The following is a 115,343-nucleotide window of genomic DNA, read 5'->3' as shown; positions in this document are numbered from 1 at the left end:
AAAGGAAAACTCCGCGAAATAGATGCCGAGCTATCGCTTTTAAAATTGAAATTCGGCGAGAACGTCCTCGCCGAAACCAATGCCTACCAGCTGTTGGTAACAGACGAAAAAGATCTTGCCGGACTTCCAGAGGGTGCCATAGAAGCTGCACATGCTCTGGCTAAAGCCAACGAAAAAGAAGGCTGGCTTTTTACCCTGGATTTTCCAAGCTACCTTCCTTTTGTCACGTATGCCGACAATCGGGAACTTCGCAAAGAAATTACCCTCGCGGCAGGCCGCAAAGGATTTCAAGATAACGAGCACAACAACGTGGACAATGTCCTTAAAATTGTAAAACTTCGCTTCGAACGGGCCAAATTATTAGGCTACGCTACCCATGCCGACTTTGTCCTTGCCGAACGTATGGCACAAGACCCAGGCAAAGTCAAGGAATTTCTAAACGACCTACTGGGAAAAGCGAAACCAGCAGCAGTAAAAGAATTTGCAGAATTATCCCAATTTGCAAAAAACTTACATGGCATAGACCAACTGGAAAAATGGGATGGCGCCTATTATGCCGAAAAGCTGAAACAAGAACGCTTTAATCTGGAGGATGAAAAGCTCAAACCTTATTTCAAACTCGAAAATGTCTTACAAGGCGCTTTCGAAGTAGCGCATCGTTTGTTTGGCATCAACTTCAAAGAAGTCGATACAATAGATACCTACCACGAAGAAGTACAAACATTTGAAGTCAGTAAAGACAATGGTGAATTAGTGGCTATCTTCTATGCCGATTTCTTCCCGCGTAAGGGCAAGAGAAATGGGGCATGGATGACCTCTTTCAAACCACAGTACATTCAAGATGGTAAACAAGAACGTCCTCATGTCTCTATTGTCTGCAATTTTACGCGTCCTACAGCGTCAAAACCTTCGCTGTTGACCTTTCAGGAAGTGACAACATTATTTCACGAATTCGGACACGCCCTACATGGTATGCTCGCTGACAGCACTTATCCTACACTATCCGGAACATCTGTGTATTGGGATTTTGTCGAGTTACCGAGTCAGGTGATGGAAAACTGGTGCTATGAAAAAGAAGCCCTTGAGCTATTTGCCAAACACTATGAAACTGGCGAAGTGATCCCGATGGAACTTGTCGAAAAGATCCGCGAAAGCGCGTCCTTTCTTGAGGGGATGGCGACTATGCGCCAATTGAGCTTTGGGCTATTGGATATGGGCTGGCATGGACAGGATCCAACTTCGATCTCGGATCTGAAAGCATTCGAAGACGAACAGTTTGCCTCAACAAAACTCTATCCCGATGTCAAGGAAAATGCCATGAGTACCGCTTTCTCCCATATTTTCAATGGCGGTTATTCTTCAGGCTATTACAGCTATAAATGGGCCGAAGTCCTGGATGCCGATGCATTTGACTACTTTAAACAAAACGGTATTTTCAATAAGGAAATCGCGACTAAATTCAAGGATAATATTCTTTCAAAAGGTGGAACCGAACATCCAATGGTGCTATACAAACGCTTCCGCGGACAGGAACCTTCGGTAGAACCCCTATTGAAAAGAGCTGGATTGATCAAATAACTGGATTGATTAAATTATAAAAAAGCTGGATGTAAAATCCAGCTTTTTTATTGGAAACATAGGTATACCAAGAACTTCCTTGCCTATAAAAGTCCCTGTGAAAATACCGAGCATTCAGCCGATCAAATAACTTTTATTTCGCACTGTATAATTGCAAGCAACATTAATATTTCACGAATTCCATAGGTTTTATTCTGGCCATACCTGATCCTAAGTAATTTTATAAAGCGTCATTTGTTTTCCATTCAAAACCAGGGCATTAAACAAGAATCGCGTATATCTTGCCCATTTAGCAAAAAAATAGTACCTTTGTAGGACATAATTGGGGTTGACCGGAATTGACAGGATGGAGACGGTTATGTAAGCATGTAGTGCGTTGTTAGTAGAGCACTTTAATCTGAACTTTCAGAATTATAACTGGCGAAGAAAACTACGCCTTAGCTGCTTAAGTTAGACTTAACATAGCTATTTGTCCCGTTAGATCCTGTTCTTTGGTTTAACATTCGGGGCATCGAACAATAGAACTGGCAAGTGTGATGTTGCTAAGCACTTGTGAGAAACAGCAACTACGGCGTACGGTATAGGTAGGCGACTCACCTTCCCTCGCCCGACAATTAAAGAGAAGCTAAACATGTAGAAAGCGTATACAGTACCATGACTGGACGAGAGTTCGAATCTCTCCAGCTCCACAAACAACAAAGCCGAACTTTAAGTTCGGCTTTGTTGTTTATTGCAGAATACCTTTGTTGACCGCATCCCGTAAGACACCACCTGCTGTATCTCCCGCGTATTCCCAATACATCGCACCGAGCAGCCCCGTCCTATGTACGTAATCGCATTTAAATGCAATCGACTCTGGCGTTTCATAGGTCAACACAAACTCCCCTTTATCGTTGACAAGATAATGTGCTTTCGCTTCATCGTCCCATTTCTGTTCAAAGTCCTGCAACGCAAGCAGATCTTTATAATCGATAAAACCTTTGACATCAGTTTTATTGCCCCGGCCATAGAATGGAATTCCCAGCACCAATTTTTCTACAGGCATACCGCCTTCGACATGCGCCTTTACAGCCTCCACACAGGTTGTACCACCCGACATAGCGGAACGATGCAAACTCGCATGATGGTACGGCGGGTGTCCCGAATCATAAGTCATGATATTCACAAAATCCACATCCTTCTCAATCTTGTCAAAAGCAATATACTTACCGCTCGCCACAGAAGCTAAAGTCAACAGTCTCTTCTTACCGATAGCCTTGCGAATATCGTGCATGAGCAAGGTGAAATTTTCCGTATCGGCTAAAGAAGACGAAATCCCGGCAGAAGAATTCGTTGGATATTCCCAGTCGATGTCAATACCATCAAGATTAAACTCCCGCACCACACGCAAGCAGTCTTTGGCAAACTTCTGCCGATTCATTTCATCAGCGGCCATTTCGCTAAACCGGCCGCTTCCCCAGCCGCCAACGGACAACAATACCTTTAGATGTGGATGTGCTTTCTTAAGATCCGTAATAGCTTTCAATCTAGATTCATTATCTATACGCAGGCCATCAAAGCTATCGCTGACATGTGCAAAGGCATAATTGATATGCGTCAGATAGGTCGGATCAGGCATCACTTTAGACCAGGAGGTGACATAGGCGATAACAACTTTTTTGTTTTTTGCTCGTGCACGACTTACACTAGGGTACAATAATAAAGTCAATAACAGAACAGTGAAGGTCTGGCTAAGTATTGATTTCAATTTAGATTCCATAATAGCTTTTTATTTTGTTTCAAGATGATATTGATTGTCCTAAAATATGATCGTTAAAGTATGCGCATTCGATGCTTATGGGCGACCTACAGTTTCAGATAAATAGGTAGCTTCTTCAGCAAGATCGCATACCACAACATCGCAAAAGCCCAAAGCAATGAACCGGCAATAGCTAAGCCCATATACTCCGATTGTTTATAGAAGAACAGGGGAAGATGAAAACCCCAGCAGATAAAGTAGATTAGATCGGGAGCAAGATAGGTCGTTAATGAGTTCTTTCCAGCCTCCTCAAAAACCCGCATACCCCGCTGGTAGCCTTTCACGTCTATGAAATAATAAAGCGGTATCAAAAGCAATACGCTAATCCCGCAACAAACCAATGCCCAACTCGGCGTACCATGGATTTTGGATAAAATAAACCAAAAACGCAAAACAAAACCCATAGCCAGCCAGATCGTGGCAAGGAGAAACAAGATACGCAACAAGATGCGCGGCGTTGCCGCATATCGTTTCATAAGCATTCCCACAAGTGTTCCGGCTAACACAATACAGGGTATATTACCGGATAATAGGACATGCAGATACCGTCCAATGCCAGAAAGTTCAATTTTTAATTCGGTGTGAGCCAAAATATTGAGCAGAAAAAATATCAGCCAGCCACATACAACAACGATTATCCTACCCCGACTCAACAAGAAAATAGAAGCCGCGGCAAAATATCCCCATCCAATCAGCCCTAAAATCCCCCACCATCCTACTTCCAGCCCCTTTCCATCAGAGGCTTTAAACATGTATACGAGATAAATAATACCCACTACACCAACAAGACGCATCCCCTTAAAAAAGAGCGGATAGGTAGAATCTTTCGGATAATGATTCCAAATCAGAAAAACGAATACATACAGCAGTCCCAACCACAACAAATGCGACATTCCCGTCAGCTGTGGATCAACTCGCGAACCATTCAATATCAATACCCCAATAAGCAATAAACTTAATGTTCTGATCAGCATATGAACAAAAATAACCGTTGTCGACGATCCTAACTTTTCCCGGGCTGCCACAGCATAAGGAACAGCCACTCCAACCATAAAAAGAAATCCCGGGAAAACCCAGTCCGCCAACCCCATTCCGTCCTCATCTGCTTCTGTATGAACCAACCATTTAGGCACAGCTGGAATAAACAGGTCATTAACAAATAACATCAGGAATAGCGTAAGACCACGCATAACATCCATTGAACGGATTCGGATTGTAGGTACAGCTTGCAATTCGTTCATAATTGATTCGTTGTGTTCAAAAAGTAGCTATCAGCGTAGCTGCTTAGCCCATCTCTTTCCTGGATCCTTCTTTGATAATTTTTTAGTGATTTTATGGCGACCGGAACCTGGTGAAAAATTCCCGCATAGAAAAATTCCTGTATAACGAAACGAAAAGACAGGCTATTTCGCTAAGATTTATCATCAGTAACGCTAATGAGATATCTTTGAATAATCTAAGATGAGAAAAAAATAACACTATATAGTGAAATATTTGTTCAAATTAGTGTAAATTTTACTCATAAAACACAGAAATCGTGTGCTTTACTGCAGTGATCCTTATAAACGACAACTTACAAGCCAGTCAACGCACAAAAAGAAATGTCATACATGCTCGAATTGTTACTTTTATGATCTGTATTGTATTGCATATAAAAAGCAATTTATCTAAGTTTGACAAAAACAAATTTACGATACAGCCGATCTACATGAAATTAATTCTTTTTATCTGCTTGTTCTTCGCAACACAAGCTATCTTCGGACAGAATATCAGCGTCGTCCAAACAACAAATAAACAGTACAAACCATGAATCAATTAAAATTTCGTGACGCCACGCAACAAGATTTACCACGCATCGTAGAAATATACAATTCTACCATAGCCTCTCGCATGGTCACAGCAGACACTAGTCCCGTATCTGTCGCCAGTAGACAAAAATGGTTTGACGAACACAACGCTTCGAAAAGACCCCTGTGGATGATAGAAGATGTAAATAGCCAGGTACTTGGCTGGGTAAGTTTTCAATCTTTCTATGGTCGTCCAGCTTATGATGCAACAGTAGAAATTAGTATCTATTTGGACGAACAGCAACGCGGCCGGGGCCTGGGTAAACAGATTCTCCAGTACTGCATTGATAAAGCCCCAGGTTTAGGCGTACATACCTTATTGGGATTTATCTTTGCACACAACTTGCCTAGTATCGCATTATTTGAAAAGATGGGTTTCAAGGAATGGGCCAACTTACCCAATATAGCAACCTTGGATCAGGAAGAACGTAGTCTAAAAATATTAGGTATACGAATTAAATAACAGCGTGACAATCTAATTACCCGTCATCAAAAATAAAATTGTTAAATTACAGTATTCATTAGATAAGATCTTTAATTCGGCAATATGAAACATTTTATCCAATTCTCCTTGATGCTGATTGCTTATGTATTCTTCTTTTCCAGCCCCCTGTTGGCACAAAATCCAGAGCGCACCAAAACTATCCCGATCACAAGTGATTCAGCATACAGCAAGATAATTCAAGTGCTTCAGGATAGCGGTTATTTTATTGCACAGCTCGATCGGCCTTCGGGATTTATTCAAACTAGTACGTATCTCGAAAACAATAATCTCCTAAGCAATAAAGAAGGAGAAAAATTAATTTTCAACTTCCTGATCAGCCCTTTACAAGCTAAAAGAGCAAAAATAGTTTTAAATATATTTTCAATAGAGAGGCGTAAAGGCGGGAGCTTTGATGCACCTAATTATTATGATGAAGATAAGGGGATCGTCCGGGACAATAAAGCCTACCAGCAAATTTGGGATAGGATACTCCCCCTATTTCAATAAGTACAATCAAGATAAAGCCCAGCTGATCTCAGTTCACCTGGGCTTTTATAATAAAAAAAATTAGATCGAGATGGTCAGTAAAGGAACATCCAGACCCGATGCCATCATCCGTGTTTTACTCCGGTGGGTCAATGAGCTCCAAAAACCGTACTTATAGGGGATCATGACCAGCAGATCCGTACTGCTCTCTTTTACTTCGTCCCGGATCGCTTTTACAACCTCATTGGAGGTTACATTTTTGTAGTAATAACTTACGATTCCCATCACATCGTTGATGGTTTCACGTGTTTCTTTTCCTTTTTCCTCATTCAGCTGCTCAACAGTTTTTCGAATATTGAGAACCTCCAGTACCGCACCAAATTCAGCGGCAAAATCCTTGACTTTTTCAAGAATTTCCTTTTGTACACCACGAACAATATCACAGGCAAAAAGAATATGCTCCAGACCCGTAAATTTTGCGCCCAGCGGAACGGAAAGGATAGGTATTTTTAACTTACTGATTGCTGCCGTGGTGGTATTCCCCAGCATGTCCTGATCAAAGGAACGTTTGGCCATTCCCATCACCAACAAATCCGCATTCGTCTCCTGGATGCATTTTGTCATCTGGTCATAAAACAAACCTGCCGCAAGATAAGGAATAGTCAAAACACCACTTTCGGCCGTAATCGCCTCGGCTTTACGTCGTAAAACCTTACTTTGATGTTCAAAAATCTTGAACATAGAATCGGGAGAAAGTCGAGCGTTCATTGCATGAATGGAAGGATTTTGAAGAGAAAATAAAACGAGCTCGTATTCTTTTCCTGCAAAAACTTCCATAATAAACTTTAAGGCATGTTCGGCCTCTTCAGCATAGTCTGTGGCAACAATAATCCGTTTCATATGGTCTAATTTAATTCAATAAAAAATCCCTTTTTATTACATTCAAGTTAACGAAAAATAATAAATCTATCAAACGGAGAATTGTCTCAACTGGGTCAATTTTCTCCCTATTTTTGGCTATTTTAAGTAGCTAGCCTTTACAAAAGATGCTTTTTTCAGATAATCGATACTTTGTTGTAAACCGGTATAAATATCGTTACGTGTTTCTTCCAGCTCAACAAAAATATATTGCAGGCCAGCAACTTTTGAATTGTTAAAAATTGCATCGAAACCGACCATACCACTTTGGCCAATTTCGCGGTGGTCCTTAATGTGCAAAGCCTTGAATCTGCCCGCATATTTATTGAAGTAATCAACCGGACTAACTTGCCCCATGACCGCCCAATAGACGTCCATCTCGAAGAATACATGTTCAGGATTTGTATGCTCTAACATATAATCGTACATCACTTTATCTTCCACTTTTCTAAACTCATGCGAGTGGTTGTGGTATCCGTAAATGATTCCTTGCTGACGGCATTTCGCACCCACAGCATCCAGGTAGCGACATTGCGTTTCCAGATCCTTAAGTGTTTTAGGTACATCCATCCAAGGCGTGACGATGTATTTCATTCCCGCTGCTTTGTGCGTAGCAATACATTCGTCCCACCATTTTAGGGATTCTGTAAAATCTCCAGAGCTTAACTCTTTCTCTGATAGCGTTTTCGTTGCATGTGATGAAATCACCTTCATTCCAGCTTTTTCAACTTTTGCCTTAAACTCTTGTGGGCTCAAGTTATATAATTTACCATCTTTGTATCCAGCAGCTTCCACTCCTGTATAACCCAATGCTGAGATCTTTTGCAGAATCTGGTCGAAATTGGCGTTTTTACCGATTTCTTCACGTACAGAATATAACTGTAGACCAATTTCCTTTTTTGCAGCTTTCTGTTGTGCAAATGTTGGACTAACAGCCAACATCATACATCCAGCTACCAATGTTCCGATAAGAGTTCTTCTTTTCATTTAGTGCTCAATTATTTATTACAGACTTCGTTTAACGCAAAATTATTTGTAAACGCAGGTTTACAGGTTGTTTAGGTTTGTCGCGTTAATTATAGCCGCAATGTATGCAAATACTCGAAAAAACACAATGCTTTACCGTTTTATTTATTCACGTCGCGTGCTCAGCGCTCCATAACATGCTTTTTTATAGGAATAAAAATATACCCAACTCAACGATTTACAATTTGCAACTGTTCTATTTACAATAACAAACAAGTTGAGTGATGGAAAATAAATATGAAACCCCCGAACATAGCGATCAAAAACAGGAAGAGAAACTACCTGATGTTGCCGTTGAGGAAAAAGATGATGAACCTGCCGGTCGAAATCTCAAACGTACACTTATTATTGCAGTATGTGTGTTGATTGTGTTTTATCTGATTTATTATTTTATGAGTGGACAATAACAGGCGAATAGCCGCAACCATGCAACTCACCACAGCTCCGGCGGAACTTGACGGATTCTTGGAAACCGAAGCCGGGCAAGTCGACTTTTGTCGTCATACACAATCTGGTAGAATCTGACCAAAATTTCGGTCATTGTGCCGACGTACTCGACAATTTACCACGGCTCCGGTGGAACTTGACGGATTCTTGGAAACCGAAGCCAGGTAAATTGACAATATCTGCTTAAATAATTTCGTTTTTCATTCGCCTGTGTGCTACTAGATAATAACTTTTTATATTGGTTTACACAGGACGGTGACGTAGGGTCTATTTACTAAACAAATCTCAGTACCGATTAAATCATCTGTTATAACAAATATAAAAGAAAAAATAATAAATACAAATTTTTAAACAAAATAATGAACTATATTTTGCGCAAATTGTCATTCAATTCGTTGTATGACGGATGAAGACAAAGCATTACTGGAAACAATTGGTTTACGCTTTCGCGCGAAACGAAATGATCTTTATTATTCACTACGGGATCTATCCCATCTAACAGGCATTTCAACAGGAACACTCAATGGTATAGAAAAGGGAAAAGACTTAACGCTCACAAACTTTTTAACTTTATGCCGCAGCCTGGAAATCCAACCGACGGTATTTTTTCAGCATGATATTGTTTTTAATTCGCCCTATTCCCTACCTCCTGATGCGCAGGAAAGAATCACGCTAAGCAAAAAACTGGATGACCTCGTCTATCATTCGGATTTTTTCCACGCAGCACGACGTGTTTCGGAAGTGTTGGTCCAATTGGGTATTGACAAGAGCCAAAGCAACAAATTCTCTGTTTATCTAACCAACTATTGTGAAGAGGGAGCCCTCGTCTATCAGCAGCATGGTAACTATAAAACCTATCGTAAAAAAAAGGTAAATAAAAAGGACTAAACTTCTTTGTTGGAAAGTTCACGAAAACGGTTTGCCCTTCTAAACGTTCCCAAATCATTAAAACGAACCCCATACTTGCGCAAAATTTCTTGTGCCTTCTTGCGCCCAATATGACGTACGTAAAATGTCTCATTGACGACAAAATGATGGATGCTATGTGTCCAACCGAAAAAGAAACAAAACAATTGCATCGGAAAAGTCCACCAAACTGTCAATACTTGCGTCTGCTCAATAACATTTCCAGCTTCAACATCACCAAAATAATGCATGTTTGATGTAATAAAATGCAAACAAAACTGACGTAATAAGTTTGGCAATAGAATAACATAAATGATCCCATGCAGACTTATCAACATGTTATTAACATAGTGTGGAAAACTCAAATCTAACTCAAAAACCTCACTTAACCAACCAAATAACAGGTCTGCAAAAAAGAAATATAAAATCACATGTGCAAAAATCGTCACTGGAACAATGCTCAAAAACATAATCCGTTTTAGTTTTGAAGAAGTCTCCAACTTTAGATTTCCATTTTTCACCTCGCTGTCCATATCGTTAAACATGCGATGCAGTCGAAAGAGCCCACCCAACACAACATCGGGAGTTGTTAACAGACGTTTGATCGACCACTGCTCGCCATTCGTAACACTGCGTTCCTCAACATCATGTAATGTACCCGAAAACTTATGATGATGATGATGCAAGGTCCTGCGTATCCAAGGATTTACCGTCAATGGACGTAATATCCATACACTAAAAAGCATAAAATGATGAATTGCCTTTTGTCTTTTAAAATAAAGCCAATGAATCAGATCATGCTCTATTTCATGCAACACGCCCATAAAAAACGCATTACTGACAATCATAAGCCAAGTTGGAACAACAGCGCGAAACCAAGCTATCGATACAACGACAATTGCCAGGATCGCCAGTGCGAATAGAGCCATTCCGATACTGTTCTGACTTTTTAAGATGGGATACATTCCTTTAAGCTGCTGGTAGGAAAGATTTATTTCCCTCCTAATCTGGCTCGACTTTTCCTGATGTGTCAAATTCGATGTGATTTAATTGGTAAAAATAAGTTTTTTTTTCGCAAACACCAATTTACCAACACCTCATCAATAAGCGATTTCACCCAAAAAAAATAATGCACTTAAAGGGATTTGGTAGGGACTTTATAGGGACCTTATAGGGACCTCATTCGGATGAAGCCGTCTTAACTACCTATTAACTCCCTATTACGTAACACCTTATTTACAATTATTTAATAGATTAAACTAAACTTATCTATTCGTTGTGTGTTAGTACCCCTACACATTTAATTTAATACTATGGCAAATGTAACACAGGGTGTAAATGGTCCTCCCTCGGGCAAAGTGGGGGCAGTTGTTTTTTGTAAATGGAAAGAGATCAATTATGTCAGGTCTCTTCCGAGGGTGAATAAAAAAAGAGCACTTTCTGAAAAGGAAGTGAACAACCGAAACAAATTTGGACTTATGCAACAATTCTTAAGTCCTTACACGAGAGTCATACGGCTCGGTTTTTCCCTCTACGCCAAAAATATGACAGCATTTAATGCGGCGATGTCCTATAACCTTCACCATGTCATGCAACAAGACGATGAAGGTTTTCATATCGATTATGAAAAGATTGCCATAAGCCGAGGTTTGGACGAAGAGATTACAGGGGCAACATTTCAATTGTTGAACGAAACTATCCATATCACTTGGGAACTAAAAAACACCGAAAAACTCTTGTACGAGGATCTGACAGATTTCCGAACCTTGGTACTCCTCATTCCTGAAAATCCAATAAACGCTTCACAAGGTGTTTTACTTCAAAATTACATTATGGATTTGCGAGAATCTATTCAAATACCGAAACTAACCCAAAGTGATACATATCATCTATATCTAGGTTTTGTTGCAGCTGACGGAACTAATCGGAGCATGAATAGCAGCTATCTCGGAAATATAAACCTAGAAAGAGGATTAAGTTCCTTCCGGGAATTAAATTCATCAACAGGAGAAATAAAATAATTCAAAAACAAACACACAACACACTTAATCACAATAAGATAACAACATTTTAACACCGAATTCATGTTAATATGCTTACTTCGTATAAGCGATATGATTTACAATCGATGGTTTCAACAGCCACATCAATTTCGGCCATGAAGCCAATCGTCTTTATATCTAGTAGGCATTTGGTTACCCCCTCAGCAATCCTCAACACATATCCATGTGCAAGTCCTACTACTTTCTCTATTCAGTTCGGCAAGCTCATACCTTGCCGAACATTCTATTACCCAACGGATCCCCGATTACGATTTAACTTCCAAAAGGATCTGTCTTTTTTTCGGTCTTTACGATTTTAACCAAATGCTCCAATGCATTTTTCAGACGCTTAGCATCTTCTTCCGTTTGGATCGCCCATAAAATTTCATCCGTGCTTGGCGAAGACTTAAATCGAATTTGATAACCGGATTTTACTCTTGCAATGACAAGTACATCTGATTTGGCAATATCACTTCTAAAATGCTGGCCACTGGAAAGAAAGACTGTTAACACCTTCCCATCTACCGTTACCGTGTCAATTTTCGTATCCTTATAACGGTAAGCTACCTTATATAGCTTATTAATATAAGCCATGGTCTGTTGTTTATTCAAGCTCGCATTTTGGGCTACTGATGGCACTGTAATACCAATAGCCAAAAGAAAGCACAAGAAAAAATTCTTCATTTATCTAACATTTTTTATTTCCATATACTATAACAACACATCGCTCAGATTGCACTTACTCACCAAATATCACATAGCGCAAATCAGCAGAAGCAAAATACGTTCCTTTTATTGATGAACTAAAAATATAGATTTTATTTACTTTTTTACTTATTGCCCCACAAACTAAACTTATTTCCAGTAGCCGCATTTCGATTGCTGCTACTGAAAAATTCATCTTTAGCCATTTTTAGTTATTCTTTCGATCTCGATAAATCCCGTGCATTCTCTGCCATACGGATAAATTCAGCACGATAACCTTCCTCATCTTTGCCTTTGGAAGCTTTTGCGCGCGCGATGAGCTGATCAAAACTGGCCTTTTGCTTAAAATCAGAATCACGAAGTAATAGACCAAGTTCCGCTACCGCAGTGGCGAACTGTAAATCTTCACTCACGCGATTCAATTCCGTAACAGTAGTTCCTATCACCTTTTGTTGCAACTTGCTTTTCTCCCCTTCGGGCTCCTTATACCGAAATTTCACGGTTGCCAGTTCAGCATTTCTCCGCTCAGCTACCGGATCCGCTTGTTGTTGATATTTTAAGGGGTCTACCGTTCCGACCATCCCAGACTCCACACCGACCGGTACAATTTCATATAGGGCTGTCACCACATGACCTACCCCCATATCACCACCCATCTTTTGATCGTCATTGAAATCTTCAGCTTCCAACAAGCGGTTTTCGTACCCCACTAAACGGTATGCCTGCACATAACTGGGATTAAATTCGACCTGGATCTTGACATCTTTCGCAACGGTAAACAAGGTTCCCCCGAATTCGGTCACCATCGCTTTTCGTGCTTCAGAAATGTTGTCGATATACGCATAATTCCCATGCCCTTTGTCTGCAAGGATTTCCATCTTACTGTCCTTCAGATTCCCCATGCCATACCCCAATACTGTGAGGAAAACCCCCGATTTACTTTCTTTGGCAATCAGCTCTTCCATCGATTCGTCACTGCTTTCCCCAACATTGAAATCGCCGTCACTAGCCAAAATAATCCGGTTGTTTCCACCTTTGATAAATTGTTGCTTCGCAATTTCGTAAGCCTTCTTAATTCCTGCAGCTCCAGCCGTACTTCCACCGGCTTCCAGCTCCTCAATAGCCGATTTAATTTTCATCTTTTCATCACCGGGCGTACTCTCCAGTTTTACCCCTGCCGATCCAGCATAGGTCACAATGGCAACATGGTCTACAGCACGTAGTTGATCAACCAACATCTTCAGCGAAGCTTTCACCAAAGGCAGACGCCCCGGTCCCATCATTGATCCCGACACATCGATCAAAAACACCAGATTGGAAGCTTTAAGATTCGCCGTCGGTATATCTTTCGCCTTTAATGTTATGCGCATGAGCTGATGTGTAGTATTCCAGGGTGCCTTGGTCAATTCGGTGACGATATTTACAGGTTCGCCATTCTTAGGTCCGGCCACTTGATACTGAAAGTAATTGATCATCTCTTCAACCCGTACCGCATCTTTTTCAGGTAGTGTTCCTGAATTGATAAAACGACGTACGTTACTATAGGAAGCGGCATCAACATCGGCCGCCAACGTTGATAAAGGTTCTTTTCGTGAATTGATAAACTTGTTTTCCTTTATTTTTTTATAAGATTCTTGGTTCTGATTAGGCACATAACCCGTCCCTCGAATATACAGACCCGATACTTGCCCTGACAAAGCTGCATTAACATTCATCACCGACGCCGTCTGACGCTTCGCCCTGCGCTCAGATCCGGTCACCACAACTTCATCCAGTGTGGTGTTTTGTTGCGCCAAGGCCACATCAATCGTTGTCCGATGGTTGACCGCTATCCGTTGCTCAAGATATCCGATATAACTAAAAATCAAGGTATTTTTACCGTCAAGGACTTGAATACGATAGTTTCCCTTATCGTCGGTCCGCACCAGCGCTTTTGTAGCAACATTGCTCACCTGTACGCCCGCAAGGGCAGTCCCTGTATTCGCATCGACAACCTTACCGCTGACCTCATATCCCTGATTGGCATGTCCACCTAAGGATAGCAACAAGCCTATTACAAAAAGTATTGCTCTCATATCTTTACATTTTTGCCAAGGGATGCCACAAATATTAAATTTCCATAAACCAGAAAAAAAAAATATTTTTAGCCAATAAAATGTTCGCATTCAAGTCGTCAAAAATAGATACAGCACAAGACCACGAGCTCTTGCTGCACTACCAGGAATCCATGGAGCTCCAGGTATTGGGGGATCTATACCAGCGACATACCGAGATGGTATACTATGTTTGTTTACGGTATCTCCAAGATTCCGAATTGAGCAAAGATGCTGTCATGAATATCTTTGAAGAATTAATATATAAAGTCAACAAGCAAGAAATCAAGGACTTCCCAAGATGGCTTTATGTACTAAGCAAGAACCATTGTTTGATGTATTTAAGGTCTCAAAAGAACAAATCTCAAATTTCTTTGGATGAATTTGTGAAATTTCCAGGAGACGTGCATCAGTATGAACAATATGATGAAAAAGAAGAACAGCTAACAGCCATGGAAGGCTGTCTGGAAAAGTTGCCAGACAAACAGCAGCAGTCGGTCAGACTCTTCTTCTTAGAGGAAAAATGTTACAAAGAGATTAGCGAATCTACCGGTTATAGCTTGAACGAAGTAAAGAGCTATATACAGAATGGGAAACGGAATTTAAAAAATTGCATGGAGGCTTGGAATGAGCAACAGTAATTACGACATAGCATACTTAAAGAAATACGTCAACGGCGAATTATCTCCTACGGAGATGTACGCGCTTGAACGTGAGGCACAGCGTGACCCCATGCTGGCCGATATTCTTATGGGTATGGAAATGGATCAGAATAAAACCGTACTTACAACAATCAACAACCAAATTGCACAACGTGTTCAGAAAAATAATACCGCTAAAATAAAGGTCTTTGATTGGAAGAGACTTGCCATCGCCGCAGCGGCAGTGATCGTATTGGGGATTGGTCTCCTCCTTTACCGTCGACAGGACAAAAATTCATCCGAAGCGAGGCGTACCGCCGAAGTAAGTATTACGCAGGAAAAACCCAAAACAAAGGTTACAGCAGCAGATTCTATCATTCCTTCAGATGATATTGCATCAAAAATAGGATCTCAAGATCATTTGCCACAATTAGCCGATAATAACCGAACGCGGCTTCATGAACAGCATCCACTCGAAGAGGTGACCGTTTTATCCCGGGAACCATCCCTGCGTGTAAAATCATTGGAAGAAATGAAGGAAGGTCTCAATAATGATCGCCCTGTATTTGGATTAAGGCCTGCAGACAGTACAATTGTTATCGGTTATGCACCAATGGCAAAGAAAAAAGATGCTTCCCAAACCATTATGATTCGTGGAACATCAAGTTTAAACAATACCCTTGCAGGCAGGGCTCCGGGTATTGCGATGCCACAACAACAAGGTACCCCGCTACAACTTACAATTCGGGACAAAGAGACAGGCTTACCTATTTCGGGAGTGACAATCATTCAACCCAATAGCAAGTTTGCGACAAATACCGACGCACAGGGACAAGCGACCATCCAACCCAGCACAATGGATTCACTCGTCGACATCATGGCTCTGGGCTACAATTCTGTCGCATTGAATATGCGTCGCAGCAAAAATACGACGATCAAACTGCAACCTTCCGGCGCCTCACTTGATGAAGTCGTCGTCACAACGATGTCTTCACGCAAATCAAAAAGTGCCGAACCTATCTGGGGCTGGAGATCGTTCAACAATTATATCAAGAAAAAAACAGCTAAAAGCCGCTATGAGGGCACTGTCCGTTTAAGCTTCTATATCGATAAAGATGGACTCCCAACAAATATCAGCGTTCTCCAAAGTGCAAATGATTACCTCGATGCCAAAGCCAAAGAGATTCTACTTTCGGGACCAAAATGGAAAGGGGAAGACTACCGCTATGTCACGTTAAGCTTCGAATTCACCTTGTAAGGATGCGATCTGAGCACATCCTATCTAATTACAACACAAGTTTATCTCGCTATCGGGACAAATAAGCAATCGCAATTGATCGATCCATTTATCTTTTCAACCAATTTAATTTATAAGGGTTTGGATTTAAAATTATTTCATACTTTAGTGTTATAATTCTTAACCATACAGTCATTTTTTATGAAAAGTTTTTTCACTGGCCTCCTCCTGCTTAGTGGTGTATACCTACAAGCGCAAGATTTTTCGTTCGGTAAAATAAAAAAGGAAGATTTTGCCATTACTGTTGACAAAATAGATACAGCAGCAAATGCCTTTGTCTTACGCGAATATGGATCAGCCGAAGTAAGTTATGATAAAAACAAAGGTCCGGTTGTTCAATTTTTCAGACACGTCCGCATTAAAATATTAAATAAGGAAGCTTATAATTACGCTAATTTCAGTATCCCTTTATATAAAAGCGGCAACGACCGGGAAGTCCTTATGGACATCAAGGGAGCGTCCTATCACCTCGTCGGAGATAAGGTTGTAGAAACAGAGATGACGAAAGCGAATATTTTTAACGAAAACGCCTCAGAAAACTATGCGGTAACGAAAGCGGCCATTCCGCAGGTCCAAGAAGGTACAATTATTGAATACCGCTACCGCACAGAATCGCCATTTATTTTTAACTTAAATGCCTGGGAATTTCAGGAAGATCTCCCAAAAATTTATAGCCAATACGTCACGCGTATTCCCGAAGTTTTTCATTACAAAGCCAATTTAAAGGGGGGATTAGCCGTCAGTGACCGGAAGGTAGAAAATTACAACACAGGCCTGGATTCTCAAGTTGGAGAAGTCTTAGGCAATAAAACCACCTATACCATGGAAAATATTCCGGCTTTCCATACCGAAGATTACATGACCTCTTCCAAAAATTTTAGGTCAATCATTTTCTTTGAGCTTGGTCGGTATAGCATTCCAATGGGACCGACAAAAGACTTTTCGCTCACGTGGGAAAATGTCAGAGATAAACTCGTACAGGACGAAAGTTTTGGTGGACATGTAAAGCGAAAAACGGCATTGAAAGAGTTCATTGAACCGGTATTGCAGGATTCAAAAGATGACCTGGAGAAAGCGGTACGACTGTATACCTACTTCCAGAAACAAATAAAATGGAATAACCGCCATTCGATCTACGCAAAAAATATCAAAGAAGCCATCGAAAAAAGAACAGGCAATAGCGCCGATATTAACCTTGGACTGGTCAATGCCTTACGTTATGCGAAACTAGATGCCATCCCTGTTATTTTATCGACACGTGAGAATGGCTATGCAGGGCTCTATGCACCAGCGATATCAGAGTTCAACCATGTCATTGCCCAGGTAAAAATAGGTGAAAACTACTACCTGCTGGATGCGACCTCTCCCTATGAGATGTTTGGAAATATCCCAATGAAATGTGTCAACTTTCAGGGAAGATCAATTCCCCTGGAAGGCGAATCTGACTGGGTAAAGCTCGAGGCAAATCTTGCATCTACTTACAGTAACTTCTTCTACGGTGAACTGTCGGAAGATGGTGCATTAAAAGGAAAATGGATTACCTCACGTAACGGTTACGGTGCTTCCAAAATGCGTGAACGCCTTCAAGGAAGTAATTCTGAAGAAGAATTCTACGAAAAAATAGATGAAGAAAACAATCGCATCAAAATCAATAGTTTTAAAGTATCGAATCGGGAATCCCTTGATAAACCGCTAACGGAGGAGTTTGAAATTGAGATTAAGAATTTTGCAACCCTGCAAAATGAGCAACTTCTATTCAATCCTTATATTGACACAAAAATGTCCAAGAATCCCTTCAACCTTACGGAGCGGAATTATCCGATCGACTTTGGTTCTTTAGTCCAAGAAGAGTGCTACATTGAAATCAAACTGCCAAAAGGCTATGCATATCCAACGGAAGGAAAGTTAAAAAACATCAGTATGGCTCTTCCTGAACGTGCGGCCCGATATATTTTCAAAATCAATAATACAACACCGGATGTTCTGATCATCGAATCTGCAACACAATTAAACAAACCCTTGTTTATGCCGGAAGAGTATTTTGATTTAAAAGAGTTTTTCAGTCGGATCATCCAGGCAGAAAAATTAGATGTTGTACTCAAAAAAATATAACGATATCACTTAACACAAACTTCATTTTATATTGACGATTAGCTTAAATAAGGGTGATAACTTTGAATATCAAAAAATAGTAAAATGATTAAAGATTCAGATTTATTCGAACTAGAGAATACCTTCCTTGGTGAAGGTTTCGAATTAGATGGTGATGATATTATCACCGATGAAGACTAGGTCTTCACTTTTTTAGCAAGTATTATTCCCCTTATATAATCTCAAAGCCCAGACATTCTTTGCTGGGCTTTTTCTTTGCTCCGTTGTTCGGCAATTTGGCCAAACCTTATTATTTCTCTATCTTTATGTCATCCTGACAATCCGCCGTTGAGCTAACCCAGCTTCTATTATTACGGGAACGCAAGTAATAGGTTTAAAGCAAATAACACACATGAGAAAAATAATATTGGATCTGGCCATGACCTTAGATGGCTTTATTGAAGGCTCACAGGGAGAGGTTGACTGGTGCATTATGGATGATGACATGGATTTCGATGGCTTTTTGGCTTCGGTCGATACCATCTTTTATGGCCGGGTGAGCTATGATGCCTGGGGTAATTTCCAACCGGGTGCTACGGCCGATGAAACGGAAATAAATCTTTGGAAAAATGTCCATGCGAAGAAAAAATATGTTTTTTCCAGTCAAGCAAGACAAGATGAAAACGCTACTTTCATCCAAACTGATATCACTGAACATGTTCAGGAAATAAAAGCACAGCCCGGAAAAGATATTTGGCTATATGGGGGAGCACGTCTAATCACAACATTCATCCAAGCCAACCTTGTTGACGTCTATCGCATTTCCGTTCACCCCATTGCCCTGGGAAGTGGCAAGCCTTTATTTGAAAACTTACCTGAACGACTATCTCTAAAACTTGTTCAAAGCGTCACATTCAAATCGGGTGTTGTTCAGTTAATCTATATCCCTCAACATGAATCTTAACCGTCAGGCAGCCCCACAGATCGCTGACCAGATGATTAGGAAAGTGCTAGATCAACTCGAAAGTATATTTATGCCCCATTGCTCGCACCTATCGGAAGATCAACCAGGTAGAGCCTATTATGGTTTTAATTTTCAACTGGGCAACAAAAACTTCAAATTTAGGAAGGCTAAGATAACACCAAGAAAAGTGGGGTTATTCATTGCTCTTTGGAAACGTGACAGCGATGGTCGACCATCCCCTTTACTGCAGATGATCCTTTCGATTATTACCTTATTTTAGTTGGGCAAGACCAGCATTGCGGCTTATTTGTTTTTCCAAAACAGGCGCTCATTGAACATGAAATCCTCACAGCAGGTTGTCAAGTGGGTAAACGCGGATTCCGAATTTATCCAAATTGGAGTACCCCAACCAACAAACAGGCTAACAAAAGCAAACAATGGCAGCACACATACTTTGTGGATTGCTGTGGGTCCCCTCAGGAAGGTAATAACAAATTGGCCCATATACTGCAAAGCAACTAGTCGATATTTCCGACCAAATCGGCATAAGCAGCATGCAACAAAGAAATTGCCGTCACCATACTTTGTTCGTCAAGATGGGCAAACCCCAACCGCAATGCTGTAACGGTTTTATTTTGATAAAGGCAATTACTCGGCAACAAGAGTCCTAGCAACCGCACTTTTTCTTGCAAGGCTGTCAGCGAAACAACCCGATTAAACTGTATCCAAAAAGCCAGTCCCGAGGACGGGATTTCAAACCGGATCTGATCTTCAAAATGCCGTAACAGCAATTGGGCAAACAATTCTTTTCGCTCAGCAATTGTTTTCTGAAATTTACGCTGATACCGAAAGATATCACCCTGGTGGATAATCTCACCCAATGTCTTCTCGATCATAAAATTCGGCTTTCCGAAGATGTTCAAATACTTTTTTCCCTCTTCCAGCAGATCCTGAGGTGCGATCAAAAAATTCATTTGGAAACCAGGATCAAAGAAACTACCGAAAGCGCCTGTATAAATCACGCGGTTACCGCCATTTTTCCGGAAAAGTGATTCACCTTTCTCCTTAAAAAAGGAAGACTCAAAATCTACATCATCCTCAATAATAATAAAGTTATACTGCTCGGCCAACTGTAACAGTTGAATTTTCCTTCGCTCGGAAAGGTTAACCGTCGTTGGATACTGACACCTGGTATTGAGGTAAACACACCTGATTTCTCCCGGTCTAAATTGATCTCCGATCTTATCTACAATCATCCCCTCCGCATCTACGGGAATGGTTTTTAGCTTGGCCCCAGCTTGACTAAAGATCATGTTAGGTAAAAAATAACTTAAATTTTCTACCAATACAATATCGTCGGGTCGGATCAATAATCGGGATAAAATTGAAAAAATCTGTTCCCGGCTGGCAATCGGCAACAAGAAATTCCGGGAAAGATGAAATCCTCTTGTTAAATTCAGATAATAGCTTAACTGATCCCTAAAAAACAAATTCCCTTCTGTCGTCGTCGGAAAATCATCACTTTTCTTTTTCCGTTTCACCATGGATGCATAAAAACGCACCAGTTCCTCCGCTCCAATGACATTATAATCAGGTGTTCCGTCCGTAAAATAGTACCTTTCGGGAACCTCTGAAATAGGCATATCCAATATGAGTTCCTTTCTAAAAAAATAAGGCGCAAAATCAGGGGGCTGTCTAAAGGCTTCAATCGCCGACCCGGAAGTACCGATAAGCTCGGGATTTTTCACAAAAGTCCCGCGATTAGGCAAAATTTTTACCCAGCCCTGTTCCTGCAATTCCGCTAAAGCGGCTACAATAGTTTTTCGGTGCACGCTCAGCTCTTCAGCAATCTTCCGGCTTCCGGGCAACAAATCCCCTTCTTCCAATAGATTTCGCTTGACGGCATGGATAAATTGATATACAATCTGTAGATAGACGGCATCTTCCTTACGGCGATCTATCTTAATAATGGAATTAAAACCTATACTAACCGGACTACTCATTATGTTTATTTCGGACTACCAAAGTTATCATTTAAACTATAATCTTTGCAATCATCATGAAAAAATAATCGCATTGAATTGCTAAATCCGAATGGTCATTAGGTAAAATAGATTTGATTTTAGCATAAAAACTTAGCATTAATATGGAAACAAAACCAAAATGGACGCAGGAAGAAGTTGTCGCTTTATACAACAAACCAATAATGGATCTGCTTTATGAAGCGGCATCGATACATCGGAAATATCACGACCCCAACAAAGTACAAGTATCCACATTGATATCCATAAAAACAGGTGGGTGCCCCGAAGACTGCGCCTATTGTCCCCAGGCCGCACGTTACCATACGCATGTAAAATCGGAAGGCTTAATGAGTGTAGAGCAGGTAAAAGAGCAGGCACTGGCAGCCAAAGCTGGAGGTAGTTCAAGGATCTGTATGGGGGCCGCCTGGCGCAATGTTAAAGATGGCCCTGAGTTTGACCATGTACTTGATATGGTCCGAACACTGAATAGACTTGACATGGAAGTCTGCTGCACGCTAGGAATGCTGACCGAAAACCAAGCACAACGCCTTTCAGAAGCTGGACTATACGCCTACAACCACAACCTCGATTCCTCTGCCGATTACTATAAGGAAATTATCTCGACCAGAAGCTATGACGATCGCCTTCAAACGATCGAAAATGTCCGTAAAACAAACATAACGGTATGTAGTGGTGGTATTATTGGGATGGGAGAAAGTATAGACGACCGTGCCGCGATGTTGATCACACTTGCTTCACTCATTCCACAACCCGAATCGGTACCGATCAATGCGCTCGTTCCTGTAAGCGGTACTCCAATGGAAGTCATGGAAACAGTTTCGATATGGGAAATGGTACGCATGGTGGCTACAGCCCGAATTTTATTGCCCACCACACAAGTTCGCCTTTCTGCAGGACGTACCAACATGAGTACAGAGGGGCAAGCGTTATGTTTTTTCGCGGGAGCCAATTCAATTTTCTCAGGCGACAAACTCCTCACCACGCCCAATCCCGACGTCAACCAAGATATGGACATGTTTAAAACGTTAGGTTTAGTAGCACAACAGCCTTTCGAGAAAAGAAATCAACCCGAAACCATCGCAACTGAGATGGCACATTACCATGATCTTGGTGAACGGCCAAAATGGTCAAGACCCGAACATAAAATCCAGCGCAACATCGCTAAGCAGCAAGACAAATAACAGCAGCAAAACAAATAACAGAACTAATTCGGCAGACCATCATGGAAAGAGAAGAAATCAATCAACACGACCTTATCGATGATTTTGATAAAGAGCATCTTTGGCATCCGTATACCACCATGACAAATCCCTTACCGGCCTACAAGGTTAAACGGGCAGATGGTTGTATAATCGAGTTGGAAAATGGACAGCAGCTTATAGATGGTATGTCCTCCTGGTGGTGCGCCATCCATGGCTACAATCACCCCATCCTTAACGCTGCGGTCGCAGCACAGCTCAGTAGCATGTCACACATGATGTTTGGTGGACTTACGCACGAACCAGCAATTGCTCTCGGTAAAATACTGCTTGACATCACCCCTACTTCACTCAACAAAATATTTTATGCCGATTCGGGTTCTGTTGCTGTAGAAGTTGCGCTTAAAATGGCTATTCAATACTGGGTCTCACAAAAAAAGACCAACAAGACAAACTTTGTCACGATTCGTTCGGGGTACCATGGTGATACCTGGAACGCAATGTCGGTCTGTGATCCCATTACTGGAATGCACCGCATCTTTGACCATGCTTTACCCAAACGCTATTTTGCCCCTGCCCCAAAAATAGGGTTTGAGAAAGAATGGGATGCCAATGACATCCAACCCTTGGCAGACCTGATCTGCTCACACAAGGACGAATTGGCCGCACTCATCCTTGAACCTATCGTCCAGGGAGCCGGTGGCATGCGTTTTTACCATCCGGAGTACTTGCGTCAGGCAGCACAGCTCTGCAAAGAAAATCAACTTCTTTTAATCTTTGATGAGATTGCTACCGGATTTGGGCGCACGGGCAAGCTCTTTGCCTGGGAGCATGCCGGAATAGTGCCCGATATCATGTGTATCGGCAAAGCCTTGACCGGTGGCTATATGACGCTATCCGCCGTGATCACCTCAGATCATGTTGCGAATACAATCTCCAACGGTACACCAGGTACGTTTATGCACGGGCCAACTTTTATGGCAAACCCCTTGGCTTGCGCAGTAGCCCACGCTTCCATCAAACTACTATTGGCAACGGACTGGAAAGCGAAAGTAACGTTAATCGAAGAACAATTGAGAAGGGAACTTAGCGCTGCAACAGCGCTGCCCCAAGTCGAGGAGCTCAGAATTCTAGGTGCAATTGCAGTCATCGAGATGAAAAACTCCGTCGATCTCTCCAGCATACAACAGCGGTTTATCGAAGAGGGAATTTGGGTAAGGCCATTCGGAAAACTGATTTATATCATGCCCCCTTTTATCATAAATGAAGGTGAGCTTCACAAGTTAACACAGGCATTGCTAGCCGTAATCAGCACAGTCCAATGATTGAAAACAGTCTAATCCAGCGCATTGAAGATGAATTATTCGCCCTTGAAAAACAAGGGAATAAACGAAAACTTCCCCTTATCAAACAACAGGAAAACACAGCACAGGAGCATGTTAAAGAGCATTACAACCTCTCATCGAACGATTATCTTGGACTTGCGACAGATCAGATACTTCGTCAAGAATTCCTAAACTCGGTGACAAAGGATAATGCTGTATTCAGCGCTTCCTCTTCGCGTCTACTCACAGGAAACCATGCACGCTATACGCAATTGGAAACAAAGCTGTGCCAAATGTTCGGTACGGAAAGTGCATTGGTGTTTAACAGCGGCTACCACATGAATGTAGGCATACTTCCTGCAGTTTGTGATACGCAGACATTAATTCTCGCCGATAAGGGTGTCCACGCAAGCCTAATTGACGGCATCCGACTATCCAATGCGACCTGCTACAGGTACCGGCATTCCGATTATACGCACTTAACGCATTTATTGACAAAATATGCCCATCGCTTCACAAGCATCATCATCGTTACAGAAAGTATTTTTAGCATGGATGGTGATTGCACGGACCTCAACTATCTGGTCAGTCTAAAACAACGTTTCCCCAATACCTTACTTTATGTCGATGAAGCTCACGCCGTAGGGGTACGCGGAATACAGGGACTTGGCTGCGCAGAAGAACAGCAATGTATTGCCGATATTGATTTCCTGACAGGCACCTTCGGAAAAGCTTTGGCATCGGTCGGTGGCTACCTCCTATGCAGGGAACCCATCCGAAATTATTTGATCAATAAGGCACGTACTTTACTTTTTACAACCGCCTTACCACCGATCAATCTATTATGGAGTATATTTATTTTGGAACGCTTGAGTGAGTTTACAGATAGACGTCAAAATCTGCACAAAAATAGCCTATTGCTCAAACAGCACATAATTGCCAAAGGCTTTAATTGTCCCTCAGAGAGTCATATTTTACCGGTCATTATCGGTAATAACAAGGAAACGGTACTGAAAGCAGAAGACCTGCAGCAAAAGGGATTTTACGTGCTTCCCATACGCCCGCCCACAGTACCAGAAGGAACATCAAGAATCCGAATTTCACTGACAGCAACAATGACATCGTCCATGATCAAACAACTCGCAGCAAGCTTATGATACTTAAAAGAATCGCTCCTAAAAGAGTCACTCCGGTCGATAATTTGCCGGAGCAGCATCTTCAGGCAAAATCCAACGAAAAACTACTGTTATTCTTTGCAGGCTGGGGCATGGATGAACATCCTTTTTTGCACTATTCCCCAGTCGGCAAAGATCTTATTGTTGCCCATAGTTATACGGATTTACTGTTGGACAAAAGTCTACTGGCAGGCTACCAGGAAATTGAGGTTTTCGCCTGGTCTATGGGGGTATGGGCGGCATCAATGGTACTGCCCGAACTTCAAAACAACAATTACCCCATCAGCACATGCACTGCAATCAATGGAACACCATTTCCAATAGATGACGAAAAAGGAATTCCTAGCCAGTTGTTTAAAGGAACATTGGATACCCTGAGCAATAAAACGTTAGAAAAATTCAGATTACGCATGTGTGGTTCCAAGGCCCTTTTTAACTACTTTCTTGAAAGAGCCCCCCAACGCGACATCGAAGACCTCCGTTCAGAGCTCATCGCGATTGAAAAAACAGCTGGTGCAAAATCAGCAGCGGCATTCCAATGGCATCAGATATATATAGGCAAAGAAGATCGAATCTTCAACTTAGAGAATCAAAAACGTGCCTGGCCCGGTACTGCATATACGATAATCGATGCTACTCATTATCCCGAACAATTATTTAAGCACCTTTTAAGATGATCATCATGATGGACAAACAAAGGATTAGGTCCCGTTTCGCTAAAGCGGCATCTAACTATCAGTCGGCAGCGATCGCCCAATACGAAATAGCAAAAAAAATGATCAGGTTGATGCAGGAGAACATACAGCTAAGACCCCAAAAAGTATTGGAAATTGGCTGCGGAACAGGGCTTTTTTCGCGGTTAATCCTACAGCATATCAAACCTAAAAAAATGGTTTTAAATGATATCTGTCCAGCAATGATGCCCGAAGTAATGGATATTTTGACAGCATCGCACACGTTCATCTGTGCTGATGCAGAAACTTATGCTTTTCCCAAAGACATCAATCTAATCGCGTCCTGTTCTACGATTCAGTGGTTCAACAATCCTCGCGCTTTCTTTGAAAGATGCTATGGATCCCTTCTGGATTCCGGTATCCTTGCCTTCAGCACTTTTGGACATGACAATATGCACGAGATCAATGCAACGGCACATGTTGGACTAACATATCGATCTAAATCGGAACTTATCACAGAACTTTTAGCGTTGAATTATAAGATCCTCGTTGCACAAGAAGAACATTTAAAACTACACTTTGAAAGCCCACTACAAGTTCTTGTTCACCTGAAGCAAACGGGGGTAACGGGAATAAAAAATCACCGGTGGACAAAAGGCACACTTCGGGCTTTCTGTGCTAAGTATACATCTGACTATGGGACAGAAGAGGGCGTGTCCCTAACCTACCATCCCATCTATATTATAGCAATAAAAAGCAACAGCTGAGCACTCGAATTACAAACAATCGAACAACCTACAAGAGAAATACAGCAATGAATGAAAATATCTATTTTGTTTCCGGCATAGATACCGGGATCGGAAAAAGTTATGCAACTGGCCTCCTCGCGAAACAATGGAATACAAGCGGTATACGCACCATTACCCAAAAGCTTGTACAAACTGGAAATACAACTATTTCCGAAGACATCGTCCTCCATCGCCAACTCATGGAAATCCCATTAACAGCAGAAGATCACCAGAAAATTACGATGCCGGAGATTTTCACCTACCCCGCCTCCCCTCATCTAGCAGCACGTCTAGATAATCGTGAAATTGACTTTAAAAAGATCAGACAGGCTAGCTTAACATTAAGCCAACGCTACGACGCTGTTCTTATTGAGGGTGCTGGTGGGTTGATGGTTCCATTAAGAGAAGATTATCTGATTATCGATTACATCCAAGAAATGCAGTATCCGCTTATTTTTGTCACCTCTGGAAAATTAGGGAGTATCAATCATACCTTACTTAGTCTGGAAGCGATCACCAAGCGCAAGATCAATCTACATACCTTGGTTTACAATACATTCCCCGTTCATAAAGACCACACTATAAGTACGGACACGGAGTTGTATCTTCGTCGTTATATAGAAACAAACTATCCGGAGACCTTATTTGTTCGCGTGTAAATAAGGTCAAGCGGATACTATTGACGATATATAGCAACAGCAGGGAACCCATTCAATAAGAATTGACCGCCATCCCTGCTGAAACAGTACAGATTATGCTAATAATGGATCAGTTGTACACGCAACACCTGTTTCCAAGCGCCCTGCGAGCTGAATGACGAAGCTGCTGTCTCCCTTGATTCGTACAGCAATATCATACCAATTTCCTTGACTTTCAACATCCAGGGTCAATGGAACTTCTTCGGCGGGAGCTATTTCTTTCGTTGTTGCATATTTTCCATAGCTAAGGCTCTCGACAACTACCGTTATCCGCTGGTCGCTCTTGTTCCTGATTCTCAACTGCAATTTCCCTGTCGCTGCCTGAGTTAGCGCTTTCAGTTCCGGAGAAACGGTAGCCTCTAGTGCTGCTGCTCCTTTTTCTCCCGAAAATTTTCGATAAAAACCATTTGGTCCATGCAATTCAAAAGCATAGCGATCTCCTACAAATCTTGCCAGGTCCCACTGATATGCCAAACGATCACCGGCCTTCACCGCAAAATTCCAATTACGAAAGGTTTCACTTTGCCCCTGTTCATCACGATATTCCAACGGACTATAAACGTTGAAGGCTGTACCGGCTGTCCTTTTTCCGAAAAACTTGTCGTCTACAGTCATTGTTAGATAAAACTGTCCGTCTTTCACACAGCCCACCGCATCATGCGCATAAGGCAATGGCAGGGATTTACGAATGCCCCGTTCCTGTATACGGTCAAATCCCGGAATCCATCCGCTTTTAGTCGCAAGATCAGGATCTTTGACCTCAACAAAGCCTCGCGGATCATCTTTGAACTGCGCATTGTATATTGTTTCGATATATTGATTCCGATCAAGAAAAGGGAGTTGTTCCTTTTGCTGAGTAAAAGGTGTAAAAGCGGTTGTCAAATCACCACAGATTGTTCTACGCCATGCACTGATGTTTTCCAAATGTATATTCTTGTTCAGCTTTTTGTTAAAGAAAGATTCCAAAAATTGCAAAGTAGATGTATGATCAAATAACTGAGAGCAGACCTTACCACCTCGTGACCAAGGCGACGCAATATACATGGGAACACGAAAACCTAGGCCCACAGCGCCTTCGCGTGCCTGCTTTTTAGGAATCCCCTGTTTTAGCTCATTTTCTAAACGAACCATCTCCACCTCCGTATCGATCCCAGGAGAACAGGCCCCTGTATCTTTCTTCTTTAAATCAGGTACAAGGAAAGGTTTAACATGATCATAGTAACCATCGTTTTCATCATAGGTAATGATAAAAATTGTTTTTTTCCAAACCTCGGGGTTCTTCGTTAAGATATCTAAAACTTCAGATACATACCAAGCTCCATACCAGGGCGCACTCGGGTGGTCCGAGAAATTCTGCGGACCGGCCAACCAGGATACGGCAGGCAATTTACCAGTATCAACGTCTTTCCGAAATTGATAAAGAATATCTCCTTTAGGGACTTCCAGCGTGCTTTTTTTCCCCTGTGCCTTAAAACGTAAGGTATCAAGCGATCTGTAATTATTGTCCCCCTTGTTTACCGTAAACGCTCGCTCATTTAATGATTTCGTAAAATCACTTAGCTTTTTATAATTGTTTGGATTGTATTCCTTTAGTTCGGTCTCCGCTCGCTCCAGTGCCTCACTTTTTTTGCGAATATCAGCGCGTATCTTTTCGGCTTGTTCCTCGGAAGAAGGAGACTTCTCTTCCAACTTGGATATCTGCATGGGCAAATCCCGAACCTGTGTTTCCAGGCTTCTGATATAGTTATCCTTAAATTTAACTTGATAAGCCTGAAAAAACTCCAGTAGATTACACCCAAAATTGGATAGCCATGCCCTTTCCTGTCCGGAAAACCCGCCGCCACAGCTTGTCTCATTTTGATAAAAACGCCAGTTAATGCCATTCTTTTCAAGCAATTCCGGAAAAGTTTCCCAGGTCATTTTACCATAGCCAAAGTCATCATTCCGAATATTCGCTTTTTGCAGACCATCTTTCATCTCTGTAATCTTACCCGTCCAGAAAAAGGAACGGTTAGGCGTAGTGCTGGTCATGCCCGAGCAAAAATTCTGATCACATACGGTAAAAGCATCTGCTAAGGCATAATGAAAGGGCAAATCTTCACGTGTAAAATACCCCAATGTTAAGGGCATAGCCGCATATTGTTTATTCCCTGATTGCTTCGATAACAGCCAATGATCGTAACGACCTTGGTTAAAGGCATCCACCTGGCTTGCACGACTATGTGGAAGCGAACCCATCCAGGTCACTTTACTTTCCTTCAGATTTAATCGAAAAGGAGCATACGTTTTTCCCTCTTTGTCCGTTTGATACCATACGGGTAAACCGTTGGGTAAACGTATCGAACGCGGATCATTGAAACCCCGGACTCCCGAAAGACTACCTAGCGTATGATCAAAGGATCGGTTCTCCTGCATCAGGATGACGATGTGTTCGGCATCTAAAAAACTACTTCCAGGGTCAGGGTCTATGGCAAAGGCTTTCTGGATCGATGCGGGCATGAAGCTGGCAATACCTGCTGCTCCTGAAAATAGTAGGGTCTTTCGTAGGAATTCTCTTCTGGTTTCCATAACACTTATTTATAATTTCGATTTGAATCTACTTAGATTTCTTTTTGTTTCATATTTCTTCGTGTAAATCTTATGTTACCAAATTAAGTACGAAGAAAACATCTCCTTGATTGGATGACAAAAATTTGTTTATTTTTACGAAAAGACAACAGATATAAATATGGTGGACATTTTGCTGCTCGAAGACGACAAGGTACTCTCTAAAGAGATCCGATCTTTTCTATTAAGCCAGGGCTTTACCTGTGATCAAGCCTTTGATGGAATTGATTTTTTGGCCAAAACACACCAGAAGAAATATGGTTTTTATCTATTGGATATCAATGTCCCCAAAATCAATGGATTGGAAATCTGTAAAAAGATAAGAAGCCATGACGCCTTTACACCAATTATTATTCTCTCGGCATACGATGATATAGATGATAAAAAGGAGGCATTTCTCCGGGCTGCTGATGACTATTTGGTTAAACCTTTCGTCTTAGATGAATTGTTGATGCGCATCTATTCCCTATTACGTCGGCAACAACATAGCGAAAGCAATGAAACAAAAACCTTGGTAGTCGATGATCTGATCATTTATCCTGATGAGGCCCGAGTATTACGTGCAAATGAAGAAATTAATCTTACTCAAAAAGAATTTCAACTGCTGCTTATCTTAGCACAGGCAAAGGGTCGCACCTTGTCCAAGCAACATATATCGGAGGAAGTATGGCAAAATCAATTTCAGACAACACAGAATACAATTGAAGTCTATATCAACTTTTTGCGTAAGAAGATTGATAAAAACTTTGAGAATAAACTGATCCATACAAGACCGGGCTTTGGTTATTACCTAGCGGCAGAAAAATGAATTTAAAGAAGAAAATAGCGATTAGCTTTAGTATTGCATTCTCCGTGCTTTTCGGTATGGCGATGTTGATTATCTACTATGCTAGTTTCGATTTTCGGAAAGATCAATTTCGGCAGCGACTGATTGATAAATTGGACAATATTTCCCATTATATCGCCAGTAACCCCTATTTCAACCGCCAGTCTTACAAAAACTATTTTCACGATGACGAAGATGGCCTTTTCTATGAAGATGTTATCATCCTCGACAAAAACAAACAGCTCGTCTTCAGTACCGTAAAGGATCAGACCATTACCTGGAATGCTTCGATTGTCAATCGGCTAAATCAGGAAAAACAGATCTTCTACAATCAGGACCAATATGAAACGCTGGCCAAATATTATCGCATCAACGGTTTACCCTATTATATTATCGTAAAAGCACAGGATTACTCCGGAAATGAAAAAATGGACCATCTAGCGCTCGTCCTAACGATATTATTTGTCCTGAGCGCTGTTCTGGTCTGGGTATTTAGTTATAACCTCATCCAGCGCCTGTTGATCCCGCTCGATAAATTAAAAGATAATATTACACAGATTAATGCCAGTAAACTTACCAAACCTGTCGAGTATACCGGTCATACCGATGAGATTGCTGTACTGACCCGAGCATTTAATACCATGCTGCTGCGGCTTTCGGCTGCTTTCGAATCGCAGAAAGAATTTAATTCCAGCGCCTCACACGAACTGCGCACACCGCTTGCCCGAATGTCCTTTCAGCTGGAGAACCTCTATCATCAAAATCAGCTGAGTGAAGACGTAAAGCAGGTTTTGCGTAACATATCCAAAGAAACCTTACATCTTTCGGAGGTAACCGATTCGCTGATGTTACTTTCAAAGTTCGACTCTGAGCGTTTGAAAATGACCTATAAGGAAGAGCGGATCGATGAAATTATCTTTATGGCTTATGAAAAAGTAGCCAAGGTATTCCCCGACCTGCAACTGGATTTTTCAATCGGTGGGATCGAAGACCCAAAACTTAGTATTTTCTGTTCCGCACAATTGATTGAAATTGCTTTTGTGAATTTATTTAAAAATGCCGCGCTCTACTCCGATACCAGGGAGGTAAAGGTGATGATTGTAGAATCAACCTTCGAACTCAAGGTACTTGTCAGCAATACTGGTCCGGCCTTGAGCACAATCGACCAAAAGCGGATTTTCGATGCGTTCAGCCGCGGTGAAAACGCGAGTGAAACAACAGGATCGGGCTTAGGACTACGTATCGTTCAGCGTATCATGCAGTCGCATCAAGCAACAATAGCATATCAGGCGGACCTAAAACAATCTACGCATACTTTTGTATTACTATTTAAATTGTTTCCTAACCGGGAAGTATAGTTGCTTAAGTGCGGTAGACAATGTCAAGTCTATGAGCAATAAACGCATATATTATTATACCTATCCATAGCTATCCGCCGATCTGAAAAACATGCTTTTTTAAGCTTTTTTTAAGCATTTATTAAGGGGTCTTTAATCTTCGACCAGTTATTTTGTTACATAAGTTTTGAAACACATGACAAAGACACCCCTTATATTTTTATTGCTTTGCAATAGCATGGCTTTTGCTCAACAAAAACCACCACAGGCAGATTACTTGAGCATTCATGAAAGTACATTTGGAATAAAGCAAAGTGAGATCTCGGGAAAAAAGATGACGCTTCAAGAATGCGAAGAAGCCTTTATTAAAAGTAATCTCTCCCTACTCGCACAGCAATATGATATCAGCCAAGCCGAGGCTGACGTCATACAAGCCAAAATATGGGATCTACCACAATTGCAGCTATCGGCCAATGCTTACGACCCACAGAACAAAAAAGCATTTCATATTGGTCAATCCAAGGAAGCAAGCGTATCCCAATTGATTTATCTCGGTGGAAAAAAGAAGAATGAAGTTGAATTTGCTAAATCAAATGTTGAACTTGCTAAGTTGCAATTCAGTCAATTACTGGCAAGCCTTCGTGCGCAACTGCGTACAACCTTCTACTCCCTTTACTTTGAGCAACATAAGTTGGCCGATATTAAAATTCAGTTGGATTACCTCAACAATCTGCTTGCGGCTTATAAAGAGCAAGGAAAAAAAGGAAACGTTTCTTTAAAAGATCAGGTTCGTCTTCAAACAATGGCCATCGATCTCAACAACGAAAAAACGACAGCGATCAATAATAGCATCAATCTACAGCAACAATTACGTGTGCTTATTTCCAGTCAGGAAGATGTATTACCGAAGTTAACAGATCAAGAAGCAGATCAGGAACTTGCCGTAAAGCCAACAATGGCTTTGGACAAAATCTATCAATTGGCCTTGGAAAACAATGCTGATTATCAATTTGCCTTGAAGACCTCGGAAAGCGCACAGTTATTTACCAGATGGCAACAGTCTTTAAACACACCGGATATCAACCTTGGCCTTTCCTACAGCCAAAATGGAGGTGTATTCCGCAATGAGCTCAATTTCACAGCCGCCATTCCGATCCCGTTGTGGAAACAAAATAAAGGAAATGTGATCAAAGCGAAATACGCCGAAGAAGAGGCAAAGAAAAATATTGAAGTCCAACGGCAGCTGCTGGAATCACAGATCCGTTCCAACTATCAGTCCTGGGAAAATCAATATACCCAATATTTTACTATCACACCAGACGACCTGCATAACATCGCTGTGGTCTATGATGGCATATTCAATAATTTTAAAAAAGGGAATATTTCTCTAGTTGAGTTCACGGATTTTATGGACAGCTATCGCATATCCATTCTTAAGCTATACGATATGAAAAAGGAAATCATTCTCAACGCCGAACAATTAAACTACCTGGCTCAAACTTCTATATTTAATTCAACTCATGTCAACTAAAAAACTTCTTATAGCCGCTGTGGCAGTAGTACTACTTTACTCTTGCCAAAATCATAAAGAAACAGATAATGCAGCCATTGTCAAAGGTTTCGAAATTAGTGAGACGATGCTTAAATCGACAAGTTTTGCTACGGTAAAAAAAGAAAATGTGACCGAAGAACTCAACTTCTTTGGAAAGATATCGGCCGATCAAAACAATTACATTGATATTTTCCCGCTCGTTGGGGGGAATGTGGTCTCCGTTAATGTTTCTCTGGGTGATTATGTCCATAAAGGTCAGGTATTGGCAACAATCAGAAGTACGGAAGTTGCCGGTATACAAAAGGATCTTTCCGATGCCAGAACCGATGTGTTACTCGCCGAGAAAAACTACCGTGTGGCCGAAGACATGTATAATGGTAAACTGAGTACAGACAAAGACATGATGGAAGCAAAGGGGCAATTAACCAAAGCCAAAGAGCAACTACGTCGTTCAGAGGCCGTCAGTCAGATCTACAATGTGCGTACAGGTAATATTTATTCGGTCGTATCTCCAATCGATGGCTACATCGTCCAAAAGAACATCAATAAGGACATGCAGTTGCGTAGTGACCGCAGCGACAACATCTTTGATGTGGCCAATACAAAAGATGTATGGGCAATTCTTAACGTCAACGAAACGGATATCGACAAGATTAGTATGGGCATGCCGGCTATTGTGTCTACCCTGAGCTACCCGGACAAAAAATTCCAGGGCAGTATTGATAAAATCTTTAAGATCATCGATCCCCAAACGAATTCAATGCAGGCACGCGTGGTGCTAGACAATAAGGATGGTTTACTTATTCCGGATAGTAAAGCGACCATTAAAGTGTTGCATCGCTCCAATACGGAAGCGCTTGCAGTTCCTTCTGATGCGGTCATTTTCGATCAAAACAAATATTTCGTATTGATCTATAAATCCCAAAATGATATTAAGATTCGCGAAATATTGCCGATCAAACAAAACGAAGGAACAACTTACATGGCTACGGGGCTACAGGAAGGTGAAAAAGTTGTTGTCAACAATAAACTTTTGATCTATAGAGCATTGAATAATTAATCGGTCTTAGCATTTACACGAATGAACAAATTCATTAAAAATATCATCGCCTTTTCCATTAAAAATAAAGCGTTTACCTTTATTTGGGTCGGTATTTTGGCTATTGCTGGTTTCATTAGCTTTAAAAGCATGCCCATTGAGGCATTTCCCGATGTGACCAATACACAAATATCCATCATTACCCAGTGGAACGGAAGGAGTGCGGAGGAAGTCGAACGCTTCGTAACGACACCAATCGAACTGGGCATGAGTCCAGTCCAAAAGAGAACTAGCATACGGAGCACCACCATGTTTGGCCTTTCTATTGTTAAAATCATCTTTGATGATGGTGTCGACGACACTTTTGCCCGCAATCAGGTCAACAACCTCATGCGGTCTGTGAGCCTGCCAGACAATGTAGACCCTGAAGTACAGCCCCCCTACGGCCCTACAGGCGAAATCTTCCGTTATACATTGCATAGCGATCAACGCAATTCGCGCGACCTCCTTACTTTGCAGACCTGGGTCATTGACCGCGCTTTGCGTGGTGTCCCTGGTGTAGCCGATATCAACGTTTTTGGTGGACAGGATTTGGTTTACGAAATAAGTACCGACCCCATCAAACTCGACAAATTTAATCTGACCCCGTTACAGGTATTTGATGCTGTCAGCAAAAGTAACCTGAACGTCGGTGGAGATGTCATCGAAAAAAGTGGCCAGTCCTACGTCGTACGCGGTATTGGTTTGGTCAACTCGATCAATGATATCGAAAACATCACGGTAATCAACCAAAAGGGAAATCCGGTCTTTGTTAAAAATGTAGCCGAGGTAAGAGAAAGCGCAATGCCTCGGGTGGGCCAAGCTGGTTTTGGTAAGAATGATGATGTGGTAGCAGGAACCATCGTGATGCGGAAAGGCGAAAATCCAAGAGAGGTCCTGACCGCTGTAAAAGCGAAAATAGACGAGCTCAACAACAAAATCCTTCCCAAAGATGTCAAAATGCAAACCTTCTATGACCGTGACAATCTCATGGATTTCACGACCCATACCGTTATGCACAACTTGATTGAAGGTATTGTCCTCGTCACCTTGATGGTATTGCTCTTTATGGCAGACTGGCGCACGACGGTCATCGTTTCTATCATTATACCCCTCGCCTTACTTTTTGCTTTTCTATGTCTTAAACTAGCTGGCATGAGCGCCAACCTGTTGTCTTTGGGTGCAGTAGACTTTGGTATTATCATCGACGGTGCCGTGGTCATGGTGGAAGGGATATTTGTCATGTTGGATCACCAGGCTCATAAGCTGGGTATGGAGAAATTCAACAAAATGGCCAAAGCCGGCTGGATCAAACAGACAGGAACAGGTTTGGGAAAAGCAATCTTTTTCTCCAAGCTGATTATCATCACCTCCTTGATGCCCATATTCTCCTTCCAAAAAGTAGAAGGAAAGATGTTTTCGCCACTAGCCTTTACCCTGGGTTTTGCTTTGCTGGGTGCATTACTGTTTACCTTGACACTCGTTCCGGCTTTATCGCATATTCTGCTCAATAAAAATGTGAAAGAACGCCACAATCCATTTGTTGAATTCTGGAATAGAATTGTCGCCAAAGGTTTTGGATTTACATTCCGAAACAAGCGTCTGAGTATGATCATTGCAATTACTTTACTAGCTGCAATCTTGTTTTCTGCAAAATTTTTAGGGACAGAGTTTTTACCGACATTAAATGAAGGTTCCCTTTGGGTTACTGCCGAGATGCCCATGAGTACTTCATTACGTGAATCGGTTAAAACAACCAAACTGTTAAAGAGCACTTTGGAAACCTTTCCTGAGGTCACCGGCGTACTTTCCCAAACTGGACGAAGCAACGACGGTACCGACCCCAATGGGTTTGGCTTTGTTCAGTTTGCTGTGGCCCTAAAACCTAAAGAGGAATGGACACGTAAAATCACCATGGATCAGCTGATTGAAGAGATGGACCATAAACTCAAACAATTCCAGGGGATCACCTATAACTATTCGCAGCCTATCTCGGATAATGTTGCCGAAGCCGTTGCTGGTTTCAAGGCCGAAAACGGCATCAAGATCTTTGGCGATAACCTCGCGACCTTAGACCGCCTGGCGAAAGAAGTTTATGCACAGGTCAAAGGTATTCAAGGTATTAAAGAACCTGGTATCATCTTAAATATCGGCCAACCTGAAGTTAGTGTGGTATTGGATCGGACCCGTATGGCGGCATTCAATGTCCTGCCAGCAGATGCACAGGCGGTACTGGAAATGGCCTTTGGCGGAAAGACCGCTTCCATTTTATACGATGGTGAGCGCAAATTCAACATTCGACTGCGTTATGCGCCCGAATATCGGAAAACAGAAAAGGATATTGCACAGCTGATGGTTCCATGTGGTGATGGCACATTAATTCCGTTGAAAAGTATCGCGACCATTGAAAAAGATAATGGTGCTGCTTTTATCTATCGCGACAACATCAAACGTTATATCGGCATCAAATTTTCCATCCGTGACCGTGACTTAGGAAGCACCATAGCTGAAGCACAACAAAAAGTAAGTAAAATTAAGCTTCCGGAAGGATATTCTATTGGCTGGACTGGACAATTTGAAAATCAGCAGCGTGCGACACACCGCCTAGCACAGGTTGTACCGATCAGTTTGATCGTCATCTTCTTTCTATTGTTTATTCTATTCGGAAATATCAAGGATTCGCTGCTCGTGTTGGCCAACGTTCCTTTTGCACTGATCGGTGGAATTATCGCCTTGCACGTGACGGGTATGAATTTTGGAATCTCGGCAGGGGTAGGTATGATCGCATTATTCGGGATCTGTATCCAGAATGGTGTTATCCTGATCTCAGAATTCCACCAGAATAAGAAGGATGGCCTACCCAATGACCAATCGATTTATAAAGGTGTAAAATCGCGAACACGACCTGTGGTCATGACGGCACTCATGGCTTCCATCGGGCTGTTGCCGGCTGCATTATCGACCGGTATAGGTTCGGAATCACAGAAACCTTTGGCGATCGTCATCATTGGCGGATTAATCTCAGCGACGATATTGACATTGTTGGTATTCCCAATCATCTACGATATCTTCAACAGAAAAGAAAAGGTACAACAAACAATAGCTGAATAATATTGTCCATATTTTATATACTATATACTTAGACCAATAAAGGTCATCGGTACTGCCTCAGGCTGTGAAGCGACAGGCAGTACCATTTTTTTAATAATACTTTTGATGTAACATTTGTATCTATTCCAGGTTTAAAGTTTCAAAAGCAATAAAAAGCCCTTAAGTTTACAACAAATTACCTTCCATTAAACAGCTGCTGTTTTTTGGATCACACAAACAAACACATATTTATGACTATTCTCACCTTTACAATCATCCTTCTCCTGGGTGCTTTTGTAGCAGGGCTCTTAGGATCCCTGACAGGCTTAGGCGGAGGGGTCGTTGTCATCCCTTTATTGACTCTTCTGTTTCATGTCGATATCCGTTATGCCATCGGAGCGGCCTTGTTGGCTTCCATAGCGACATCATCCGGTGCAGCCACAGCCTATGTCAAAGAAGGCATCACCAACATCCGGCTTGGCATGTTTTTAGAAATAGCGACCACGATTGGTGCTGTTATCGGGGCTGTCATCGCCATTTACATGCCGACGAATACCATTGCAATCATTTTTGGTATTGTACTGATCTTCTCCGCAGCAATGACTATACGGAAGAAAAACGAACATGCGCTATCCGGCGGTTCTGCTTTGGCTGAAAAATTGAAACTGAATAGCACCTACCCTGCTGATGGAAAATTGATCCCGTATAAGCTGACCAACGTCGTCGGCGGCTTCTCTTTGATGGGGGTTGCAGGAATACTTTCCGGATTATTAGGCATTGGTTCGGGCTCCCTTAAAGTACTCGCGATGGACAGCATGATGAAAATTCCATTTAAAGTCAGTACGACAACGAGCAACTTTATGATCGGTGTCACCGCAGCTGCTTCTGCAGTGGTCTATTTACAAAGAGGATATATGGATCCAGGTATTGCTTTTCCGGTTATCCTGGGTGTATTATGCGGTGCCATTACAGGATCCAAACTCTTAAAGCGCATGAACCCAAAGACTTTACGTATCATTTTCGCCGTCGCTATTACTTTGGTGGCCTTGGAAATGATCTTCAACGGATTCCAGCATAAATTCTAAAAACGGTAGCTTACCCGATTTAGGATTTTAAGTTTGTAACGTCCTTCCGCTAGACAATGAAGGACCTAATTACTCAAAATGAAACAAGTATTTTCGAAACACTATTGGGGAGACAAAGACATCTCACTGTTGGTAGGACAAATTTTAAGAATAGGCGTTATATTGGCTTCCTCTATTCTTATTCTCGGCGGTATCTTCTACCTGATTGTTCATGGACAGGACACCGTACCGAATTATCGAGATTTTGTCGGTGAAGGGAATTCCAATACAACAATTACTGGAATTATTTCGGGGGCATTTAGCCGAAATATTCCCCAAGTTATACAGCTGGGTGTTCTTTTATTGATTTGTACACCTATTGTACGGGTGATTGGTTCACTGTTTGGTTTTGTAATCGAAAAGGACAGACTTTATATCATCATTACATTGATTGTATTAACCGTCATTATCGGCAGTATACTTAGCGGCATCAAGGGATAATAAGGCTTTATCTCTTGATCCGCCGCCAAGCGGATTTTTCCAATGCGTATTCAAAATTTTTACGTTCTGGCTCATTTACATAGCTGACCATCTTTTCGGCCACTTTAATAGCGCCCAAACGTTCCACGGCCTTCTGAGAACGATAGTTTTCTGCCCCCACATGCAGATAGATTCGATCCACAAAGTTGAAGGCAAAGTCAAACATCATCTCTTTGACCAAGGGATTAATTCCTGCCCCCCAATACGCACGGGCATAAAATGTATAACCAACAAAAATAGATTTTTCCGCCTCGTCAAGTCCATAATACCGGGTGCCCCCAATGCAGGCTCCACTTTCCTTATCCAGGATCAAATAAGCAGCCTTACTTTCCAAGGCCCCTTCAAAAAATCCCTGAAAAACCTCTTCCTTCCAGCGATCCTTATTGGGATGCTGTTCCCAGATCAGGGGATCTTTGGCAACCTGATACAGCGTATCAAAATCCGTTGGTTCGATGATGCGTAATACGACCTTATCATTTTCAAGGGTGTTGGGGGCGACAAACTTCATGAGACACTTTTATAGTTATAGCAATTCAAATATTTTAAATCTGACAAAAGATACCAATTATTGATCAAACTATCTGAATTTTGCGAATATCCGATCAAATATTACACCAAGATGTAGATTTTATCACCGTGTTGACAAAATTGAATGCAAGAAATCCCCTGCAACTGAATTATTTTACCTTAGAATTGATAGGAATTGGACAACTTATTCAATTAGCATGGCAAAAAATTCGTATTTTACAGCCAAATGGAACAATTCAGGGAATTTGTAAAACAGCGTATTGATGTCACTGAGGAAGAACTAAATGACATCGTCTCACGTTATCAGGTACGGAAAATAAAGAAAAAAGAATACTTTCTCCGGGCAGGCGAGGTATGCCACCATGAAGCATACGTAATCAGCGGTTTATTTAAATCATTCTATGTCACCGCCGATGGGATTGAACATATCCTACAGTTTGCAATTGAAGATTGGTGGATCGGTGATATTGCCAGCTTCAATTATCAGGAGCCGGCCCTCCAAAACATTCAGGCCCTGGAAAACTCCGTCGTCCTGACCCTTTCAAAAAAGGCTAAGGACAAACTTTACGAAGATCATCCCATCTTCGAGAAACTCTCCAGGATTATGGCACAACGTGCGCAAATCGCATCGCAGCACCGTATTATCTCGAGCATAGGTTTCACTGCACAGGAACGCTATCTGGATTTCATCAAAAGGTACCCTAAAATCTATCCGAGGATCTCCAATATGCAATTAGCCTCCTATCTTGGTGTTACGCAGGAGTTTCTTAGCCGCCTAAAAAGGCAGATCTTAAAGCCGAATCGAAATTCTTGACCTACATCAATTTTTTCTTTGTCTGTTTATTCCACCTTTGCAGAAGCTTGTTCAAACAAACAATTTGAACTTTTGAAGGTTAGATAAATAAAAAAAGAAAATAAGATGAATAAATTTTTCCAAATTCTGGCAGTAGCAGTATTAATGGTTAATGTTGCTGTGGCACAAGTAAAATGGTCTGCAGACCCTGCACATACCAACGCAAGATTTGATGTAAAACACCTTGGTATCAGCTTTGTTGATGGTGAATTTACTAAGGTAGAAGGAACAGTTGAAACCCCAACAGGAACAAGTTTCAATAATGCCAAAGTTAATTTCGCTATCGACGTCAACAGTATCGATACGCGCATTGCTGCACGTGACAACCACTTGAAGACCGATGATTTTTTTGCTGCGGAAAAATTCCCTAAAATGACATTAAAGTCTATCAGTTTTAAAAATGCGAAAGTAAAAGGAAAATATGTGATGATAGCGGATCTGACGATCCGTGATGTAACGAAAAAAGTAACTTTCGAGGTAACACAAAACGGTGGAATCATTACGGATCCTTGGGGAAAAACACGTGCTGGATTTACAGCTAAAACAAAAATTAACCGTCAGGATTTCGGCATGAAATACAATGATAAATTACCTTCAGGTGTAGAAGCGGTTGCTTCTGATGTCGACATCATTGTCAACACCGAATTGGTGTTGAACTAATTGAAAATAATAAATCACACTAACATTAAGGGGTGTCCAAACGGATTGGACACCCCTTTTTATGCAATTTTACACCGAGTTCTGGCTACAGCAATCAGCTATGGAATGCTCAAATCAAGGGCTTTGACCTGACGTAATTGAGCAGCTCATTTTTTATAAGCCTTTTAACATCCCGCCGTCCAGAGGAATATTGGCTCCAGTCAGATAACTTGCATATTCGGAGCAAAGGAAAGCGACGAGATAACCGTATTCTTCAGGTTTACCCAGACGCTGCGCAGGAACCTGTTTTAACCGCAATTGTAGCGCTTCCTCGTAGGATATACCCATACGTTGAGCGTCAAGGTTGGTTAGCGACTGGATACGGTCCGTATCAAATAGGCCTGTCAAGATGCTATTGACCGTCACCCCTTCTTTAGCGACATCCGTTGCCAGCGATTTACTCCAGCTAAGCAATGCTGTACGGATCGTATTAGACAACACTAAATTAGATACCGGTTCTTTCACAGTTGAAGAAGACACATTAATAATACGTCCGTATCGATTTGCCAACATATAAGGCAGCGCACATGAGGTCGTGTAACAGTGATTTTGAAATAAGAGTTCAAAAGCATGCTGGTAATCCGCCAAATTTTTTTTGTCTATGGTTCCTGCTTGCGGCCCATTCGAATTGTTGATTAAAATATCAACCTTATTCGACTCAAAATAATGTGTTATCTGCTTTTTGTATGCTTCGTGATCATTGTAGTCCACCACGATATATTGGTGTACCTGTCCTTTGGAGGTATCAAGACCTTCACAGGTACGTTGTAGCTTTTCCTCCTGTCGGGAAGCCAATGTTACAGATACGCCACATGAGGCAAGCACTTGGGCAATACCTGCACCTATACCAGCAGAGCTCGCTCCGATCAGGGCTTTTTTCCCATTTAGATTGATTTCCATATCTTTTTATTTTTTATTTTATAGCGTGTATGTATGCATAGCCAATCATCATGGCTGAAAATGCGTTCTAACCCCGGTTAATCGTTGTCCTTTGCTCGGATCATAGCAACAAATAAATATATGGCAAAGACCCATGCTGAGCCAAGGCATATCCAAGCAAAAATGGGAATTCCCCACCACTGTGGTTCTACGCGTGCGACAATAATCATCCCACCTAGTAAATTGAGTGACATAAACATAATTCCGATGACAATACGATTGACCCCCTTGCGTAAAATAGCATTAAAAGATCGCGCACTGATCAATCGATGGTTGAGTGTAAAATTTCCTGTTCGAAATAAGCGCACAAGGGCGCGCATATCTTCAGGAAGTTTTTCGACATCGCGCGCAAAAGATTCAACTTTATGTTTTCCTTTTTTGAAGATTGCCTCTGGAGAGAGCCGCTCCATCATAATCCTACGTGCAAAGGGCTTGATACTCTCCATAATATTAAGATCGGGATATAACTGGCGTCCAATACCTTCCATCAACGAAATGCCCCGCATCAACTGATAAATATATTCCGGAAAATACAAGCGGTTGTCACCAATGATGTTCCACAATTTATTGAACAATAAATCTAAGCTAAGATCCCCGAGAGATACATTATCAATCATATCGAAAATCTCATATAGGGATCTTTCAAACCGGTTACGATCCGGAATATGGCTCACCACGGCAACGTCTTCAATCACGTCAGCAAGCCGGACAGCATCTTCGGAAATAGCCGATTGAATAAACTCTTCAAGCTGCCTACGGTCTATCCCCAATAATTTACCCATATTTCCGAAATCCAAAAAAGCAATCCGCCCATCCGGCATCACCATCATATTGCCGGGATGCGGATCGCCATGAAAGAAACCATGGATAATCACTTGCTCAAGGTATAAATTGATCCCATTTTTTACCAGCGTTTGGACATCCATTCCCCGACGCTTAATTTCATCGGCATCAGTTACCTTGAAACCATCGAGATATTCCATGCAAAGAACATGGTCCGACGAGAGTTCAGGATAAACACGGGGTACCTTGATCAGTTTATTTCCTTTAAAGTTCTTTGTGAAGCGTTCGATGTTATGCCGCTCAATCACCAGGGACATCTCTTCCTGCATGGTCGTAGCGAAAGATTCAACAATCAGCAGAAGGTTAAGGTTTTCCAGTACATCATTGTACATGGTTAGGATTTTGGCAATATCACGCATAAGTGCCAGATCACAGCGCATAACCTCATCGATGCCAGGACGGCGGACTTTTAAAACGACTTGGGTTCCATCTTTTAAGATTGCGCGATATACCTGTGCGATAGAGGCCGCAGCAAAAGGTTCGGCAGTAATCTCCTGGAAATGCCCATCAATATCCAGCTCAAGTTCTTCTTTGAGATAAGATTTAATATCCACTTCAAAAGGGGGAACATTATCCTCAAGGCGCTTAAGTTCATCTACGAGATCTTTGGGCAACAACCCCTCTCGCGTCGAAGCCGATTGTCCAAGCTTGATAAAAGCCGGACCGAGCTCCTCAAGAGCCATGCGAATACGGGCATAAACACTGATATTATCGACGTCAATAGCATGTTCTACAGCAGATTGGGGTCCCTTCCACGGCAATCGAGCGATCGCATCTTTAAAACCATATTTGGCCAATATACTTAAGATCTGGGAACTGCGCTGTAACTTCTTTGTCGGATTAAACATAACGGACAATGGTTTTCAATGACAATATACGAAATATCCATGCCCCAAAAAGCAAACAAGCATAAAATGAAGCGGATATTCCATATGGACTAAAAAAACTAATCAGAAGGAGATGAAACAAAAACCTTACCTATTTTAGTTCGAGCCATTTTGAACGGAAAATCAAGTCTTCAACAGCATAAAATAAATACAAGGACGCTGTAAACTATTCGGCTTCCATTTGATCTAGCTTTTCCTTTATCTGTGTAATATAATTGCTATAATAAGCACGAATCATAAATTCTGTCAGACCAACAACAAGAATAATGGAAGCAATTGCGGAAAGGATCATCCACACAATAAAGTTTGGATCCTGTTGGAAAGTTTCCTTGAAATGGTATAATCGATCAAACCAGACGGTAGTCCGATTCTGTGCGATCATAATAAGATAAAGAAATAGAGCTTGCGGTATCATCACGTAGGCCGCGATCCGATAGGTCTCTACGGCATACTTCAAATCGTAATACAATTTGAGCAAGTGTTCTTTAGAAGCCAACAACTCGATCTTTTTCGTACTCTTTACCAAATAAAAGAACCTCCGATAATATAAAAGACTAGATAAGGATATCTGTACGATAAAAAAGTAATAGGCAAATGCAGCATAACCTTCAATCTTATATATCGGTAAGATGGGCACCAAAAACAGAAAGCCCATACACACGGCCCAAGAGATAAACTCACGTTTGATATTCTTGCGCAGCTTACCCATGATATTGCCGACTTCCTTATAGTATTTGAGATTTGGATTCTGTAAATCCTCGTCTGTAGGCTGTTGCTGCCAAGATTTTTTTAACTCATCAAAATTCATACTTGTATTTTTTAATGATTTGTTGAATTCGCTCCTTCGTGCGGTTTAATTTTACGCGGGCATTGACTTCCGATATACCCAGATTTTCTGCAATCTCGCGATGACTCTGACCTTCCAAAAACAAAAATATCAGGGCTTTTTCAATGGCGTTGAGCTCTTGAACGGCCTGATAAAAAACGTTCAGTTGCTCATCTTTATCGGTATCGTAAGCTTCTTCTGCAAAATCATGTCGTTCCTCTAACGTATCATAAATCTGATGTTTCTTTTCTTTTTTTAAGAATACCATTGCGGTATTGAGGGCAACACGGTACATCCACGTTGAAAATTTACTCTGTTGCTTAAATGTTGCATAGGATTTCCACAGCTGATAGACGATCTCCTGATACAGATCTTGTCGCCCTTCATGATCATCCATATACATACGGCTCACCTTAACGAGAATACCTTTATTCTCGTCAATCAGTCGAAGAAATTCTATTTCTGATGGGTTCACCTAGCGATTTTTCTTTAAATATATTTAGGTAATAAGTATAGCAAACAAACAAAGTGTTACAGCTTTATTTAAAAATATGTAAATTGTTATGAAAAAAGAGGCTAATCGTTGAAGATTATGGAGAATATATTTTATCAAGGTCAGATTATATGGGCGCAGATCGATGCAAATAGACATATGCGGCATTCTGCTTACGCTGATATCTGCGCACAGGCCCGCAGTAACATGTTGAACAAAATGGGCTTTTCACTGGATAAATTTGCCGAATTTCATATCGGTCCAATTTTATTTCGGGAAGAACTCATCTATTTTAAAGAAGTGCATTTAGATGAATATGTACAGGTAAAAGTAGAACTGACGAAATACAACAAAACAAATAGTCGTTTCTCATTTATACACCAAGTTTTTCGTAATGACGGCGTTTTGTGCTGTACCGTCAACGTCGATGGAGCCTGGCTCGACCTTCATAAGCGGAAATTAACGAAGTTACCGGAAGAGATGGAGCCTTATCTCGCCAAAATTCCCCGATCTGAAAACTATGCGGAAACTGAATAGTCTTTTCATCATGTCAGGACCATCCTGATAAAAAAATCCCTCGGAACGCAAACGGAATTCCGAGGGATTAAAATATAAACTAAACCTAAAAACTATTGTCTTTTGCTCACCTTTGGTCATTCCCAAAATGAACTATTTCTGGTATGCTGCTGGATTATTTAACTTCAATCAAACGTTTTGCAATGATTGCATCTTCTTTTTTGCCAACAGTCAAAATTAATATACCACCTTCATAGGCAGCCTCGATATTGCTGTAATCTACGGTCTCTGGCAAGGTAAATGATCTTGAGAACGAAGAATAATTGAATTCTTTTTTGCTGTATAATTTTTCTTCACTCACACTTTCCTCTTTTTTCTCAGCTGAAATGGTAATTAGATTTTTATCGACATTGATCTTAAAATCAGATTTATCCAATCCAGGCGCTGCCATTTCAATTTTAAAGGATTTTTCAGTTTCTGATATATTGACCGCAGGTACACGGGACACCAAACGATCGGAGATGAAGTTATCATTGAATAAGTTGTCGAATACAGTGTTCACAAATGGATTTACTGCATCCGTGTTTAAACTTTTTGTAGGGAATTTAATTAATGCCATTTTTTTGTCCTCCTAATTTTTTATTTTATTGTTAAGCTTTTTTTGTTCTACCTATTTGAAGAGAGCTATTCAATTTGCGTACCAGCAGGTTTTAAAAGACAAAATGTCATTTAAAAATAAAAAATAATGTCATTTTGTCTTAAAAACAACTGTTTCCAACTACCTAGCGATCAATTTGTCATTAGCGGGCTCCCTGCCCCCTATCCCAAATTGTCCCTATACACAGACTAACGTATAGGAGATAAAACAGTTTATCAGAAATTGTCATTTTTTATTAAGAGTCTGAAACAGAGCGCTCAATTAGCAGCGTACCGTATAAGAGAAAAATCTTTTATGAAACGTTGTTATTTTTACTGAGCACCTCAAACAGAGCGTTCGAATAGTAGTGTATCATATAAGAGAAAAAGATTTTATCAGAAGTTGGTATTTTATTAGGCATCCGAAACGTAACGTTCAAAAAACCATTAAGGTTGATTTTGTTCCAGCGAAGCAATCAATAAGAATTTGACAGCATCGTAAATATAGTCCTTAGCCTCTGCATAGGAGATCCCATAGCGTCGCTGTACGACATCAGCATAATGTGGAAATGGCGTAAATAATTTATCATAATAGGCATCCAGTTGTACTATGGTCGGCAACTCAAAAGCCAAACGAAGCTGAAACCGCCGGATAATGGCTGTATCCAATATTTCAGGATGATTCGTTGCTGCAATCAATACCGCTTCAGCAGGAAAATAATCGATCAGCTGTATAATGGTGTTCACGAGACGGCGCATTTCACCCACATCCTTTTCTTCACTAATCCGCGCCTTTCCGATCTGATCGAATTCATCTAAAAACAGAACTGCTTTTTCACGCCCTGCTTTATCAAAGACCTGTTTGATGTGCTGCGAGGTTTCGCCAATACGAGAAGAAATGAGGTTGCTCAAATTCAACACATAAATTGGTTTTTCAAGCGCTGTAGCCAGCGCTTTCGCCGTTGTTGTTTTTCCGCAACCCGAATAACCGTGCAGTAAAATCTTATTGCTCACCGGCAGACCATATTGCGAAAGCTCTTTAATATAACGATGCTCTTTAATCAGCTGATGCAGCTTTTGACGGCTGTCCTTTTCCAAGAAAACATCCTCCAAAGCAATCCTTTCCTTATCGGCTATGACAAGATCGTAAATATTCATACTATTAATTTAAGACTATCAGATAACGATTGGCAAAACTAAATCTTTCAGTTGGTATATCGCTGATCCAGTTTCGTTTTAATCCTTAAAATATTTAAGACTAACTTGGGAGCAAGAAAGGTCCCCTCCAAAGGGAGGGTTCGATTTGCGTATCACCACTTCGATCGTCAGAGCATGGGATACTCTTTCCCGAATCTGTTCGAGTATTTCTGAAGCCGCAGATTCCAGTAGCTTACGTTTAGGTAGCATGACACCGGCTGTAATCTGGTAAAGTTCTTCGTAATTGAGCGTATTGTTTAAGTCCTCTGTCTCGGCATTCAAAAAGGGAAAACATACGTCAATAGAAACAAAAAATTCATTGCCTAGCACCTGTTCTTCTTCATAGTAACCTATTGGTGCATAGAACCGGGCTTCTTTCAGCGATACTGTCTGTAAAATGGTTGCCATGCACAAACCTACTGAAATTGTTCCAAACAAGTGGGATTATTTGTATATTTAACCATACCAAAAACCCAACAGATGAACTTTTCTTTATCCTCAGCGATAGCAACAACACTCTTATTTGGCGCCACTGCATTACAGGCCCAAACAAATATGAAACCCAGCGACACCGAATATTATAGTCCGGTACCACCGACAGTAACAATCAATCAGGGTGTACCAAGCGATGCCATTGTCCTTTTTGACGGCAAGGATCTTAGGCAATGGAAAAGTGAAAAAGGCAAAGCCAATTGGACGGTGGCCAACAACGTACTTGAAGTAAAACCGGGGGCTGGAGCCATTGAGACCAACGAACACTTTAGCGATTTTCAATTGCATATTGAATGGAAAAGCCCCGAAGTAATCAAAGGCGAGGGCCAAGGAAGAGGCAATAGCGGAATTTTCCTCCAAGGGCTTTATGAAATTCAGGTATTGGACAACAATAACAACCCAACCTATGTCAACGGCGGAGCAGGCAGTATTTACAAACAGCGCCCCCCCCTGGCGCAGGTAATTGCTCCGGAAAAATGGCATGTGTACGATATTATTTATAAAGCCCCTCAGTTCAATAAGGATGGAATCTTGACCGCTAAAGGAACAGTAACGGTCCTCCATAATGGCGTCGTTGTACAAAACAATACTCAAATCGATGGCACAACCGAATATATCGGACTACCAAAACAAATAAGCCACGGCCCAGGTCCAATTGTACTGCAGGATCATGGTGATCTGGTCCAGTTCAGAAACATCTGGCTACGTAAACTATAACTTAGCAGCAAGACGTAGCGGTTTATAGCAAACAATTTAAGTTAGAAAAGCAACAATTCTGTACTAGGTTTTATAGGGCTATTTCCCTAATTTAGCCCTATAAAATTTAAAAACAAACGGAATGTAATGAGCTACTTGCGCCTTTAATTTCCTATCGCAACAGGTTTAGAAGCCTCATGTGATTATTGGACTAATGAAGCGCAAAATAACCACTGGAATGGGCTCACGTATGACGTTGTGTATAAACATTCACACAATATTACAGTTTAATGAAAAGAATTGCGCTATTCTTCTTGTTGGCAAGCTCCATCAGCAGCTATGCACAACGCAACCTCAATTTAGAAGAAACAGTATTTGGACCCCGAACTTACGCCCCAACATCGATAGCCGGAGCATCGTGGATCCCAAAATCAAACAACCTCTCCTATCTCGATAAATCGTACCAGAACCTATTATCAAAAAGCGCTTCCAGCAACTGGAGCGAAACAAATCTGGTCTCTAAAACAGACCTCAAAAAAGCACTAAAAACGACTATTCCGGGCGAAACATTCAATCTGCGCGTATTTCCTTATGACTACAAATGGCGTGATGGAAACGCGCTATTACTGCAAGTGGAAGGAAAAGATAAAACCTATACGGTGGCTTACAGCATCAAAAAAAAAATATTGAAAGCTTTATCGGTAATGACAACAAGGGAGCTAACCGCGAGGTAAGTTCGGATTTTTCAAAAATCGCCTACTTAGTAGACAATAACATCGCAATTGTTGACAAAGACGGCAAAATTACTTCCGTCACCAACGATAACGACAAAGGAATTGTCAATGGTAGTGATTACACCCATCGCCAGGAATTTGGCATCAAGAAAGGAATGTGGTGGAACAATCAAAATGACAAACTGCTGTACTACCACAAAGACGAGACGATGGTTGCCAATTATCCATTACCGCAATGGAGTCCCAAAATTGCGGATATCAAATGGATCAAATACCCCATGACAGGCCAAAAATCGGAAGAAGTTTCGTTGATCGTTTACAACACCACCACGGGACAAAAGGTAACCCTTCAAACCGGTGAGCATTCAGAGCAGTATTTGACCATGGTTACCTGGGATCCTTCTGGTAAATACATCTACGTCGGAGTACTTAACCGTGGGCAAAATGATCTTAAAGTCAACAAATATAATGCAGAAAACGGTTCTTTGGTCAAAACCCTGTTTGAAGAAACTGCGACAACCTGGGTTGAACCTGAAAACCCATTAACATTCTTACCAAACAAACCGGATCAATTCCTTTATCAATCCGATAGAGATGGTTATAATCAACTTTACCTCTACAACACGGAAGGTAATCTGATCAAAAAACTCGGCTATAAAGACATCGTTATGGAGGCATTGCTCGACTTTTCGGCTGATGGCAGCAAAGTTAGCTATACAGGAGTCACCAACAACGGTTTAGATCGCCAATTATTTGAGGTCGACCTAAAATCTGGGAAAACGGTTCAATTAACAAATGAATCGGGCACGCATCATGCTGCACTAAGTAGCGATGGCAAGTATATCTACGATCAATATAGTAATTTAAAAACACCAAATAAAGTTCAGGTCAAAGAAGTTAAATCTGCTAAAGAAACTACCTTAGTCAATGCAGAAAACCCTTTTTCCGGAAAAATAAATGATCCTAAAATCGAATTTGTACAGTTGACATCTGCAGATGGGAAATACCCATTGACAGGACGTATCATTTATCCCAACGACTTTGATCCAGCTAAGAAATATCCGGTCATGTATTATTTATACGGCGGATCACATTCGCAGCTTGTTTCCAACAAATGGCTAGGAGGCGCTGGATATTTTGATATGTATATGGCGCAACAGGGCTATATCGTCTTCACGATGGATAATCGCGGCACGAATTACAGAGGCCGTGATTTCTATACAGCTACGCATCGCAACCTCGGTCAAAACGAAATGGCCGACCAGATGAAAGGAATAGAGTTCCTTAAATCAAAATCTTTTGTTGACCAACAGCGCATGGGTATTTTCGGGTGGAGTTTCGGTGGTTTTATGACAACTTCCTTCATGCTGCATCATAACGATATCTTCAAGGCTGCAGTAGCTGGAGGTCCTGTAATCGACTGGAAATTTTATGAGGTGATGTACGGCGAACGCTACATGGACACGCCGCAAGAAAATCCGGAAGGTTATAAATTGACATCACTCCTCAATAAAGCCGATCAACTGAAAGGAAGATTATTGATTATTCACGGCGCACAAGACCCTGTCGTTGTACAACAAAACAGCATGGAGTTTTTAGAAGCCTGTATTAAAGCCGGAAAGCAAGTAGATTATTTTCTATACCCGACTCATGAGCACAATGTAATGGGAAAAGACCGTATTCATATGTACGAAAAAATTGCGGACTACTTCAATCAGCACCTCAAAAATCCGTCATAAACTCAGGAAAACAAGAAAAACCAAAAAGGGCTATCCAAAAAGATTTGGACTGCCCTTTTTTATGCAATTTAGTACAGGTTAATGTGACTCCTGATCCAGGCCTTCGGATAAACTATACAATGTCCAGTGTTTTGTTTTTATGGCCTGAGATTCTGTCCGAAGCAATCGGATAAAATCCTGCACCCCAACTTCCTCATTCCCATTACCATGAATCAGGACAATACTTCCGTTTTTGGCCTGCTGTCCTTTAGCCAACCAGGCATCCGAGCCTACCGCAATAAGACCATAGGACAATAGCTGCTCAATGATGCGCCGATCGGAAACTAAGCCCGGACAACGAAAAAATACCGAAGGCAGAAGACCGTTTTTCAGCATCAATTTTTCATTCTCCAACACTTCATAACCTAGATTCGTATTTTTGGAAAGCAAAAAATTGGATGTTAAAGGATTACTAGTAAAAACATGGTCATACGTATGATTTACCCAGGTAATCTTTACTCCCTTTGCATCCAATGACTTTAGCCATGCTAGATCTGCAGCGTGATTTAGCATCCATTTACCCGAAACAGAAACGGCCAGTGGCAGGCTGCGATCTATCCCCTTAAATGCAGCGAGAAGATCTTCAAAAATAGCCCTGTCCAAAGGTTTATGTGAAGGACATAGATCAATCGTCAAATTAATACCAGCCTCTTTGGGAAGCCTAAAATTCAGCCCCGCATCCTGTAAGTTGTTTTCAGTTTTTCTGACTAAAGAGAAGCAGCTTTCGTATACCGAACCACTTAGACTTTTTGTAACCTGAGCCGCATCGTTGTACAGAACGCTGACCGATCGATCTCCTACTATACGCGTTTGCAGTGTAGTAGGATCTACCGTCAAATAATATTTTACAGTATTTGTCGTGAAACTACGGATCCCCACCAGAGAATTATTATTTTCACGGAGGATCAACCACTCGGTTCTGTAGTTTTCTAAATTGGCAAATGAAACCTGTCCATTAGAGAGTAGGGCGCACACCAAAAATAGACCAACAAAAATGAGCTGTTTCATCATCAGTTGCCACTCGTTCTTTTAGACTGTAGATTAGTTGGCCATACCGTCGGCTTGCCATCTTTATCAATTGGCAATGTGATCTTATCGCGGGAGACCAAAGCAGGCTCTTCACAGGCAAGGTAAGTCAAAATCGCAACGATAATGGCGTTTTGTTTTACTTCATCAAACACAATCTTATCATAGGTATCCCGATTGGTGTGCCAGGTCACCTTACCATAGTCCCAGGATGTGGAAGAGAGCCCAAAGGCCGGAATTCCTTTTTGAACGAAAGAAGAATGATCACTTCCCCCCGTCCCCGGCATACCTGGAAAACTGGTTTGGATTTCATTACGGAACTCTTCAGGCAAATATTGCACCCAGCGGCTTATATATTCGTAAGATTTTTCAAAACCACTGCCCCCTATCCGGACAATTCGCCCTGTGCCGTTATCCTGATTCCATACCACCTGTATATTTTTAGCGATCTCGGGATGATCTTCGACAAAAGCTGAAGAGCCATTCAGCCCCTGCTCCTCACTTCCCCAGTTACCGACCAAAATCGTTCTTTTATTATCCGGGTAAACCTTCCTTAAAATGCGGACAGCCTCCATCATGGTAATTACTCCTGTCGCATTGTCTGTCGCTCCCGAAGCGCCGTCCCACGAATCTAGATGTGCCGAAAGCACAACATACTCGCCCGGTTTTTCCTTTCCCTTGATCTCTGCGATACTATTATAGGTCTTTGATATTCCAAGCTCTTTTGAATTTCCCTGCAGCGAAACCCGAGGTTTGACCCCATGTTCTGCCATGCGGTATAACAGACCGTAATCTTCCAGCCCTACGTTAAATACCGGAATCTGTTTGGACTTCGCATCAAAAATCCGTGTAATACCAGGCAACTCTGTCCAATAGGAATCAATGGCACCAACGGCGCCAGCATTCTCCAAAGCCAAGGGCAATGTCCGACGCGTGCTTCCCGTATAGGACATACTACTCTCCCATTTTTTCAACTGATCATTTTTTAAGGCTTGATATTTTTCATAACCTTTCGGGGAAGCTGACTCCTTCCAGTTGGCATCTGACCGTCCTGAAAGCGGATTCATTCCAATCAATACGATCTTGCCTTTGACTGTCTTAAGCCAAGACTGAAAATCAGACGGGGAACTAAATAAAGGCATTACCACAACCTCGGCTTCAACCCCTTTCTCCTTGGTCACGGGACTGAACGCCAACTGTGTACCTTCCAAAGATTTTATGCGGGGATAGGTCATCGTCACCTGAGAAGTTCCTCGTTCCCACGAACGCCATTCACCATAGGGCTCATTGCGGGCCTGTGCGCCAAGCGCATTATAATTTTTGACAACCCAATCATGCGCCTGTTGCATTTGTGGACTCCCGACAAGACGGGGGCCAATCATATCGACAAGCTCAAACGCATACTTCTCCAATTGTGAATTTGCATTTGCCTCCTGCACAATTGACGAAACCATCGCTTCTTTATTTTGAGCAAAAATAGCTGGAATGCTCAGCAATAGAAGTGCCAGCCCTAAAGATTTCATTCCACGCTGTTTCATTAAATCTACCTTCATGTATATATCTTTATTTATTGTATAATTCTCCGTTAATACGCTAACGCTACGAGCGCAAACTACATGTTACTATATTCCACTAGCTCTCAAAGAAGCTCCAGAAAAAGACAGTGCTCCGGTCAACCTTAGTTAATTTAGAAACCCAAAGTTTCCTGTGATTGGTTTTTCCGAAAATTACTAAACAATATTTAAAAACACACATTCATTTTTAATCAATTAAATGATATACCCTTATTTAGTTGAAAAAAAAACATAAAAAGCCTGAAAAGAAACTTTCCAGGCTTTACCAAATATAGATATGAGGGTTGATTAGTTACACGGCTTCCACTTTGGATTTTTCGTAGCTCTCTTGGTGAACCGAGGCCACAGCCCGACCCGATGGATCATTCAGATTCTGGAAAGAAGCATCCCAAGCTAAGGCTTCCGGCGTACTGCATGCGACAGATTTTACCGATGGAACAGTTTGTGCTGCCGCTGTTGAAGGAAAATGTGATTCGAAAATTGTCCGATATAAAAACTCTTCTTTGTTTTTCGGTGTGTTTATCGGGAAGCGCGTTGAAGCCTCGGCAAACTCCTGATCAGAAACTTTACTTTCAGCCTGCTCTTTCAAGGTATCGATCCAGCTATAGCCTACACCGTCAGAAAATTGCTCTTTCTGGCGCCATGCGATGCTTTCTGGCAGATAGTCTTCAAATGCCTTACGTACAACCCATTTCTCCATCCTTCCTTCGCGAATCATTTTATCGGAAGGATTGATACGCATCGCAATGTCCATAAATTCTTTATCTAGGAAAGGTACACGCCCTTCAACACCCCATGCTGCAAGTGATTTATTTGCCCGCAGACAGTCGTACAGGTAAAGCTTTTTCAGCTTACGTACAGTTTCCTCGTGAAATTCCTGTGCATTTGGCGCTTTATGAAAATAAAGATACCCACCAAAGAGTTCGTCTGACCCTTCACCCGACAATACCATTTTAATGCCCATTGATTTGATTACACGAGCTAATAAATACATCGGTGTAGAAGCGCGTACCGTCGTGACGTCATAAGTCTCCAAGTGGTAGATCACGTCACGGATCGCATCCAATCCTTCTTGGATGGTAAAGTTGATCTCGTGGTGTATTGTTCCGATATGATCTGCTGCTTTCTGTGCCGCAATTAAATCCGGTGCTCCCTTCAATCCCACCGCAAATGAATGCAGTTGAGGATACCAGGCATCTTCTTTGTCGTCACTTTCGATACGTTTGGATGCAAACTTCTTCGTTACCGCAGCAATAACCGATGAATCCAATCCACCAGACAGCAGTACACCGTAAGGTACATCTGACATCAATTGACGATGCACCGCATCTTCCAAACCTTTGCGCAAAACAGCGATATCGGTCTCGTTGTCTTTTACAACATCGTAACTTTCCCAATCACGTTGATACCAGCGCTGCGGAGCTTTCCCCGTTTTGCTATACAAGTAATGCCCCGGAGGAAATTGTTCAATCGTCGTACAGAAACCTTCCAGTGATTTTAATTCGGATGCAACGAACAATTGCCCCTGCTCATCTTCACCATAATATAGAGGGATAATTCCCATATGGTCACGTGCGACAAAAAAGGAATCATCACGTGAATCATAGAGTGCAAAACCAAAAATACCATTTAATTCATCCACAAATGAGGGACCTTTCGCTAAATATAATGCCAACACAACTTCAGAGTCACTTTGTGTCGAGAACTCATAATCAGGAAGGCTATTTCTTAATTCATGGTGGTTATAGATCTCGCCATTAACTGCTAGTACAACTTTACCGTCCGGACTGTACAATGGTTGACTTCCAGATTTAGGGTCAACAATAGCTAACCGCTCGTGTGCTAATAAAGCTTTCTCACCAGTGAATATACCCGACCAGTCCGGACCACGGTGGCGAATACGTTTTGACATTTCTAATACTTGAGATCTCAATGAGCTTGCAGGTTGCTTTAATTCAAAAGCGCCAATAATTCCACACATATTATGAAAATTTTAAATATTTCGTTTTTACATTATGTTATTGACACAAAGTAAAACAATTAAAAACTAAATTCATAATAATTTTTAATTTTTATTATATTTTTATCAAAAATACTTTTCAAAACAAACAAAATTATCAATGAAACACTTATTTGTTTACAATAATCACACAATCTATTAACAATTGATCTGCAGATTAATCGTTAAATTAACTTCGTAATCAAATAACCAGGACATGGATCTAATTAGAACCTTCTATAGTGAGCTTGCACTAACTCCTCAGGAATTAACTGCAATTACAGAAAAACATGAAGCCATAACCGTCAAAAAGGGCGATTTTATATTGACCAAAGGACAGGTTTCAAATGCTTATTACTTGATTGAGTATGGACTTACACGCTCCTTTTTACACGATTATGAAGGCAATGAAGTTACCATAAGCTTCTGTACGGACAATGATGTTGTCATTGAAGTCGCCTCTTTTTTTCAACGCCATCCAACGGTGGAAAATATCCAGGCACTCATGGAAACCCGTCTCTGGAAAATAAAGTTTGAAGATTTTCAGGAACTTTTTCATCAGATTCCTGAATTTAGGGAATGGGGGCGTTCTTGGATGGCCAAGGAACTTGTTCACAGTAAAAATAGGGCTATTGCCATGATTACCGAACCTGCTACTACCCGCTATTTGCGCTTGATAAAAGAAAAACCAATATTGATACAGCAGGCACCACTCAAGCATATTGCTTCCTACCTGGGCATCACCGACACTTCCCTAAGCCGCATCCGGAAAGAAATTGTCCACGGAAATTAAACCGTGGTAACGCCCAAAGGACTACTTTTTTAAATCTTGCCTTAAGGCAAGATTTTTAAGAAAACTTCAGCTTAATTTTACCAATGTGCTTCCAAGCTATTTATTTATAGTCTTAAAAGAAGGAAAAATTGAGAAAAGAGTTAAAAGAAGTAATCATTATATTCAAAAATTAGAAATCATGGCAAAATTACACGCTTATCTAAATTTCGACGGAAACTGTGAAGAAGCATTCAACTTTTATGAAAAAGTCTTCAATACAAAAAATCCTGGCTTCATGCGTTATGGAGATATCCCTGCCGACCCACAGATGCCACCTGTTCCAGACGAAGCAAAAAACAAAATCTGTCATACAGCAATTTCGATCAACGGCGATAGTATGCTGATGGGAGCTGATGTTGTTCCTGCTTTTGGACAACAATATATCCAAGGAAACAACAGCTATGTCATGCTGATGTGCGAAAGCACCACCGAAGCGAAAGCTTTGTACGATGCACTGAGCACCAATGCAAAGGTCGTTGAAATGCCACTTGGCGAAACATTTTTTGCCGAACTATACAGCGCTTTTCAGGATCAATTCGGTATCTGCTGGATGGTTTATTTTGGTGGGAACAAAGACCAGGATTGCGAAAGTAATGCTTAAGCCAACCGCTTAGCTGACAAAATAGTTGAAAAAGAGAGGGCAGTAATCTATTGTTACTGCCCTCTCTATTCCCGTGGTTTCGTTATCGTGTAGCACCTATGCTACCCTGTGGAATGGCCATTTCAATTTTGTCTTTTCAAAACTGCCACAACAAGATGTTTTCCTGTGCATCTCAGGTTTTTACCGCTACTAGGTTAAATTTATTATTTTTTCACCAGTACTTCTTCCTCAAACAGGATCCCATCCCAACCATTTGTCCTAAATTGACGAATGTTCTGGTGGCCATCTCCGTCTGGATTATCGAGTACATTTCGATAATGTTCGGCAAAAAGGCGCAATGTATCCTCCTGCGAAAGATTATTTAACTGTGCAAAATAGAAAACTTTTGCACTACCTTGATTTTCTTCTTTCGAATTTTTCAGCGTCCCATTTTGAAATGCACTGGGACTATAGCTGTACTGATCGGCAATATGCGCCAATACTTCCTGAAACTGTAATTCGCTTCCTTTTGATTTATTCAATAATTCTGTTGTAGTCATCTTGATATTAAACCTTTTAAAATCTATTCTAAATTAATTTTTCAACCATAAACCTGAATGAACAGGAATTAGCGCTCTTAAATAATTCCGTGTAGTGACCCTCCCTTTGCAGCAAGTTGATCCACACGCCTTTCCACCGCTTCGTCTTTAATCAACGCCGGCGCATGATGGGGTTTTGTCCGCGCATCAATAATTAGCGGTCCTTTACAACCCCAATGTTTAAATGTTGTAAAACTATGTATTCCATAAATATCAAACGCAGGGTTACTTCTGGTAAACGTTGTCCAAACAAAATTATTGACGGTAGCGGCGGTGAAGTGAGCATCATCACATAAGACGATCAACGGGAAACCTTCCCAGGCGAGCCCTGCGGCAGCGCGGCACCATTCGGCCATTATTTTCGGCTCATGCTCGTAAGTAGTGAATGCCTGACCATCAATGGCAATAATACCGGGCATAACAAATTTTGCCTGATTGAAAGGTCGGGGTAGTTCAAAACCAGCCGGCAATTCACGGCCCAATTCTCTTTTCTTTGTACCAGCGGCAGCAAAAACCACCTTGGAACCGGTATTTAATCCATCGCCAGAATAATCCAAGGTATCGATAGTCGTATTAGTCTGAAAATGAACATCTCGAGTAAGGTCTATGCGTTCAAGGATATGACCCAAAAAAGCCGGAATATCATAAATATCCAATTGCGGATTATCTTCATTTGCTGAAATAAACAAATATTTAGCGAGGCTGAGCTGATTTTTACCCAGTATCTGATTGGCTATCGTTAAAATTTCTTGCGGTCGATCCACACGCTGATAAGGCGTATACCGTTCAGACCCTATTGCAAAAAGTAAGGGATGTACACCAGCGGCATCAACAGCATTAACTGCATGGAGACCTGAAATCTCCTTTGGAATGGCCGCCCCCGTAATTTCGTGGATTAAGGCACCAAAACTGGTGTCTTCCTGCGGCGGTCGTCCCACAACGGTAAAAGACCAAATTGGATTTTTCTTATGGTACACATTATGCACCTTCATCAAGGGAAACGGGTGAGTTAAACTATAGTATCCGATATGGTCACCAAAAGGACCTTCCGGTTTATTTTCGTTGGGATAAACAGTACCGGTAATCACAAAGTCTGCATCTGCCGAGATACAAAAACCTTCATCATCATAAAAATAACGGAACCTTCTATTTCCCAATGCCCCCGCAAAGATCATCTCAGAGAGTCCTTCCGGTAGCGGCATTACAGCAGACAAGGGATGTGCTGGCGGTCCGCCGACAAAAATACTCACCTTTAAAGGTTTACCGAGCGCATTTGCCTTAGTTTGATGGATTCCGATACCACGATGCAACTGATAATGTAAACCAATCTCCTGATCAGGCAGATAATCATTCCCAGAAAGCTGAATCCGATACATCCCCAGATTGGCCTGCATAATACCGGGTTTGGCAACATCTTCTGTATATACCTGCGGCATCGTCACAAAAGCACCGCCGTCCATTGGCCAGTTGACGATCTGCGGAAGTTTACTAATTGATGTTTTACCATGAAGTATGGGAGCCCCCGATTTTTTTTTCCAGGGTAAAGCCCCAAGGGCTGTCATCGAGGAACCAATATATTGAAAAGGATTTTTAAGTACTGCAGCAGGATTCATCTTAACATCCACCAATTTCTTCAGGTGGTCTAACGAATCCCGGAACATAAACTTCGAGCGTTCCAGCGTTCCAAACAAATTAGATACAGCCGGAAATTCCGAACCTTTGATATTTTCAAAAAATAAGGCGGGCCCTTCAACATCAAACACCCGCATATGGATGGCGGCCATTTCCAAATAGGGATCGACCTCTTCTTTGATCCGGATTAAATGACCATGTTTTTCAAGATCCGCAACACATGCTTCTAAACTATTGTATCCCATATATTAAATCTGCTTCAACATGTTAATCCACAAATTTAACAGAATAATTTATTAAACAGGATATAAAGAAAAAACCTTTAGCGATCTTGGATCCCGCTCCCTTATCATCAGTATAACAACCTCAACCATTACCTAGGTATCCATGCAGACATAGGATTTCAAGGGCGTAAATTCAAATGCCTGTACGCGCTGCCAAGTTGAATTATCTACATTTTTCTCATAATAAAGTACTCGCCTAAATTCATCAATATCTTCTTTATTGATATCATTCAACCTTGTCAACAAGAGCTTAGCAAAGAATTTATTGACGCCTATTTCTCTCTTTTGGCCTTCGGAAGTGCACTTCAGGAAATGGTAAAATAAGCCTCTAAATGTCATTTCCTCATTGCCACCGAGGTAAATAACTTCTGATATAAAATTATTTTCCCAAGGCATTTCTCGTAGCCAGCGGTAAACATCGAGCAAAGGCAGGGGGCGAAACTTCAGGGAAGCCACCCAGTTCCAATAAAATATGGTCTGCCGTTTGGCAAGTTTCGCAAATATGCGGTTCAAGACACTCTCCTTCCCGATGACGCTACTTTTAATCACGATGGTATATTGGACGCGTAAATTTTCCAGCAGATCGCGCACAGGCTCCAAAAAATGTTCATCCATTAGCCTCGCGACATAAATGACGCGGTTATTTCCGGCACGTCTACAAATTTCCACGAAATTACGCAGACCAAGCAATTCAAGCTGAAGCTGTATATCATTGTCAAGTGAGGGAACCTGTGTAAAATAAATTCCAAAATTGAGATCAGCAATCTGAAAATTCTCAAAAGCTTCCCCTTTTCGCAACAGGTCCAATTCAAAAAGCTTTGCCGTCACCTTTTCCTTTACTATTTTATTAAAAAGAGATAAGTTGCGCACTAATCCAGTCACATCAAAATCGCTGGATTGCAAATAACAGGATGCCCGTCGTCCCAAATAGGTATTTAGCCCGCTGATTAAAACCTTTTTCATTCGAATTCTCTATATTTTTGGCTTTGAAACTACCACGATTTAATGATTCGTTCTCACGATCGTGAGCCATTAAATAGGATCGTTCCTTCCTAGTACGCTGAATTTATATATTACCTTTTTATTCGCTAAAACGAATAAAATCCCTAGGACGGTTCCATTGGTGATGCAGCAATCTTTTCCATGTTTTTCTTACGCTTTTAGTATATTACTCGGATTGTTTCAAGAGTAACGGAAATAACTTACAAATATCATAATTCCCTGATTTTAGAACAGAGAAACCTCAAATAAGTTTAACACTATTTTTATTTTTTCCTAACCAAAATAGCGTAAACCATCCAAACAAGTACCGCCATTGTCCTTTTTTTGTCAATTCGCGCATAAATACTTTCAAGAACACAATATCCTTATATATTTGTAAATCTTCTGAAAATAGGCTGCACTAAAAAGTATTTATCTTCACCTCTATGGACAAAAGGGCTACAATGATCTGGTTTCGAAATGATTTAAGACTTCATGACAATGAAGTATTTTATCAAGCTTCTGAAAAAAGTTCATTCATCATCCCGGTATACTGTTTTGACCCCCGATATTTCGACCGCAATCAATTTGGCACTTTAAACACAGGTGTTCTGCGAGCGGCCTTTGTCATTGAAGCCGTGACCGCTTTAAAAGAAAAATTAAAGAGTCATGGTAGCGACTTGTTGACTTATATTGGCAAACCTGAAGATATTATCCCAAGAATAGCACAAAAATACCAAGTCAACGAAGTTTATCATCACCGCGAGGTGGCACTTCGGGAAACTTCTATTTCGGAAAAAGTAGAAAGTGAGCTTTGGAGCAGCAAAATAAATTTGCGCCATTTCATCGGTCACACCCTCTACCATAAGGAAGATCTTCCTTTCCCTATTAAAGACATACCCAATGGTTTTTCCATTTTCAAGAAAAAAGTAGAGCGGGAAAGTCTGGTGAGGCAACCCATCCCATTTCCGACCAATTTCCTTACGCCGCCCCATCTTGAGGACACCAAAATTCCTTCATTAAAAGATTTGGGCTATTCAGAAGAGGAGATCAAATCTGTTGATGACATCTATATTCTCGGTGGCGAAGACACTGCGCTTAGTATTATGCATGCGCTATTGTCAACCTTTCCGGAGACAGAACAGGACCCTTTGATTCTAGGGCCTTTTATAGCGTCAGGGGCCTTGTCGCCTATTTTACTCTATAACAATATCAAAAAACTTGGTGAAGGTAAGAAAGACAAACGATTTGAAAAGATTGTCGACATTCTGCTCTGGCGCGATTATTTTAGGTTTATGCTTAAAAAATATCCGAATATATTCTTTAAGCCACAAGGCACTAAAAACAGCTCCCCTCAGGATCATCCGGCCTTAGACGGGAATGAAGAATTATTTGAAAAATGGAAATCGGGCCACACGGAACATGATTTTATAAACAGTGTGATGATCCAGTTACAGAAGACCGGCTATATCCCTTATCAAGCACGCTTAATCGCAGCCAGCTATTTAGTTCATGAGTACCAGGTCAACTGGCTTCGTGGCGCTTCCTGGTACGAGGAGCACCTATTAGACTATTCTCCGGCAACTGTTTACGGACAGTGGTCTCATATTGCCGGAGTTGGGACAAGCGAAAAAGACAATAAAGCGCTGGACTGGCAAAAATTGATCAAAACTCATTTCCCAAATGGACTTCCAAAATTGGACGAAATACTTGTTAAATAAATCTTCGGCAGAAATAAATAATTCCAATAGAAAATAAATTTGTAGGACGCTGGAAGCCCTTTTTAAATCATGCTAAAAATGTTAAGAATTGGATAGGTTTATTGATTAAATTATTCAATTTCAGTATTAGAAACTCTTTTTTTATTCATAACTTTGACAAATTTCATAGTTTTAATTGTAAATGGACAATCTGACATATTTGAGTAATGCTGATTCGGCTTATGTCGATGGCTTATATCAATCGTACAAGCAAGATCCCCAATCGGTAGATTTCGGATGGCAAAAATTCTTTGAAGGTTTTGATTTCGGTCAAAATGCTGGCGGAACAACAAGTTCAGTAGGCGAGGCTACTCCCGAGCACGTATTGAAAGAAATCAATGTGCTGAACATGATCAATGGCTACCGCGACCGTGGCCACCTATTCACACACACTAACCCTGTTCGTGAAAGACGTAAATACTATCCTGGAAAGGAATTGGAAACGTTTGGTCTTGCAGAAGCAGACATGAACACCGTTTTTAATGCTGGTGTTGAAGTCGGTTTAGGTCCAGCAACATTGAAAGACATCCGTCAATTGGTGGAGGATACTTACTGCCGTTCTATTGGTGCAGAATTCAAATATATCCGTAATCCAGAAAAAATTAAATGGTTACAGGACCGCATGGAAGCGGATCGCAACATGCCAAAATTTTCGTTGGATACCAAAAAGAGAATTTTAAACAAATTAAACCACGCCGTTGTATTCGAAAACTTTTTAGGCACTAAGTTTTTAGGTCAAAAACGTTTCTCGTTGGAAGGTGCAGAAAGTTTAATACCAGCATTAGATTCGGTCATTGAAAAAGGTGCAGAAATCGGTATCCAGGAATTCGTTATCGGTATGGCTCACCGTGGCCGTCTGAATGTCTTGACTAATATCATGGGTAAATCTTACAAATCAGTATTCTCTGAATTTGAAGGTAAGACCTACGCTGATGATCCTGAAGTAAACTTTGGTGGTGACGTAAAATACCACTTGGGCTTTTCTTCTGAGGTTAAAACAAACGATGGCAAATCTGTCCATTTAAGTTTGGCACCGAACCCTTCGCATTTAGAAACTGTAGATCCAATCGTTGAAGGCATGGTTCGTTCTAAGATTGACTTCAAATACGAAGGTGACTCGTCTAAAATTGCACCGATCATTATTCATGGTGACGCAGCAATTGCTGGACAAGGTGTGGTATACGAAGTAACCCAAATGTCGAAATTAGATGGTTACAAAACTGGTGGTACGGTACATATTGTGATCAACAACCAGATCGGTTTTACAACGAACTATAAGGATGCGCGTTCTGGAACATATTGTACAGACGTCGCAAAAATCACTTCTTCACCCGTGTTCCATGTGAACGGTGATGACGCTGAAGCGGTAGTTTATGCGATTAATTTAGCTGTTGAATACCGTCAAAAATATAAAACAGACGTATTTATCGATCTATTATGTTATAGAAGATTTGGACACAACGAGGCAGATGAACCGAAATTCACGCAACCATTGTTGTATAAAATCATCGAAAAACATCCAAACCCAAAAGAAGTTTACGCTAAAAAATTAATTACTGAAGGAAGTATTGACGAGGCGTATTCAAAAAATATCGAAAAGGAATTTAAGGCTGAATTGCAAACTAAATTTGAGGAAGCTAAAACAGTTGAGGTATTGACTGAAGAAATTCCGATGTTTAAAGGAGCATGGGAAGGATTACGTCCCGCTAAAAAAGGTGAAGTATTAACAACCTCGGATAAAACGAAAGTTGCAAAGGATTTATTCTTAAAATTAGCGAAAGAAATCACGACCTTACCTTCGGATAAAAAATTCTTCCGTAAGATCACACGTTTATTTGAAGATCGTGCCAAAATGATCACTGCTGATTCATACGATTGGGCAATGGGCGAATTGATGGCTTACGCGACTTTATTGGATCAGGGTAACCGTGTACGTATCTCGGGTCAAGATGTACAACGTGGTACATTCTCGCACCGTCATGCGGTATTGACACTTGAAGATTCGGAAGAGAAATACGTTCCTTTAGCGAATATTAAAGGTGGTGATAAATTCTCTATCTACAATTCATTACTTTCCGAATATGCTGTTTTGGGATTTGAATATGGTTATGCATCTTCTAATCCAAATTCGTTGACAATCTGGGAAGCTCAATTTGGAGATTTCTACAACGGTGCTCAAATCATCGTCGATCAATATCTATCGAGTGCAGAGACAAAATGGAAACGTTCTAACGGTTTAGTGATGATGCTTCCTCATGGTATGGAAGGTCAAGGTCCTGAACACTCTTCAGCGCGTATTGAAAGATTCTTAGAGTTATGTGCAGATGAGAATATGATCTTAGCAAACTGTACTACTCCAGCTAACTATTTCCACCTGTTACGTCGTCAACTGGTACGTGAGTTCCGTAAACCATTGGTTGTATTTACGCCAAAATCATTGTTGCGCCACCCTAAAGTGGTATCACCGTTAAAAGATTTTACAGAAGCTGCTTTCCAAGAGGTAATTGATGATGCAAATGTTGCGGCGAAAGACGTTAAACGCGTGTTATTCTGTTCGGGTAAAGTTTACTACGACCTATTAGAGAAACAAGAGGCGGAAAAACGCAAAGATATCGCTATCGTGAGATTGGAGCAGTTATTCCCAATTCCTACAGAGCAATTGAAAGCAATCCGTAAAAAATACAACAAGGCAAAAGAATTTGTTTGGGTTCAGGAAGAAAATGAGAACATGGGCGCATGGTCTTATTACTGCCGTAAACTAATGGGTACTGAGATTGCATTTACAGGTTTTGTTGCCCGTAAAGAAAGTGGAAGTACGGCTACGGGTTACATGAAACAACACGTTGCACAGCAAGCAGAAATCTTAAATAAATCATTCGAATAAAAACAATTTAAAATCAATTGCGTCTTAGCTATAGGACGCAATTGTCAATAAAGAACATTATATATGAGCTTAGAAATTAAAGTACCAACCGTAGGTGAATCAATCACGGAGGTAACCTTATCACAATGGTTGAAACAAGATGGCGATTATGTGGAGATGGATGAAAACATCGCCGAACTGGAATCAGACAAAGCAACGTTTGAATTACCAGCTGAGAAAGCGGGTATCTTAAGAATCATTGCACAAGAAGGTGATACTTTAGAAATCGGTGCCGTTGTTTGTACAATTGAAGAAGGCGCTGCTCCTGCCGGTGGTTCAGCTCCAGCTGCTGCCCCTGCTGCAGAAGCGTCAAATGCAGCTCCAGTTGCGGCTGCCGCTGCAAAAGATGAAGATCCAGATAGCTATGCTGCTGGTACAGCTTCTCCTGCTGCTGCAAAAATCTTAAGAGAAAAAGGAATTGATCCTTCTACAATAAAAGGAACAGGTAAAGAAGGTCGCATCACAAAAGAAGATGCCGAAAAAGCTCAACCTGTCGCTAAAGCTGCTGCACCAGCAGCAAAACCTGCCGCTGCTCCTGCTGCGACAGTTGCTCCGGTAGCGGGTGCAAGAAACGAACGTCGTGAGAAATTATCTTCATTACGTAAAACAATCGCGAAACGCTTAGTTGCCGTTAAAAACGAAACGGCTATGTTGACAACATTCAATGAAGTCAATATGCAGCCGATCATGGATCTTCGTGCTAAATATAAAGATACCTTTAAAGAGAAATTTGGAATCGGTCTTGGCTTCATGTCATTCTTTACAAAAGCTGTAACAACTGCATTAGCTGAATGGCCTGCCGTAAATGCACGTATCGAAGATAACGAGATTGTATATTCTGATTTCGCAGATATTTCAATCGCGGTTTCTGCCCCTAAAGGTTTAGTTGTTCCGATTATCCGTAACGCTGATGCAATGTCATTGGAACAAATCGAGAAAGCAATCGCTGCACTTGCCGTTAAAGCACGTGACAACAAATTAACGATTGACGAGATGACCGGTGGTACATTTACAATTACCAACGGTGGTGTATTCGGATCAATGATGTCTACGCCAATCATCAATGCTCCACAATCCGCAATCTTGGGTATGCACAACATTATCCAACGTCCTATTGCTGAAAATGGTCAGGTGGTAATCCGTCCAATGATGTATATCGCACTTTCTTATGATCACCGCATCATCGATGGCCGTGAATCAGTAAGCTTCTTGGTTCGTGTAAAACAATTATTAGAAGATCCAGCTCGTTTATTGTTGGGTGTTTAAACCTCAATAAAATTGGAAATATAAAAGACCTATGCTTTGCGGCATGGGTCTTTTTTTTCTGAAAGAGTCTCCTATTATTGGCCAGAAATAACCTTCAGTTCGCTTCCATTGCTGTGGGTGCCTGCGAAATCATGAAGTTTTTTATTGACATCGGAATAGAAGCAATATACTTGACAAATATGAATCGGAGATAGACGAATATAAATCGCCTTTTTAATTTCTCCTTTTTAATTTTTACTTTCATCTTGTTAAAGATCAAGCATATCCTAATATACAACCGACACTGTCATTTAAAGGCCGGCATACGAATATGAAACTTGATGTTAAGCAAACAATATCAAGCAAATGAAGTATAAAATTCTACTAACAACTGTATATCTATTACTCGCTGTAATGACATTGTTTGCCAACATGGCAAATCCAATGAGCCCCCATAGCATAACAGGACAGCTTGTTCCTGCCGCAAAGCTGAAAGTTACCAATGAGCGTATTGACATTCATCTTTTGGCAGACACTGCTGATTATAATTCGGACTATCGCAGTCACTTCAGCATTGTCTATAACATCCATGCAGAAGAGGCTATCGAATTACCACTGGTATTTCTCGCTTTAAATATGGACGGATTGGATCGCATCCTTGTCAATCAGAACGAAATTGAAGGAAAAAAAATGGATCAGCCCGGTTCAAAATTTCCCTTTTTACGTTTAAAGGATGGCTATTATGAAATCAGCTACGACAGCGATGAATGGAAAAGTATTTCGCTGAATGATGCATTTCATTTTACCGCTAAGCTTCACAAAGGTGATAACAGCATTCAGGTTCAATACAGCGCTTATATGGGCTATGACCGACGGGATATTCGGACCAGATACCAAATTGACTACCTCCTATTCCCTTCCAGGTACTGGTCGTCTTTTGGCCCGATTGAACTGTATCTGCACCTCGACGGGAAGATGGATGTACTTACACAGGATCTGGGAACAGCCAAATTACAAACAGATTCCATTGTTCACTGGAGAATTGATCAGGTAGAAAAGAAAGAGAGTTTTCATATTGAAGTTGGCTTAAAAACCTCCATGTTAGCACAAGCAATTCTTTGGGTACATCCCGAGCTGCTCGCCCTGATCGGGTCAATATGCCTGCTCTGCCTGCATATCCGCTGTATTTATCTAAAATACAAAACTGGCCGATACCGCTATGCACTCCTACTTGGAAATCTAATCATTCCAAGCTCTTTCTACTTGTTCATCTGGTTTTGGTCCAGTCTGGCCAACTATCTTGTCAATGGAGTCTTTGACGAAAAGTCCCGCGGTTTTATCCTGTTGGTCATCTTCACCTTACCCCTGATCTACCTCGTCTATGATTTGATTTTGTTTATTATCGATAGAAGCATTCGCGCTAGATTAAGCAGGTAGAAAACCGGCTGTTATTTTTTATAGGTCAGCTTGTTTTCAATCATACGATTGTTATATTGCTGGATAAAAGCTTTCATCTTGGTCTCCATCGTATCCAATACCGTCGGATGTTGTTTTAACAGATCCTGTTTCATCAAGCGGTCCTTCTTAAGATCATAAAATGAAGTCACTTTCAGTCCATCATAAGACATCATATAATCTTTATAGTAGAGATTATAGCTTCCTGAGTTATTATTAAGCACAAAATTATCCTTACCCGGTTTGAAGGCATCTGAACCAAATGCGAAATAAGGCTCATCATAGTGCAGATAATTCAAAATAGTAGGCATAATATCTATTTGCTGTACCAGTTTATCCGCTTTGCCAACTAGATTATCACCGGGTGCATAAAATATAATAGGGATTTGGAAGCCCCCTGCTGCCGTTTGATATTCCGGCAGGTAGCTTACAGTAGCGTGGTCTGCACAGATAACAAATACGGTATTCTTGTACCAGGGCATTTTCGATGCTGTTGCAAAAAATTCACGCAGCGCATTATCGGTATATCCAATGGGTTCCTGTACGGGCAAAGGTCCTTTAGGAAATTTCCCCTGATACTTTTCAGGTACCTTAAATGGGTGATGCGAAGATAAAGAGAAGAAACTAGCGAAAAATGGCTGATGAAACGTGTTGATCTTGTTCGCTACAAATTGCAAAAACGGTTCATCCCAGATTCCCCATATACCATCAAAGTCAGCGTCATTGTTATATTCGTTTTTACCAAAATAATGCTGGATACCCGCCAGTTTCATATAAGCGGAGAAGCCCATGCTGCCATTGGGTGCTCCGTGGAAAAAAGCAGTCTCATATCCCTTTTTCCCTAAAAGCTTCGCTAAGCTTGTGGTTTCATTTCCAGAATATATCGAAAGCACAAAAGGCTCACCAATGGAAGGAATGCCGGTAATGACTGATGGTAAAGCATCAATTGATTTACGGCCATTGGCATAAGTATCTGTAAATGTGTAAGCATTGCGGATTAATGAATCCAAAAAAGGCGTATAACCTTTGTATTTTCCATCTTGGATATCTTTATTCAACTCACCAAAATGTTCTTTTGCAAAACTCTCTAAAATCAGAACGACGACATTTTTCTTCGCAAAGGGCTGGTCTGATTGCGGTACATGAATAGGATTGTATAACTGTTCAAGCTCTTGTTCGGAATAATAATGGACAGGTTTAAGATTAACAGCCTTCAATGTTTTCAATATACTAAATGGCGTATTCAGCACAATATTCATTTCTTCCGGTGTCTCCACATAATCACCCGCATTGCTCAATGTAATGGGACGGGTACTATGGGCCCAACCGCCACGCACACCACCTATGAAAAGAAAAGCAGTCAGTAAAAATAAAGGCAATTGGATCAAAAATGACTTCCAGCTATATTTCGTAGTCCTTTCAATCTGAATAAGCTTATACGATTTAATCAAACCATACACAACCAGTACCAACACTATAATGAGATACCAATAATCCAAACAGAAATCAAAAGCCAGCTTCAACAGGTTGGATTCATTGGAAAATTGGTCAATTACCGTTCCTGTCGTCCTTTTTAGGGTAAATGGATAGTAGGCAAAATCAATCAGATTTAACGCTATACCAATTGAATTGGTCACGACAAAGATCCATTTTGCAATTTTTTGATAGATTTTATTCGATTTAAACGGACCTGGAACAGTCAGCATCACAATATAAAGAATATTAAAATACAGCAGGGCTACAATGTCGAATCGTACACCACCCGCAAACATCACCAAGAGCTTACCTGCATCGACATGGGGAAATAAGGAAGCATTGACGCCATAAAACCCCAATCGCAATAACGCATAGATGACCAAAAGAAAGATAAAACGAATTGCGACAGCAAAATAAGGTGCAAATACTCCTCTTAATTTCATAGCTCTAATATTTTAAAAATTCACGATATACGTCTTGATAATACGCTTTACCGATATTCAATAAGCTGTCTGTTTTGCCAGCGGGATATTCCTTATGGGACCTATAATTAATAATCCGTCCTACATTATCAAAAGAAACAGCCTGTTGAGGTGTGATCACTCCAAAGGCATCTTTGGAATTATAGAACGCTATTTGAGGTGTCGTCGGATTAAAAAGATCCCGGCTCCAATGATAACGATCTGTAGGGAGTTTCAGTTGTGTCAATAAGGTAGTCGCCAAATCCGTTTGATTGCCGATTCTATTGAATATTTTCCCACGATATTCAGGTTTGATCACATCACCGAAAAAGATCAGCGGAATATGAAAGCGATTGGGGTGAAATAGCTCCCATTTTTCTGAAGGAAGGCGATGTCCATGATCAGCCACAATTACGAAAAGGGTATTTTTATACCAAGCTTCCTTTTTAGCTTTATTGATAAAATCAAAAACAGCTGAATCCGTATAGTTTGCCGTACTTCGGAATTTATCCGCATTGGTAGCATTGCCAAATTTATAGCCGTGTTTTAACTCAAATGGTTCGTGATTAATTAAGGTAAAGATCGTCGAAAAGAAAGGTTGTTTTTCTTTTTTAAAATCCTTGATCATCTGATTAAAGACCACATGGTCATATACACCCCATGAGGCACGTTCTGCATCCAATCCAAAATTGGCATTATCCACCACCCTAGACATCCCATGCGTCAGCATATACGATTTAAAATTGTAAAACTCGCTCTGACCACCATGATAAAATGATGTTTCATAGCCGGCATGATCGAACTCCTGTCCAATGGCAGGCATATTTTCATGTTTGTCGATATACTTGATAATACTCTCGGGTCCTTGTGCCGGAAAACCGCTCAACACCGCTACCATGCCCTTATCGGATCGATCAGCAGCAGAATAAATATGGTCAAACAAAATACCGCCTTTAATCAATTCTTCCATGTGTGGCGTAATTCCCTTTTCCCCGCCAAGAGACTGAATGAGATCGCCGACAAAACTTTCCAACAAAATAATAACGACATTCGGACGAGTCGTTGACAATACCTCAACGGCAGAATCAGGTTGGCTTTGAAAGGCGGGTCGTAGCTTGTCCTGAATATCCTTCTGATCCGCGTAATAATTATAGGGGTTTTTCAGTTTGGTACTTTCGGCAAAGAAATCCCGTAAAAAAGACCATTGGGTATTAACCGCTGCATGATTATAAAACGTTTCCTCGGAATAATAGGCTTTACTAGGGTTTAGTGTCGCTCTCCCATAACCACCGCGGATAAACGTGAAAAGTACAAAGACTCCGATTGCCAGTTTGAAAAAATTACCTACAGGAGATTTGATATTGAAAAAAGAGACTTTTTTAAACATCCAACGGTACAGAAAATAACCACAGAATATACCGATCAACATCCCAACGATGGGGAGAAACACCGGCGTGGATTCAGCCGAAGCGACGGCACCCGAAGGCGAAGCAAAAAATGCATCTATGGCACGTTTAGAAATCTTGTCGCCCCACTCCCGATAAATATTGACATTGATAAAACTTGTCACAAAGAACAATACCAGGACGATAATGGTATAAATATCGAGGATCAGTCTTTTGGGTTTCAGTTTTGGAAAGAAACTTAATAGGCAATACACCAGAAATGGTAATGCACAGATATAGGAGACTGCAGAAAAATCCAGATTCAGACCATGGTAATAAATCCTGAAAATTTCTGTGAAATTAGAAAAACCTATCTTCTCAAAAAAAGCAATAACAAAAATCAATCTATCTATAAAACAGATAATTAACCAGAACAGAAAATACTGTGTTAAAGCTCTAAGCTCATTAGCAAATCGTTGCATCCCTTCGTGTAAAAATAAAACAGGCAAATTTACATTAATTTACATGAAATACGGGCTAATTACTTAGTAATATGAAGAAAAGATTAAAAAAGTATAAATCTTACGTTATGCTTTACCTCACTGCAATAAACGCCTCTTCTGCTTAGGAGGATCCTCATTAAACGTATTGCTTAGCCATTATTCATAACTTCTTTTTGTTTGAGAACAAGATCAATGGATTACTAAGGAAAATAACATAGAATTCCTTACTTTTGTGTTCCTTAAAAGTTTGAATACAAAAATTTAAAATGAGCATAGCGAAAACTTACAATCCAAAAGAAGCTGAAGAAAAATGGTACAGCTATTGGAAAGCGAATGGATTTTTCCGTTCCACCCCGGACGAACGTGAACCTTACACGATTGTGATGCCCCCTCCGAATGTCACGGGAGTATTGCACATGGGGCATATGCTGAATAATACCATTCAAGACGTTTTGATTCGCCGGGCACGTATGCAGGGGAAAAACGCTTGTTGGGTACCGGGGACCGATCACGCCTCCATTGCCACTGAAGCTAAGGTCGTCGCTATGTTGAAAGAACAAGGAATTGATAAACGATCTTTATCTCGTGAAGATTTCTTAAAACATGCTTGGGAATGGAAGGAAAAATACGGTGGTATTATTCTAAAACAGCTCGAAAAACTTGGCGCTTCCTGTGACTGGGATCGTACACGTTTTACCATGGATCCAGAATTATACCAATCTGTTATCCGTGTATTCGTCGATCTATATCATAAAGGATTAATCTATCGTGGTTACCGCATGGTCAACTGGGATCCTGAAGCAAAAACAAATATCTCAGACGAAGAGGTTATTTATAAAGAGAAAAACGGCAAATTATACCACCTGAAATATCAGGTTGAGGGAACAGATCAATATATTGTTGTGGCGACTACCCGTCCTGAAACCATCTTTGGTGACACAGCCGTGTGTATCAATCCCAATGATGAGCGCTACACCTGGTTAAAAGGAAAGCAAGTCATTGTGCCGATCGTTGGTAGAAAAGTGAACATCATTGAAGATGAATATGTCGATTTGGAGTTTGGTACAGGATGCCTTAAAGTTACTCCAGCGCACGATGTGAATGACTACGCACTAGGTAAAAAGCACAACCTGGAATTTGTCGACATCTTTACCGACGAAGCAAAACTAAACGACAATGGCCTGCATTACGCCGGTATGGATCGTTTTAAAGTCCGCAAGGAAATCGAGAAAGAGCTGGAGGAAAAAGGATTATTGGAGCAAGTTGAAAACTATACCAATAATGTTGGAACTTCAGAGCGAACAGGTGCTGTTATTGAGCCTAAAATCTCTAATCAGTGGTTCCTTAAAATGGAAGACTTGGCAAAACCTGCATTGGATAACGTCATGGACGATACCATTAAATTTCATCCGACAAAATTCAAAAATATTTACCGCAATTGGATGGAGAATGTTACCGACTGGAATATCTCAAGACAATTGTGGTGGGGGCACCAAATACCGGCTTATTTCTATGGCGATGGAAACGAAGACTTTGTGGTTGCACAAACGGTTGAAGAAGCCCTTGTTTTAGCGCAGGAAAAATCAGGTAATACAACGCTTCAATTGACCGATCTACGTCAAGATGAGGATGTGCTTGATACCTGGTTTTCAGCTTGGCTATGGCCAATTTCGGTTTTCAATGGCATCAACGAACCGGAAAATGCAGAAATCAACTACTATTACCCTACGCAAGATTTAGTCACTGCCCCAGACATCATTTTCTTTTGGGTAGCACGTATGATCGTTTCAGGATATGAATTCCGCGGACAATTGCCTTTTGAAAATGTTTATTTCACGGGTATTGTACGCGACAAACTGGGCCGTAAAATGTCTAAATCACTGGGCAACTCTCCTGATCCGATTGATTTAATGAATGAATATGGTGCAGATGCTACGCGGATGGGCATGTTATTGACTGCTCCAGCAGGTAATGACCTTCCTTTTGATGTAGAACTTTGTGTACAGGGCCGTAATTTTGCCAATAAGATCTGGAATGCATTCCGCTTGGTTAAAGGCTGGGAAATTACAGCTACTCCAGCTTCGGATTCAGATAAGATTTCGGCATCTTGGTTTGAAGCAAGGTTAAATCAAGCCTTGGTCGATATCGAAGAAAACTTCAAACACTATCGTTTATCAGATGCATTGATGACAACCTACAAATTGGTATGGGATGACTTCTGTGCCTGGTACCTTGAATTAGTGAAACCGGCTTATGGCTCCCCTATTTCTAGCGAAACCTTAGCAACAGTAAAATCTTTTTTCCAACGTATACTCACTTTAGTACATCCTTTCATGCCTTTCCTAACAGAAGAATTGTGGCACGACGAACTGTTCGGTGTGAAAGACGAGAAAGATTGCATTATCGTCGCCGCTTATCCGACAGCAACTGATTTTGATGAGCAGCTTATCAAAGATTTCGCTGTCGCTCAGCAAATTATTTCGGAAGTTCGCAATATCCGCAATTCTAAAGGTATCTCCCCTAAAGTAGCATTGCCATTGGCTATCAATCAACAATCAGATATCAATTTAGCACAATATATTGACATCATTACCAAAATTGCAAACTTGGAAGGCGTAACTTTTGTTTCTGAGAAAGTAGCCGGAGCCGCAAGTTTCCTTGCTGGCAAAGACGAATGTTATGTTACTTTGGAGAACAATATTGATGCGGATGCTGAACGTGAACGTATTGCCAAAGAATTGGAATACCTAAAAGGTTTCCTTGTATCTGTAGACAAAAAGCTTTCCAATGAGCGGTTTGTGCAAAATGCTAAACCTGAAATTGTTGAAAACGAAAAAAGTAAAAAGGCAGATGCCGAAGCAAAGATTAAAATTCTTGAAGAAAGCTTAATAGCATTGGGCTAAGACCTATGCAATAGAGCTAATAAATTTTGTAAAAAGTCCCGTGCGCTGCGCGGGACTTTTTTTATATTTCAAGATAATCAAATTCGGAGATCCTTCGGTGCTTCTTCGGTGCTTGTTCGGTACTTCTTCGGAGCTTATTCGGTCGCAACCGAATAAGCTCCGTCCTATATCCGTATCATTTACGTTAAATAATCGTGTAAATGATGAAGTCGGTTCCTAGCTTTTACACACCGAAAATCCGGTTTCTGCAAAATGCTAAACAGGCGGTTCAAGAGAATTTCGGTTGGCCATTCACAGGTAATATATATGTTAAGGATGCACGATATAAACTTGTAAAGTAAAAATGCAACATGAAGTTCTCCCGTTTAAACAGTGCACTTTATAATTGCTCAGCAACAAACAATGCAATTAACTTTATACGGATTCCTGTAAAAAAATGAATAACTTTATAGGAGCGAACTTAAATTATAGCATTATGGGATTCAAAGAAACATTTCAGATTAACGGTGAAAACCTTTTACAGAAAATCAAGGAAATCATTGCCGAGGGCAATGTGAGCAAAATCAGCATTGCGGACAAACATGGTAAAGAAATCATGAGTTTTCCGGTGACTATCGGCGCAATAGGCTTGATCTTAGCACCTGTTTTTGCAGCAATTGGTGCTGTCGCAGCATTGCTTACAGAATGTACCATCACTGTAGAACGAAATACAAACAAGGAAGAAAAAAATGACGAGGATAACAGTACTGATCCGCCAACAACGATAACAGTAAAATAATGAACTAAAATTGACCGTTATGAAGATTTTTAAAAATATACTTTGCATTTTATTTGCCTTGCTTTTCATCAATGCGGGGCTAGATAAGCTTTTTCATTATATGCCTACGCCACCTATGGATATGGACATGAAAAAGGTATTTGAGGCTTTTGCTACGATAAAATGGTTAATGCCACTAGTCGGAATTATCGAACTCCTGAGTGGTTTACTGTTTATTTTTCCAAAGACAAGAACTTTAGGTGCATTAGTCATCTTTCCAATACTCATTGGCATTTTTACCCACAATATGATTTTTTACAGCCAACTGGGATTAATTATTTGGGCCGTACTTTTCATTATATGGCTATGGGTGGTATTTGAAAACTGGGGCAAGTATAAAAAATTGATGGAATAATTGCCTTATCTTCCCCAAAACAACTATTCGACAGAATACTACATGTATTAATTACCTATTTTTTTGACAAATTAATAGGTATTTAATGCTTTTATTAACATAAAATTAAAAAACAAAAAACTTTGTACGGCTAGAATGGTTTGGTCAATTATTTGATGTGTTTTTAGAACAGCCCCGAAGATATAATGACTTTATATAAGGGAAATTAGAAACTGTCTAATATCTGCTAGCAGGTATAACACAGAAATTAAACTTGCATTTACAGGCAAATTTATCTTAGTTTGCTGAAATAGTGGCGATATATGTTAATATCTGTAAACTTAGCAAACTTTTTTCCGTTTTAATTTTTATTAATAGATACTTAATCAAATAATACGTTGAACAGATTTACCCGAATTGCTTTTAAAACAATATTGTGGATTATTGGAGTCATCATTGCGCTGGCTATTCTTATTGTATTTTTAATCAGAATACCTGCCGTTCAGAATTATATTGCCGGAAAAGTAACGCAATATGTAGAAGGCAAAATTGGTACCCCTGTTAAAATTGGCTACATTAATATTGATTTTCCTAAAAAACTGGTATTGGAGGATATCTATTTAGCCGACCAAAGTAAAGATACCTTAGTAGCAGGAAAAAGCATTGCTGTTGATATCAATATGCTCAAGCTGTTGAAAAACACAGTTGAAATACAGCGTCTCGAAGCAGAAGGAATCACTGCAAAAATTCGACGTACATTGCCGGACAGTTCGTTCAACTTTGATTATATTGTTAAAGCTTTCGCTTCCCAAAAAGAAAGCACAGCAACTGCAGACAGCAGTTCAGCCCTCCTATTTAACCTCGATAAAGTCAAATTTGACAAATTTCATATTGTTTATGCCGATGACGTCATTGGAACAAGTGCCGATGTTTACCTGAACAGCCTAAATACCAATATCAAAAAGTTCGACCTCACAAAAAACATGGCCTTCAATCTTCCAAAAGTGAAAATAGATGGTCTGAGCGCCACAGTGAAACAATGGCGGCCGATTAAGGACGGTACAGCTCCCTCGGTCGAAGACTTTGGTATTACGGATAAAACCGCACAAACAACCGCCTTGCTTCCCGATGTCGGTATACAGATCGCAGACCTGACGAATATCTTAGTACGCTACGAGGATCAGTCTAGCCTGTTGAACACCAAATTTTATATTAAGAACCTCCATGCGGACATTAACAAGATCGACCTTAACAAAGAACTTGTCGATATTCAGACGATCAATCTTGACGGTTCAGACAATACTGTGCTCTTTGGAAAGATCCAGAAAAAAGTAAACGCAGCAGCGAAAAACACCGCGGATACAACCAAAATAAACTGGGTTGTTTCTGCCAAAGAAATCCAGATCAATAAAACAAGCTTAGCTTATAGAGACGATAATCAGGCCCGTATGAAAGGCTTTGATTACTTCAACATTAAGATCCCTGGGATGAAAACCAGTTTAAATGATCTTTACTACAGTGCCGATTCCATCAGTGGATCACTCAAAGAACTTGTAGCCTCCGATCAATCGGGGTTTGTGATCAAGCAATTGAAGGGGGATTTTAAGTATACAAATACCGGTGCGGAGATCAAAAATCTATATGCAGAGACGCCACGCACTCTGCTGCGTGATTACTTAAAAATAACTTATCCTTCTTTGGATGTTATCGCTAAAAAACCAGAACTGATCTACGTCAATGCAACCATCAAAAAGAGCCGTGTTGATATGCGCGATATCTACTATTTCGCTCCTTTTTTGGACACCATGCAGGTGATGAAACCGTTGATGGACAAAAAATTTAATATTGATGGTCGCGTTGTCGGGAAGTTAAATGACCTCAATATTCCGGCAATTGATTTTCAAACCCTGTCCAACACACGTGTCATTGCAAGTCTACATTTAAAGGGGCTACCCAATGTCGATAAAATGTCCATGGATCTTAATTTAAAAAAATTGACTACAGGACGTTCGGATATCGAAAAGCTGGTTTCAAAGAAAATGTTGCCGAGCGGAATAGAATTACCCAATACAATCGGACTTACCGGAACTTTTAAAGGCGGAATGAATGCGTTTAACACCAATCTTTCGTTGGTAACAGAGAAAGGGACGGCCAAATTTAATGGTAAAGTAGGCATGATAGGCCGCGATACAACCTATGATGCTTTCGTCAGTATTCGTGATTTTGACATTGGTAAGATCATGAAAATGGACAGTACGTTAGGCATACTTTCCTTTGAAGGGAAAATTAAGGGTCATGGAACAGATCCCAAGAAGCTTGTCGCCAACTTTGATGGCAAAGTAAATCGGATGGATGCCATGGGCTATCGCTACCAGAATATCGATATGAATCTTACAGCAGACAAAGGGGACATAAAAGCCGCTGTCGTCAGCCCTGATCCAAATATCCAATTGAAGTTAAATGCGACAGCCAATATGAAATCCAAGTATCCACAGGTGGATTTTGAGCTTATGGTAGACACTATCAATCTTAAAAAGTTAAAATTGATGGATGACGAGTTCAAATACCATGGTAAACTCGTTGGAAATTTCAGTTCAGCCGATCCAAATTTTTTGAACGGAGAAGCACACATTACCAATTCATCCATTGTTTACAATGATGCTTATTACTCGCTAGACAGTATATCACTAATTGCAAAAGCGGATACTAGCCGCAACTTGCTACTTTTAAAATCGGACTTTTTAAACGCCCATTTGGTCGGAAAATACAAAATTCTAGAATTGCAGAATGCCGTTCAAGACATCTTACAGGTATATTACCAACCAGGCAAAGCTGTTAAAGTGCCCAAATACGACCCACAGAACATCGAGTTTTCGGCCCAATTGACGCGAACTAAGTTTATCAAAGATTTCTTGCCAGAACTGACAGAGATGTCGGATATCACATTGGATGGTATGTTTAACAGTCAATCAAAAACGATTCTCGCCAAGTTGGATGCACCGAAAATAATCTATAATGGCACTGAAATCAATAACGTTACTTTGGATATCAATACCCTCGACAGTACACTGTATTACTCGGCATTGATCAATAAAATCAAGGTAAGCAATATTGAACTGGTGAATACCGTATTCAGTGGTAAAGTCATCCAAAACAATTTGGATTTCGGTCTCTGGATAAAAGACAAGAAAGAGAAAGAGCAGTATCATTTGGGTGCCAATATGCGCGTTGATAATGGCGCATTCGTTTTTAGCCTACTTCAGGACGGCCTTATGCTGAACTACGACAAGTGGACGATAAATCCAAACAATGTACTCAAATTTGGAAGCACAGGTATTCAGGCCAGTGATTTTATCTTAAGTAATAAAGGACAGGAGCTGAGCATATCATCGCAGGATAGTGTGCTCAATTCGCCGCTCAACATTGCATTTAAGAATTTCCGCATTGAGACATTAAGTAAAATGCTTGAAAGTGAAACAGTCGATCTTGGCGGCGGCATTAATGGCCAGGCAACGATATCACGCCTAGAAAGCAGCCCTGTATTTGTTTCTGATCTTGTGATCGATAAATTTTATATTGGAAAAGATACCGTTGGTAATGTCAATATAAAAGTGAATAATCAAAAAGAAAACTCCTATAATGCGAATATCAGTATCAGTGAAAATGGCAATAATGTCGTATTAAGTGGTGATTTTATCAGTCCTCCTCAGGGAGAGGCAAGCCTGGATTTCACTTTAGATATTGCACCGCTTTCTATGCAGACGGTTCAGGCATTTAGTCTGGGTTATCTAAAAGACTCGAAGGGAAACTTGGAAGGCCAGTTAAAAATAACAGGATCGCCATCCAAACCCCGCATTAACGGCGATGTTAAGTTTAAAGATGCTCAGTTCAATATTGCTATGTTGAATGCACTATTCAAAGCGAAAGATGAAACCATTCATTTGGATGAAAGAGGCATTACTTTCCCAAAATTTGCATTGGAAGACAAAAAAGGAAATATTGCCAAGGTAACGGGATCCATAGAAACCAAAACATATACTGATTTTGATTTCAATCTCAATGTCAATACCGACAATTTTGAGGTACTCAATTCAACACAAAGCGACAACGACATGTTTTATGGTAAAATGTACCTTACGTCGAACCTGCGCATTCGGGGGAATCTGGATAAGCCTATCGTTGATGGGACAATCAAGGTGTTAGATGATACGGACTTTACCTTTGTCATGCCAAACGAGGATCCTGGGATGGCCGATCGTAAAGGTGTTGTCGAATTTGTTGATAAGAGTGATACAACAAGAGCCAATGTATTTGCAAAATTAGATTCTATGACTGTTACCCGATTGACGGGAATCGACGTAGATCTAAATCTTCAAACCGATAAGGACGCCAAATTTAAGATCCTCTTGGATGCTGGTTCACAGGATGCACTGAATATCCAGGGTGAAGCGGAACTGAACGCCGGTATTGATGCAAGTAGCAAAATTACCTTGTCAGGTACATTTACAGTAGACAAAGGAAGTTATTCCTTCAGTTTTGGCCCCGTGAAAAAGGATTTTACATTCCGAAAAGGAAGTACCATCACTTGGAATGGAGATCCTTTGGATGCGCAGCTAAATATCACGGCAGCATACACAACCAAAGCACCAACCCTCGAACTTGTAGCGACGCAGCTGGGGTCGGAAAACGCTAATTTGTACAAGCAGCGGATTCCTTTCAATGTCTTACTGAAGATTACAGACAAACTGTTCCAACCGCAACTAAATTTTGATATCGACTTGGACGAAAACAACTCGGTTGTTTCGCAAGATGTGATTAGCAAGGTTAATAATGCTTTGACCACCTTACGTGAAAATCCGTCTGAGCTGAACAAACAGGTCTTTTCACTGATTGTTTTGGGGCGCTTTATGTCGACCAATCCATTTGAGAGTTTATCCGGTGGCGGCGGTACGGAAGCCATTGTCAGAAATAGCATCAGTTCGTTCCTGAGCGGTCAATTGAACCGCCTTGCCTCCGAGCTTATCACCGGAGTAGAGCTGGACTTCAACCTAACTTCGGAAGAAGATTACGCTACTGGAGCTGGCCAGACCCGAACAGATCTGAATATCGGCGTGTCTAAAATGCTTTTAAATGACCGTTTAAAAATTACCGTTGGCTCTAATTTTGAAGTTGAAGGAAATACACGTCCGGGAGAAACAGCCAACAACATTGCTGGAGATATCCAATTGGATTACCAACTTTCGCAAGATGGCCGCTATTTTGCGCGGGTATATCGTAAAAATCAATATCAGGTTACACTCCAAGGTCAATATGTAGAAACGGGTATCGGATTTATCATCAATATGGATTACAACCGATTTAAGGAGATCTGGATGAGTTCGAAAAAACTCAAAGAGTATTACGACACCAATAGCAAGGGTTTCAGAAAACGTTTCGATGTAGAACGTATGGAAACCGATTCAGTCTATCGCGACAGTGTACGCACCGTTATCCGAGATAGTTTGATGACCCATAGTCCTGAATACAGAAAGCGTATGGAGGAAAGAGAAAAAGAGAGACGTAAGCAACAGCTGGACTCAACGAAACGTACGCCGAAAAGCGATAGTCCAAAATCAACTATAGATACCATCAGAACGACAGCTATAAAAAATGAAGATGAGGAAAGGAATTACCATGCAAACTAAACTGAAGTATATTGTGGGAATAGTTTCATGCGCTGCATTCATAGCATCCTGCTCTTCCACCAAGAATCTAAAAGAAGGGGAAAGCTTATATGTCAAGGGCAATGTAATAGTCGATTCGGACACGATATCCAAAGAAAATAAGGAAAAGATTGCGACTCATTTAGAAGCTGCACTGATGCCAAAGCCCAACAAACGTTTGGCCGGCGTGCCATTCAAGCTCTATTTCAACAATATGGCCGGGGACTCTGCGGGTAATAACATCATTAAAAAATTCCTCAAGAAGATCGGTGAAGAACCAGTACTATTGAGCGACGTCAATCGCGAATATAATGAAAACCTATTGCGCAATCGTCTGGAGAATTTCGGATTCTTCAATGCGGAAGTGAAATCGGACACCTTAGTTGAAGACAAAAAAGCAACCATTAATTATACAGCCAAGCCTAATCTGATCTACCGAATCAGATCTGTTCAATTCGACATCGACAGCACAACACAGTTGGGTAAAGATATCCGTTCGAGCTCGGATAAAAGCCTCTTGCAAGTGGGTAAGAATTACAGTTTAGATGTTATCCTCAATGAGCGCGACCGCATCGACAATGACCTCAAAAATAGAGGGTATTATTATTTCAGTCCCGATTACATCCTAGTTCAGGTAGACAGTTCGCATCGGAACAACAAAGTCGATATGTATGTTACGGTGAAAAAGGAGACACCGGCACAGGCAAGGGTACCGTCCAAGATCAATAAAATCTACATTTTCCCGAACTACACGGAAACAAGCTCCGGTTATCAGCGATCCACCCGCAATGCGGAACTATATGATAGCAGTTACTATTTTATAGACCGCCAGCATCTGTATAGAAAGCCTGTGATCGCGAATCATATCTTCTTCCATCCAGGCGACGTCTATAACCGTAATGCCCACAATCAAACCATCAGCCACCTGGTGAATCTCAATAGCTGGAAGTTTGTCAAAAATAACTTTGTCGACAGCAAAGAAGTCCCCAACGCACTGGACGTCTACTACTACTTAACTCCATTGCCCAAGAAATCACTCCGTGTGGAACTTTTAGGAAAAATGGCCTCAGTATACAATGGTACCGAGGTCAATGTCAACTGGACTTTACGCAACGCATTTAAAGGCGCGGAGCAGTTGAGTTTTAATGTATTCGGTGGTTATGAAACCCAGACCGGTGGGTCGGCTGACCTCAATTCGAGTTATTACCGTTACGGGATGGAGGCTACACTGACTTTTCCACGGATATTGTCCCCTTTTGGGCGGATTTCACCGACACGGCGTTTTATCCCGAAGACTTACGTCAAAGGACGGTATGAATTTTTAAATCGCCGCAAAGCATATACCTTAAATTCCATCGCATTGGATTACGGTTATATCTGGCAGGAGTCTGAGGAGAAGCAGCACGATCTTGCTTTAATGGAGATTACCTATGTCCAGCCTAAAGGGATCTCAGAAAACTATCAAAAACAAATGGATACCATTCCGGCGTTAAGGCATGCAATAGATCCACAATTTACGATTGGCCCAAATTACAATTTCACGTTTCAAAATACGATGAAGCAGCATTTGAAAAATACCTTTTATTTCAAAGGCAACTTGGACCTCTCGGGGAATATACTCGGATTAATAAAGGGAGCAGATTTCAATAAAGGGAAAACCTTCAAATTGTTCGATGCGTATTTTTCCCAATACATCAAGATCAGTGGCGATGGAAGACATTATCTAAAATTGTCGGAGAATTCGCAGCTTGCCTCGCGGGTCAGTTTGGGCTTAAGTTATTCGTATGGCAACTCGCGGTCACTCCCCTATTTAAAACAATATTATGTGGGTGGACCTAACAGTATCCGTGCTTTTGGTGCTCGTGCAATTGGCCCAGGAACAGTTGCTCCTGAAAAATTAAGCAATGGGCTTTTCTATGCAGACCAAACCGGTGACATCAAATTAGAGCTGAATACCGAATATAGAGCCAAATTAGCGGGCTTTGTTCATTGGGCAGCGTTCATTGATGCGGGGAATGTGTGGTTGCAACGGGATGACGTCAACAAGCCCGGCGGTAAATTCAGCAAGAACTTTTTGAATGAATTAGCTGTTGGCGGTGGCGCTGGATTACGCTTCGACTTTACTTTTCTGATCATACGTACGGATATGTCAATACCTTTCCGCATCCCGTATCTTCCCAAAGGAGAACGTTGGGTATTTAAGGATATCGACTTTGGAAGTTCAAGATGGAGAAAGGATAATTTGATGTTTAATTTAGCCATCGGTTATCCATTCTAGGATTTAAAATTTGATTTACACGATAAAAAAAACAGGCTTGAACGAATTTCAGGCCTATTTTATTTTAGGTCATTCCATCAGAATCATACCCTTTGGACACTATCATTATGCATTATTTGTTCAATGGCATTTGCCTTCTTATCGATTATGTCAAAAAACAAGTTATTCCCACGAAATACATTGATTTACTAACAATAATTGATTAAATTCAAGAATTATTTATTAATCCACATCAATGCACATGAAATATCCATGTAAAAAATACGCGCATTCGTGAAGAGAGACTGGATATTTTATACGGCATATAAAACTGCCGAAGGCAGCATGAATTCTTAAGCGGAAATTAGCTCATGAATAAACAAATAATTTACATATGAAAGTAACTATTGTTGGTGCCGGAGCTGTAGGAGCAACTACAGCGGACAATTTAATCCGTCGAAATGTCGCCGAAGAGATTGTATTATTGGATATTAAAGAAGGATTTGCGGAAGGTAAAGCGCAAGATATGGCACAAACTGCCGCCTTGTTGGGTTTTGAATCAAAAATCAAGGGAGTAACCAATGACTATCTGTCCACTGCAGGTTCTACCGTTGCCGTCATTACGTCGGGAATTCCACGTAAACCCGGAATGACACGCGAAGAACTAATTGGCACAAATGCGAATATTGTCAAGTCTGTGGTGGAGAACCTGGTAAAATACTCTCCGGATATTATCATTGTCATCGTTTCCAATCCCATGGACACCATGACTTACCTGGCACTTAAATCAAGTGGATTACCAAAAAATAGAATCATTGGAATGGGTGGCACATTGGATTCAGCCCGATTCAAATATCAACTGAGCGAAAAACTGAATGCTTCTGCGGCCGATCTCAATGCCATTGTCATTGGCGGCCACGGAGATACAACGATGATTCCACTTATCAAGCACTCCACGTGGAACAGTATTCCAGTCACTGATTTCCTTACCCCGGAAGAGCAGGACGAAATTGTACACAAAACGATGGTTGGTGGCGCAACCCTAACCAGTCTAATCGGGACCTCAGCCTGGTATGCTCCAGGAGCCGCAACAGCCGCAGTGGTCGAAAGTATCGTGCGTGATCAAAACAAGTTATTTACTGCATCCGTTTACCTCGAAGGTGAATTTGGCCAAGAAGATATTAATCTTGGCGTACCGGTTATCATTAATAAAAAAGGATGGGATCGGATTGTCCCCCTTCAGCTGGATGAAGAGGACAAAGAAAAATTCAGTAAAAGTGCAGAAGCAGTGCGTACAATGAATAATGTATTAAAAGAAATAAAAGCGCTGTAGCGCATAAACTATAAAAAGGTGAAAGGCTGTTATTCTTCAAATAACAGCTTTTTTTATGATCGGCTTAACGCATAAACGTTTTCAGGGCATTTTAAACATACGCTAGAGGCCTTAAATTTCTTTTTTAAGGGATTTTTTGGGTATGTTTGGTTATATGACAACAGTACCATTTCAATTACTGGATCTGCAGGGCCAGGGCACACATATTTTAGTCGATGTGGAATTATATAGCCGTTCATTCAAGATGGTGATTGATACAGGTGCCTCTAAAACTGTATTTGACAAAACACAGTTAGTCCATCTTTTGGAAGACCAATTACAGCTTGAGCCTTCAGAAACATTATCAACAGGACTTGGCACCAATTCGATGGAGAGTTTCAACATGAAAATTCCGAGTCTGACCATAGGTGAATGGCGGATAAAAAACTTAAATACGGCGGTATTGGATTTAAGCTCGATCAACTATGCCTATCAGCAGATGGATCTGGAACCCGTGATCGGCGTATTGGGTGGAGATATTTTTGCAGACTATGGCGCTGTCATTGATTATGCCAAACGCAGCTTAAAATTAAGAAACCGGAAATTAAAACTTAAATAGGCGTTTGTGGATATGGAGCCGGAGATAGCCATAGTATACGATTGCGATCAATATCCCCAATCCACCCATGACGTATAATGTCATTCGAAGCCCACTGTAACTCGCTAAGGAACCGATCATCAACGTCCCAATGGGAAATATTCCCTGAAAAGCCATAACGTAATACGAGATTGCCCGGGCGCGATAGATTGGTATGGCATGCGTCTGAATATAGGTATTGATACTTGAGTTTTGCATCATCATGGCAAAGGACACCAACATCACATAGACGAGTGCCATCTGCAGCATACTTGAATGCGCCAAAAACAATAACGCAATTCCCATAAGTGCAGCAGCACCCATCACCTGATAGCGCAAATTGGTGCCCGATTTTAAACGGGCCATATTAAATGCACCAATCATTGCACCCAAGCCGGCGGCACTTTCAAACCAGGAAAACGTACGCTCATCGCCATGAAACATTTCTTTCGCTATGGCAGGTAGCAACGAGGTATACGGAATAACGATCAAGCTGGAGAATGTCATGATAATAATCAGTGAAGCAATATGCGGTGAGCGTTTGAGGTAACGAAAGCCTTCGACCAAGCCTTCCCAATTGCTTCCCTTGCTCAGTTGAACATGGGTTTCATCGACCTGCATCATCAACAATGTAATAATGACCGGAACAAAACTGATAAAATTTAGGGCAAAACAGACGAGTTCACCGTATGTACTCAGTAAAATACCTCCTATTGCAGGTCCCAACATTCGGGCACCATTGAAAATTGTTGAATTCAGGGCAATGGCATTCGGCAGATCTTTACGGTCACCAACCAGATACATCATCAGCGATTGACGACCCAAAACATCGAAGGAATTAATAACCCCTTGTATAAGACCCAAGATGGAAAGCCATAAGACACTCTCCCATTTCAGATAAACGACCAAGGTCAAGATTCCAGCCTGTATCATCAAACCAATTTGGGTCATCAGAACCAATTTATACTTTTTGTGCTTATCGACAAAACTGCCGATAAATGGAGACAGGACCAAAGAGGGCAATAGGGAGATAAACTGAACAAAACCAAGCCAAAACACTGATCCTGTCAATTCATAGACCAACCAACTGATGGCTATTCGCTGCATCCAGGTCCCCATAAGGGAAATTGCTTGTCCTATAACATGTAAACGGAAATTTCTATAATGGAGAGAACGAAAAACCTGCATACGTAAAGATAATAGTATATTAAAAGTATAACAAAAAATTAGGAGAAGAGATTCCTTTTTGCTAAAATAAAGATACAATAGGTGAAAATCAATGCTTCAATACTGGAATATAATCAATAACTTTGCGTCATTATTTTGAACATTAGAATAATCAAACAATTATCATTCAATAACATATACAATGAAATTTTTTATTGACACAGCGAACCTAGAGCAAATCAAAGAAGCCCAAGACTTAGGCGTATTAGACGGGGTAACAACCAATCCAAGTTTAATGGCTAAAGAGGGTATTAGCGGTGATGAAAACGTAATCAACCATTATAAAGCGATCTGTGCAATCGTTGATGGCGATGTCAGTGCTGAAGTTATTTCTACAACTTATGAAGAAATGATCAAAGAAGGAGAAGCTTTAGCAGCTCTTGACAGCAAGATTGTTGTAAAAGTCCCTATGATCAAAGATGGCGTAAAAGCAATTAAATATTTCAGCAAAAAAGGTATTAAAACAAATTGTACATTGGTATTTACAGCTGGTCAAGCACTATTGGCTGCTAAAGCTGGGGCAACTTATGTATCTCCTTTTATCGGTCGTTTGGATGATATCTCTACAGATGGATTAGCGTTGATCGAAGATATTCGTTTAATCTATGATAACTACAACTACCCTACACAAATTTTAGCAGCTTCTGTACGTCACAGCGCACACATTTTAGGCTGTGCTAAAATCGGTGCTGATGTCATGACAGGTCCATTATCAGCGATTGTAGCTTTATTAAAACACCCATTGACAGATAGCGGTCTAGCGACATTCTTAGCTGATCACGCGAAAGCTGCAGGCAAATAAGATTCCTATATTTCATATAATAACGAAAACCGATAGGTAAGATGACACTAATCTTAAACTTATCGGTTTTCTTATTTTTAAGAGATTCCGTATTTTTGTACTGTAAAAATGATCTCTGAGAAATGAAACATTCAGTTTCTGTTTCTTACAGATCTATTTAAAGGGAAAAAATACGATGAATAAATCCGTCGGATAGTTTTTAAACTTGCAAATAAGTTTAAATTTCTCTTAGTTTGTATTTGATCTAAGGCTTAACGAAGAAATCCATGGAAGATTCCAACACTGTATATCCAGAAATTCTCAAACGAAATAGTTTAAAAGTTACCCAACCCCGGTTGAAGGTACTTGAAATTATTTCGAGGAAAGACTCGGCAATTTCGCAGCCAGAGCTAGAGAAATTACTGGGCAAGGATATTGACCGTGTCACATTATACCGGGTATTGGCCAGTTTTGAAGAGAAAGGGATTATCCATAAAATCTTTGATCTACATGGTACAGCGACTTATGCCATGTGTTCGACAAACTGTTCAGAACATGATCATCATGATCAACACGTGCATTTTATTTGCCGGGTATGCAATTCTGTATACTGTCTGGAAGATATGACCTTACCAAAGGTGTCGATCCCAGCAGGTTTTAGTCTTGAAGCGATCGCAGTAAATGCACTTGGAGTGTGTAATCATTGCAAAAAGTAAATCAGGCTGTACCAATCCAAAACTATTTTTCGGCTAAACTGTCTATACATTGGCTATCGGAAGGTGCTCCGTTTAGCTCCTTATTGTCCTGTCAAATGCAGTTTTTTTCGTATATTGTATTGGCATCGATCTTGATGTACAGCGCTCGTAATCTGTGGTAAAGACTGTTTTTTTGAAATCCATTATCGTAGCCAGTCAAAGGATCCATTGGGCTGTAAAAGACCAATGTAAATGAATAATAATAAATAATAAGTGAATGAAAACAAGAAAAGAAAATCCATATAAAGAGGTGTTAACACAACTGATTATCGATATTTTCGAAAAATCGGGTAATAAGCCCCTCAACTATAAACAAGTTTCGTCAAAATTGAACCTCAACGATAACGACTCGAAAGTCGCTATCGCCGATATTTTACATGACAATGTAAGGAATGGGCTTTTTATTGAGGTGGATCGAGGCAAATTTAATTTGAAGCAACTCAAAGTGTATGTCACAGGGAAAGTAGATATGACCGCCGATGGTTCTGCCTATGTAATTCCGGATGACGAATTTGAAAATGATATTTATATCGCTCCACGGAAACTTAGACAGGCACTCCATGGCGATATTGTCAAGGTCCATACCTTCGAAAAAAGAAAAGGTGGCCGCAAAAAAGAGGGTGAAGTCGTTGAAATTCTGCAAAGGGCCAAGATTGATTTCACGGGAACAATCAGCATCTCCAACAATTTTGCTTTTTTTATTGCGGATGACCGCAAGATGCTACACGACATTTTTATTCCTTTGGACAATCTGAATGGAGCCAAGGACAAAGAAAAAGTGGTCGTGTCGATTATTGACTGGCCTAGCGGGAGCAAAAATCCTGTTGGAACGGTCAAACATGTCTTGGGCACCAAAGGGGAAAATAACACCGAGATGAACGCTATTTTGGCCGACTATGGTTTCCCATTGGAGTTCCCTAAAAATGTAGAGGATGAAGCGAATAAAATTCCAGAAGAAATAAGCAAGGAGGAAATTGCCAAGCGGCGTGACTTTAGAAACGTGACGACCTTTACCATTGACCCCGCGGATGCAAAAGATTTCGATGATGCCATCTCTTTTCAAAAATTAGAGAATGGCAACTATGAAATCGGTGTTCACATTGCGGATGTTTCGCATTTTGTGATACCCGATACAGAATTGGACAAAGAAGCATTTAACCGTGGTACATCGGTCTATTTGGTAGACCGTGTTATCCCGATGCTTCCGGAGCGTCTTTCCAATGGCGTTTGTTCCTTACGCCCACATGAAGATAAGTTATGCTTTTCGGCTGTTTTCGAATTAGACGAAAAAGCCAATGTACACCATCAATGGTTTGGCCGCACGATCATCCATTCCGACCGCCGTTTCAGTTATGAAGAAGCACAGGAGGTGATTGAAACGAAATCGGGCGATTTCAGTGAAGAGATCCTGAAATTAAATGAACTGGCCTATATTCTTCGGGAACGTAAGTTTAAAAATGGTGCAATAGCCTTTGAAAGTGAAGAAGTCAAGTTCACCTTGGATGAAAATGGCAAACCTACCGGGGTATATACCAAGGTCCGTAAGGATGCACACAAGCTGATTGAAGATTTTATGCTATTAGCGAATCGTAAAGTTGCCGAGTTTATCGGCAAACAAGGGCGCGGAAAAAACAAGCTAACGTTTGTATACCGGTTTCACGATGTGCCTAATCCGGAGACGCTGACGACGTTCTCTCAATTTGCGGCGCGTTTTGGCCATAAATTGACCATCAAAACAGATAAGGAAACAGCTAAATCTTTAAATGCGCTGATGACAAAGATAGAAGGTAGCAAAGAACAAAATATGCTGACTTCGCTTGCGGTACGTTCGATGGCCAAAGCGATCTATACGACAAAGAAGACAAGTCACTATGGACTCGCATTTGATTATTACACCCATTTCACCTCTCCTATCCGTCGTTATCCCGATGTGATGGTACACCGTCTTTTACAATTCTATCTGGAGGGCGGAACCAAGATCAATGCAGAGCATTACGAAAAAATGGCCGAGCATTCTTCCCAAATGGAGAAAAAAGCCGCTGAGGCCGAACGTGCATCGATTAAGTACAAACAGGCCGAATACTTGCAGGATCAGATTGGTACCGAATATACGGGTATTGTCTCGGGTGTTACCGAATGGGGTATGTATGTGGAGATTGAGGAAAACAAATGTGAGGGTATGGTCAGGCTGCGGGATATCACCGATGACTTTTACGTGCTTGACGAGAAGAACTATGCGATCATTGGCCAAAGGAAGAAAAAGAAATTCCAGCTGGGTGATGAGGTTCAAATCCGCGTGAAGAAAGTGGATCTGGATAAAAGGCAGATTGATTTTACGTTGTTGAGTTAAGAATAAAAAAAGAGCGTTATTATTCAAAATTAACGCTCTTTTTCTTAAAAAATTGATTGTAAAAAACCTGAGTTTGTATTAAAAAAATAAAACAACTTAGTTTCTACAGACACATCTCGAAAATACTAACATACTAATATGTTAATGAGACTGATATAGGAGTTACTCCAGATTTAATTTCCTGAGATTTCTCAACAATTACTTTCCCTCCCTGCTCAACCTTGTATGTAAGTGTAAATGGTTGCTTAATTGTAAATGCAGAAATATTTACACTAGCAGTCAAATAATTAGCCGGTGATTCCATAACAGCAGTTTTACCTCCTTGAAAATACTCTTTTTCAACTGAATATAACACTTGACCTGTTGTCCCTGCAGCTCCATTAACAGTCCACGTTTGTGGCTTAGCATCGCCTCCCGCAGACCCACAAGATACAGACACATCTCCACCGTCAACAGTGAAAGATGAAGAAGTTGTAACTGTAACCTTAAGAGCCCCTTTGTTCTCTGATGGTACAGTATTATCGTCGTCCTTTGAGCATCCAACAAAAGCGAAGGTTAGCAAGGCCAGTACCACTGCATACATTAATTTCATTTTGATTTTCATAACTTGAATACATTAATTTGTTTCTACTAAATATTTACACGTGTTTATCAAACACTTTGCCAAACAGAACGCAAAAACATGCAGGAGGTGCAATTTACCTGAAAACCAGTAGAAGAATATTTTCGAAAGAATACCATTATTTAAAGGGTACTGCACAGCGAAAGAACAACTTAGAGTGCTTACAAGAAGAAACCTATATTACATAGCTTTTTGCCGTTTTGCTACCCTATAATCGTCCATATTCGTGTACAACAAACCATCAGGAGTTGAATAGCTATTGTCGAAAAGGATATAGAATCTACCCATCGTTGCCTAAACGAGGATATTCAGCTTGCTTGCAGATAGTTTCCTGAATCAAAGCTACAAATGACTAAAAATATTAAACGGTTCGCTTAACACACTGCAATAGGAAAAAAGGGATAGTCAGGATCAGAGAATACGAAAGAAGCCAATTGATAATAAAGAAACGAGTAGCACCAATTCAAAAAATAATCTAAATTTTATACACTAACTATTTCATATTCAAAAGGGAATCAGTATCTTTGCGAACTTAAAATATTTAAGGTAAAAAAATTTATAAACAAAAACAGGTAAATGCCTACTATTCAACAATTAGTTAGAAAAGGTAGAGTAGCTCTGGTTGATAAGAGTAAGTCACCAGCGTTGGACTCATGTCCACAGCGAAGAGGTGTATGTACACGTGTATATACTACTACCCCTAAAAAACCAAACTCAGCAATGCGTAAAGTAGCTCGTGTACGTTTAACAAACGGAAAAGAGGTCAACGCTTACATCCCTGGAGAAGGTCACAACTTACAAGAGCACTCGATCGTATTGATTCGTGGTGGTCGTGTTAAGGATTTACCAGGTGTACGTTACCACATCATCCGTGGTGCATTAGATACTTCAGGTGTAGCAGGTCGTAACCAACGTCGTTCTAAATACGGAACTAAGCGTCCTAAACCAGGACAAGCAGCTGCAGCTCCAGCAAAAGGTAAAAAGAAATAATTAAACGGAGGAAAGAAAAATGAGAAAGTCAAAACCGAAAAAGAGAATCATTTTACCTGATCCAAAGTTTAATGACGTTCAGGTAACACGTTTCGTAAACAATATGATGGTGGATGGTAAAAAATCTATCGCTTATTCTATTTTTTACGATGCAGTAGAATTAGTAGAACAAAAAACACAAGAAAGCGGTTTAGAAGCATGGAAAAAAGCTTTGAACAACGTTATGCCTGCTGTTGAAGTTAAATCACGCCGTGTTGGTGGTGCTAACTTCCAAGTTCCTATGGAAGTTCGTCCAGATCGTAAAATCGCTTTGGGTATGAAATGGTTAATTTCATACGCTCGTAAACGTGGTGAAAAAACAATGTTCGAAAAATTAGCAGGAGAAATCATTTCAGCTTCTAAAGGTGAAGGTGCTGCTGTTAAGAAGAAAGAAGATACGCACAAAATGGCGGAAGCTAACAAAGCGTTCTCACACTTCAGATTCTAATTTTGAAGACATTCAAAAAAATATGATTACACCGACCTCCGATAAAAACAATCTTTTATCAAGGTCGGTGTACTTATTTAACATTACATTTAAACACATAAGACCATTAAGGTCCGCTGCTTAAAAATATTATGGCAAGAGATTTAAAATTCACTAGAAATATCGGTATCGCTGCCCACATTGATGCTGGTAAAACTACAACAACTGAGCGTATCCTTTACTACTCAGGTGTAAACCACAAAATTGGTGAAGTTCACGAAGGTGCTTCTACAATGGACTGGATGGAGCAAGAAGCTGAGCGTGGTATCACGATTACTTCTGCTGCTACAACAGTATTCTGGAACTACCGTAACAACAAATACCAAGTAAACGTAATCGATACTCCTGGACACGTGGATTTCACGGTTGAGGTAAACCGTTCATTACGTGTACTAGACGGATTAGTATTCTTGTTCTCAGCTGTTGATGGTGTTGAGCCTCAATCTGAAACAAACTGGCGTTTAGCTGATGGGTATAAAGTACCTCGTATCGGTTTCGTTAACAAAATGGACCGTTCAGGAGCTGACTTCTTGAAAGTTGTAAAACAAGTTAAAGATATGTTAGGTTCTGATGCAGTTGCTTTGCAATTGCCTATCGGTGCTGAAGATAGTTTTAAAGGTGTAGTTGACTTGATCAACAACCGTGGTATCGTTTGGAACGAACACGACAAAGGAATGACTTTCACTGAAGTTCCTATTCCTGATGATATGTTGGACGAAGTTGCTGAATACCGTGAGAAATTATTGGAAGCAGTAGCTGGTTATGATGAGACTTTGATGGAGAAATTCTTCGAAGATCCAGATTCATTGACTGAGCGTGAGATCTTAAATGCATTACGCGCAGCTGTATTGGATAACTCTATCGTTCCTATGGTTTGTGGTTCATCTTTCAAAAACAAAGGTGTTCAAACTATGTTGGATTTGGTCATGGAATTATTGCCTTCACCGCTTGATGTAGAAGCTGTAAAAGGTACTAACCCGGATACAGGTGAAGAGATTTTCCGTAAACCATCTGTAAACGAACCTTTCGCAGCTTTAGGTTTCAAAATTGCGACTGACCCATTCGTAGGTCGTTTATGTTTTATCCGTGCTTACTCTGGTAAGTTAGATGCAGGTTCTTATGTATTGAACACACGTTCAGGAAACAAAGAGCGTATCTCTCGTATCTTCCAAATGCACGCAAACAAACAAAACCCGATCCCTTTCATCGAGGCTGGTGATATCGGTGCTGTTGTAGGTTTCAAAGACATCAAAACTGGAGACACTCTTTGTGACGAAAAAGCACCTATCGTTCTTGAATCTATGACTTTCCCTGAGCCAGTAATTGGTTTGGCGATCGAGCCTAAAACTCAAGCTGACGTTGATAGATTAGGTATTGGTCTTGGTAAATTGGCTGAAGAGGATCCTACATTCGTTGTAAAAACTGACGAAGAAACTGGTCAAACAGTTATCTCTGGTATGGGTGAGCTTCACTTAGAGATCTTGATCGACCGTTTGAAACGTGAATTTAAAGTAGAGGTTAACCAAGGTGCTCCTCAAGTATCATACAAAGAGTCTATCAACGGTACTACTGAGCACCGTGAGGTATTCAAAAAACAATCCGGTGGTCGTGGTAAATTCGCGGATATCAAAGTTGTTATTTCTCCAGCGGACGAAGATTTCGATTTAACAAAATCACCGCTTCAATTCGTTAATGAAATCGTTGGTGGTAAAATCCCTAAAGAATTTATCCCTTCAGTTCAAAAAGGATTTGAAACTTCAATGAAAAATGGTGTATTAGCAGGATTCCCATTATCAGGAATGAAAGTTCGTTTGATTGATGGTTCATTCCACGCTGTCGATTCAGATTCATTGTCTTTCGAATTAGCTGCTCGTCAAGCATACCGTGAAGGCTTGCCTAAATGTTCTCCAGTGTTAATGGAACCAATTATGAAAATAGAGGTTTTAACACCAGAAGAAAACATGGGTGATGTAATGGGTGACTTAAACCGTCGTCGTGGTCAAATGCAAGGTTTGGATTCACGTAACGGTGTACAGGTAATCAAAGCATTGGTTCCACTTTCTGAGATGTTCGGTTACGTAACGCAATTACGTACAATCACTTCAGGTCGTGCAACATCTACGATGGAATTTGATCACTTCGAAGAAGCTCCTCGTAACGTTGCTGATGAGGTGATTGCAAAATCAAAAGGTAAAATCAAAGGTTCTGTAGAATAATATAGAACTCAAAAATAAACCGACCGCTGGTTGTTAATAGCTCTAATCAGCGGTCATTTTTAAATAATATCATATACTATGAGCCAAAGAATCAGAATTAAATTGAAATCTTACGATTACAATTTGGTTGACAAATCAGCTGAAAAAATCGTAAAAACAGTAAAACCTACAGGTGCAGTTGTTAGTGGTCCTATTCCATTGCCTACTGAGAAAAAAATCTACACGGTATTACGTTCACCACACGTTAACAAAAAAGCACGTGAGCAATTCCAATTATGTGCTTACAAAAGATTGTTGGATATCTATTCTTCAAACGCTAAAACTGTTGACGCATTGATGAAACTTGAATTACCTTCAGGTGTTGAAGTAGAAATCAAAGTGTGATAGATTTCAATCACTGAAAAAAAGAAGGGGCCTTTCGCAAGAAAAGCCCTTTTTTTGTGAATGTGTCTGATATTATTAGCCAGAAAGAAACCTTCAGTCGGCTTCCATTGCTGTTGCTGTCCGCGGAATCATGAAGGTTTTGTTTGCGCAAATATTCCTCATGAAACTAATAAATCCAAAACATGAGGTGAAAGACATTTTTCGACCAATTAAAATTATAGCTGATAACCAAGTCCGATTGAAAATACACGATTATAGGTACTAATCTTATCATCTAGCTTGATATCTAAAAGACCTAACCCATATCCGCCATGCACCGAAAAGCCATTTGTTAATTTAAATCCCGCTAAAAAATTTAATCCAGCATCATATTTCTTCATCTCATTGCTATTTTTTCTAGTCCCAAACTGAATTTCTTCTACAGTCCTAGAAAATTTCTCTTTCCCAGAGATTGCAACACTTGTATATGGTCCCCCAGCTAGAAAAAATTGTCCAAAATTATTTTGAGGAAAGTAATACATTAAGTTTAAAGGGACTTCAAGATATTGTACCTTACGCCAGCCATCCATCAAAATTTCACCATTTTGCGAACCTGTACTCATTTTGGATCCTGTCTGTTGAAGAGCCACACCAGGTTGCAAAGCAAAATTATTACGCAATGCAAGCTCTACATATGCTTCTACATGTAATCTTGTAATGGCAGGATAGGCCGAGCTTCCATAGCTTGAATATCTCACTTCCTTTGCAAAATTGGCTGCCGTACGAAGGCCGAAAGACATTTGAGCCTGAAGCCCGGTTGTCATTCCCACAATGGCAAATGTGGTTAATAATATTCTCTTCATATAATTACTTTTATTCGCTATGCTTGAGATAGCGGGCAAAAGTAATAAAAAAACTATTCGGCTTCTTTATCAATTTCAGTCGAAGGGGGAAGTTCATGGTGCAAGGTCGCGTACATATCATTGTAAACGTCATCCTTACTATCTTCTTCCCCTAAAAGAAATCCCCAAGGTTTTAACTCCTTAATGCGGTCCATTATAATTTTGACAATCGCCAAAATAGGAATCGCCAAAAACATACCGGAAATACCCCATACCATTTCGCCAATAATAATGGAGAGCATAGCAAACAGCGAATTAACTTTCACCTTAGAACCCACAATCTTAGGGACAATAAAGTTGCTGTCGATCATATGTATAATAATGAGGGCGATGATGACCAGGACGACATGGGTAAAAGAAGATGTTGCAAACGTCAGAATGGCAATGATGAGCATTGAGGAGAAAATACCAACATAAGGCAACACATTGAATACGCCAGTAATCAATGCCAAAAGCAGACTGTATTTTACCCCAATTAAAGAAAGGACAATAAAGACCAAAAGGGAAACCAAGCTCATTTGGATCAGTAGGCCAATAAGATATTTTTTGACGACATACTGAACCTGTTGAACGACGTCCAGGACAATAGGTCGGTCCTCTATACGGTTGACAAATAAAAGAAACTTGACAATATGTCCCCTATATATCAGTAAGAAGAATGTGTAAAGAAAGGTAAAGACAAACAGAATAAACATCGACGACAGGGAAACCAATGCAGTACCTAAAAATAAAGTTCCCGAATCAACGGATTTTGATGCTGTTTTATTAATAAAATCAATCTGATCTTTATGCTGTATTCCAAACTGCTGGCTCACCCAAGTCTGTAAATTGCCCACACCATCCATAATCTGTTGCTTAAAAGCCGGGAAATCTTCTTTAAGGAGTGTAAGCTGAGAAGCTAATAGAAAAAGTCCGTAACCTAACACACCGAAAAATAAAATAACGCTCAATATGCCAGCCAATGTCCTTGGGAACCGCAGCTTTCGCTCCAAAAAATTACTTAACGGAATCAGCAGCAGCGAAAACAACAAGCCCAAAATCATGGGAATAAGTATGGTATCTCCGATCTTTGCCAAATATCCCAATAAAAGTATACTGATCAATACACTGACAAGTTTAACATAAAAGGGTAAAGGAAGAAATCTTTTCATGCAGCAATCTTTTGAATAAAAATAACAATTTCGGTTGACTTAAGTTTAATCCAATAAAAAAGTCCCCACAAATGCAGGGACTCTTTCCTCATAATAAGTTTAAGTACTTATATTTCTTATAGTCCGAAACCGATACCCACAGACCAAACACGGTTTTTCGTTGAAAGGTTAGATACTGGAGATAAATTAGTTAAACCAAGTCCGTAACCAGCATTAATCTGAAAACCGTTTGATAATTGATAGCCTGCCAAGAAGTTTATACCGAAATCGGTACGTTTTAATTCATCACCATCTCCACTACCAAATTTTACATCCCATTCTCTTTTTACACTAGCATTATTTGAACTTGCCTCAAATTTATTTTTACCACTAAGTGCAAATCCCACGTAAGGGCCAGCTCCAATAAAGAAATTACCAGATCCTCCCGTAGGAAATTTAGCAACCGCATTTACAGGGATATCCAAAGACATTATACTTTGTTTTAACTCACCTGTAGCGTTATCAGAAGTTGCTGTATATTTACCACCTTTATTTTGCAAAGACAACCCCGGTTGGATGGAAAAGTTTGGAGAAATAGGTGCATCTAAATAACCCGTTACAAAAAAACCCGTGTTAGATTCAGAACTTCCATTTTCAAATGAATATTTAGGAATATTTACCCCCGCACGTAGTCCATATCCCAATCCACCTTGTGCAAAGGCTCCTAATGAACCAAATAAAATTGCTGCAGATAATAATAGTTTTTTCATGTTTCCTAATTTAATTTACTTTCTTCTTTTATCACTTAATCTCATAATTTCCTGTATGAGATTTATTACATTCCCATTTGCAATATCTATTCCAAAATCCATAAGCCTTTAATTTACAAAGTAAAACATCACAAAAAAGTATCTTTTCACGATTTAGCATTGTCCTTTAAAAGATACAGTGATTGGCGTATTATTTCAATCTGATGGCGAGCTGCAAGGGATTCGGTGTTTGATTTTACCGAGGAAAGTGCTTTATCAAAAACGTCTTGGTTATCCCAAGCTGAAAACCCTCCGGTATGTTGCTGCTGACTATCGCTCAAAGGATCACACAGCAAAATACCAGCTTGGTTTTCAGACCAATGCTTAAAAACATAAAAGTTTTATCATAAAGATTTTTTAATTCCAATTATAAGTTTTATTTTTGCAGACCTTCAAAAGGAAAAAAATAGGGTCGGATGGCCGAGTGGCTAGGCTGAGGTCTGCAAAACCTCCTACAGCGGTTCGAATCCGCTTCCGACCTCGTTTTATTTTAAACAATAAAAATATTATCAAAATGGGAGTTACACGTTTAAAAAGAAAAGATAGAAGAAATAAAACTGTTTCACGTGTTGAAGTTCAGTTTTTGAAATTAGGAACTAACGTAGAGTTAGGTTCTAGATCAAAAATGAAAGCTAGCAACCAAATCGTTAAAAACGATGCTATCTTAAATCAATTAGCTTCAGAAGCTAAGTAGTAAGAAGAATTTAATAGCCTTTAAAGTACTACTTTAAAGGCTTTTTAATAGGTCCACCATTTGGTGGACTTTTTCTTTTGAGCTAATCCACTGTGCCTCATCCATTCCATTGACCTGACTCTGGTTAAACCTCATCTTCGACACATGCAATTCTTTCGCTGAGCTATGTATTGCAACTGCACCAGTTTGCTCTAAAATATGAACTATATTAGCTGCATCGACACCTGCACCAGGCATAATTACAACACGGCCATTTGCTTGTTGAACCAACTGTTTGAGTAATGGAGCTCCAGCTAAAGCAGAATTTTGCAGACCAGATGTCAAAATACGATCTATCCCCAGTTCAATGACATCTTCCAATGCCTGAAAAGGATCTTCCACGCGATCAAAAGCACGATGAAAGGTAACATGCATCGGACGCGCTGCTTCCACCAATCGCAAAGTATTCACTTTATCCACCGTACCATCTGCGTTCAGCATACCTATTACAACACCATCTATCCCCAATTCCTTGCACAACTGAATATCTGCTATCATTTCTAAGATCTCGGTCTCTGTATAAAGAAAATCACCTCCACGTGGCCTGATAAGCACATGAATACCAATATTTACCAGTTTCCGCACTAATTGCAACTGACCAAACGAAGGTGTAGTCCCTCCGTTTTCCAAATTTTGACAAAACTCTACCCTGCTCGCACCTCCTTGTTCGGCTTCAATTGCAGATGCTACGGAATTTGAACAGATTTCTAGTTGGTAATTTCCAATTGCCTTTTCCTTCATTATATTATATCTTAAGCTATTTTTCGTTTACGCGAATAACGTAAAAAAAAAGGAAATAACCTACTCCCCTACTTATGGTCAAACTAGTATAAGCTTTAGAAAAGACTACAGTTAAAAAGATACTTTACCTTCATGGTAAATTTTGCTTCTAGACAAAGATCTACAACTTTAGCTTATAATGATGTAACTCTACTTTTTTCCACTTCCAATCTGGTCCTTTTGAGGTACTCATGCCACCTGACAGCTCCCTTGAAGAAGGAGGGTCTAAGAAACGCTCCCGTTTAATATAAGTTGGCAATTGGAAGCCAGGCGATGTATTTAGCGTTTCAAAACATTCCCGCGCGAGTTTCATGATGTCATTCCGATTTTCTGCATTGCTTTCAATTCGACTTCCTATATAAGATGTCGGACCATACAATTGCTCATAAATAGCAGAATCTTCAAAAGGTTTGAATTTCAGACGCATCATTATTTGTACCAATAGAGCATACAGATCATTGTCCGTTGGCGCCAGAACCAACTTATCCAACACCTTTGGTATCAACTCCCACATCATCAATTCAACCGCTAAATCTTTGGTATTCTCACCAATGAAATCGAGTGTAGGCCACATCTGGTCCATATATCGTACAACAGAATCTCTACTTCCATGCAAAGCAACCAACTGTCTATTGCTCCAATATTCCAGCGGTATGTCCCCTCGATAATAGACTCCAAAAATGTATTGACCTTTCAAGCGCCCCAAGGAACCACAATTTTGCATCTCAAACTCAGGTGCAAGCATACAGTAACTAAACATATCACGCGTATTTAGCGTTTTAAATGTTTGTATCGAAAGAGAATTCCATAAAGCAGGATAACGTTCCCTATCCATACTATCCTCTCCTGACACCAATCTATACACGTAATAGTCTTTCAGTAATATTCGCAAGATTGCTTCACGACCACCTAGGGGATAATTTCTAGACTTAATCTTCCCCATTCTTCCGAGATACCTGGGCAACTGATCGTTTATAAATTTTGTAGAATCTTTCAGCTTATATTGGCCATGACACATGGGCAAGCTGCATACCAATAGCAATGCTAAAAAAAGGACATAGGACATCCTCTTCTTAAAGAAATCAACAAAACTAGATGCTAACATAGTTAATACATTTACACTGCATTGGCTGCAATACAGCATATTAAATATACTTAAAATTAAATAGTATTAAATAAATTAGGTTTCAAAAAAAATCTACGATTTGAAAACGGGACCAAAAACCAAAAAAACTCAGTTCCGTTTTAAGCTCAGTCTCTTCTTTTATATACAAAAATCATAACCGAATTTTAGAAATGTAAAACATTCGGCTGAACTATTTGTATATACCTTACATGCTTTTATTTAAATAACTAAAAACCAAGCGCATACATTTTTAAGTAAAATATCATGGCAATTATATCAAAAAACATGGAGACCCAAGAAAAGATCATCAGTACTTTTGAAGAGCTCCAAAAAGCTATATATGACCTGAAACATCAAATTGTTGAATTTGAATTGCTTTTTAATCAGGCTTGCAACAGACATATTGACTCCAATTTCCAAAAGGAATGGTTGCTGGACCGAATATCTTCACGTCATGATATGATTACACTTCGACATGATTCCATGCTGCTAATTCGGGATACTGTGTCTGCGTTCCGGGATTTCGACGGTTATTTTCTAGATCTCAAACAGCTACTCCAATCGATCGAGTTACTCATGCTCAACCATGCCGATGAGGAAGAGTATGAAATTGCAGCTATTATCAAAAAATGGTATGAAAAATTTGCCCAAGCGATTGATTTTGTTGGTGACTTAACCTATTAAGTCGCCGTTTTATTATACTTTTGCAGCATTGTAAAATATTGAGAAATGCGCAAACCACCAGCTATCGTAGACTTACACACCGATACTTTCCTTGAAGATTGGGAAGATTATTCGCCAGAGGAGCTCTTACAAGAATCCATGGATTTTATGCGATCTAATCTAGACGCAGCTATTTATTGGGAAATGAACGAAATAAAATTTATTCATGGCAAGGGAAAAGGAATGTTAAAAAAAATGGTTTTTGAAGAGTTGCAAGAGTACAAGGCTCATGGCTCCATTGAGCGCTATTACACCTCCTACCAGAATGAAGATATTGTAGTCGTTGTCATAGGGATTTAAAAAGGCTACCTTTTCAGATAGCCTTTGTATCATGTTATGCTATTTAATAGCTGGAGTAATAATCACTTTTCGGAATTCCACGGGACCATGATCCCCTTGGAAATAAATTGGTCCCGGCTCTGCCTCTTTACTATCCAAAGCACCGCCCGTTATACCAGGGATTTCTTGGTTACTGATAACAGTCTTTCCGTTTGCCACAACCGTCACTAGACGCCCTACCAATGTAATATCATAGGTCTGCCATTCTCCGGCCCCTTTGTTCACCATCTCATTTGCTGCAAGGAAACCATAGACGCCCGCAAAAAGTACGGCATTAGGATGTGCGTCTTTTGGACTATCTTCTATCTGAACCTCATAACGGCCTCTTAAATAGACACCACTATTACTTCCTGCTGGAATTTTAAATTCAACATGTAATTTAAAATCTTCAAATTTTTGCTCAGAGACCAAATTAGAACCAGATTGCGGGCTAGTCAAAATTCCGTTTTTCACCACCCACTGATTCGTTTTACCGGTAGCTTTCCATCCTGACAGATCCTTGCCGTTGAACAGCTGATTGGGCTTCCCCCATTTTACTGCAGCTGTTCGCTTCAGCTCCGGAGCACGAACACCTTTAAAGCGATATGTTTTCCCATCAGGCTCTGTTATTGTCCCTTGCAATACACCGTTTACAACCTCGCCTTCAACACTTAGATTCATCTTTCCGCCTTCCCATTGAGGTGGGATAGCAAATCTAAACTTTCCTTTCTCATAAAACACCTGCGAAACTGGCCGAGCACTTCCGGAAGTACTCACATAATGACCGACTAAAGTTCTATAGCCCGACAATTTTACCTCCAACCAAGATGGTGCAGGGGTACCATTAATATCAACTTCGATGTCCCATCGACCAATCAGCTCTTTGCCTTCTACGTCTTGTTGATAATGGATGGATTCTCCGATTGAATGTTTAGCAAAGGTTACTTGCGGTAATGCACAAGAGGCCAAAATTCCTAAAAGAAATGCCGCTTTTCTGTTCATATTATTTATGTTTATATTCTAATTGACAATAAATTTCAAGCAATTTAACTGTTTAACAGCGGGTTTACAAGGATATAATGTTAAAAAACAGAAAGAAAGCGAGAAACAAAAGACTTCGAACAAGCTTTATACATTCTTTAAGAAACCGCTCACATCGTTCGTCGTAACGATAAGCTTCATCCCTACCGACCATGGACCAACCCTGATATCGCGTATCTTTTACAGTTTGCGCAAATTCATCGAATAGCGATTTTTCTTCTTCGGTATTACGAGGAAAGATATCGTTTGGAAATTGCCATAAACTAGCACACAAACTGAACAAATGTTTTAGATTGTATTGGTATGGCGTATAGTCATAAAAATATTCTAGTAGCCCCAGACATGCTTGTTCAATAGCTTGATTATAAAGAAGCACTTTAATTTCAACCTCTTCGGATTGATCTATCGCTTTACCTCCATTGTATAAACCACTTGCGTTATTTTCTCTTTGGTACCATTTTGTCTTCGCCTCTTTCATTTCGTCTTGAGTACGCTTTCCATTGTGTTCATGAAATTCCCACTTCAATAAATTGATCTCCATACCATAAAGCGGATCCACATATTGCAAAGACCGATGAAAGAATGGACTATTTTTGTCCAACTGTTTCTGTATTTGATCTCGAGTGAAAGAAAGGAATAAAACGGAAACTTCCAATTCTTTATTTATCGATGCTTGAATATTACCTATTGTTTCACGAATATCGTTTTCGCTAACAATTAACAAATCGAAGTAGTAATCATAAATGTCAGTATTTGAAGGTTTATTAATGCCATTGATGACAAATGATCTAGTTCGCTGACCAACTAGATAAATGCCTTGTATGTCAATTGTATTCTTCAAACAAGTAATAATCAATTCCAACTTCTTATCAGCAGCGCTTTTGTAGACATCATATTCTGGCATCATAGTATCGTTATTAGAAATGCTTCGTAGCGACTTTTCTTGACTTTCAACACGATCTTCTAATTTCTCTTTCGGATTATCGACCTCAAAAGAGTAGTTTTTAAAATTCGTCACGGAATCCTCAAACATCGTGTCTGTGATCTGCATGAAGTTTTCCATCCGTTCTTCCAGCTTCAGTAGAATATCAAGATCCACGTCAAAATCATCTTCATAGCGTGCCGCCCGATATACCCCCTCTAAAAATTGAAGCATAATTTCATCTTCTGGCTTGCCTTCTTTAAATATAGTGGCTAGTGACGGTGCTATTCTAACAAGATAACGATGGTGAGACCTGATGGAGTGCGTTGCGCGCTCCTTTCCCATGACCATAATCTCCATGCATCTATACCGCAACTCAAATACCTGATGCAGCATAAATCCTGCATGCGACAGCGAATCTCGTTCCTTGAAATAATAGTATCCTTCTTTAAACTCATTAATTTTATGATTTTCACGCGCAAATAAATCGTTTACCGACTCCAGAGTATTTTCGATGGAATGCCCTTCAGGGTATAGCTCGAATCTTGACGATGGATTTTGATAAATAAGTTTGTCTGGGTGACAGGTCATATGTAAATATAAGTTCCCATCAATAAGCTTACTTTTTACCTGAAACGCTATCAAAGTGACATGATGAAACTTCGGGAAATCCTTTAAGGACATTCTAATCTGTGGATCTAGTTCGCCGACAGATTTATGCTCCTTGTTAGATAATAGAATAACCAACTCGTAGAAAGGAACATCAACCGCATAGTAAGTGTTCAGGAATATCCGATCGATATTGTATTTGCTCGCTAGAATCAGAATGATGCTATTTAAATCAGTCTGATCATTTTTATTTGTAATTCCCATAACTTATAAAGGTTCGGTTTCATTTTCAACTTTTAGTAATTCTGTCTACTTGTCATGATCGAATATTGGCGGATTGCATATACCTTCCTTCTTGGTTCTACGTTTTCGCAGATCCAAAACGATGAGGGTTAGCACATCCAAAACTTTCAGTAGCCGTTCTCTTGTGATAATTTGCTCTTTGTTCAAATCTGTATATTTTTCGGAATATTTATCCTCTAGATAAGTCATCATCCTACATTCAACCCTGTATATTTCGTCACGTACATCAACGCCATTAAATAATTTCGACAAAGTCTTTGGAATGTTTCTTTTTCCTTTCTTGCTTAAGCTCTTCGGCTTCCAAGTTGCTATATCGGCTTCTGGAATAGGACAGCGCAAAAAGTCTATTTTGTCAGGGTCAAGCCAGTTTTCAGGAAAATAATCTGTTTGTAAAAACATCCATCCGGCTTGGAGCAACCACCTTAAAACATATCGCAGGTCACGAGAAGTCAATACTATGGCACCTCTTTCACAAGAACATGTGGGATATAAATACAAAATACTTTGTCTAATGTTACTGTAACTTTGTTCATAGAAAACCTCACCAGTCATTTCGAAAGGGTTTGCACTTTGATAGCCATTTATATAATCCGATCCTAAATAATCAACTATTAAGTGTTTGTTTGGTGGTGGATAACTAATCGCTGCCCAGTGGTAAGCGACATAACAAGCTTCACGTAGTTTTAAGAGTTGTTCGTAAGTTTTTAAAGATGCGTATTCGCCACAACTTTCGAAGATGGATTCCTTCTCATTTATACATCTTTTCCAATCATCTAATAAGTTCAGCCAAGAAGACAGATCCATTTCGGAGAAAAAATTCTCAAATGCGATCACAAAATTTTGAATCTCTTCTCGTGTTAGCTGAGTGAAATTATAATCGAAATGCGCTACATGATGATTGAGCTTTTCGTCTTCGCGAGGTCGATATTTTTCTAAACAGCGATAAGGATTTGGTAGCCATTGGATATCTATCCAATCCTCTTCATACTTTAATCGCTTTTTATGATGCAAAAAATAATGACATCCCTTAACCATTAAGACGATGTTATCTAAACGATCAATTATATATTCTTTTTTTGTTTCTTCTGTATTGTTTTGAGATGTGAGAATAACAAGGATGTCCCATAGCTTTTTCTTGAAAGATTCATAAGTGCCATATTGAATGGATTCAAGTATGCCTCCTTCAATTAGATACCATCGAATGTCCCACTCATCTTCCGGATTTTTATATAAGCATTATTCATAACCGACAATTTTTAATTTTTATTTTATCACCGACATTGATTTGTCTTAATGCACAGCCTTCATCTAACTGCAATATTTTCATTCTCGGATTACCCCTGTACTCCATACTGCTTTGTCCGTACAGTCCAAATTCAAGCTCATCTTCAAACCATATCGATACGTTGGCCGCGTCGTGGGCATGCACATTTCCTCCCGAAGCTTCCAGTTCTGATCCATCATAGACACTTATTTGATGCACCAAAACATACGAGATGATTGTTTCGCCGGAGATTTTTGCATACCCATTTTTTATCACGGTACAGTCGATTAAAAAAGCATCTACAGATATATTTATGCACCCTTCTCTGACGATCATGCCTAACTTCTGTAATTTGAGCGTTCCATCAGACTCTACAAAACACCTATCCAGCATCTGCAATCCTGTCAATGTTTTATAGGTAATTGTTATCTGCGGATAATAATCATGTAGCAGCAGGTAACCGTAATATTCAGGCTTTGTGTATACGACTAATTGATCGTTGAGGATAGCTGTATTTACCCAATTCGCCTTTTCTCCGCTTTCGTTGATAGAGAAAGATGGTTGTTCGCCATGTGCAAGTATAACCTTACAACGGGTTTGTATAATTAAGGCGTTAAAATCATTCATGATTTTTTAGTTAGTATTCTTGAAGTACAGAAATATCACCCGTGTGTCTATTCTTTTCAAACCAGCGTTTAAACCAGTGCTGCTTATACATATGATTATTTTTCCAAAATAGCTTCTTATCCTCGTGATCCATCCCGTCTATGGTTTCATAAATTTCTCGTTCAGCCTTTAATTCATCAAACATCTGCTTGACCTGATTTTTAGCATACAGAGGCTGGCCATACTTGCAGTTGATAAAGAACTTATTTGCTGCTTTTCGTTGTTTAGGTGTAGCTGAATTATGATGGGAATAACTTAACATCCACATAAAATCGGTTAACAATTTCTCGACCTTGACATCCAGTATGGCACACAACATTCTGAGATTTGATGGAATATCCAATTTTATCTCTCTGACTTTACTGGAATACATTTCATCGATTTCAGCATACTTGTGATACATGTCCACGGTTACAACCTTGGGATTCTTTTTCTTCTTCATCAATTTATTTGGGTTTACACAAATGAACACAGCATCATCCACGTACCGAACCAAAACAGCTTGTATAAAACCAATAGCCCTTGTATCGTACAACGCTATCCTTGTTTTGTACCATATGAAGATATTTCGTATCTTGAACGATGAATAATTTGTTAACTTTGGATTTATGAGTACAACCAACACGACAAACCATATAGGAAGAAAAATCAGCCGCATTCGTGAACTGCGTGGTATGAAGCAGGAAGCTTTAGCATTCGAATTGGGTATAAGCCAACAAGCTGTATCAAATATGGAGCGCAATGCCGAGATTGAAGCAAATCTATTGATTCAAGTTGCTGAAGCATTAGGGGTTACTCCACAAGCTATTGAGAATTTTAGTGAAGAGGCTGTGTTCAACTATTTCAATAATTTCCATGATAATAGTGGTGCTGGCGCATATAGCACCAGTCCAACATTTACCTTTAACCCTGCTGACAAACTGATCGAAGCTTACGAGGAAAACAAAAAGCTTTACGAGCGCCTTTTGGAAGCCGAAAAATCTAAGGTGGAGTATTTGGAGAGGTTGTTGAAGGATAAGTAGGTATTCATGTCTAAAAAGGATCTGCACATCACTTTTGGTTTCTCCGGAAATGCTACACTCATTCAGAGCAAATTAATCGATGTAGAGAAAGGTGAAATTTTAGGTTTTACCGAAGCACTTAGTCTCGGACCTCTATGTGATTTGGGCGATGCGGAAGCTATTGAGAGCAGGAAGGCATGGTGGACTAACGTTTTTGGTTCTATCCAGTCTGAGGGGAGCAATAATTTTGTAGATGACAATCTAGCGCTTTTGAAAAAGGTAATCTCTTCTTCCGATCGGTATCGCCATATTTACTTATGGCTTGGTGACGATGCCAACGAAAAGATCATTATAGCACGTTTACTCTCCCACTTGAAAGAATCTTCGACACCTATTCATAAACTCAATTTCCATCATATGAATTTTAGGAACGAGAAAGGAGAAAAGCTAAATCTCCGTTCCTTACAGGTGATGCGAGAAGACAATATTGTGGAGGCTGCTAAACACTTTGAAAAGTTAAGTGAAGATGATATTCAATCCTATTCATCACTTTGGTCGCATATTCGTTCGAATGATGCAGTAGTTAATCTATTTGATGATTCAGGGAAACATTTAGCTGGCGATGAGACATTTTTTGATGCATATCTTTTGAAAAGGTGCAACGAGACACCTCAAAGGTCGGCATTGATTGTTGGCTATACACTTTGTGATATATGGGATGAATTCTATGATAGTTCCGTAGGCGATCTTTTTCTCTTTTATCGATTGAAAGAATTGGCAGATATGGGCAAGATCGAGATTTCCAATCCACATGAAGATCCTGAACGAGCGAAGATAGTATTTGATGTTAGGAAGAAAGATTAACTCTTTGATAGTAAGCTTTTAGTCTTTTTCTCCAATCTTTTAGATCCGGATTTGATTCCGCGTTCTTGTTTAAACTGCGAAGCGTAGCCGTAGCGGACATCTAACATTTTCTGAGGTTTTAGGTGCAATCATTACACTATTGTTTTATCGGCAAACCATGGGTTCAACAGTAATGCTGGTACAAACTAGTGAAAATTTTCTCTATATTGCTTTTACTTTACTATTCTCAAAAGCCCCAGTTTGACGCAATTGACGCAATTCATGACGCAATTCAATTTAAGGTATAATAAGCTCCTGCACCTTTAATTCCACTAGATTTAAATAATTTTTTATCAATCAACTCCTTGATATCTCGAGTAGATGTTTCTCTAGAAACACCTGCCAATTTCTGATAATCACTATTCGTAATCTTTCCTTTGTTCTTTGTAAATAAAACAGCCTTCACCTGTCGGCTATTCAAACCAAGCGATTCAAGATACTCCGTATTATAAATATCCTTCTTAAATACAACCCAGAAATCTGATCCCTCAACCAAGTAACTTGGCTCAGGCAATCCTTCAGCCAAACACTGCTCTGTCATCTTACTAATGCCACGGCCCCAGGATTCCACATAGCCACTACGAAAAAATGCATTTGCTATATCAGGATTATAGGGCCTCGAAGAATGACTCTTTAATAAGTTACTCACGGTCCAATTTTCCGGAAGATGTCCCTCATTCCAGATCATAAGCTTATCAGGGTATACACGAATCTGAATAGGAGTTAATCCCGAATAATCTTTATGAGCGATGGCGTTTAATAAAGCCTCACGTACAGCTTCTTTAGGATATTCATAAGTTTCATTACGATGGATCCCATCATAGCTAATTAGCGCTTTGATATACTTCGTAAATAAAAGATCGATGGTCCTTTCAACCTGTTCAAATAAGTTCCCATGAACCTCATCCTGAAATATCAAATCCGTTTCCCCTTCAAAATAACCAATCTTCACATAAGCTCCCGTCATATACTTTTCCGGATCAGGATGAAACAACAAAATAGCAGCTCGTTTCAAATAACCATTCTCAATCAACTTCAAGTTTTCAAGTAAATGCTCGTCACGGTCAATCAAACTGTCTTCAGACAAACGCTTATTCTTAAAACCACGTTGACGAAAAAAAACAAACGTTTCTTTCTTTAGATCATCAACGGATACTCGAGGAACAGCAGCTCCATCCCAACGAACACCTTTCTTTTGTAATAAAAACTTATCCAACGTAGCACCTTTCATTTCCTGTTTTGTGCTACCGCTTCGATAGTGATATTGACCTTTATAATTTACAGCATTAGGATAAGGCTCTACAATAATCTCTAAGAAATCCCCTTCAACAGTCTCATGCAGATTTACATCAACCAAAATACCCAATACATCACGCACCTTGTTCGGAATATCCTCCAACAATTTCTTAGCATCAGCTACACCAACAGTCTTGCCGCCATCATCCTTACCAATGAAAATAGTACCACCATTTGCATTTGCGAAGCCACATATCCATTTGAGATATTCATCCCTCCAGCTCTGCTTGTATTCAATATTTTGAGATTCTGCCATAATGCCTTTATGAAATTGACTCCTTAGTCAATAGCTCTTTCTGATTCAGTAACTTTTCGATGGTACTTCTGGACACTTCATTTTCCAAAGCTTTTTCTGCTATTTCCTTTTTCAGTATCATCTAGTATTGTTTATTGGATATGTCTAACAATTCCTCCCGGCTGATATTCAATCGCAATCGCCATTCTGCGACAAATTCACCTTCTTCCAATCCCTGGGGATCAAACAAATTATATTTATTTTTTACCTGCATCTTGGCAAAATCTATAAAAGGATCCATGCCTGTAATTTGTAGAAGTTCAACCAAATAGCCAATTCGTTTGGTAACCGCTATATTATTCACAGCCTTGCAATACTCGACTAATTTAGTGGGTTGCATTTGCGCTTGACTAACTGCTCGAATCAGTTCCGCATAGCCACCAGAATGTTGAGGTAGGTCAAAGCAATCGACTATTGTTTTCTCTACATCGGTTATCGGATAATGAAGGTTACCGTAACCATTGTCTATTATTCCTGTTTTTTTATTAGGTGCTATCCTAACGAATTTATAAGAAGTACCTAAGATTGACTTGTCGTTTTTCTGATTAGTCGTCTGAATAAAAACGGTATTAGAAAATTGTTCGGTCAATCCGTGCAAATTTAATGCAGACCAATACGCGACAGCACTATTTTCAGCGACGAAAGTACCGATGACATATTCGTCCCGAAAACCTTGTTTGCAAAATTTACCTTTTTCCATTCGCACAAGTAGTTCCTTGTCGACTAGATTCTCTAAGATTTCACTTAAGTTGTCAAACTTTTGTTCTAGCAACTGTTCAATTTCTGAGAATTTGAACAACTGTACTTCATAGTCATCCAGCAACTTTAAGAACCCAAGTTGGGGCTTCGTAAGATGTTCTGATATATAAACGCTGTCTGCCATATTACCTTTTGTGTTACGATAAGACCTAAAAAATGGGTCTTATCGTAACACGATTGGTAAAGATAAGTAACAATTATTCAAAAAACAACGCTTGATATCAAATCTCAATAGTCACTTTGAATAAACGAAAGTGTTCCAGATTATTAATATTTTTAAGATGTATATTCTAATTCACTTATCTTAATACCAAAATAAAAACAAGTGGAATTCACTAACGAGGACATAATCTATCTTCTCAACCTTTTTAGAGGTCGCGAAGACGTATTTGCTTTACGCTGGGAGAAGGGAAGTAAAGGCGGGTACATGCCGGCCTATAGCTATGACCCATACCATTATCGACTACATAAAGCTAATGGCGGTACTTTTCAAAGCTATGCCCACAAAAGCTACCTGCCATTGTCAGAAATAGAAATTACGAAACATCTTAACGGCCTTCAGCAGATCGGAATTTACCCACTGTTGCAAGATAACACTTCTTGGTTTTTAGTAGCTGATTTCGATAAATCCGATTGGCAACAACAGGCTTTGAAATTTCTCGAATCATGTACCGCTAAAAATATCCCTGCTTATCTTGAACGGTCCCGTTCCGGCAATGGCGCACATGTCTGGATTTTCTTTGAAAGCCCTTATCCAGCAGCCAAAAGTCGTAAGTTATTTATACATATCTTAGAAGGATGCGGTGCATTCTCGCCATTTGATAAAAGCTCCAGCTTTGACCGTTTGTTTCCAAATCAAGATTACCTGTCTGGCAAAGGTTTAGGAAATCTAATTGCAATGCCCTTATTTTCACCTGCTGTACAGAATGGCAACAGTTCCTTTATCGATCCCAAAACGATAGATCCATTTCCTGATCAAATTGCATATTTAAAAGAAATTAAAAGAGTGAGTTTGGATTACCTAGAGGAGCTGTTCAATCAAACAAGAGGAAGTAAAGAAAGCTATGTACCCGTTGTTGATGGAAAACTTAAAATCGCCCTGAGCAATTCGATCCGTATAAATAGTCACGCTATACCATTTGTACTCATCAATTTTTTGAAGGAGCAACTTAATTTTGCTAATTCAGCCTTTATCATCAAGAAAAAGTCAGGGAGAAGCACTTTCGACACGCCAAGATTTTTTAAATTAATTGAAGAAACGGAAAATGAAATCCTCATCCCAAGAGGGTTTATTGGGAAAATACTGCGATTCTGCAGAGAAACACAGGTAGCACATGACTTTGTTGATAATAGACACGAACTCCCGGCAATCCAATTCTCTTTTAATGCCGCATTGCGAAAGCATCAGACCAATGCTGTCGCCGCAGTAGAAAAAAAGGATTTCGGTGTGATCGTTGCTCCACCAGGAACAGGAAAAACTGTTATTGGCTTGAAGATTATTGCAGACAAACAACAACCTGCACTTATTGTCGTGCATCGTAAACAGCTGTTAGATCAATGGATAGAACGTATCGAATCATTCCTAGGGATACCGAAGAAAGAAATTGGGATTATAGGCCAGGGAAAAGCAAAATTGGGTGCTGATAAAATAACCGTTGCAACGATACAAAGTCTTCCAAAACATATTGAAACAATTCAGGACAAATTTGGCGCGATCTTAATCGACGAGTGTCATCATATTCCGGCGGAATCTTATCGTACCACCGTCGGAAAACTAAACAGTGTTTATTGCTACGGTCTCACAGCGACTCCTTTTCGGAAATATAATGATGATAAATTGATCTTCACCTATCTCGGTGATATCATTACAGAAATCCGACCAGAGGAAATTGAAGATTACAAAAGGGCAAATATCATCGTACGGAATACCACACTCCATGTTCCCTATAATTCTAAAACCGACAGTTTCGAAACACTTTCCCAAATTCTAATTCATGATACAGCAAGAAACCGATTAATAGTAAACGATGTATCCGCCGAGCTAAACCAAGGAAAAAAGGCAGTTATAATTACCGAAAGAAAAGAACATATCGAGACGCTGAATCTATTGCTAAAATCAAATTATGAAACCATAACGCTCAGCGGAGATGATTCAGACAGCAGTAAGAAAGCGAAATGGAAAACATTATCAGAAGGGAATTTTCAAGTACTAATTACGACAGGTCAGTATTTTGGCGAAGGTTCGGATATTCAGCATATCAGCACACTACTTTTGGCCTATCCCTTTGCTTTCCATGGAAAATTGATTCAATACATCGGTCGGGTGCAGCGATCCGAGATCAATCCAACTATATACGACTATCGGGATGTACAGATCGATTATCTAGACAAGATGTTTCTAAAACGGAATATCTATTATCGTAAAATCACCAAACAAGCTACACTTTTTGATGAACCAACGATGGATTACCAGTCTCAAATAGGTCATTTATTTACCTTAGAAAAAAGTACCAAGATACCCATTGAGGATCTATCGTTTCATTATGGCCATGTGGTCTTCACTTATAAAGTAGAAGAGATGCATACGGTTTTGGAATTTCAAATCGAAAATTTGGAGATTAGGCCTGAGTTTGAGGTATTAAAACCTTACTTTATCAAGATACTGAAATCTAAAAACATCAACGTTCAGTTAAACGCTGAATTTGAATACGGAAAACTGGTCGCGCAAATCGCTACTTCCGATGATATAGAACGAATAAATAAAGAAATTGTAGAAGGTGTGAAATTCCAGTTTCTGAACAAGGGACTATTAGGCAAGCTACCTTTGCAAAAACAAAATATTTTGACTTCAGATCAGTTACAGAATGGCGATACTGTATATCAAAACGCCGAAGAGTTACTTTCTGAAATCCTTAATTTACGAAAATACAAACACTCTCGTCAAGTTCAATTCTTAGCCGATCACCAGCAGAGCAGTATTATGAAGATTAGATTCGTGCTTAGTCCCTTTGCATTTGTATTTCTTCTATCCGGAGAGAGCCAGTACCACATCATCCTTGAAACCTTAGATACGGAGGAGGCGACTTATATCTGGCACACAGATAAAAATAAAACCGTCTTGAAAGACGCTGTTGCGATGATAGATAAAGATCTGCAGATTATTCGTGAAAAAGGTAGACAGGCTTTCTTAGAAAACCATACTCCCGAAAGATTTAATCGCATCCTTCATGACTACAGCGATCCAGAAAGAGGTTTTATCCTCTGGAAAGCATTTTTGGAAGAAACCCTTCGCTGAGAAAAATAAGTTTAAGGTTTAGGTCAGCACCGTGTGCTATTGGTGGATATTTAAGTACGTGTATCATGAATCCCACTTTTCTTAACTTTACAAGCTTTAAAAAACAAGGGAAATTTGTCCGAAATATATCCAAAAATAGAAAAAGCCACTGATTACCAGTGGATTTTATCGGGGTGGCAGGATTGACTCAGCCGCACTTTCCCCAAACACCCCCCCTGAGCCTCCTACGGATCGAACCTACTAATATCTTAAAAGGTCGTACGTTCGCACCCTGCCCTGAAACAAAAAAAGCCCTAACTTTCGTTAGAGCTTTTCTAGTCGGGGTGGCAGGATTGACTCAGCCCCACTTTCCCCAAACACAACCCTGAGCCTCCTACGGATCGAACCTCCTAATATCTTAAAGGTCGTACGTTCGCACCCTACCCTGAAACAAAAAAAGCCCTAATCTTCGGTAGAGCTTTTCTAGCCGGGGTCGCTGGATTGCCTCAGCCCCACTTTCCCCAAACACAACCCTGAGCCTCCT

The 115,343-nt window shown here is 40.3% G+C and carries 95 protein-coding genes, 1 tRNA gene, 1 other RNA gene and 1 pseudogene (1 of these 98 running past the window's edge); 58 read left to right on the top strand and 40 right to left on the bottom strand.

Annotated elements, in window-relative coordinates; translation table 11 throughout:
- Both B4Z47_RS07985 and ssrA read left to right on the top strand, forming a co-directional pair.
- On the top strand, window positions 1–1,578 hold the 3' portion of the coding sequence (locus B4Z47_RS07985; protein ID WP_115046766.1) for a M3 family metallopeptidase. 453 nt of this gene lie to the left of the window's left edge; the window shows 1,578 of its 2,031 coding nt (coding positions 454–2,031); its start codon lies off the left edge, out of view; it ends in the stop codon at window positions 1,576–1,578.
- 324 nt (window positions 1,579–1,902) lie between these two features.
- Window positions 1,903–2,270, top strand: a transfer-messenger RNA (tmRNA) gene (ssrA, locus tag B4Z47_RS07980).
- A 35-nt stretch (window positions 2,271–2,305) separates the two neighbouring features.
- Here ssrA and B4Z47_RS07975 read toward each other — a convergent pair.
- Window positions 2,306–3,337, bottom strand: a complete 1,032-nt coding sequence (locus tag B4Z47_RS07975) for a glycoside hydrolase family 18 protein (RefSeq protein WP_070565820.1) — start codon at window positions 3,335–3,337, stop codon at window positions 2,306–2,308.
- A gap of 86 nt (window positions 3,338–3,423) precedes the next feature.
- A complete protein-coding gene (locus B4Z47_RS07970) occupies window positions 3,424–4,617 on the bottom strand; it encodes a DUF5009 domain-containing protein (RefSeq protein ID WP_070565818.1) in 1,194 nt (397 codons plus the stop codon).
- A 565-nt stretch (window positions 4,618–5,182) separates the two neighbouring features.
- Here B4Z47_RS07970 and B4Z47_RS07965 point away from each other — a divergent pair.
- Both B4Z47_RS07965 and B4Z47_RS07960 read left to right on the top strand, forming a co-directional pair.
- Window positions 5,183–5,686 (top strand): GNAT family N-acetyltransferase, encoded by a 504-nt coding sequence (locus tag B4Z47_RS07965; protein ID WP_070565816.1) that lies wholly within the window; start codon window positions 5,183–5,185, stop codon window positions 5,684–5,686.
- Between the two features lie 84 nt (window positions 5,687–5,770).
- Window positions 5,771–6,214: a hypothetical protein gene (locus B4Z47_RS07960; RefSeq protein ID WP_070565814.1), complete on the top strand. Its 444-nt coding sequence runs from the start codon at window positions 5,771–5,773 to the stop codon at window positions 6,212–6,214.
- A 60-nt stretch (window positions 6,215–6,274) separates the two neighbouring features.
- On the opposite strand, the gene B4Z47_RS07955 is transcribed toward B4Z47_RS07960, so the two are convergent.
- Window positions 6,275–7,093, bottom strand: coding sequence for a universal stress protein (locus B4Z47_RS07955; protein ID WP_070565812.1), 819 nt, complete (start codon window positions 7,091–7,093; stop codon window positions 6,275–6,277).
- Between the two features lie 117 nt (window positions 7,094–7,210).
- Window positions 7,211–8,098, bottom strand: coding sequence for a sugar phosphate isomerase/epimerase family protein (locus tag B4Z47_RS07950; protein WP_070565810.1), 888 nt, complete (start codon window positions 8,096–8,098; stop codon window positions 7,211–7,213).
- Between the two features lie 263 nt (window positions 8,099–8,361).
- On the opposite strand from B4Z47_RS07950, the gene B4Z47_RS07945 reads away from it, so the two are divergent.
- Together B4Z47_RS07945 and B4Z47_RS07940 are read left to right on the top strand one after the other, a co-directional pair.
- Complete coding sequence (locus B4Z47_RS07945) at window positions 8,362–8,544, top strand: hypothetical protein (protein ID WP_070565808.1); 183 nt, start codon at window positions 8,362–8,364, stop codon at window positions 8,542–8,544.
- Window positions 8,545–8,983: 439 nt separating this feature from the next.
- Window positions 8,984–9,472, top strand: a complete 489-nt coding sequence (locus B4Z47_RS07940) for a helix-turn-helix domain-containing protein (RefSeq protein WP_070565806.1) — start codon at window positions 8,984–8,986, stop codon at window positions 9,470–9,472.
- On the opposite strand, the gene B4Z47_RS07935 is transcribed toward B4Z47_RS07940, so the two are convergent.
- Window positions 9,469–10,524, bottom strand: coding sequence for a fatty acid desaturase (locus B4Z47_RS07935; protein ID WP_083295925.1), 1,056 nt, complete (start codon window positions 10,522–10,524; stop codon window positions 9,469–9,471). The genes B4Z47_RS07940 and B4Z47_RS07935 overlap by 4 nt on opposite strands.
- Before the next feature lie 279 nt (window positions 10,525–10,803).
- Here B4Z47_RS07935 and B4Z47_RS07930 point away from each other — a divergent pair, with 279 nt between their 5' ends.
- Window positions 10,804–11,511, top strand: coding sequence for a DUF6266 family protein (locus B4Z47_RS07930; protein WP_070565802.1), 708 nt, complete (start codon window positions 10,804–10,806; stop codon window positions 11,509–11,511).
- Between the two features lie 294 nt (window positions 11,512–11,805).
- On the opposite strand, the gene B4Z47_RS07925 is transcribed toward B4Z47_RS07930, so the two are convergent.
- From B4Z47_RS07925 to B4Z47_RS07915, 3 genes are read right to left on the bottom strand one after another with little or no spacing between them, the layout of a single operon-like run.
- Window positions 11,806–12,216, bottom strand: a complete 411-nt coding sequence (locus B4Z47_RS07925) for a hypothetical protein (protein WP_070565800.1) — start codon at window positions 12,214–12,216, stop codon at window positions 11,806–11,808.
- A gap of 55 nt (window positions 12,217–12,271) precedes the next feature.
- Window positions 12,272–12,433 (bottom strand): hypothetical protein, encoded by a 162-nt coding sequence (locus B4Z47_RS07920; RefSeq protein ID WP_159333293.1) that lies wholly within the window; start codon window positions 12,431–12,433, stop codon window positions 12,272–12,274.
- 16 nt (window positions 12,434–12,449) lie between these two features.
- On the bottom strand, window positions 12,450–14,312 hold the full coding sequence (locus B4Z47_RS07915) for a vWA domain-containing protein (protein WP_115049405.1): 1,863 nt from the start codon (window positions 14,310–14,312) through the stop codon (window positions 12,450–12,452).
- Window positions 14,313–14,392: 80 nt separating this feature from the next.
- On the opposite strand from B4Z47_RS07915, the gene B4Z47_RS07910 reads away from it, so the two are divergent.
- The 5 genes and pseudogenes from B4Z47_RS07910 to B4Z47_RS24705 all read left to right on the top strand — a co-directional run bounded on the left by B4Z47_RS07910 (window position 14,393) and on the right by B4Z47_RS24705 (window position 19,845).
- Complete coding sequence (locus B4Z47_RS07910; protein WP_070565798.1) at window positions 14,393–14,971, top strand: RNA polymerase sigma factor; 579 nt, start codon at window positions 14,393–14,395, stop codon at window positions 14,969–14,971.
- Window positions 14,958–16,229 carry a TonB family protein gene (locus B4Z47_RS07905; protein WP_115046762.1) on the top strand — a complete coding sequence of 424 codons (1,272 nt, stop codon included), beginning with the start codon at window positions 14,958–14,960 and terminating at the stop codon, window positions 16,227–16,229. The genes B4Z47_RS07910 and B4Z47_RS07905 overlap by 14 nt, the downstream gene beginning before the upstream one ends.
- A gap of 180 nt (window positions 16,230–16,409) precedes the next feature.
- Window positions 16,410–18,380, top strand: a complete 1,971-nt coding sequence (locus B4Z47_RS07900; protein WP_286727133.1) for a DUF3857 domain-containing protein — start codon at window positions 16,410–16,412, stop codon at window positions 18,378–18,380.
- Between the two features lie 391 nt (window positions 18,381–18,771).
- Entirely contained in the window at window positions 18,772–19,323 is a 552-nt protein-coding gene (locus B4Z47_RS07895) for a dihydrofolate reductase family protein (protein WP_112375548.1), read from the top strand.
- Window positions 19,313–19,845: pseudogene (locus tag B4Z47_RS24705) on the top strand (MepB family protein). The gene B4Z47_RS07895 and the pseudogene B4Z47_RS24705 overlap by 11 nt, the downstream one beginning before the upstream one ends.
- Here the strand turns inward: B4Z47_RS24705 and B4Z47_RS07885 are convergent.
- Window positions 19,842–21,326, bottom strand: coding sequence for a PLP-dependent aminotransferase family protein (locus B4Z47_RS07885; protein WP_115046758.1), 1,485 nt, complete (start codon window positions 21,324–21,326; stop codon window positions 19,842–19,844). The pseudogene B4Z47_RS24705 and the gene B4Z47_RS07885 sit on opposite strands and share 4 nt — an antisense overlap.
- Window positions 21,327–21,469: 143 nt before the next feature.
- Here B4Z47_RS07885 and bioB point away from each other — a divergent pair, with 143 nt between their 5' ends.
- The 6 genes from bioB to bioD are packed head-to-tail and all read left to right on the top strand — an operon-like array spanning window position 21,470 to window position 27,188.
- The gene (bioB, locus tag B4Z47_RS07880) at window positions 21,470–22,549 is read left to right on the top strand and encodes a biotin synthase BioB (protein WP_115046756.1); all 1,080 of its coding nucleotides are present in this window, start codon (window positions 21,470–21,472) and stop codon (window positions 22,547–22,549) included.
- 41 nt (window positions 22,550–22,590) lie between these two features.
- Window positions 22,591–23,892, top strand: coding sequence for an adenosylmethionine--8-amino-7-oxononanoate transaminase (gene bioA / locus B4Z47_RS07875; protein WP_115046755.1), 1,302 nt, complete (start codon window positions 22,591–22,593; stop codon window positions 23,890–23,892).
- Window positions 23,889–25,049, top strand: coding sequence for an 8-amino-7-oxononanoate synthase (locus B4Z47_RS07870; protein WP_115046754.1), 1,161 nt, complete (start codon window positions 23,889–23,891; stop codon window positions 25,047–25,049). Before bioA ends, B4Z47_RS07870 begins: the two co-directional genes overlap by 4 nt.
- Window positions 25,046–25,744, top strand: coding sequence for a DUF452 family protein (locus B4Z47_RS07865; protein WP_115046752.1), 699 nt, complete (start codon window positions 25,046–25,048; stop codon window positions 25,742–25,744). Before B4Z47_RS07870 ends, B4Z47_RS07865 begins: the two co-directional genes overlap by 4 nt.
- 5 nt (window positions 25,745–25,749) lie before the next feature.
- The gene (bioC, locus tag B4Z47_RS07860) at window positions 25,750–26,508 is read left to right on the top strand and encodes a malonyl-ACP O-methyltransferase BioC (RefSeq protein ID WP_201303576.1); all 759 of its coding nucleotides are present in this window, start codon (window positions 25,750–25,752) and stop codon (window positions 26,506–26,508) included.
- A gap of 47 nt (window positions 26,509–26,555) precedes the next feature.
- Window positions 26,556–27,188, top strand: a complete 633-nt coding sequence (bioD, locus tag B4Z47_RS07855) for a dethiobiotin synthase (protein WP_115046750.1) — start codon at window positions 26,556–26,558, stop codon at window positions 27,186–27,188.
- A gap of 93 nt (window positions 27,189–27,281) precedes the next feature.
- Here bioD and B4Z47_RS07850 read toward each other — a convergent pair whose 3' ends face one another.
- Window positions 27,282–29,795, bottom strand: coding sequence for a phosphocholine-specific phospholipase C (locus B4Z47_RS07850; RefSeq protein WP_115046723.1), 2,514 nt, complete (start codon window positions 29,793–29,795; stop codon window positions 27,282–27,284).
- A 160-nt stretch (window positions 29,796–29,955) separates the two neighbouring features.
- Here B4Z47_RS07850 and B4Z47_RS07845 point away from each other — a divergent pair, with 160 nt between their 5' ends.
- From B4Z47_RS07845 to B4Z47_RS07815, 7 genes are all read left to right on the top strand, one after another.
- Entirely contained in the window at window positions 29,956–30,642 is a 687-nt protein-coding gene (locus tag B4Z47_RS07845) for a response regulator transcription factor (protein WP_201303577.1), read from the top strand.
- Entirely contained in the window at window positions 30,639–32,018 is a 1,380-nt protein-coding gene (locus B4Z47_RS07840; RefSeq protein ID WP_115046722.1) for a HAMP domain-containing sensor histidine kinase, read from the top strand. Before B4Z47_RS07845 ends, B4Z47_RS07840 begins: the two co-directional genes overlap by 4 nt.
- A 175-nt stretch (window positions 32,019–32,193) precedes the next feature.
- On the top strand, window positions 32,194–33,528 hold the full coding sequence (locus B4Z47_RS07835) for a TolC family protein (RefSeq protein ID WP_201303578.1): 1,335 nt from the start codon (window positions 32,194–32,196) through the stop codon (window positions 33,526–33,528).
- A gap of 19 nt (window positions 33,529–33,547) precedes the next feature.
- Window positions 33,548–34,609, top strand: coding sequence for an efflux RND transporter periplasmic adaptor subunit (locus B4Z47_RS07830; RefSeq protein ID WP_201638577.1), 1,062 nt, complete (start codon window positions 33,548–33,550; stop codon window positions 34,607–34,609).
- A 21-nt stretch (window positions 34,610–34,630) separates the two neighbouring features.
- Window positions 34,631–37,738, top strand: a complete 3,108-nt coding sequence (locus B4Z47_RS07825; RefSeq protein WP_070562864.1) for an efflux RND transporter permease subunit — start codon at window positions 34,631–34,633, stop codon at window positions 37,736–37,738.
- 230 nt (window positions 37,739–37,968) lie between these two features.
- Window positions 37,969–38,802, top strand: coding sequence for a sulfite exporter TauE/SafE family protein (locus B4Z47_RS07820; protein ID WP_070562867.1), 834 nt, complete (start codon window positions 37,969–37,971; stop codon window positions 38,800–38,802).
- Between the two features lie 78 nt (window positions 38,803–38,880).
- The gene (locus B4Z47_RS07815) at window positions 38,881–39,282 is read left to right on the top strand and encodes a DUF1634 domain-containing protein (RefSeq protein ID WP_070562870.1); all 402 of its coding nucleotides are present in this window, start codon (window positions 38,881–38,883) and stop codon (window positions 39,280–39,282) included.
- 7 nt (window positions 39,283–39,289) lie between these two features.
- Here the strand turns inward: B4Z47_RS07815 and B4Z47_RS07810 are convergent, their stop codons facing one another.
- Window positions 39,290–39,829: a GNAT family N-acetyltransferase gene (locus tag B4Z47_RS07810; RefSeq protein ID WP_070562874.1), complete on the bottom strand. Its 540-nt coding sequence runs from the start codon at window positions 39,827–39,829 to the stop codon at window positions 39,290–39,292.
- A 246-nt stretch (window positions 39,830–40,075) separates the two neighbouring features.
- Here B4Z47_RS07810 and B4Z47_RS07805 point away from each other — a divergent pair, with 246 nt between their 5' ends.
- Both B4Z47_RS07805 and B4Z47_RS07800 read left to right on the top strand, forming a co-directional pair.
- Window positions 40,076–40,663, top strand: a complete 588-nt coding sequence (locus B4Z47_RS07805) for a Crp/Fnr family transcriptional regulator (protein ID WP_070562877.1) — start codon at window positions 40,076–40,078, stop codon at window positions 40,661–40,663.
- Between the two features lie 105 nt (window positions 40,664–40,768).
- Window positions 40,769–41,362, top strand: coding sequence for a YceI family protein (locus B4Z47_RS07800; RefSeq protein ID WP_070562880.1), 594 nt, complete (start codon window positions 40,769–40,771; stop codon window positions 41,360–41,362).
- Window positions 41,363–41,515: 153 nt separating this feature from the next.
- Here the strand turns inward: B4Z47_RS07800 and B4Z47_RS07795 are convergent, their stop codons facing one another.
- The 4 genes from B4Z47_RS07795 to B4Z47_RS07780 form a co-directional block, all read right to left on the bottom strand.
- Window positions 41,516–42,301: an SDR family oxidoreductase gene (locus B4Z47_RS07795; protein WP_070562883.1), complete on the bottom strand. Its 786-nt coding sequence runs from the start codon at window positions 42,299–42,301 to the stop codon at window positions 41,516–41,518.
- Window positions 42,302–42,378: 77 nt separating this feature from the next.
- Entirely contained in the window at window positions 42,379–44,031 is a 1,653-nt protein-coding gene (locus tag B4Z47_RS07790; protein WP_070562886.1) for an ABC1 kinase family protein, read from the bottom strand.
- A 205-nt stretch (window positions 44,032–44,236) separates the two neighbouring features.
- Window positions 44,237–44,878, bottom strand: coding sequence for a hypothetical protein (locus B4Z47_RS07785; protein ID WP_070562889.1), 642 nt, complete (start codon window positions 44,876–44,878; stop codon window positions 44,237–44,239).
- The gene (locus tag B4Z47_RS07780; protein ID WP_112375536.1) at window positions 44,868–45,371 is read right to left on the bottom strand and encodes an RNA polymerase sigma factor; all 504 of its coding nucleotides are present in this window, start codon (window positions 45,369–45,371) and stop codon (window positions 44,868–44,870) included. Before B4Z47_RS07780 ends, B4Z47_RS07785 begins: the two co-directional genes overlap by 11 nt.
- Window positions 45,372–45,488: 117 nt before the next feature.
- On the opposite strand from B4Z47_RS07780, the gene B4Z47_RS07775 reads away from it, so the two are divergent.
- Window positions 45,489–45,926, top strand: a complete 438-nt coding sequence (locus B4Z47_RS07775) for an acyl-CoA thioesterase (RefSeq protein WP_070562894.1) — start codon at window positions 45,489–45,491, stop codon at window positions 45,924–45,926.
- A 154-nt stretch (window positions 45,927–46,080) separates the two neighbouring features.
- Here B4Z47_RS07775 and B4Z47_RS07770 read toward each other — a convergent pair whose 3' ends face one another.
- The 3 genes from B4Z47_RS07770 to B4Z47_RS07760 all read right to left on the bottom strand — a co-directional run bounded on the left by B4Z47_RS07770 (window position 46,081) and on the right by B4Z47_RS07760 (window position 48,146).
- The gene (locus B4Z47_RS07770; RefSeq protein WP_112375535.1) at window positions 46,081–46,524 is read right to left on the bottom strand and encodes an Hsp20/alpha crystallin family protein; all 444 of its coding nucleotides are present in this window, start codon (window positions 46,522–46,524) and stop codon (window positions 46,081–46,083) included.
- A gap of 464 nt (window positions 46,525–46,988) precedes the next feature.
- Window positions 46,989–47,699 (bottom strand): AAA family ATPase, encoded by a 711-nt coding sequence (locus B4Z47_RS07765; protein ID WP_070562900.1) that lies wholly within the window; start codon window positions 47,697–47,699, stop codon window positions 46,989–46,991.
- A gap of 78 nt (window positions 47,700–47,777) precedes the next feature.
- A complete protein-coding gene (locus tag B4Z47_RS07760; RefSeq protein WP_046672427.1) occupies window positions 47,778–48,146 on the bottom strand; it encodes a dihydroneopterin aldolase in 369 nt (122 codons plus the stop codon).
- A 72-nt stretch (window positions 48,147–48,218) separates the two neighbouring features.
- Here B4Z47_RS07760 and B4Z47_RS07755 point away from each other — a divergent pair, with 72 nt between their 5' ends.
- The 3 genes from B4Z47_RS07755 to B4Z47_RS07745 all read left to right on the top strand — a co-directional run bounded on the left by B4Z47_RS07755 (window position 48,219) and on the right by B4Z47_RS07745 (window position 51,399).
- Window positions 48,219–48,947 carry a 3-keto-disaccharide hydrolase gene (locus tag B4Z47_RS07755; protein ID WP_115046719.1) on the top strand — a complete coding sequence of 243 codons (729 nt, stop codon included), beginning with the start codon at window positions 48,219–48,221 and terminating at the stop codon, window positions 48,945–48,947.
- 269 nt (window positions 48,948–49,216) lie between these two features.
- Complete coding sequence (locus B4Z47_RS07750) at window positions 49,217–49,660, top strand: hypothetical protein (protein ID WP_286727123.1); 444 nt, start codon at window positions 49,217–49,219, stop codon at window positions 49,658–49,660.
- Window positions 49,612–51,399, top strand: a complete 1,788-nt coding sequence (locus B4Z47_RS07745; protein ID WP_313396071.1) for a S9 family peptidase — start codon at window positions 49,612–49,614, stop codon at window positions 51,397–51,399. The genes B4Z47_RS07750 and B4Z47_RS07745 overlap by 49 nt, the downstream gene beginning before the upstream one ends.
- 78 nt (window positions 51,400–51,477) lie before the next feature.
- Here B4Z47_RS07745 and B4Z47_RS07740 read toward each other — a convergent pair whose 3' ends face one another.
- The 3 genes from B4Z47_RS07740 to asnB all read right to left on the bottom strand — a co-directional run bounded on the left by B4Z47_RS07740 (window position 51,478) and on the right by asnB (window position 56,019).
- Window positions 51,478–52,449, bottom strand: a complete 972-nt coding sequence (locus B4Z47_RS07740) for a polysaccharide deacetylase family protein (protein WP_115046716.1) — start codon at window positions 52,447–52,449, stop codon at window positions 51,478–51,480.
- On the bottom strand, window positions 52,449–54,017 hold the full coding sequence (locus tag B4Z47_RS07735) for a M20/M25/M40 family metallo-hydrolase (RefSeq protein WP_286727121.1): 1,569 nt from the start codon (window positions 54,015–54,017) through the stop codon (window positions 52,449–52,451). The genes B4Z47_RS07740 and B4Z47_RS07735 overlap by 1 nt, the downstream gene beginning before the upstream one ends.
- A gap of 313 nt (window positions 54,018–54,330) precedes the next feature.
- Window positions 54,331–56,019, bottom strand: a complete 1,689-nt coding sequence (gene asnB / locus B4Z47_RS07730) for an asparagine synthase B (RefSeq protein WP_046672432.1) — start codon at window positions 56,017–56,019, stop codon at window positions 54,331–54,333.
- Window positions 56,020–56,254: 235 nt separating this feature from the next.
- Between asnB and B4Z47_RS07725 the strand changes: the two genes are divergently transcribed.
- Entirely contained in the window at window positions 56,255–56,830 is a 576-nt protein-coding gene (locus B4Z47_RS07725) for a Crp/Fnr family transcriptional regulator (RefSeq protein ID WP_070562917.1), read from the top strand.
- 178 nt (window positions 56,831–57,008) lie between these two features.
- Window positions 57,009–57,470, top strand: a complete 462-nt coding sequence (locus tag B4Z47_RS07720) for a VOC family protein (protein ID WP_070562920.1) — start codon at window positions 57,009–57,011, stop codon at window positions 57,468–57,470.
- 203 nt (window positions 57,471–57,673) lie between these two features.
- Here B4Z47_RS07720 and B4Z47_RS07715 read toward each other — a convergent pair whose 3' ends face one another.
- From B4Z47_RS07715 to B4Z47_RS07705, 3 genes are all read right to left on the bottom strand, one after another.
- On the bottom strand, window positions 57,674–58,009 hold the full coding sequence (locus B4Z47_RS07715) for a HopJ type III effector protein (protein WP_115046714.1): 336 nt from the start codon (window positions 58,007–58,009) through the stop codon (window positions 57,674–57,676).
- A gap of 77 nt (window positions 58,010–58,086) precedes the next feature.
- Entirely contained in the window at window positions 58,087–59,925 is a 1,839-nt protein-coding gene (locus B4Z47_RS07710; protein ID WP_115046712.1) for a UbiD family decarboxylase, read from the bottom strand.
- Between the two features lie 132 nt (window positions 59,926–60,057).
- Window positions 60,058–60,927: a hypothetical protein gene (locus B4Z47_RS07705; RefSeq protein ID WP_115046710.1), complete on the bottom strand. Its 870-nt coding sequence runs from the start codon at window positions 60,925–60,927 to the stop codon at window positions 60,058–60,060.
- Window positions 60,928–61,409: 482 nt separating this feature from the next.
- Between B4Z47_RS07705 and B4Z47_RS07700 the strand changes: the two genes are divergently transcribed.
- From B4Z47_RS07700 to B4Z47_RS07685, 4 genes are all read left to right on the top strand, one after another.
- Window positions 61,410–62,666: a deoxyribodipyrimidine photo-lyase gene (locus tag B4Z47_RS07700; RefSeq protein WP_236560275.1), complete on the top strand. Its 1,257-nt coding sequence runs from the start codon at window positions 61,410–61,412 to the stop codon at window positions 62,664–62,666.
- A gap of 181 nt (window positions 62,667–62,847) precedes the next feature.
- A complete protein-coding gene (locus tag B4Z47_RS07695; RefSeq protein WP_115046707.1) occupies window positions 62,848–65,589 on the top strand; it encodes a 2-oxoglutarate dehydrogenase E1 component in 2,742 nt (913 codons plus the stop codon).
- Between the two features lie 63 nt (window positions 65,590–65,652).
- Window positions 65,653–66,894, top strand: coding sequence for a 2-oxoglutarate dehydrogenase complex dihydrolipoyllysine-residue succinyltransferase (gene odhB, locus B4Z47_RS07690; protein WP_115046705.1), 1,242 nt, complete (start codon window positions 65,653–65,655; stop codon window positions 66,892–66,894).
- Between the two features lie 345 nt (window positions 66,895–67,239).
- Complete coding sequence (locus B4Z47_RS07685) at window positions 67,240–68,310, top strand: hypothetical protein (protein ID WP_147281989.1); 1,071 nt, start codon at window positions 67,240–67,242, stop codon at window positions 68,308–68,310.
- 11 nt (window positions 68,311–68,321) lie between these two features.
- Here B4Z47_RS07685 and B4Z47_RS07680 read toward each other — a convergent pair whose 3' ends face one another.
- Together B4Z47_RS07680 and B4Z47_RS07675 are read right to left on the bottom strand one after the other, a co-directional pair.
- On the bottom strand, window positions 68,322–70,247 hold the full coding sequence (locus B4Z47_RS07680) for an LTA synthase family protein (RefSeq protein ID WP_115046702.1): 1,926 nt from the start codon (window positions 70,245–70,247) through the stop codon (window positions 68,322–68,324).
- A gap of 4 nt (window positions 70,248–70,251) precedes the next feature.
- The gene (locus tag B4Z47_RS07675) at window positions 70,252–72,132 is read right to left on the bottom strand and encodes an LTA synthase family protein (RefSeq protein ID WP_070562944.1); all 1,881 of its coding nucleotides are present in this window, start codon (window positions 72,130–72,132) and stop codon (window positions 70,252–70,254) included.
- A 287-nt stretch (window positions 72,133–72,419) separates the two neighbouring features.
- Here B4Z47_RS07675 and B4Z47_RS07670 point away from each other — a divergent pair, with 287 nt between their 5' ends.
- The 7 genes from B4Z47_RS07670 to B4Z47_RS07640 all read left to right on the top strand — a co-directional run bounded on the left by B4Z47_RS07670 (window position 72,420) and on the right by B4Z47_RS07640 (window position 86,097).
- Window positions 72,420–75,056, top strand: coding sequence for a valine--tRNA ligase (locus B4Z47_RS07670; protein ID WP_115046700.1), 2,637 nt, complete (start codon window positions 72,420–72,422; stop codon window positions 75,054–75,056).
- A 436-nt stretch (window positions 75,057–75,492) separates the two neighbouring features.
- Window positions 75,493–75,834, top strand: coding sequence for a DUF4342 domain-containing protein (locus B4Z47_RS07665; protein WP_236560276.1), 342 nt, complete (start codon window positions 75,493–75,495; stop codon window positions 75,832–75,834).
- 19 nt (window positions 75,835–75,853) lie between these two features.
- Window positions 75,854–76,228: a MauE/DoxX family redox-associated membrane protein gene (locus tag B4Z47_RS07660; RefSeq protein ID WP_070562952.1), complete on the top strand. Its 375-nt coding sequence runs from the start codon at window positions 75,854–75,856 to the stop codon at window positions 76,226–76,228.
- A 377-nt stretch (window positions 76,229–76,605) separates the two neighbouring features.
- Complete coding sequence (locus B4Z47_RS07655; RefSeq protein ID WP_115046699.1) at window positions 76,606–81,891, top strand: translocation/assembly module TamB domain-containing protein; 5,286 nt, start codon at window positions 76,606–76,608, stop codon at window positions 81,889–81,891.
- Window positions 81,857–84,187 (top strand): BamA/TamA family outer membrane protein, encoded by a 2,331-nt coding sequence (locus tag B4Z47_RS07650; RefSeq protein WP_070562958.1) that lies wholly within the window; start codon window positions 81,857–81,859, stop codon window positions 84,185–84,187. The genes B4Z47_RS07655 and B4Z47_RS07650 overlap by 35 nt, the downstream gene beginning before the upstream one ends.
- Before the next feature lie 373 nt (window positions 84,188–84,560).
- Window positions 84,561–85,499, top strand: a complete 939-nt coding sequence (locus B4Z47_RS07645) for a malate dehydrogenase (protein ID WP_046671868.1) — start codon at window positions 84,561–84,563, stop codon at window positions 85,497–85,499.
- Window positions 85,500–85,653: 154 nt separating this feature from the next.
- On the top strand, window positions 85,654–86,097 hold the full coding sequence (locus tag B4Z47_RS07640) for a retropepsin-like aspartic protease (protein WP_112376512.1): 444 nt from the start codon (window positions 85,654–85,656) through the stop codon (window positions 86,095–86,097).
- Here the strand turns inward: B4Z47_RS07640 and B4Z47_RS07635 are convergent.
- On the bottom strand, window positions 86,083–87,303 hold the full coding sequence (locus B4Z47_RS07635) for an MFS transporter (RefSeq protein ID WP_112375519.1): 1,221 nt from the start codon (window positions 87,301–87,303) through the stop codon (window positions 86,083–86,085). The genes B4Z47_RS07640 and B4Z47_RS07635 overlap by 15 nt on opposite strands.
- 181 nt (window positions 87,304–87,484) lie before the next feature.
- On the opposite strand from B4Z47_RS07635, the gene fsa reads away from it, so the two are divergent.
- From fsa to rnr, 3 genes are all read left to right on the top strand, one after another.
- Window positions 87,485–88,144 (top strand): fructose-6-phosphate aldolase, encoded by a 660-nt coding sequence (gene fsa, locus B4Z47_RS07630; RefSeq protein WP_070562966.1) that lies wholly within the window; start codon window positions 87,485–87,487, stop codon window positions 88,142–88,144.
- A 266-nt stretch (window positions 88,145–88,410) separates the two neighbouring features.
- Entirely contained in the window at window positions 88,411–88,839 is a 429-nt protein-coding gene (locus B4Z47_RS07625) for a Fur family transcriptional regulator (protein ID WP_046671865.1), read from the top strand.
- A gap of 256 nt (window positions 88,840–89,095) precedes the next feature.
- Window positions 89,096–91,228 carry a ribonuclease R gene (gene rnr, locus B4Z47_RS07620; protein ID WP_286727115.1) on the top strand — a complete coding sequence of 711 codons (2,133 nt, stop codon included), beginning with the start codon at window positions 89,096–89,098 and terminating at the stop codon, window positions 91,226–91,228.
- A 133-nt stretch (window positions 91,229–91,361) separates the two neighbouring features.
- Here rnr and B4Z47_RS07615 read toward each other — a convergent pair whose 3' ends face one another.
- The gene (locus B4Z47_RS07615; RefSeq protein ID WP_115046696.1) at window positions 91,362–91,832 is read right to left on the bottom strand and encodes a hypothetical protein; all 471 of its coding nucleotides are present in this window, start codon (window positions 91,830–91,832) and stop codon (window positions 91,362–91,364) included.
- Window positions 91,833–92,426: 594 nt separating this feature from the next.
- On the opposite strand from B4Z47_RS07615, the gene rpsL reads away from it, so the two are divergent.
- The 4 genes from rpsL to rpsJ all read left to right on the top strand — a co-directional run bounded on the left by rpsL (window position 92,427) and on the right by rpsJ (window position 95,966).
- Entirely contained in the window at window positions 92,427–92,840 is a 414-nt protein-coding gene (rpsL, locus tag B4Z47_RS07610) for a 30S ribosomal protein S12 (RefSeq protein WP_002993550.1), read from the top strand.
- Between the two features lie 19 nt (window positions 92,841–92,859).
- Window positions 92,860–93,327 carry a 30S ribosomal protein S7 gene (rpsG, locus tag B4Z47_RS07605; RefSeq protein ID WP_046671863.1) on the top strand — a complete coding sequence of 156 codons (468 nt, stop codon included), beginning with the start codon at window positions 92,860–92,862 and terminating at the stop codon, window positions 93,325–93,327.
- A gap of 131 nt (window positions 93,328–93,458) precedes the next feature.
- The gene (fusA, locus tag B4Z47_RS07600; protein ID WP_046671862.1) at window positions 93,459–95,582 is read left to right on the top strand and encodes an elongation factor G; all 2,124 of its coding nucleotides are present in this window, start codon (window positions 93,459–93,461) and stop codon (window positions 95,580–95,582) included.
- A gap of 78 nt (window positions 95,583–95,660) precedes the next feature.
- A complete protein-coding gene (rpsJ, locus tag B4Z47_RS07595; RefSeq protein ID WP_028070501.1) occupies window positions 95,661–95,966 on the top strand; it encodes a 30S ribosomal protein S10 in 306 nt (101 codons plus the stop codon).
- Window positions 95,967–96,181: 215 nt separating this feature from the next.
- Here rpsJ and B4Z47_RS07590 read toward each other — a convergent pair whose 3' ends face one another.
- The 3 genes from B4Z47_RS07590 to B4Z47_RS07580 all read right to left on the bottom strand — a co-directional run bounded on the left by B4Z47_RS07590 (window position 96,182) and on the right by B4Z47_RS07580 (window position 98,747).
- Complete coding sequence (locus tag B4Z47_RS07590) at window positions 96,182–96,808, bottom strand: outer membrane beta-barrel protein (protein WP_070562975.1); 627 nt, start codon at window positions 96,806–96,808, stop codon at window positions 96,182–96,184.
- Window positions 96,809–96,861: 53 nt separating this feature from the next.
- Entirely contained in the window at window positions 96,862–97,998 is a 1,137-nt protein-coding gene (locus tag B4Z47_RS07585; RefSeq protein WP_083295825.1) for an AI-2E family transporter, read from the bottom strand.
- 116 nt (window positions 97,999–98,114) lie between these two features.
- Window positions 98,115–98,747 carry a porin family protein gene (locus tag B4Z47_RS07580; RefSeq protein WP_070562978.1) on the bottom strand — a complete coding sequence of 211 codons (633 nt, stop codon included), beginning with the start codon at window positions 98,745–98,747 and terminating at the stop codon, window positions 98,115–98,117.
- Window positions 98,748–99,196: 449 nt separating this feature from the next.
- Between B4Z47_RS07580 and B4Z47_RS07575 the strand changes: the two genes are divergently transcribed.
- Both B4Z47_RS07575 and B4Z47_RS07570 read left to right on the top strand, forming a co-directional pair.
- Window positions 99,197–99,267, top strand: a tRNA-Cys gene (locus B4Z47_RS07575).
- A gap of 33 nt (window positions 99,268–99,300) precedes the next feature.
- On the top strand, window positions 99,301–99,480 hold the full coding sequence (locus B4Z47_RS07570; protein WP_046671880.1) for a hypothetical protein: 180 nt from the start codon (window positions 99,301–99,303) through the stop codon (window positions 99,478–99,480).
- 33 nt (window positions 99,481–99,513) lie between these two features.
- On the opposite strand, the gene B4Z47_RS07565 is transcribed toward B4Z47_RS07570, so the two are convergent.
- Window positions 99,514–100,260, bottom strand: coding sequence for a copper homeostasis protein CutC (locus tag B4Z47_RS07565; protein WP_070562983.1), 747 nt, complete (start codon window positions 100,258–100,260; stop codon window positions 99,514–99,516).
- A gap of 160 nt (window positions 100,261–100,420) precedes the next feature.
- Complete coding sequence (locus B4Z47_RS07560) at window positions 100,421–101,404, bottom strand: hypothetical protein (protein ID WP_139144919.1); 984 nt, start codon at window positions 101,402–101,404, stop codon at window positions 100,421–100,423.
- Window positions 101,405–101,689: 285 nt separating this feature from the next.
- On the opposite strand from B4Z47_RS07560, the gene B4Z47_RS07555 reads away from it, so the two are divergent.
- A complete protein-coding gene (locus tag B4Z47_RS07555; protein ID WP_070562989.1) occupies window positions 101,690–102,109 on the top strand; it encodes a hypothetical protein in 420 nt (139 codons plus the stop codon).
- Window positions 102,110–102,154: 45 nt separating this feature from the next.
- Window positions 102,155–102,448: a Smr/MutS family protein gene (locus B4Z47_RS07550; protein WP_070562992.1), complete on the top strand. Its 294-nt coding sequence runs from the start codon at window positions 102,155–102,157 to the stop codon at window positions 102,446–102,448.
- A gap of 39 nt (window positions 102,449–102,487) precedes the next feature.
- On the opposite strand, the gene B4Z47_RS07545 is transcribed toward B4Z47_RS07550, so the two are convergent.
- The 5 genes from B4Z47_RS07545 to B4Z47_RS07525 all read right to left on the bottom strand — a co-directional run bounded on the left by B4Z47_RS07545 (window position 102,488) and on the right by B4Z47_RS07525 (window position 107,713).
- The gene (locus B4Z47_RS07545; protein ID WP_070562993.1) at window positions 102,488–103,468 is read right to left on the bottom strand and encodes a 3-keto-disaccharide hydrolase; all 981 of its coding nucleotides are present in this window, start codon (window positions 103,466–103,468) and stop codon (window positions 102,488–102,490) included.
- A gap of 64 nt (window positions 103,469–103,532) precedes the next feature.
- Window positions 103,533–105,302 carry a hypothetical protein gene (locus B4Z47_RS07540; protein ID WP_115046694.1) on the bottom strand — a complete coding sequence of 590 codons (1,770 nt, stop codon included), beginning with the start codon at window positions 105,300–105,302 and terminating at the stop codon, window positions 103,533–103,535.
- A 45-nt stretch (window positions 105,303–105,347) separates the two neighbouring features.
- Entirely contained in the window at window positions 105,348–106,376 is a 1,029-nt protein-coding gene (locus tag B4Z47_RS07535) for a hypothetical protein (protein WP_115046692.1), read from the bottom strand.
- 205 nt (window positions 106,377–106,581) lie between these two features.
- Window positions 106,582–107,232, bottom strand: a complete 651-nt coding sequence (locus B4Z47_RS07530) for a GIN domain-containing protein (RefSeq protein WP_070563002.1) — start codon at window positions 107,230–107,232, stop codon at window positions 106,582–106,584.
- A gap of 10 nt (window positions 107,233–107,242) precedes the next feature.
- Window positions 107,243–107,713: a hypothetical protein gene (locus B4Z47_RS07525; RefSeq protein ID WP_139144921.1), complete on the bottom strand. Its 471-nt coding sequence runs from the start codon at window positions 107,711–107,713 to the stop codon at window positions 107,243–107,245.
- A gap of 166 nt (window positions 107,714–107,879) precedes the next feature.
- On the opposite strand from B4Z47_RS07525, the gene B4Z47_RS07520 reads away from it, so the two are divergent.
- Together B4Z47_RS07520 and B4Z47_RS07515 are read left to right on the top strand one after the other, a co-directional pair.
- A complete protein-coding gene (locus B4Z47_RS07520) occupies window positions 107,880–108,293 on the top strand; it encodes a helix-turn-helix domain-containing protein (RefSeq protein WP_070563006.1) in 414 nt (137 codons plus the stop codon).
- A gap of 6 nt (window positions 108,294–108,299) precedes the next feature.
- Window positions 108,300–109,136, top strand: coding sequence for a DUF1835 domain-containing protein (locus B4Z47_RS07515; RefSeq protein WP_070563009.1), 837 nt, complete (start codon window positions 108,300–108,302; stop codon window positions 109,134–109,136).
- A gap of 271 nt (window positions 109,137–109,407) precedes the next feature.
- Here B4Z47_RS07515 and B4Z47_RS07510 read toward each other — a convergent pair whose 3' ends face one another.
- Complete coding sequence (locus B4Z47_RS07510) at window positions 109,408–110,727, bottom strand: ATP-binding protein (RefSeq protein WP_070563014.1); 1,320 nt, start codon at window positions 110,725–110,727, stop codon at window positions 109,408–109,410.
- A gap of 121 nt (window positions 110,728–110,848) precedes the next feature.
- Window positions 110,849–111,649: a type IV toxin-antitoxin system AbiEi family antitoxin domain-containing protein gene (locus B4Z47_RS07505; protein ID WP_070563017.1), complete on the bottom strand. Its 801-nt coding sequence runs from the start codon at window positions 111,647–111,649 to the stop codon at window positions 110,849–110,851.
- A gap of 201 nt (window positions 111,650–111,850) precedes the next feature.
- Between B4Z47_RS07505 and B4Z47_RS07500 the strand changes: the two genes are divergently transcribed.
- A complete protein-coding gene (locus B4Z47_RS07500; RefSeq protein ID WP_286727109.1) occupies window positions 111,851–114,820 on the top strand; it encodes a DEAD/DEAH box helicase in 2,970 nt (989 codons plus the stop codon).
- Window positions 114,821–115,343: the final 523 nt, after the last annotated feature.

It is taken from the genome of Sphingobacterium sp. UBA2610 (assembly GCF_002339225.1).
Lineage (GTDB): Bacteria > Bacteroidota > Bacteroidia > Sphingobacteriales > Sphingobacteriaceae > Sphingobacterium > Sphingobacterium multivorum.
Note: the sequence above shows the minus strand (reverse complement) of the source record. Positions and strands in the feature narration are given on the sequence as shown.

Excerpts from the sequence above, each read along its gene's own strand:
- B4Z47_RS07970 (WP_070565818.1), bottom strand. The coding sequence starts at position 4,617 with ATGAACGAATTGCAAGCTGTACCTACAATCCGAATCCGTTCAATGGAT.
- B4Z47_RS07940 (WP_070565806.1), top strand. The coding sequence starts at position 8,984 with ATGACGGATGAAGACAAAGCATTACTGGAAACAATTGGTTTACGCTTT.
- B4Z47_RS07530 (WP_070563002.1), bottom strand. The coding sequence starts at position 107,232 with ATGAATGATTTTAACGCCTTAATTATACAAACCCGTTGTAAGGTTATA.
- B4Z47_RS07815 (WP_070562870.1), top strand. The coding sequence starts at position 38,881 with ATGAAACAAGTATTTTCGAAACACTATTGGGGAGACAAAGACATCTCA.
- B4Z47_RS07570 (WP_046671880.1), top strand. The coding sequence starts at position 99,301 with ATGGGAGTTACACGTTTAAAAAGAAAAGATAGAAGAAATAAAACTGTT.
- B4Z47_RS07715 (WP_115046714.1), bottom strand. The coding sequence starts at position 58,009 with ATGACTACAACAGAATTATTGAATAAATCAAAAGGAAGCGAATTACAG.
- B4Z47_RS07510 (WP_070563014.1), bottom strand. The coding sequence starts at position 110,727 with ATGGCAGAATCTCAAAATATTGAATACAAGCAGAGCTGGAGGGATGAA.
- B4Z47_RS07695 (WP_115046707.1), top strand. The coding sequence starts at position 62,848 with ATGGACAATCTGACATATTTGAGTAATGCTGATTCGGCTTATGTCGAT.
- B4Z47_RS07910 (WP_070565798.1), top strand. The coding sequence starts at position 14,393 with ATGTTCGCATTCAAGTCGTCAAAAATAGATACAGCACAAGACCACGAG.
- B4Z47_RS07820 (WP_070562867.1), top strand. The coding sequence starts at position 37,969 with ATGACTATTCTCACCTTTACAATCATCCTTCTCCTGGGTGCTTTTGTA.
- rpsG (WP_046671863.1), top strand. The coding sequence starts at position 92,860 with ATGAGAAAGTCAAAACCGAAAAAGAGAATCATTTTACCTGATCCAAAG.
- B4Z47_RS07920 (WP_159333293.1), bottom strand. The coding sequence starts at position 12,433 with ATGAATTTTTCAGTAGCAGCAATCGAAATGCGGCTACTGGAAATAAGT.
- fusA (WP_046671862.1), top strand. The coding sequence starts at position 93,459 with ATGGCAAGAGATTTAAAATTCACTAGAAATATCGGTATCGCTGCCCAC.
- B4Z47_RS07700 (WP_236560275.1), top strand. The coding sequence starts at position 61,410 with ATGATCTGGTTTCGAAATGATTTAAGACTTCATGACAATGAAGTATTT.
- B4Z47_RS07705 (WP_115046710.1), bottom strand. The coding sequence starts at position 60,927 with ATGAAAAAGGTTTTAATCAGCGGGCTAAATACCTATTTGGGACGACGG.
- B4Z47_RS07845 (WP_201303577.1), top strand. The coding sequence starts at position 29,956 with ATGGTGGACATTTTGCTGCTCGAAGACGACAAGGTACTCTCTAAAGAG.
- B4Z47_RS07775 (WP_070562894.1), top strand. The coding sequence starts at position 45,489 with ATGGAGAATATATTTTATCAAGGTCAGATTATATGGGCGCAGATCGAT.
- odhB (WP_115046705.1), top strand. The coding sequence starts at position 65,653 with ATGAGCTTAGAAATTAAAGTACCAACCGTAGGTGAATCAATCACGGAG.
- B4Z47_RS07975 (WP_070565820.1), bottom strand. The coding sequence starts at position 3,337 with ATGGAATCTAAATTGAAATCAATACTTAGCCAGACCTTCACTGTTCTG.
- B4Z47_RS07505 (WP_070563017.1), bottom strand. The coding sequence starts at position 111,649 with ATGGCAGACAGCGTTTATATATCAGAACATCTTACGAAGCCCCAACTT.
- B4Z47_RS07960 (WP_070565814.1), top strand. The coding sequence starts at position 5,771 with ATGAAACATTTTATCCAATTCTCCTTGATGCTGATTGCTTATGTATTC.
- B4Z47_RS07800 (WP_070562880.1), top strand. The coding sequence starts at position 40,769 with ATGAATAAATTTTTCCAAATTCTGGCAGTAGCAGTATTAATGGTTAAT.
- B4Z47_RS07925 (WP_070565800.1), bottom strand. The coding sequence starts at position 12,216 with ATGAAGAATTTTTTCTTGTGCTTTCTTTTGGCTATTGGTATTACAGTG.
- B4Z47_RS07885 (WP_115046758.1), bottom strand. The coding sequence starts at position 21,326 with ATGAGTAGTCCGGTTAGTATAGGTTTTAATTCCATTATTAAGATAGAT.
- B4Z47_RS07870 (WP_115046754.1), top strand. The coding sequence starts at position 23,889 with ATGATTGAAAACAGTCTAATCCAGCGCATTGAAGATGAATTATTCGCC.
- asnB (WP_046672432.1), bottom strand. The coding sequence starts at position 56,019 with ATGTGTGGAATTATTGGCGCTTTTGAATTAAAGCAACCTGCAAGCTCA.
- B4Z47_RS07545 (WP_070562993.1), bottom strand. The coding sequence starts at position 103,468 with ATGAACAGAAAAGCGGCATTTCTTTTAGGAATTTTGGCCTCTTGTGCA.
- B4Z47_RS07900 (WP_286727133.1), top strand. The coding sequence starts at position 16,410 with ATGAAAAGTTTTTTCACTGGCCTCCTCCTGCTTAGTGGTGTATACCTA.
- B4Z47_RS07740 (WP_115046716.1), bottom strand. The coding sequence starts at position 52,449 with ATGATGAAACAGCTCATTTTTGTTGGTCTATTTTTGGTGTGCGCCCTA.
- B4Z47_RS07670 (WP_115046700.1), top strand. The coding sequence starts at position 72,420 with ATGAGCATAGCGAAAACTTACAATCCAAAAGAAGCTGAAGAAAAATGG.
- rnr (WP_286727115.1), top strand. The coding sequence starts at position 89,096 with ATGAAAACAAGAAAAGAAAATCCATATAAAGAGGTGTTAACACAACTG.
- fsa (WP_070562966.1), top strand. The coding sequence starts at position 87,485 with ATGAAATTTTTTATTGACACAGCGAACCTAGAGCAAATCAAAGAAGCC.
- bioA (WP_115046755.1), top strand. The coding sequence starts at position 22,591 with ATGGAAAGAGAAGAAATCAATCAACACGACCTTATCGATGATTTTGAT.
- B4Z47_RS07965 (WP_070565816.1), top strand. The coding sequence starts at position 5,183 with ATGAATCAATTAAAATTTCGTGACGCCACGCAACAAGATTTACCACGC.
- B4Z47_RS07580 (WP_070562978.1), bottom strand. The coding sequence starts at position 98,747 with ATGAAAAAACTATTATTATCTGCAGCAATTTTATTTGGTTCATTAGGA.
- B4Z47_RS07770 (WP_112375535.1), bottom strand. The coding sequence starts at position 46,524 with ATGGCATTAATTAAATTCCCTACAAAAAGTTTAAACACGGATGCAGTA.
- rpsJ (WP_028070501.1), top strand. The coding sequence starts at position 95,661 with ATGAGCCAAAGAATCAGAATTAAATTGAAATCTTACGATTACAATTTG.
- B4Z47_RS07865 (WP_115046752.1), top strand. The coding sequence starts at position 25,046 with ATGATACTTAAAAGAATCGCTCCTAAAAGAGTCACTCCGGTCGATAAT.
- B4Z47_RS07825 (WP_070562864.1), top strand. The coding sequence starts at position 34,631 with ATGAACAAATTCATTAAAAATATCATCGCCTTTTCCATTAAAAATAAA.
- B4Z47_RS07950 (WP_070565810.1), bottom strand. The coding sequence starts at position 8,098 with ATGAAAAGAAGAACTCTTATCGGAACATTGGTAGCTGGATGTATGATG.
- B4Z47_RS07535 (WP_115046692.1), bottom strand. The coding sequence starts at position 106,376 with ATGGTTAAGGGATGTCATTATTTTTTGCATCATAAAAAGCGATTAAAG.
- B4Z47_RS07565 (WP_070562983.1), bottom strand. The coding sequence starts at position 100,260 with ATGAAGGAAAAGGCAATTGGAAATTACCAACTAGAAATCTGTTCAAAT.
- B4Z47_RS07905 (WP_115046762.1), top strand. The coding sequence starts at position 14,958 with ATGAGCAACAGTAATTACGACATAGCATACTTAAAGAAATACGTCAAC.
- B4Z47_RS07840 (WP_115046722.1), top strand. The coding sequence starts at position 30,639 with ATGAATTTAAAGAAGAAAATAGCGATTAGCTTTAGTATTGCATTCTCC.
- B4Z47_RS07650 (WP_070562958.1), top strand. The coding sequence starts at position 81,857 with ATGAAGATGAGGAAAGGAATTACCATGCAAACTAAACTGAAGTATATT.
- B4Z47_RS07895 (WP_112375548.1), top strand. The coding sequence starts at position 18,772 with ATGAGAAAAATAATATTGGATCTGGCCATGACCTTAGATGGCTTTATT.
- B4Z47_RS07640 (WP_112376512.1), top strand. The coding sequence starts at position 85,654 with ATGACAACAGTACCATTTCAATTACTGGATCTGCAGGGCCAGGGCACA.
- B4Z47_RS07515 (WP_070563009.1), top strand. The coding sequence starts at position 108,300 with ATGTCTAAAAAGGATCTGCACATCACTTTTGGTTTCTCCGGAAATGCT.
- B4Z47_RS07525 (WP_139144921.1), bottom strand. The coding sequence starts at position 107,713 with ATGAAGAAGAAAAAGAATCCCAAGGTTGTAACCGTGGACATGTATCAC.
- B4Z47_RS07955 (WP_070565812.1), bottom strand. The coding sequence starts at position 7,093 with ATGAAACGGATTATTGTTGCCACAGACTATGCTGAAGAGGCCGAACAT.
- B4Z47_RS07685 (WP_147281989.1), top strand. The coding sequence starts at position 67,240 with ATGAAGTATAAAATTCTACTAACAACTGTATATCTATTACTCGCTGTA.
- B4Z47_RS07915 (WP_115049405.1), bottom strand. The coding sequence starts at position 14,312 with ATGAGAGCAATACTTTTTGTAATAGGCTTGTTGCTATCCTTAGGTGGA.
- B4Z47_RS07555 (WP_070562989.1), top strand. The coding sequence starts at position 101,690 with ATGGCAATTATATCAAAAAACATGGAGACCCAAGAAAAGATCATCAGT.
- B4Z47_RS07635 (WP_112375519.1), bottom strand. The coding sequence starts at position 87,303 with ATGCAGGTTTTTCGTTCTCTCCATTATAGAAATTTCCGTTTACATGTT.
- B4Z47_RS07725 (WP_070562917.1), top strand. The coding sequence starts at position 56,255 with ATGGATCTAATTAGAACCTTCTATAGTGAGCTTGCACTAACTCCTCAG.
- B4Z47_RS07590 (WP_070562975.1), bottom strand. The coding sequence starts at position 96,808 with ATGAAGAGAATATTATTAACCACATTTGCCATTGTGGGAATGACAACC.
- B4Z47_RS07540 (WP_115046694.1), bottom strand. The coding sequence starts at position 105,302 with ATGGGAATTACAAATAAAAATGATCAGACTGATTTAAATAGCATCATT.
- B4Z47_RS07720 (WP_070562920.1), top strand. The coding sequence starts at position 57,009 with ATGGCAAAATTACACGCTTATCTAAATTTCGACGGAAACTGTGAAGAA.
- B4Z47_RS07810 (WP_070562874.1), bottom strand. The coding sequence starts at position 39,829 with ATGAAGTTTGTCGCCCCCAACACCCTTGAAAATGATAAGGTCGTATTA.
- B4Z47_RS07585 (WP_083295825.1), bottom strand. The coding sequence starts at position 97,998 with ATGAAAAGATTTCTTCCTTTACCCTTTTATGTTAAACTTGTCAGTGTA.
- B4Z47_RS07835 (WP_201303578.1), top strand. The coding sequence starts at position 32,194 with ATGACAAAGACACCCCTTATATTTTTATTGCTTTGCAATAGCATGGCT.
- B4Z47_RS07735 (WP_286727121.1), bottom strand. The coding sequence starts at position 54,017 with ATGAAGGTAGATTTAATGAAACAGCGTGGAATGAAATCTTTAGGGCTG.
- B4Z47_RS07615 (WP_115046696.1), bottom strand. The coding sequence starts at position 91,832 with ATGAAAATCAAAATGAAATTAATGTATGCAGTGGTACTGGCCTTGCTA.
- B4Z47_RS07795 (WP_070562883.1), bottom strand. The coding sequence starts at position 42,301 with ATGGAAATCAATCTAAATGGGAAAAAAGCCCTGATCGGAGCGAGCTCT.
- B4Z47_RS07665 (WP_236560276.1), top strand. The coding sequence starts at position 75,493 with ATGAATAACTTTATAGGAGCGAACTTAAATTATAGCATTATGGGATTC.
- bioD (WP_115046750.1), top strand. The coding sequence starts at position 26,556 with ATGAATGAAAATATCTATTTTGTTTCCGGCATAGATACCGGGATCGGA.
- rpsL (WP_002993550.1), top strand. The coding sequence starts at position 92,427 with ATGCCTACTATTCAACAATTAGTTAGAAAAGGTAGAGTAGCTCTGGTT.
- B4Z47_RS07710 (WP_115046712.1), bottom strand. The coding sequence starts at position 59,925 with ATGGGATACAATAGTTTAGAAGCATGTGTTGCGGATCTTGAAAAACAT.
- B4Z47_RS07645 (WP_046671868.1), top strand. The coding sequence starts at position 84,561 with ATGAAAGTAACTATTGTTGGTGCCGGAGCTGTAGGAGCAACTACAGCG.
- B4Z47_RS07520 (WP_070563006.1), top strand. The coding sequence starts at position 107,880 with ATGAGTACAACCAACACGACAAACCATATAGGAAGAAAAATCAGCCGC.
- B4Z47_RS07850 (WP_115046723.1), bottom strand. The coding sequence starts at position 29,795 with ATGGAAACCAGAAGAGAATTCCTACGAAAGACCCTACTATTTTCAGGA.
- B4Z47_RS07760 (WP_046672427.1), bottom strand. The coding sequence starts at position 48,146 with ATGGCAACCATTTTACAGACAGTATCGCTGAAAGAAGCCCGGTTCTAT.
- bioB (WP_115046756.1), top strand. The coding sequence starts at position 21,470 with ATGGAAACAAAACCAAAATGGACGCAGGAAGAAGTTGTCGCTTTATAC.
- B4Z47_RS07930 (WP_070565802.1), top strand. The coding sequence starts at position 10,804 with ATGGCAAATGTAACACAGGGTGTAAATGGTCCTCCCTCGGGCAAAGTG.
- B4Z47_RS07755 (WP_115046719.1), top strand. The coding sequence starts at position 48,219 with ATGAACTTTTCTTTATCCTCAGCGATAGCAACAACACTCTTATTTGGC.
- B4Z47_RS07750 (WP_286727123.1), top strand. The coding sequence starts at position 49,217 with ATGAAAAGAATTGCGCTATTCTTCTTGTTGGCAAGCTCCATCAGCAGC.
- B4Z47_RS07680 (WP_115046702.1), bottom strand. The coding sequence starts at position 70,247 with ATGAAATTAAGAGGAGTATTTGCACCTTATTTTGCTGTCGCAATTCGT.
- B4Z47_RS07560 (WP_139144919.1), bottom strand. The coding sequence starts at position 101,404 with ATGTTAGCATCTAGTTTTGTTGATTTCTTTAAGAAGAGGATGTCCTAT.
- bioC (WP_201303576.1), top strand. The coding sequence starts at position 25,750 with ATGATGGACAAACAAAGGATTAGGTCCCGTTTCGCTAAAGCGGCATCT.
- B4Z47_RS07945 (WP_070565808.1), top strand. The coding sequence starts at position 8,362 with ATGGAAAATAAATATGAAACCCCCGAACATAGCGATCAAAAACAGGAA.
- B4Z47_RS07765 (WP_070562900.1), bottom strand. The coding sequence starts at position 47,699 with ATGAATATTTACGATCTTGTCATAGCCGATAAGGAAAGGATTGCTTTG.
- B4Z47_RS07675 (WP_070562944.1), bottom strand. The coding sequence starts at position 72,132 with ATGCAACGATTTGCTAATGAGCTTAGAGCTTTAACACAGTATTTTCTG.
- B4Z47_RS07805 (WP_070562877.1), top strand. The coding sequence starts at position 40,076 with ATGGAACAATTCAGGGAATTTGTAAAACAGCGTATTGATGTCACTGAG.
- B4Z47_RS07660 (WP_070562952.1), top strand. The coding sequence starts at position 75,854 with ATGAAGATTTTTAAAAATATACTTTGCATTTTATTTGCCTTGCTTTTC.
- B4Z47_RS07790 (WP_070562886.1), bottom strand. The coding sequence starts at position 44,031 with ATGTTTAATCCGACAAAGAAGTTACAGCGCAGTTCCCAGATCTTAAGT.
- B4Z47_RS07625 (WP_046671865.1), top strand. The coding sequence starts at position 88,411 with ATGGAAGATTCCAACACTGTATATCCAGAAATTCTCAAACGAAATAGT.
- B4Z47_RS07785 (WP_070562889.1), bottom strand. The coding sequence starts at position 44,878 with ATGAATTTTGATGAGTTAAAAAAATCTTGGCAGCAACAGCCTACAGAC.
- B4Z47_RS07550 (WP_070562992.1), top strand. The coding sequence starts at position 102,155 with ATGCGCAAACCACCAGCTATCGTAGACTTACACACCGATACTTTCCTT.